Raw genomic sequence first — 86979 nt, 5'->3', positions numbered from 1 at the left:
TACTGGTCCCCCGTAAACCGCGTCGACAACGCATATGGCGACAGAAACCTAATCTGCACATGCCCCCCAATGGACGCTTACGAAGAAGCCGCTGAGTAAATTTAGAACCCCCGTTTCAAAGCGGGGGTTTATCCTAGGGTGTGAAGCCAACGGGCACGCCAAATGGCGGCGTGTCCACGCTTGTACCGGTGAGGGCATGCAGAAATTCGACGAGGCTGTTGATCTCATCTTCAGACAATTCCAGCGGGGTAATGTCGATTTTGCTGCGTACACGCTGCATTTCAAATCGGTCGTGCCGTACAATGAAATCTGCCTTTTGTAGCCATGGTACGTTGGGCAGTGCTGCCGTCACGGGTGTCCAGTTCGCGAAACTTGCTACAGGGTCCAAATGATGGCGGATCATGCTTTCGAGATCCGGGAAGGCTCCGTTGTGGCCGTAAGGTGCGGTCAGGGCCACGTTGCGCAGCATCGGAGTGCGAAAGCGATAGGCATCCTCTAGCCGGTCACTTTCGCCCATACGTCCAACGTCCCTGACATAAGGGTCCCACTGCCGGGTGCGGCCGGGACCAAAGGGCGGCAGGGCCAGAGCGTGAAACTCCTGATCGGACATCAGCGGGCCAGAATGGCAGGCCGAGCAACGGGCATTGCCGTAGAATAGATCCATCCCATTCATTTGTTCCGGCGACAGGGCATTGGTGTCCCCGGCTAAATATCGATCAAACGGGCTGTCAGTGCTGCGCCATTCAATGGCCATGAAGGCGGCCAATGCGTTGGCGATCTGCGTGATCGAGATGTCTTCGGTCGTTTCAACATCATCATACGCGGCCATGATGGCCGGGCCGTAACGAGGATCGGTACGGACGCGTTTGGCCAATATTGGCCAGCCTTTGTCGATCCGGTCATGTACGGCCCCAGTTACCTGGTTCTCGGCCACGTTACCCGCCATTTCGAATTGCGACGTCAGCGGGAAAAGCGCCTGCGCGGCCAACAAGGAATTCAACCCCTCGGGCAACCATTCCTGTGCAGGCGAGTTGAAGCCATTGCCATAAACATCCGAAATACTAAGGCGACCGTCATGGAACAGGGTGTGAATGTCCCTTGCCCCAAGATTCCAAAGACCCGGAGAATTTCGGGGGATACGTTTTCGGATCTTGTCGTCTCCGGTGCCCGGTGTGCGCTCAGGTCCTAAGCCCTGACCGCCTTCGCCAATGCCCAGCGACAATCCATCGGACGTTCCGAAATCGGGGTGATGGCAATGGGCGCAGGTGATGTTCTGATTGCCGGACAGGATCGGATCGTAAAACAGTTGATGACCGATGGCGGCCTGTTCCATATCAAAGGCGATGAAGTCATTATCCGTCAGCGGGCGCGGTAATTCCTGCGCTGCCGCCGCGCCGACGAAAAGGAAAACAGCCCCATGCGCCAGTTTGTATTTGCCCTTTGCTGTCTTGCGACCCCGGCGCTGGCCGAACTGGAGCAGGCCCGTGACATGATGGAGGCCGGCGCATTTGAGGCCGCGCGCGAGGAACTGATGCCCGCTGCCCGATCGGGCAATGCCGAGGCAGAGGAACTGATTGGCGTGATGTACGGCCTTGGGCTGGGCGTCGAGCAAGACTATGAAAGGGCGTTTGAATGGTATTTGCGCGCCTCGATGAAAGGGCATCCGGGGGCGCAGTCCGGCGTTGGCTGGTACTATGAGTTGGGCCTTGGCATGCCCGAGCCTGATTTGGTGCGGGCTTATATGTGGTACACGCTCAGCGCCATTGGCGGCGATCCCGATGCGGCAATCAGCCTTGAGGAAGTAGTCAAGAAAATGTCGCCGGAGCAGATCGAAAAAGCGCATGTTCTGGTCAACGACTACAAAGGGTGGATGTACCCGTTTCGGTAAAAGGGCCGGGCCATAAGGCCCGACCCACAATCGATTAATTCAGGTCCGCATCGCGCGACGCATTGATCTCGCCTTCGGCGATGGACACGGCCTCGGTCAGCGCGGCAAAGATCTCATCCCCACGGGCCACGTTGGATTGGAACCACTCGTAAACCGGTGTTGCTGCGTCTTTGAACGCGGCTTTCTGATCGGGAGTTGGAACGTACAGATCACCACCACCTGCGACGAAATCTTCATAGGCCTGGATCGACTTGCGCTTGGGCGATGCAAAGGTCGCTTGCTGCAGGGCATAGAACCCATCCACCACAACACGGCGCAGTTCTTCGGGCATCTCCTGGAACTTGGCATTATTCATCCACCACAGTGCACCCATGTAGGCGTGGCCGTCCAGCGTGACGTATTGCAGGCCCGCATCCGGGAACTTCATGCCCATGATGTCGGTGATGCCGTTCTTGGATCCCTCAACAACGCCAGTCTGGAAACTGGTGAACAGTTCCGGCCACGGGATCGGGGTGGGCGACGCGCCCAGAGCCTTGACCAGTTCCTGAGGCAGGTCGGCGACCACGGTGCGGATTTTCAGGCCTTCCATGTCGGCAGGTTCTGCGATCCGGCGTTGCGTGTTCGCGAAGTTCCGCCAGCCACCGGTATTGCCGATGGTCATCAGGCGGATCGCACCGCCGGAATCCTCCAGCGCCATCTCGCGCATTGTGCGGGTGAAATCACCAGATAGTACACGCTCGGCCACGCGGTCATCCGCCATCAGGTAGGGCAGGTCGAGAACCTGCACATATGGGAAGATGCCCGACGCGCCACCAGAGGTGGAGATGTAGATGTCGATTGTGCCATCAGCCACACCCTGCAGGCATTCGGCGCCATTCGAACAGAGTTGCGTACCGATGAACAGCTCCACCTCAATCGCGCCGTTTGAGGCCGCTTCGACATAGTTCTTGAAGACGATCAGGCCGTCATAGTCCTCGTCGTTTTCGTTTGAGTTTGCGGTCGCGCGCAGCGTGTAGTCAGCCGCAGTGGCCGCAATGGCGGTTGCGGCAACCAGCGACGTCGCTAAGGCTGCTGTTTTGATAAATCTTCCGAGCATGCGTTTCCTCCCTGTGATACTCAGTCAGTTTGCAAATCCCGTTATGCGCGGGATCGTCATGGATAGTGCGGGGATATAGGTGATCAAAAAGATCACTATGATTTCGACAGCCAGAAACGGCAGGATCGCCTTGGCGATCGTCTCGACCTTTTCGCGCGACACGGCGGCGGCCACGAACAGGACCAGACCCATGGGCGGCGTGGCTAGACCAACGGTCAGGTTGACGCTCATGATGATGGCAAAGTGGATTGGATCGACGCCCAGGCTGGTGAAGATCGGCGCAAGGATCGGGCCAAGGATTATGATCGCGGGACCTGCGTCCAGGAACATGCCGACAACGAACAGCAGCAGGTTGATCAGGAACAGCAGGATCAGCGGATTTTCCGACAGGCTGAGGATCAATTGCGCCAGTTGTTCGGGCGCATGGCTCAGGCTGACCACCGTTTTGAACGCCATCGCTGCACCCACCAGCAACAAAACGACGGCCGAGGTCAGACCCGCATTGCTGAGAATTTCAGGCACCTCTTTCAGCGTCAGCGTGCGCAGGACAAAAAAGCCGATGAGGAACGCATAGCCGACAGCGACCGCCGCGGCCTCGGTTGGGGTGAAGATACCACCCAGAATACCGCCCAGAATGATGACAGGTGTCAGCAGGGGGAAGAACGCTTTGAGGCTGGCCTGACGGCGCTCGCCCCAGGTGTATTTTCGGCTGGCGACGGGGAAGTCGTACTTGTCGGCCATCACCTTGATCATCAGCATCAAGCCGACGCCGACCATCACGCCGGGTACGATGCCGGCAAGAAAAAGAGCGGCCACGCTTTCGCCCATGACATAGGCGTAGATGATCATGATGCCTGATGGTGGAATGATCGGTCCGATCACGGAACTGGCCGCCGTGATCGCGGCGGCGAACTTGCGGGTATAGCCCTGTTTTTCCATCGCTGGGATCAGCATTGAACCCAGCGCCGACGTATCGGCCACGGCTGAGCCTGACAGCCCGGCAAACAGGATCGAACTCAGCACATTTACATGCGCCAGACCGCCCCGAAAATGGCCCATCAGGGCTTGGCTGAACTCAACCAGACGGATTGTGATGCCGCCGCGGTTCATCAACTCTCCGGCCAGCATGAAGAAGGGGATGGCCATCAGCGGAAAGCTGTCCATGCCGTTATAGACATTGCGATACAGCAGCGTGATGTCGGCCGTCTGACCGTTCAACCACAGAAGAATGCCTGGTGCAGCCAGCAATGCGAAAAAGACCGGCAGGCCGATCAGCAGAAACACCAGAAATGTGGGCAGGAACCATATCAGCATCTATTCGGCCCCCACAGGTGCATCGGCAATGTCCGGCAGCAGATGACCGCCGCCCAACAGGGTCACGACGGCGCGCAAGATCAGCTCGATATTGACTGAAATCAGCAGGATGACCCCAACCAACAGTGAGGCCATCATCCAGCTGCGCGGAATGCGGTACCACTCGTCAAACCCAAAGGACGTTGGCAGATACAGCGCAGCGGTGGCGAACTTGCCGCCAAACCCGGTGACCTCGGACCAGCCGATTTTGACGGCCACCAGCAAAACGGCCAGCGAAACCAGCAGCAGCAGGATGTTCAGGGTTTGCCCAACCCCTCGCGGCAGCATCAGGGGCACCATGTCGATAGCGACAAACCCGCCGCGCCGAAATGCCGTGGGGGCCATCAGGCCGGTCATCCATAGCATGCAGAACCGAGCGGCCTCATCCGGCCAAGGCAGCGCGTTGCCCAGAACGTATCTGAAAAACACCTGAATCAGGATCGCGATTACCATAAGCGCAATCGCAACGACACCAACCGCGCGGCCCAATCGCAGCACGGTTTCATTAACAAACGCGATCGGTGCAAGCACCGACGTCAATCCGCCCATGCGGATCCTCCCTTTTCAGCCGCGGGTTTCCACCGCGACAGTTATTCCGCGCTTACTGGTGCGCGAATTGGCCGAGCTTTCCGGCGTAGAAGGTCAATGCGTCTCCGTCCGCCATACTGGCACGCAGGACCTTTCCAATAACGATAACGTGGTCGCCAGCGTCGTGATAAGCGTGTTGCTCACATTCGAAACGGGCCAGACAATCGGGCAGCAGCGGGGTTCCATTTTCACAGCGCTCGTGGTCGATATCCTGAAGCGCAAACGCGTCTTTCGAGCATCCAAAGCAAAGCTCGGCCTGTTCCGCTGAAAGGACGTGAACACTGAAATGCCGTGCTTCTTGGAAATAACGGAACCGGCGCGAGTTGCGATCGCCTGCCCACATGACAAGTGGTGGGTCCAGCGAAAGGGACGAGAAACTGTTTGCGGTGATGCAAACCGGCCCGTCTGTGCTGTCACAGGTGACAACGGTGACACCGGTGGCAAAACGACCAAAAGCGTCGCGCAAGGTTCGGGTATCGTCCCTGTGGGGAACGAATGTGCGGGTCATGTCCTTTGAGATTGCATTCATCATGGTACCTCATGCCCCAGTGCCGCCTCATACAGGCGGTACCAGCTTTCGCGATCCAAATTGACTTTCAGCGCGTCAGAGATGCGCTTGATCCGGTCCAGATTGTTGGTGCCCAAGACTGGAAGAATGCCTGCAGGGTGGGCCAGAAGAAACGCCACCGCCACGGCGGCGCGATCCACGCCGAATTCCTCAGCGATTTCGTCCGCTACAACCCCGACCGGAGGGTTTCCAGCCATCAGCAACCCGCCACCCAAGGGTGACCACGCCATCACAGGCTGGCCATGCTGCTGATGAAACGCCAGATCACCGTTGGTGAAGGGGCCGATTTCGCCCAGAGAAATCTCGATCTGGTTGGTCACCAATTGGGTTTTCATCGCCGATTGCAGCAGGCTCCAGTCCCATGGGCGGAAATTGGACACGCCAACCGCGCCGACCTTGCCGCCGGCGACAACTTCGTCCAGCGCGGCACCTGTTTCGTGATGATCCATGAATGGATCGGGGCGGTGAATCAGCAGCAGGTCGATATGATCGATGGCCATTTCGGACAGCGATGTTTCAACCGATTTCAGTATATGCGCGCGCGAGGTGTCATAGTATTTGCACTTGGCGTCCGCATACCGACCCATCGGCGCGACGATGTCACATTTGGTGACGATTTCCATCTGCTGACGCAGGCCTGGATTTGCGCGCAAGGCATTGCCCAGAACGGCCTCGGCCGCGTATCCGCCATAGATATCGGCCTGATCGAATGTGGTGATGCCCTGATCCAGACAGGCCTGAATCTTGGCCTCGACATGGTCTGCCGATGTATCCGTATCATCGCCCAGCCGCCACATGCCATAGACAAGGCGGCTCATGTCCAGCGAGTCAGATAGTTTTACACGTTGCATCAGCGGCGAACTCCATTGCCCAGCGGGGTGGCCGGGGTATTTGCGGGAACCCTTCCGTAAGCTTCGGGAAGGGAACAGGTTTTCAGATTAGGCATAACACGGCTGCCAAAATGGCGGGCCTCGTCCATGTGAGGATAGCCCGAGAAGATGAAGGCGCGGATGCCCATCTTCTGATACTCTTCGATCTTGGACATGACCTGATCGGTCGATCCGACCAGTGCTGCGCCGCACCCCGACCGTGCGCGGCCAACGCCGGTCCAAAGGCCGGGTTCGACATAGCCATATTCATCCGCCAGATCGCGGTTTTTGGCCTGATGAGCGACGCCCAGTGATGTCGAATCCAAAGCACGCTCACGGATGGCCCGACCGTATTCGTCATCCAGTTTTGAGACGATGTAGTCGGCGTATTCCTGCGCTTCGGCCTCGGTATCGCGGACAATCATGTGCACGCGCAGGCCGTAATCCAGTGTGCGGTTGTAGTTCTCGGCAACCGCGTGGACGGCTTTCATCCGTTCGGCCAGTTGATCTTTGGTTTCGGGCCACATCAGGTAGACGTCGCAATGTTCACCGCACAGTTCCAGAGCGGATGGGGAGTAGCCCCCGAAATACAGTAGCGGCCCGCCGGTTTGATATGGCTTCGCCGGGTCGGTCGTCAGGCCCGAGAAGCTATAGACCTCGCCCGCATGATTGATCTCATCCTGCGTCCACGCCTGTTTCAGGATCTCGACCACTTCGCGAGAACGCTGATAACGATAGGCGCTGTCGGCTTTCTCTCCAGGGAAATCGGATGAGATGATGTTGACCGTCAAACGCCCCTGCAGCATGTGATCCAGCGTTGCGATGGTGCGGGCCAGCATAATGGGCTGCATTTCGCCACAGCGCACCGCGGCCAGCATGTTGATTTTGTCGGTGATCGGCGCGCAGCCTGCCACAAAGCTAAGCGTGTCTTGCCCCACCTGATAGGACGACGGGCAGAGGATGTTTCTAAACCCTTGCGCCTCGGCCTCTTTCACGATGCCTGAACAGTGATCCCAGCTGGATCGCAGGCCACCATCGGGCATTCCAAGAAACTGGTAATCGTCCGAACACAGCGCCGCAAACCACGAAACCTCGGCCGCATTCAGATCGGGTGAGGTGATGGGGACGATGGTCATCTGATTCGTTCTCCGCAGGACAGTGACTTTCCTCTTGCGTAGCAATCACAATGATGTAGATCAATGGTGTATCAATTTTTCCTGCGACTGAGTGAAGCGCCCAAAGATGTCTTCTGCCAACCGAAACCCGAATGCCCTGCCGGTTTATGTTCAGATTGCCGAGCTTTTGATCCGCGACATCGCCGCCGGTCGCCTGATTGATGGTGAGCGTTTGCCGCCCGAACGGGACCTTGCTGCGGAACTGAAGGTATCGGTAGGGACCCTGCGAAAATCGCTGGCTGAGTTAGAGAAAAAAGGGATGCTCGAGCGTATTCAGGGATCAGGGAATTACGTACGCGAGACCGGAACACAGAACAGCGTCTATGCGATGTTCCGTCTTGAACTGCCCGAGGGGGGTGGGTTGCCGCGGGCAGATATCCTCTCGGTCGACCACCTGAAAAAGCCTGTGGATCTGCCGCGCTTTGGTTCATCGGACATGGGATCGCGGGTGCGTCGGATGCGGTATCTGAATGACACAATTATCGCGGTTGAAGAAATCTGGCTGGATGAGTCTGCTGGTTTGATTGATCGACAGCTGCTGTCCGACTCGCTTTATCGGTACTACCAGCACCAGTTGGGGTTCTGGATCACGCGTGCGGAAGACAGGGTTTCCCTCGGGATGTTGCCGGATTGGACGCCCCCTGATTTCACCAGGCCAGCCGGAGAAACGGTTGGCTACATCGAACGGTTCAGCTGGTCGGAAAAACCCGAACCGGTTGAGTTTTCAAAAACATGGTTCGACCCGGATCGGGCCACCTATGTCCAACGACTGAAGTAAAAGGAACTGCGCATGACCCGGACCATTCACTACGGGCTGATCGGATGCGGTATGATGGGGCAGGAACACCTGCACAATATTGCCCTGCTGGACGACACGCGCGTTTCAGCGATCTTTGAGCCTGACGCTGAGATGGCGAAGGCTGCTCAGGCGATTGCGCCTGACGCGGTGATGGTGTCTTCGGTCGAAGAATTGCTTGCGGTCGACGATCTGGACTGCGTCGTCATCGTTAGCCCCAACCACCTGCATGTGGATCAAATCGAAGAGATTGCCCGGACGCGCCCGTTGCCGTTGTTGGTAGAGAAACCTCTTTTCACAGATCCGGTGGATGCGGTGCGGCTTGAGGCGCTGCAGCGTGATTATCCGCACCCGATCTGGGTTGCGATGGAATACCGCTATATGCCGCCCATTGCTGCGCTGATTGCAGAGGCTGAGGCCACGGGCGGCGTTAAGATGCTGTCGATCCGCGAGCATCGGTTTCCGTTTCTGAAAAAAGTCGGGAACTGGAACCGGTTCAACCGGAATACCGGCGGAACATTTGTCGAGAAGTGCTGCCATTTCTTCGACCTGATGCGTTTGATCCTGCAATCCGATCCGGTTCGCGTTACAGCCAGCGGCGGGCAGGCGGTTAACCATCTGGATGAGGACTATGAGGGCGAAACGCCCGATATCCTTGACCATGGCTATGTCATCGTGGACTTCGCCTCGGGCGCGCGCGCGATGCTGGAACTTTGCATGTTTGCCGAAGGATCACGGTATCAAGAGGAAATCTCAGCCGTTGGGCAAGACGCCAAGATCGAAGCGTTGGTGCCAGGGCCGGGGCGGTTCTGGCCAGAACATCTGGGCGCGCCGCCGGTCCCGCAGATCATTGTCAGCCCACGTGCCCCAAAAGGTCCGGTCACCAAAGAAATACCCGTCGATCCGCGCCTGTTGGCCGCCGGGGACCACAATGGTTCAACTTTCTACCAACATCAGGGGTTCTTAGCTGTTCTACGAGGCGAAAAGGCACAGCCTGACGTCACCCTGAACGATGGCCTTTGGGCCGTGCGCATCGGTTTGGCGGCGCAACAGGCATTGGAAACCGGAGAGACTGTGCGCCTCTCGTCTTGATGCCGATAGGAAACCTGCGTTCCAGATACGCACATAATCGGGTGTCGTTTTTGGCACCCGATACGTCTTTTCCGCTTGCTGGGCGTTGTTCGAGGCAATAGCTCTGTCTGTGGGACACCCCTCCCCAACGAGGGGCGTGTATCTGTAAGGGTAATACACATGAGCATTGAACAACCGGCGACGCGGCCGGCAAATCCGCGTTTCTCCTCAGGCCCCTGCGCCAAACCCCCCACATTTGATCTGACCAAACTGGCCGATGCCGCGCTGGGCCGGTCGCACCGTGCAGCTGTCGGCAAGGACAAGCTGAAGGCCGCGATCGAAGGCACGCGTGAGGTTCTGGGCATTCCGGCAGATTACAAGATCGGCATCGTTCCCGCCTCGGATACCGGTGCGGTTGAAATGGCCCTGTGGTCGCTGTTGGGCGAACGCAAGGTCGAGATGTTGGCCTGGGAGAGCTTTGGGTCCGGTTGGGTGACCGACGTCGTTAAACAGCTGAAGATCGACGCAGAGGTTAAGACGGCAGACTACGGCCAACTCGTTGATCTGGCCTCGATTGATTTCGCCAATGACGTTGTCTTTACGTGGAACGGCACCACCTCGGGCGTCCGGGTTCCCAATGGCGACTGGATCGCGGATGACCGTCAGGGTCTGACGATCTGTGACGCAACCTCGGCTGCGTTTGCGATGGACCTGACCTGGGACAAACTGGATGTGACCACCTTTAGCTGGCAGAAAGTGCTGGGCGGTGAAGCGGCGCACGGGATGTTGATCCTGAGCCCCCGTGCAGTGGAGCGGCTGGAAAGCTACACCCCCGCATGGCCCCTGCCCAAGATTTTCCGCCTGACCAAGGGCGGCAAGCTGATCGACGGTATATTTACCGGTGCAACGATCAACACGCCCTCGATGCTGGCGGTCGAAGATTACTTGTTCGCATTGGACTGGGCGCGCTCGGTTGGTGGTTTGCAGGGCCTGATCGCCCGTGCGAATGCCAATGCCGGTGCGGTTCACGCGTTCTGCGGCCAAAACGACTGGATCGCCAATCTGGCAGAGGATGCGGCGACACAGTCGAACACTTCGGTCTGCCTGAAGTTCACCGACACACGCATTCAGGACGGTGCGACATTCGCCAAAGCTGTGGCCAAGCGGCTTGAGGCTGAGAATATCGCATTGGATATCGGCGCCTACCGATACGCACCCGCAGGCCTGCGCATCTGGTGCGGTGGCACGGTTGAAACCTCGGATATCGAGGCGATGTTGCCCTGGCTGGCATGGGCCTTTGAGGCCGAGATCGCGGCGCAGACAGAAGCTGCCTGACCCTTTTTACCGGGCCGTCTCAGGCCCGGATTTTTCATGACATTCAAGGACCACAAACATGGCCCCCAAAGTACTCGTATCCGACAAACTCAGCGAAACCGCCGTGCAGATATTCCGCGACCGCGGCATCGACGTGGATTTCATGCCCGATCTGGGCAAGGACAAGGACAAGCTGGCCGAGCTGATTGGCCAGTATGATGGTCTCGCCATCCGTTCGGCCACCAAGGTTACGCCGACCTTGCTGGAAAAAGCCGACAATCTAAAAGTGATCGGTCGCGCTGGTATTGGCACCGACAATGTCGACAAGGATGCCGCGTCAAAAAAAGGTGTGATCGTCATGAACACGCCGTTTGGCAACATGATCACCACCGCCGAACACGCAATTGCGATGATGTTCGCCGTTGCGCGTCAAATCCCCGAGGCCAGCACGTCGACCCATGCAGGCAAATGGGAAAAATCCAAATTCATGGGCATCGAGCTGACCAATAAGACCCTCGGCGTCATTGGCGCGGGCAACATTGGCGGTATTGTTTGTGAACGTGCGCTGGGCCTGAAAATGAAGGTCGTCGCCTACGATCCCTTTCTCGGCGAAGAGAAAGCCGCCAAGATGGGCGTCGAAAAGGTCGAGTTGGACGAGTTGCTGGCCCGCGCCGATTTCATCACACTGCACGTGCCGCTGACCGACCAGACGCGCAATATCCTGAGCCGTGAAAACCTGGCCAAGACCAAGCCCGGCGTACGCATCGTCAACTGCGCCCGTGGTGGTCTGGTCGACGAAGAGGCGCTGGCCGAGATGCTGCAATCCGGCCATGTCGCAGGGGCCGCGTTTGATGTGTTCAAAGAAGAACCGGCAAAGGACAACCCGCTGTTCAACTTGCCGAACGTCGTCTGCACGCCACACCTTGGTGCTGCAACGACCGAAGCGCAGGAAAATGTTGCCCTGCAGGTGGCTGAACAAATCTCGAACTATCTGCTGACTGGCGCGGTGGAAAACGCGCTGAACATGCCCAGCGTCACTGCCGAAGAAGCCAAGGTCATGGGTCCATGGATCAAGTTGGCCGGTCACCTGGGTAGTTTCATTGGTCAGATGACCGATGAACCGGTTAAGGCAATCAACATCCTGTATGACGGTGTCGCGGCTGAGATGAACCTGGCTGCTCTGAACTGCGCCGTGGTTGCCGGGATCATGAAAAAATTCAACCCGGAAGTGAACATGGTGTCAGCCCCGGTTGTAGCGAAAGAGCGCGGGATTCAGCTATCGACCACCAATCAGGACAAGACCGGTGTCTTTGACGGCTACATCAAGGTGACTGTAGTAACCGATAAGCGCGAACGCTCGATCGGGGGTACGGTTTTCAGCGATGGCAAACCACGCTTTATCCAGATCAAAGGCATCAATATCGACGCCGAAGTCGGTGCCCATATGCTCTATACCACCAACGAAGACGTTCCGGGCATCATCGGCGCGCTGGGTCAGACCATGGGCGAGAACGACGTGAACATCGCTAACTTTACGCTGGGCCGTGCCGAAGCGGGCGGAGAAGCGATTGCTTTGCTGTACGTGGACGAACCTGTTCCGGCCGAAGCGCGGGCGAAACTGGCGGAAACGGGGCTATTCACTCAGATCAAACCGCTGGAATTTGACGTAGCATAAGATTCTGTCCGAAAATTGTGACCTTGGCGATGCCCGTGCAAAAAATGTGCGGGCATTGTCTTTTTTCTGCAACCGAGTTGTTGCACAAAGTGACTGACATATTCCAAGAGGTAGCGTTTTGAGCATCCCAATTTACGCGGTCGGCGATATCCATGGGCAAATGGGCATGCTGAAAAACGCGCTATCCCGGATCGAGGCGGATGGCGGGCCGGATGCGCGTGTTGTCTTTCTTGGGGACTATGTGGATCGTGGCCCGAACAGCCGGGAGGTTCTGGATCTGCTGATCGAAGGGCGCAAGGCGGGGCGTAACTGGGTCATGGTCAAAGGCAACCATGACCGGATGATGGTCCGTTTCGTGCAGGATTGCGAGATCGCAGACAAGCAGTTGCCGATCACTTTGAACTGGCTGAATCCCCGGCTTGGGGGCCAAGAGACGCTGGCATCCTACGGTGTCGAGGTCACGGACAATGACCGGATCTTTCAGGTTCACGAACGGGCCTGCGCCGCTGTGCCGCCGGAACATTTGGACTTTATCAATGCTTTGCCAACCTATCATCAAGAGGGTGAGCTATTGTTCGTTCACGCTGGCATCCGACCTGGTATCCCCTTGGCGCAGCAATCCGAGGATGATCTGGTTTGGATACGACAAGAGTTCTTAATCGAATCCAGCCCGTACCCTTGGCTGATCGTGCATGGGCACACACCCGTGGATACGGCGGAGCATTGCGGCAATCGTGTCAATCTGGACGCAGGGGCAGGTTATGGTCGACCACTGGCCACAGCCGTGTTCGAAGGGCGTCAGTGCTGGTTGCTGACGGACGCCGGCCGGGTCCCGTTAGAGCCTAATCCGCGGTAAACATATCTTTGTAAAGCTCGCGCAAGGCGTTCTTTTGCACTTTCCCCATAGTGTTTCGGGGCAGCTCATTCAGCACGATCAGTTGGCTGGGGTGTTTGAACCGCGCCAGTTGGTTCTGAACGCTGGCCATAATGGCATCAAGGTCAGGCGCTCGGCCCGGTTCTGCAACCAGAATACCCAGAACGGTTTCGCCGAAATCAGCGTGTGGCACGCCAATTACGGCGCTTTCCAGCACACCGGGCTGGTCGTCCAGCACCAGTTCGACCTCTTTGGGGTAGATGTTGAACCCGCCCGAAATGATCAGGTCCTTGCCGCGTCCCACGATGTGTACGTAACCATCCACGTCCACGCGTCCGAGATCACCGGTGATAAAGAACCCGTCTTCGCGCAATTCCGCAGCGGTTTTTTCGGGCATTTGCCAATAACCTTCGAAGACGTTTGGTCCGCGCACTTCGATCATTCCTATCTCGCCTTGCGGTAATGCCTCGCCGGTTTCAGGGTTGGTTACCTTTAGTTCGACACCCGGCAGCGGGAACCCGACAGTTCCTGCGCGACGTTCACCGTCATAGGGGTTCGAGGTGTTCATATTGGTTTCCGTCATACCATAGCGTTCAAGGATGCGGTGTCCGGTTCGGTCCTCGAACCGTTCATGCGTCTCGGCCAGCAGGGGGGCCGAACCCGAGATGAACAACCGCATGTGCTGCGCCAGATCACCGGTGAACCGATCATCCGCCAGCAATCGGGTATAGAAGGTCGGCACGCCCATCATCGAGGTCGCATTGGGCATCAGGCGAAGGACATCATCCAGATCAAACTTCGGCAGAAAGATCATCGAACCGCCCGAAGCCAGAATAACGTTCGTCGCTACAAACAACCCGTGGGTATGAAAGATCGGCAAGGCGTGCAGCAGCACATCATCCTGGGTAAACCGCCATTCGTCCACCAGCGTCTCGGCATTGGACAGCAGGTTGGCTTGCGTCAGCATCGCACCTTTGGAGCGCCCGGTCGTGCCAGAGGTGTAGAGGAATGCGGCAAGATCACCTTCGGTCCGCTTGACTGGTTCGAAGGCAGGAAGCATACCCAATGCCCGCCGCATCAAGCTGCCCGACCCATCTGCGTTGAGCGTCTCTAACCTTGCGTTTTGCGCCTCGGCGATGGGCGTCAGTTCCGCTTGTTTGGCGGCATCGCAAACCACCAGCGCAGCCCCACTGTTTTCGATGAAATAGCAAAGCTCGCCGGATGTGTAGGCCGTGTTCAACGGCAAAAAGATCAGCCCGGTTTGGGCGCAAGCCGCGTAGAGCGCCAGCGCTTCTGGTGATTTTTCCACCTGAACAGCAACTCGGTCTCCGGGCTCAAGCTCGTACCCGTTCAAAGCGTTAGCGATTCGGGCTGCCGTGTCCAGAAAAGCCGCGTGGGTAATGGTCTGGCCGTCGGGCAGAAGAAGGAAAGGCGTATCCTTGCCTGCATGGATGCCAAACAACCGATCATAGAGTGGGTTACCCATCCCATATTTCCTTCGCGCAGGATCAGAATACGCTGAATCTGGCGTGGATTAGGGGCACGGTAAAGCAGAAATCGCGGTCAGCTCAGAACTGAGTGGTCATCCGGTACCCGGCGGCGAAGTACATCTTTGCAAAGGTGACTGGCTGGCCCTCAAGCCATGTGATCCGTTCGCCCGTGAACACCGGCTCGCCGATGGGCAGGTCCAGGAATGCGGCCACCGAGTCATCGGCGCGGCTGGCCAGGAAACTCAGCTCGACATTGGTGAAGGGAACGGTCTGAATAAGCCATTCATTCGGGCCTATTGAGGCGAAGTCCGCATTCACCACCTCCGGAACCGAGTCTATGACGATCCACCGGTCTTCGTATTGAAACGGAGTATTGCCGTTAAAATGCATGCAGCGAACATGCATCACGTGTTGGTCCGGTTTCAGCGCCAGTCTTGCGCACAGCCAATCGGGCGCTCGCTCGGCAACAGACGAGACCAGCGCATAGCGATAGATTCCGCCCAACGCCTCAACCTCGTCCCGCACCTTGGGTATCGTGAAACGGGCCTGCCTTTGCGGCGCGCTTAGAACCCGTGTACCGGCTTTGCGGCGACGCTCCAGAAACCCTTCGTCCGCCAGCTCTCGCATTGCGCGGTTCACGGTCGTTCTGGTGCACGAGAATTCGACGGCCAGGTCCTGCTCGTTGGGCAGCAGCGTATCCGGCTGCCACTCACCCGACCGAATGCGCGCCAGCACGGTTTCCTTGATGTCCCTGTAGCTGGTGGTTTCGTTAGATTGGGTCATGGTGCCTCTGGTTACCTGAATAGGTGCGTTTAGACGTCTGCCAAAAGATCGGCAATCGCCGACCGATACGCGGGAATTATCCGATCCCGTTCGATGTGGCGGCCTTGCTGCACCATGTGGCGCCCTGCTGACCAAAGATCGGTTACCAATCCATCGGGTGCTGCAAAGCACAGACCGTCCAGCACCTGTTCGTCAGTTAGTGCGCAGATCGTGGGATGAGATCGGTCGATCGCCACAAGGTCGGCCAGCTTGCCGACAGCGATTTCCCCGGTATTTCGTCCCAATGCCTGCGCGCCCCCTTGTGCGGCCCCTGTATACAACGCCTGGCCGACTGAGCCTTCATTTTTGACCAAAACCGTCCGCGCATGGTCCCGCAGGCGTTGAGAATATTCCAAAGTCCGCAGTTCCTCAGGCAAAGAAATCCTCACGTTAGAGTCTGATCCCACGCCAAAGCGACCACCTTCTTCGACATAAACTGCACCGTTGAAAATACCGTCGCCCAAATTCGCCTCGGTAATCGGGCACAACCCGGCAACGGCGCCCGAACGCGCAACGGCGCGTGTTTCGGCATCGGTCATATGAGTTGCGTGGATAAGGCACCACCGGTCATCGACGTCGACATGGTCCAGCAGCCACTCGACCGGCCGCTGTCCAAGCGCGGCCTCTACATCGGCCACTTCTTTCAGCTGTTCGGCGATGTGGATGTGGACGGGATCATCAGGAGTGGCATTCAGGACCTTGCGCAAATCCGAAGGCGATGTTGCCCGCAGAGAATGCGGGGCGATACCGATCACAGAATCCGCATGCGGTGGAGCTAAACGGCATTCCTCGACCAGGTTCAGAAACTGATCCACAGAATTGCCAAAGCGTAGCTGACCGCCCGCCAAGGGTTGTTGTTCGACACCGCCGTAGGTGTAGAGAACCGGAAGGTGCGTCAAACCGATTCCAGTTTGGGTGGCCGCAGCAAATATGCGCTGACTCAGTTCCGACACGTGGTCGTAGCGCCCGCCGCCCGGCTGATGATGGATATAGTGAAACTCACCGACCGAGGCATATCCGGCCTCTTGCATCTCCAGATAGACCAAAGCGGCAATGGGCTCTACGTGATCCGGCGTCAATCTGTCCAGGAACCGGTACATCAGAGTGCGCCAGGTCCAAAAGCTCTCGCGCCCGGCGGCGCGCACTTCTGTCATACCGGCCATCGCGCGCTGAAAGGCGTGGCTGTGCAGGTTTCCCAAGGCTGGCAGCAAGACATCAACCTGTGTGTCTCCGGATCGCGCGGTCGCTTGTGATTCCAAGCTTTGGATCTGACCGTGCGCGATTTCTACCCGCAAGTTACTGATCCAATCAGAGCCTAATAAAGCCGTTTTCGCATGGATGGTCATCGCATTTCCATTTTGTGTAGACTTTAAACTTTTATACGTATACGAAAAATCTAACGACAAAGGGAGCCCAAAAGAATCGATATGGTCAAAAAATCTGTCCTTTTGAGCACGCGGGTGGCGACCATGGACGATGGCGCCGAACCTTATGGGATAGTTCAGGACGCAGCACTTGTTGTTGATGGTGAGAAAATTGCCTGGATCGGGCCTCGGAATGCACTGCCTGCTGACTATTCTGACTGGCCGACCGCGGACTATGGCGACCGGCTGATAACGCCGGCGCCAATCGACGCCCACACCCATGTCGTCTTTGGTGGCAACAGGGCGGTCGAGTTCGAAATGCGTCTGAATGGTGCCTCGTATGAAGAGATCGCGCGCGCAGGTGGTGGAATTCTGTCGACTGTCACAGCGACCCGTTCGGCCAGCGAAGAGGCCCTGTTAGAGGATGCCTTGACGCGAGTGGACGCCCTGATGGCCGACGGCGTGTCGTGCATCGAGGTCAAATCGGGCTATGGTCTGGACACCGACTCAGAGCTCAAGATGCTGCGCGTCGCGCGCCGGATCGGCCAAGTGCGCCCGGTGCGAGTGAAAACAAGTTTTCTAGGAGCACATGCGGTGCCGCCTGAGTTCCAGGCGCGCGCTGATACCTACATTCGCGATGTTTGCATCCCGACTCTGCGTTTGGCGCATGAAGAGGGGCTGGTGGATGCCGTTGATGGCTTTTGTGAGGGGATCGCCTTTGATCCGTCTCAGATCGCTAAGGTCTTCGATGTGGCGAAAGAACTGAACCTTCCGGTCAAGTTGCATGCAGAGCAGCTTTCGAACCTCGGAGGGGCAGCCCTGGCGGCTTCTTACGGGGCGTTGTCGGCAGATCATATCGAATATCTGGACCAGGTTGGCGTGGCCGCCATGGCACAGGCCGGAACCGTGGGTGTGCTGCTGCCGGGGGCGTTCTATACGCTGCACGAAACACAGGTGCCGCCGGTTGAACTGCTGCGCCAGTATGGGGTGCCGATTGCGCTGGCGACGGATTGCAACCCCGGCTCGTCCCCTCTGACGTCGCTTCTGCTGACCATGAATATGGCTTGCACCTTGTTCCGCCTGACGCCGGAAGAGGCATTGGCTGGCGTGACCCGCAATGCGGCGCAAGCCTTGGGCCTGACCGACACTGGCACAATAACTGAAGGCAAACGCGCGGACCTGACGGTATGGGACATCACGCACCCAGCCGAGCTGTCCTATCGGATCGGCTTCAACCCGCTGCACGCCCGCATTTTCGGAGGTTTGTAATGAAGACCCTGTCGCTTGTGCCCGGTCAGGTCACGCTGTCGGATCTGTCCGAAGTGTATTGGTCGCAGCCCGCAGTATCGCTGGATGACGGGTGCAAACCCAAGGTGGAGGCTGCAGCCAAACGCATTCTCGAAGCTGCGGCCGGGGAAGACCCGGTTTATGGCGTTAACACCGGGTTCGGAAAACTGGCCAGCCACAAGATCGCGGCAAAGGATACTTCGACCCTTCAGCGCAACCTGATCCTCAGCCATTGCTGCGGCGTTGGTTCGGCCGTGCCACGCCGTGTGACCCGGCTGATGATGACGCTAAAACTGTTGTCCTTCGGACGCGGAGCATCGGGTGTGCGTTGGGAGCTGATCGACCTGTTGCAGCAGATGCTGGCCATGGGCGTGACCCCGGTTATTCCCGCGCAGGGGTCGGTCGGGGCCTCGGGCGATCTTGCGCCCCTGGCGCATATGACAGCCGTAGTCATCGGCGAAGGTGAAGCCGAGGTTGACGGAACCATCCTGCCGGGGGGGAAAGCGCTAAAATCGGTTGGATTAGAGCCTATTCAACTCGGTCCTAAGGAAGGGCTTGCCTTTATCAACGGCACGCAATTCTCGACTGCCTTTGCGCTGGCCGGTCTGTTCGAAGCCTGGCGTGCAGCGCAAAGCGCGCTGGTCATCTCGGCCCTGTCGACGGATGCGATCATGGGATCGACTGCGCCCTTGCAACCCGAAATCCATACCCTGCGTGGGCACCGCGGCCAGACCGAAGCCGCCAGCGCCATGCGTGCCACACTGGCCGGGTCCGAGATCCGCGAAAGCCACCGGGACGGCGACACGCGCGTTCAGGACCCATATTGCATCCGATGCCAGCCGCAGGTCACCGGCGCGGCCATGGATGTCATGCGCCAAGCGGCCACCACGCTTGAGATCGAGGCGAACGCGGCCACCGACAACCCGCTGGTTCTGACTGAGGCGGGTGCCATCGTTTCAGGCGGGAACTTCCATGCCGAACCCGTTGGCTTTGCCGCAGACATGATTGCACTGGCGGTGTCCGAGGTCGGCGCGATTGCGCAGCGGCGCATTGCCTTGATGGTCGACCCGACGCTCAGCTTTGATCTGCCGCCGTTCCTGACGCCTGATCCCGGCCTGAACTCAGGTCTGATGATTGCCGAAGTCACGACCGCCGCCTTGATGAGCGAGAATAAGCACCTTGCCAATCCTTGCGTGACTGACAGTACACCGACCTCGGCCAACCAGGAGGATCACGTGTCGATGGCTGCACATGGTGCGCGGCGTCTGACGCGGATGGTCGAAAACCTGAACTACATTCTTGGTGTTGAGTTGCTTTGCGCCGCTCAGGGGGTGGAGTTCCGCGCACCGCTGGCAACCAGCGAACCGTTGCAACGGGTCATGGATAGGGTACGGGCAGAGATCCCAACACTGAACGAAGACCGCTATTTGGCACCCGATCTGGAAACATCCAAGTGCATGGTGGCTGAGGGTGACATCCTTGGGGCAGTGGGTGCCCAGATGCCGGGGCTGTTCTGATGCAGGTGTTCAGCGTTCAGCGCGGGGAAGGTCCCATTGTGCTGGGCCAGCCTCATGGCGGAACTTATGTGCCAGACGAAACAGCGGTCCGTCTGAATGACAACGGGCGCGGTATGGCGGATACGGACTGGCACATAAATAGGCTCTATAAGGGGATATTGGATGATGTCACGGTCGTGCAGTCGCATGTTCATCGCTACGTCATCGACGCCAATCGTGATCCGTTCGGGGCCTCGCTATATCCGGGCCAGAATACCACCACCCTTGTGCCTCTGACCGATTTCGACGGGCAGCAGATCTGGAATGACGGGCAATCACCATCCGAGGATGAAGTCGAAGATCGACGGCGCAAATACCACACACCTTATCACGCTGCCCTTCTGGATGAACTGAGCCGCGTTCGGGACCGGCACGGCATGGCGATCCTGTTTGATTGCCACTCGATCCGGTCGCTGATCCCGTTTCTGTTCGAAGGCGAATTGCCGGTGTTCAACACTGGAACCAATGATGGGCTGACGTGCGACACGGCCATTGAGCAAGCCGTGCACGACGTGGCGAGCAAGGCCGAAGGTTTCACTTCGGTCCTGAATGGCCGGTTTCGCGGGGGATGGACCACCCGCCACTATGGTCGCCCTTCTGATGGCATACACGCCATCCAGATGGAGATCGCGCAGCGGGCTTACATGGACGAGACACCCCCGTGGACATGGCGCGAGGACCGCGCTGCGAAACTGCGCCCCCATTTGACAACTATGCTGACCCGCATCAACGATCTTGCCCTCTCGGGCGAATTGACCAGACAAGGAGCCCAGAAATGAGCGATCCGCGCAAAAACACCCGCGATATCTATCCACCGACCGGCCCCGAGTTGAACGCCAAAAGCTGGGTGACCGAGGCCCCGCTGCGGATGCTGATGAACAACCTGCACCCGGATGTGGCCGAGAACCCGCATGAGTTGGTGGTCTATGGTGGTATCGGTCGCGCGGCCCGCACGTGGGAGGATTTCGACACTATTGTTGCCGGTCTGAAGGATTTGGAGGAAGACGAAACGCTGATCGTCCAGTCCGGCAAGCCGGTCGCGATCATCCGCACGCACAAGGATTCGCCGCGGGTGCTGATCGCCAATTCCAACCTCGTTCCACATTGGGCGACCTGGGATCACTTCAACGAGCTCGATAAGAAGGGCCTGATGATGTACGGCCAGATGACCGCTGGCTCGTGGATTTACATCGGCACGCAGGGTATCGTTCAGGGCACCTATGAGACCTTTGCCGAAGCGGGGCGTCAGCATTGCAACGGTGACCTGACAGGCAAGTGGATTCTGACCGGAGGTCTGGGTGGAATGGGCGGCGCGCAACCGCTGGCGGCCGTGTTCGCAGGCGCCTCATGTCTGGCTGTTGAGTGTAACCCGGACAGCATCGATTTCCGCCTACGGACCAAATACCTCGACGAAAAGGCCGAAACGCTGGACGAAGCGCTGGAGATGATTGACCGCTGGACCAGGGCTGGCGAAGCGAAGTCGGTTGGTCTGCTGGGCAATGCGGCAGAGGTTTTCCCCGAGATCTATGCTCGGATGCAGGCGGGCGGGATGCGTCCTGATATCGTCACCGACCAAACCAGCGCGCATGATCCGATTAACGGTTATCTGCCATTGGGCTGGACTATGGGAGAGTGGCGCGAAAAGCGTGAAACAGACCCTAAATCGGTGGAAAAAGCCGCTCGCGCTTCGATGAAGCAGCATGTCGCGGCGATGGTGGATTTCTGGAACGCGGACGTTCCGACGCTGGATTACGGCAATAACATCCGGCAGGTCGCTCAGGATGAGGGGCTTGAGAACGCCTTTGCCTTCCCCGGCTTTGTACCCGCTTATATCCGCCCGCTGTTTTGCAAAGGCATCGGCCCGTTCCGCTGGTGTGCTCTGTCGGGCGACCCCGAGGACATCTACAAAACCGATGCCAAGATGAAGGAACTGTTCCCCGAGAATGAGCACCTGCATCGCTGGATCGACATGGCGCAAGAGCGGATCGCGTTTCAGGGTCTACCTGCGCGTATCTGCTGGATTGGATTGGGTGACCGACACCGGGCTGGGCTGGCGTTCAATGAGATGGTCGCCAATGGCGAGCTAAAGGCGCCGGTGGTGATCGGACGCGACCATTTGGACTCGGGGTCTGTGGCCAGCCCCAACCGCGAGACTGAGGCGATGCTGGATGGCTCGGATGCGGTCAGCGACTGGCCGTTGCTGAATGCGCTGATCAATACGGCGAGCGGGGCGACATGGGTGTCTCTGCATCACGGTGGTGGCGTCGGGATGGGCTTTAGCCAACATGCGGGTGTTGTGATCTGTGCCGATGGCACCGAAGATGCCGCGCGGCGGTTGGAAAGGGTTCTCTGGAACGACCCGGCCTCGGGCGTCTGGCGCCATGCGGATGCAGGGTACGACATTGCCAAGGATTGCGCGCGGGCCCATGGGCTGCGCCTGCCGGGTATTTTGGGCTAGTTCGAAACAGACTCTGGCGAAAATGCTGCACCTGCGATATGCGCAGGTGAGCTTGCCGGAGATCGAATATGTACGTTGCCACCCTGTTGACCGACCCCGATGTGTCTAATCTGGAATTGTCGCTGGTCGAGTCCTTGCGGAACGCATGGGGCGGTGGTGAGATCGTTTGGCTCAGCCCGGATGAAGCAGCAGAGTTCCATCTTAGCGAAATGCCGGGCAACCGGTGGGATGCCTGGGCGGACCTGCAGCAAATGGGCGTGGATCTGGTTGTCCAACCGACCGAAGGCCGCCGTAAGAAGATGCTGTTGGCCGATATGGACAGCACCATGATCCAACAGGAATGCATCGACGAACTGGCGGATGAGGCCGGCGTCGGCGACCGCGTTAAGGATATCACCGCACGCGCCATGAATGGCGAGTTGGACTTTGAGGGCGCGCTGACCGAACGGGTTGGTCTGTTGAAAGGTCTGGATGAGGCGGTGATCGGTAAAGTACTGGATGAACGCATCACTCTGATGCCGGGCGGCAAGGAACTGGTCGCGACGATGCGCCAGAACGGAAGCTATGCCGCCTTGGTCTCGGGCGGTTTCACGGCGTTTACCGCAAAAGTGGCCGAGGTGCTGGGCTTTGACGAGAACCGTGCCAACACCCTGCTGGCCCAAAACGGAAAACTGACCGGGGATGTACTGCGGCCCATTTTGGGGCGTCAAGCCAAGGTGGATGCCTTGGAACAGATCACCGCGCGACTGGGTTTGCGTGAAGAAGACGTTATTGCCGTAGGCGACGGGGCCAACGATCTGGGGATGCTGCACCGCGCGGGAACAGGGGTGGCCCTGCATGCCAAGCCCACGGTTGCCGAGCAATGCGAGGTTCGGATCAACCATGGCGATCTGACAGCATTGCTGTACGTTCAGGGCTATAGCCGCTCGGAATTTGTGTCCGATTAAAGGTCTTCCCTTTATTTAACTTACGTGTTAAATAAAGGCTATGAACACTCTGATAAATGCTTTTTCTGCTTTGTCCGATTCCACTCGGTTCTCGATCGTTGAGCAACTGATGCAGGACGGAGAGCTGCCTGCCGGTGACCTGATCCAAGGGCGCGGTATGTCGGGCGCAGCGATTTCGCGCCATCTGAAAGTGCTGCGCGAGGCCGGATTGGTGCAACAGCGCGTCCACGGCACCCAGCGGATGTATTCTATCCAGCCCGACGGGCTGCGGGCGATTGCGGAATGGACCATCTCAAAACGTCAGTTCTGGGAAAACAGCCTCGATCGTCTGGGCGACCTCATTGAAAGGGAAAACTCATGGCCGACCTGAAACTGGAACGTGAGTTCCCGACCACCCCCGAAAACCTGTTTGCCTGGATAAGTGACGGGGCGAAGCTGTTGCAGTGGTGGGGGCCCGAAGGGGTGCATGTGCCCGAGCATGACCTGAATTTCTCACGCACGGGGCCCTGGTATTCAATAATGAAGAACGCAGAGGGCCAGACATTTAAAGTCTCGGGCCACGTAACCCATGTTGATCCGCCCAATTCGGTTGGGTTCACTTGGGCCTGGCATGACGATCAGGATCAGCGCGGGCCGGAAAGTCACGTGACGTTTTCGGTCGTTGCGACCGAAAACGGGGCGCGGCTAGTTCTGGATCACCGCGAACTGGCAGATGCCGAGGCCGCAGCAAACCACAACATGGGCTGGACATCATCGCTGGCCAAGCTTGAGGCGCAGTTTGGATAAGTTTTCATTAGGGAGGAAATAAAATGCCACAATATTTGTTTGTCTATCACGGCGGAACTACACCAACCGACCCTGCCGAAGTCGAAGCAACTATGGCCGCCTGGGGCGCATGGTTTCAAGGCATGGGTGAGGCGCTGGACATTCCCGGCAACCCGGTTGGTCAATCCTATACGGTCAGCAACGGAAGCGTCGTCGACAATGGCGGCGCAAACCCGGCATCCGGCTATACGGTTGTAAAGGCCGATAGCATTGATGCCGCGACCGAAATGGCCAAGGGCTGTCCCATGGTAGTCAACGGCTCAGGCTCGGTCGAAGTGGCCGAGGTGCATGAAATCGAAATGTAACCTTAGCCGGGGAACCCCGGCGCAGGTCTGATTACGCCGCATTCCAGCCCGCGACGGCTGTATTGCGTGGCATTCATGAATTTGCGGGTGGCCGGGTGATCGGCCTCCAGCACACCTAGGCTGACAAGAATGGCTGCAATTGCGCATTCGCTGGCGCGGGTGGTGCCATCAGTGATTTTCAGCGCAACACCCATTCGTTTTTTCGGGATGATGGCAATGAACACCGCCTCAGCCCCTGTTTTGATTGCAGCGCGGCCATCCATAGCGCGCATCAGTTCTGTACAGGCGCGGCTTTCGCCCGCCACCAGTTCGGGGTGCTTGATCATGGCCGCCGTAAGCTGTTGCGCTGCGTCGCTGGCACGGTCCGACCGGTCAGCGGCCGAGGCAAACCACGCCATCGAACGTGCCAGTCCCACCAGTGATGTCGCAAAGTTCGGGGCCGAACATCCATCGATTCCATAGGCAGGGCTGGTTTCCCCAGTGGTTTCTTCCAGCGCGGACAGGCAGGCTTGCTGTACGGGGTGGTCGATCTCAAGGTATTCCGGTCCCGCGCCCATGTGCTGTGCAACCGTCAGAAACCCGCAATGTTTGCCCGAGCAATTGTTGTGGATCTGGCAGGGCGTGTCATCGGCAAGGATCAGCCCGTCGCGCGCGGCCATGTCCTGCGGTTCTTGCGGACCGCAGCGCAGATCGTGTTCGGTCAGGCCCAAGTGATCCAGCCAGGCAGTAACCCTGTCGGTATGGATATGTGCGCCGCTATGCGAGGCACAGGCGAGGGCCAGATGCTCGGAGTTCAGGCCATATTTGGCGGCTGCACCCGATGTGATCAGCGGCAGCCCCTGGATCATTTTTGCAGACGACCGAGGGTAAATCACCGCGTCCGGATCGCCCCAGCTGCGTACGATTTGGCCGCTGTCGTCACAGATCACTGCGTGGCCCAGATGCAGGCTTTCCAACAAGGGGCCTCGCCATAGTTCTGTCATTGGTACCGGCTGCGTCATCTGGCCCCTCCATTATATGCGCAAAAATCTGCCAATCGCCCTTTCGCCTGTGGCGAAACCTGCGTTAGTGTGTGTATGTCGACAATCATCGGAATACGCAACTTACAGACGAACCGACAGAGTTCGTATGCGGTCTCGATGGGTATGAGGTATTAGGTCGAGCTAGGAGGCTGGACAGATGGGATTAAAACTCGTCCGCACAATTGCGGGTCTGTGCGTGGCAGGAATGGCCACAACCGCAATCGCTCAGCAGGCGACCAGCACCAATCGGGTTGCTGCGAAGACCGACTGGAGCGTTTTTGTGGAGAAAGATCCCACAGAGTGCTGGAGCGTATCCGCGCCCAAAGAGACTGTGAACACCAAAGGTGGACGCGTGGTTTCGGTGCGCCGCAGCGACATCCTGCTGTTCGTGTTCTACCGCCCGAATGCCGAAGTCAAAGGTCAGGTGACCTTTACCGGCGGCTATCCTTTCGCGGCAGGATCGACGGTCACCCTTGAGATTGACGGCACCGAGTTCGCTTTGATCACCGAAGGTGAATGGGCCTGGCCGGCAACCGAGGGCGAAGACCTGAAGGTCGTCGCAGCGATGAAGCGCGGCACCGAGGCCGTTCTGACCGCCCGGTCCGAGCGCGGAACCCAGACCAAAGACACGTTCTCGCTGTTGGGTTTCAGCGCTGCGATCGAAGACGCCGAAAAGCGCTGCACTCAATAAGCAAGGACAAAAGGTCTACGCAGCCCCGTCATTTGGCGGGGCTTTTTCGTGGGCGATCATACGTGTCATCCGATCTTTACGCTACGTCCACCACCCCAAATTGATCCGCATCAAGGCAAGCGATCCATCTTTCTGAACCAATCAGTTCAAATATATGGAAGGAGCTTATCCATGCTTAACAAACCTCTTGCTGCTGTGTTGGTGGTCGCCGCCGTATTTCTGAGCGCATGTGAAAAAAACAACGAAACTTATCCGGTTTCTGGCGAGCAATGCGGCCCGAAAGACCCCGTGCAAACTTTGGACGCGGATGATTGCGACATCCTGCCAGCAGGAATCTGACATGTTCACCTGACCTGATTCCTCGCAATCGTAATGCAGATAGTTCGGTCGCATCGGTTTGGCCTTTGCGGCCGACTTGCAATTGGGACTATGGCGCAACGCGTGCTACGGTGGCCACATACAAGGGTTCATATGTGGAAACGGATAATGCGTTACGTCTTGATTGCAGTGCTTTTCGCTTCGGCCGCGTGGGCAGATCCCAGCCTGGAATGTTTCGACGCAGGTTCGCAGGTCGAAATCGGAGCCTGCGTTGGGGAGATGGAGAAACGCGTGAATATGGCTGTTGAGACAAGCTATGGCTTCGCCATGCAGTCCGCAGTTGAGTTGGACGAGGTCACAGACCGTGTGGTCGCACAACCGGCACTTGAGGCTGCACAAGAGGCATGGAGAGGATATCGCGATGCGCAATGTGAAGCAGTGGGTGCTTCATACGGCGGCGGCTCTGGCACCGGTATCGCCATCGCGTCTTGTCGCGTCGATCTGGGCCGGGCGCGCGCGGACGAATTGCTGCGCATGGCAAATTAAATGATACGAATTCTTTTGATCTTTGCGCGCGATCCTATATAGAGGCGCATCCCAAGCCCGAATTCGTTGAGATAGCAACATGTCGCCCAAAGCGCCGATCACTCAAGATGTCATGACCATCCCCCGCAAACTGCCCGAGGGGAAGATCAACCTAGTCGGGTTGACCCGTGATCAGTTGCGTGACGCTCTGATCGAACATGGCACGCCGGAAAAGCAGGCCAAGATGCGGACCGGGCAGATCTGGCAGTGGATCTATCAATGGGGCGTGCGCGATTTTGCCGAGATGACCAACCTCGCCAAAGCGTATCGTGCGCAACTGGCTGAGAATTTCGTTGTGGAAATCCCCGAAGTCGTGACTCGGCAGGTGTCCGAAGACGGCACGCGCAAGTACTTGTGCCGCATCGCGGGTGGCCATGAGATCGAGGTTGTCTACATCCCCGAAGAGGATCGCGGGACGCTGTGTATCTCGTCTCAGGTTGGCTGCACGCTTACCTGTTCCTTCTGCCATACGGGCACGCAGAAACTGGTGCGCAACCTGACGGCTGCAGAAATCGTCGGTCAGGTGATGATGGCCCGCGACGATCTGGACGAATGGCCGACCCCTGGTGCGCCAAAGGACGAAACACGCCTGTTGTCGAACATCGTTCTGATGGGCATGGGTGAGCCGCTTTATAACTTCGAAAACGTGCGCGACGCGATGAAGATCGCCATGGACCCCGAAGGCATTTCTCTGTCACGCCGTCGGATCACCCTGTCGACGTCCGGCGTGGTGCCGGAAATTGCGCGCACAGCTGACGAGATCGGCTGCTTGCTGGCGATCTCGTTCCACGCGACAACGGATGAAACCCGCGATTTTCTGGTGCCCATCAACAAGCGCTGGAACATCCAAGAACTGCTGCAGGCATTGGCAAATTATCCCAAGGTGTCCAACTCCGAGCGGATTACTTTTGAATACGTGATGCTGGATGGTGTGAATGATAGCGACGAAGATGCGCATCGTTTGATCGACCACATCAAAAGCCACAACATTCCCGCCAAGATCAACCTGATTCCGTTCAACGAATGGCCCGGCGCGCCTTATAAGCGCAGCTCGAACAACCGCATCCGGGCGTTTGCGAACATCATTTATCAGGCGGGATATGCCTCTCCCATTCGCAAGACGCGTGGCGAGGACATCATGGCAGCTTGCGGTCAGTTGAAATCGGCCACAGAGCGCGCCCGCAAGTCCCGCAAGCAGATCGAAGCCGAAGCGGGATTGCAGAGCTGACAAGCCCAAATTTCGTGCAAACTACGCCAAGAAATTAATTTTCTGGCCGCTGTTATTTGTATGCACAATTTGATATGTTTTGGGGGCTGAAACCGGCTGCCTAGGCCTCACGCTTGCGCACAAAGCAGTGAGAGTCGCATTCCGGTCGTGGCGCGTTTGTTCATGGCCGCTATCATTTTACACGTAACTTGCGGCGTTCAGGCGAACCTTTTGAAACAGGTGGGCCAAATACATGTTTGTACGATTTATAAGACTGTTTCCGACATTTCTTGCGGCTTTGTTTGTGGTGGGGCTTGCTGCGCATCAGGCTGGCGCTCAATCCAGTGGTGAGGATGCTCACCTTGCCATTGAAAATCCTGCCGAGCTGTCCAAAGAAGAAGCTTTGGGCATCTACAAGTCCCTGCAGCGAAGGATGGAGCGTGGCTATGCCGCCGCGCAGTTGGATTTGCTGATGAACTATCAGGCATGGCCGCTGTTCAACGACGCGCCTTACATCTCGGCAACCCATGGGCAGCGCTATGTGAACAGCTATGCCAACCGCATGGCGCACAACTATGGTACTTTGGCCGAGGGTGAAAAGCTGCCGATGGGGTCAGTGCTGGCCAAGGACAGCGTCACGGTCACGGACGAGGGCAACGTCCATCCCGGGGCTTTGTTCGTGATGGAAAAACTCGCCGAAGGCACCAGCCCGGAAACTGCGGACTGGCGCTATATCATGGTCATGCCCGACGGGTCTTTGTTTGGTGACACGATGGGCGCGCGTTCGGACGCTGTCGTCTATTGCCACGATTGTCACGAAGCGGTGGCTGATCGGGATTACACTTTCTTTGTTCCCGAAGAGTATGTTGTCGGCAACTAAGCGCGGGTTACTTGCGACCGAACCGCGCCGTTCCAATTACCTCGATCAATGTCTGACGCACCGGCTCCGGTTGTGTTTCTACCGCATTCAGAACCTCTCGTAACTCGGCCCGAAGGCCGTGCATCTGGTCGATCAGTGAGATCATCATCGACAGCGCATCAGGCTCCATCTCGTATTGGTCGTGCAACTCGCACGCCAGCTCCAACCGCGCCACGTCGAGGGTGTGATACACCAACCCCTGCTCGGTTTGCTCGGGAATGACGATCTCGGCAGCCAGGTATTCGGTCAGCCGGGTCGAGGTCAGGCGGGTGACGGTTGCGATCAGCTGCTCTTCGGTCAGGGTGCGGGTCATGACGGCATTCCTTTCCGTGGATCATAGCTGTGGGTTTCGCGCCATGTCTCCATGAATTGCTTCAACTCGTCATCAATCTGATCGGGCATGGACACGGTCAGTTCGATCAACTGATCGCCGCGATCGGACGAGCCGCGTTTCTTAACTCCCTTGCCACGCAGACGCAGGGTTTTACCGCTGCTGGTGCCGGCTGGAACACTGACATTGACGCCGCCGTCTATGGTGGGGGCAGGAACCTTGCCACCCAGAATGGCCTCATCAATCGTGATGGGCAGAGTAATATGAATGTCATCGCCCTGGCGATCAAAGACTGGGTGTTTAGCCACTGACACAGTGACCAAAGCATCGCCGGGCGGGCCTTCGCCAAAACCCGGGTCGCCTTTGCCGCGCAGGCGGATAGTTTGTCCATTGGTGATGCCCGCAGGAATCTTCACCTCGATCCGGTCACCATCTGGCAGCGTCAGCTTTTGGCTGGCGCCAAACACCGCGTCCAGAAAACTGATCTGCAGATTGTAAGCGCGATTGTGGCCCGGCGCGTGAAATTCGTGCGTGCGCTGCTGGTATCCTCCGCGGCCCCGCATGAATTCGGCAAAGATGTCGGACATGTCATCCGGGTCTGCTGCGCGCCCACGATAAGGGTTCCCGGCGGCCTCGGCATATTCGCGATAATACTGCTGCTGGGGACGTTCCTGACCCGAGGCATCAATTTCGCCACTATCGTAACGCGCGCGTGTATCCGCATCTTTCAGCAGGTCATAAGCCGAAGCGGCGGCCTTGAACTTGGCTTCAGCCTCGTCATCCCCGGGTTTCAGGTCCGGGTGGCACTCTTTGGCGATGCGCCGATAAGCCTTCTTGATCTCGGCGGCGCTGGCGTCTTTGGCGACACCAAGAACGGTATAGGGATCGTCGCTCATCACATCTCTCGTCGATGGGGGTGGGTCTGATCTTTATGAATGTGTTTTATCATGCGATTTCAATGACCCAAAAGGAAGTGGCTTTTGAAACCGCTCGCAAATTCCTTCGAGTCTGTTAACATCTGCATGTTTCTAATTGATCATTCACGGAGAACCCCATGACGCGCAGAATAAAATCCGCACTGGCCCTGTTGGCCGGGAATGCCATCGGGTTGTTGCTTGCGACGCTGTTGTTGTCGGGGTTTGCGATCAAACCGATATCATTCATCGTCGTGGTGATCGTGTTCACTCTGGTGCAGGTCGTGGCCGAGCCGCTGATCCTGAAACTGGGTGAGAAAAAAGCCCCCTCGATCAAAGGTGGGATTGCTTTGATCGTAACGTTTGTCGGTCTGTTGGTGACGGATCTGATTACGGCAGGGCTGACCGTTGGCGGCGTTGCCAATCTGTTAGCAGCGACCCTGCTCGTTTGGCTGGGCGCGTTGATCGCCAGCGTTCTGCTGCCGATCTATGTGTTCACCGAATTGCGCGAGCCCAAGAAATAATCAAAGCCCGTTCAGGCTGGTTTCAATCGCCTGCCACAGTTCATCCGCCGGTTCACAGCCGACAGACAAGCGGATAAAGGCCGGATCGACGTCATCGCCCCAGCGTGCGCGTCGTTCAGCAGAACTATGAACGCCGCCAAACGATGTGGCCGGTCGCAGCATCGGGCAGGTGTTGATAAAAGTTTCGGCCTTTTCCTCGGCCTCTAACGTGATCGACAACAAGAACCCAAACCGGGACGTCTGCGCCTTGGCCAGAGCATAGGACGGGTCTTCCGACAGGCCGGGATAGCGGATCTGTTTCACGGCCTCATGTTCTGCCAACCGTTCCGCGAGCACTTGCGCTGATGCACACATCCGGTCGAAACGAACGTCCAGCGTTTCCAACCCGCGATGCAGCAGCCATGCCTCATGCGGGCCGGGGATCGCGCCGGAAACGCGCCGCCATTCCTCGACCCGTTCCATGATTTGCGCGTTGCGGCTGGCGACATGACCCATTAGCAGGTCCGAATGCCCGCCCATAGCCTTGGTGTCGGAGGCCACCACCACGTCGATGCCCATATCCAACGGGCGTTGACCCAGTGGGGTCATCGTTGTGTTGTCTGCAATCGTTAGACCGCCCGCCGTGCGAACGGCAGTGGCGATCGCAGGCAGGTCCATCATATCCAGACCGGGGTTCGAGGGGCTTTCCAAAAAGACCACGTCGAAGCCGTCAAACCCGCCCTCTGCGAACGCTGTCGTCGGACGCTCGGTAACCGAGACGCCCAGATTGGACAGGAACCGATCGGCCAGCAGTCGTGTGACATAATACCCGTCCGACGGAATCAGGATATGGGATCCGGCTTTGACCGTCGCGAACAAAGCGGCAGAAATCGCCCCCATGCCCGAAGGAAAGGTCAGACAGGGCGCGTCTTCCAAATGGGACAGCACGTGTTCCAGATGCACCCAGGTCGGGTTGTCGACCCGACCATAGGTCGGATGCCCGTCCGGTACGCCGGGCAGATGGTACATACTGCTTTGCGTCAGCGGCAGGGCCACCGGATCGCCCTTGTTCAGTGCGTTCCCGCGCAAGTGCAACATCTCACCGGTCTTAGGCGGCTTCATGTTTCAGCGCCCCGGAATTTCGTCGCGGGGTGGGGCCGGTTCCCAGTTATCGATAATGTCGACCGCCTCTTGTGCGGTATCGACAAAGCGGAACAGATCGAGATCCTCGTCCGAGATGGTCCCCGCATCGGCCAGCGCCTCCCAATTGATGACTTTTTCCCAGAATTCGCGACCGAACAGCAGGAAGGGCACACGCTCCATCCGGCCAGTCTGGATCAACGTCAGCGACTCGAACAGCTCGTCCATCGTGCCGAAGCCGCCGGGGAAGATGGTGATTGCGCGGGCGCGCATCAGGAAATGCATCTTGCGAATGGCGAAATAGTGGAAATTAAAGCTGAGATCGGGCGTTACATACAGGTTCGGCGCCTGCTCGTGCGGCAGCACAATGTTCAGGCCAATCGAACAACCGCCAGCATCCTGGGCACCGCGATTTCCGGCCTCCATCACGCCGGGGCCACCGCCGGTGACGATCACGTTCTCGCGGCAGCCGGTTTCATTGGATTTTTCGGTCATCAGACGGGCGAATTCCCGCGCTTCGTCGTAATATTGCGACAGGTTGGCCAGCGTCTGGGTTCGCGCAGTGTGTTTCTGCGACGGCTCAGGAATGCGTGCGCCACCGAACATGACGATGGTCGAGGTGATCTCACGTTCGGTCATGATCATCTCGGGCTTCAGCAACTCCAGCTGCAAACGCACGGGGCGTAGCTCATCCCGACACAGGAAATCATCGTCTGCAAAGGCAAGGCGATAGGCGGGTGAGCGCGTCTGCGGCGTGTCCGGCACCTCGCTCGCGGTCGAGCGGTCAGTCTGGGCGTCGCGGAAAGGGCTGAGGCGGTCTTCTCTCATGGGTGATGGTTCCCTGCTTGCGTGTTCATAAAACAGCTATAGGGTTCGCAGGCAGAGTGCCAGTCACGGAAGAACAAGAATGAATTGGAAGAGTGAAATTTCCGCCGCCGCCGAACGGATCAATGGGTATGCGCAGGTGACCCCGGTGATTGAAAGCCGCGTGCCCGGATTGGATTATCCGGTCGAAATGAAGCTGGAGCATATGCAGCACACGGGCAGTTTCAAAGCGCGCGGGGCGTTTAATACGCTGCTCAGTTTGGACGTGCCCGAGGCTGGCGTTGTGGCGGCTTCGGGCGGCAATCACGGTGCGGCGGCGGCGTATGCGGCACAAACGCTGGGATATCCGGCCAAGATTTTCGTGCCAGACCTTGCCGGACCATCCAAGATCGCCCTGATTGAACAGACGGGCGCAGATCTGACAGTTGTACAGGGTGAATACGCTAACGCTCTGAGCGAGGCCAAAGCGCATGAGGCTGCGACCGGGGCGATGCAAATCCACGCCTATGATGCACCGGCAACCGTAGCAGGGCAGGGCACGTGTTTTGCCGAATGGGAGGCACAGGGGCTGCAGGCTGACACCGTTCTGGTGGCCGTGGGCGGCGGTGGCCTGATTGGCGGGGCTTTGGGTTGGTTTGATGGGGCACGCAAGATCGTAGCAGTCGAACCGGAAACCTCCTGCGCGCTGAACGCGGCGCTGCAGGCGGGTGAGCCGGTGGATGTTTCTGTATCCGGGGTTGCCGCCAATGCGCTGGGCGCGCGGCGGATCGGAGGGATTTGTTTCGATCTTGCGAAAGGAATGACATCTGTTCTTGTCTCAGACGAGGCGATTACAGCCGGGCAAAAGGCGCTGTGGCAGACCCATCGCATATTGGTCGAACCGGCCGGTGCGACCGCGTTGGCGGCTTTAACCTCAGGTGTTTATAAGCCAGAACCAGACGAACGCGTGGCGGTTCTGGTGTGCGGGGGAAATATTGCGCCGGACCCGTTGATGGAGTGAATTATCGGCTTGTGGAAGGTGGTTAAGGATTTTATCGATAATCTATGACCACTACGATCGCCGACACAATTTACCAAAACCTTAGACAGAAGATTATCACGGGCGAATTGGTTGCCGGTGAAAAGCTACGTCAGGATCACATCGCGCGGGCCTTTGAGACCAGCCATGTACCGGTGCGCGAGGCATTGCTGCGTCTGGAAGCGCACGGGTTGGCCCAAAGTGAGCCGCGCCGCGGTATGCGTGTTTCGGCGCTGGACCCGGCAGAAGTGCGCGAAGTGGTTGAAATGCGCGTTGCGCTGGAATCCCTGGCCTTGCAGCATTCGGTACAGAATATGACGCCTGGCGCGCTTAAAGAGGCGGATGATGCTCGGATCGCCTGTGATGCTGCGCAAACGATGCCCGAGTGGGAAGCGTGCAACCGTACCTTTCATCGCTCGATCCTGACGCCGTGCGGGTTGCCACGCCTACTGCATGCGATTGATGACCTGCATATCGCCGGCGCGCGCCACCTGTTTGCCCATTGGCGCCCCAAGTGGGTACACCGTGCGGATGGTGACCACGCAGCCATCGTTCAAGCGCTCAAGCGCAAGGACGCGGCCACGGCGACGGCCATTCTGACGCGCCATATCCGCCGCGCAAGCTGATCACAGGTCAACCTAGCCGCAAATCGTACCTCCTGCGTCGCATTGCACCGCGAGGTGCAGTTGCGTATAGGCCAAACAAACGTGAACAGATTCTGCAGGGAGCCATCCGATGTCCAACGCGCAACTGGAAACCGCTATCGAAGCCGCCTGGGAGGCGCGCGACACCATTACGCCCGCCACCACCGGCGAACAACGCGAAGCGATCGAGGATACGCTGGCCGCGCTGGACAGCGGTTCGCTGCGGGTTGCTGAAAAGCTGGAAAGCGGTGATTGGCATGTGAACCAGTGGGCCAAGAAGGCAGTTCTGCTGGGCTTTCGCATCAAGGATATGGAAATCCAGACCGGCGGTCCACAGGATGGCGGCTGGTGGGACAAAGTGGACAGCAAGTTCGCCGGCTGGGGTGAAAACCAGTGGCGCGCAGCCGGTTTCCGCGCGGTGCCGAACTGTGTTGTTCGCAAATCGGCCTATGTCGCACCCGGTGTGGTTCTGATGCCGTCCTTCGTGAATTTGGGCGCTTATGTCGACGAAGGCACCATGGTCGACACTTGGGCCACCGTTGGTTCCTGCGCGCAGATTGGTAAGAACGTACACCTGTCAGGCGGTGTTGGCATCGGCGGCGTTCTGGAGCCGATGCAGGCCGGCCCGACCATCATCGAAGACAATTGCTTTATCGGCGCGCGCTCCGAAGTGGTCGAAGGTTGCATCGTGCGCGAAGGCTCGGTTTTGGGAATGGGCGTCTTTATCGGCAAATCCACCAAGATCGTGGATCGCGAAACCGGCGAAGTCACTTATGGCGAAGTTCCACCGTACTCAGTGGTTGTCGCGGGCTCGATGCCGTCCAAGAACAACGTCAACCTGTATTGCGCCGTGATCGTAAAGCGTGTGGACGAGAAGACCCGTTCGAAAACCGGGATTAACGAACTGCTGCGCGACTAAATCAAGTGCGGATTTGAAACGGGGCTGTAGCGTATCTCGCTGCAGCCCTTTTTTTGTTTATCCTTTGACTGGATAGCGGTCGGGTTCCTCAAACACGTCGATCACGCGGCTTCCGGCTTTGATTTTCCCGCCGTGTTCAACACCAGACGGGATCGAATAACTGTCGCCGGGGCGATAGGTCTTAGTTTCTCCGCCGATTGTCAGTTCAACCTCGCCCTCGACCACCGTGCCCCATTGCGCCTTGTGTGAATGCGGTGGCAGTTCGAAATCCTTGAGGAAGGTGAAGAACGCGACCAAACCCGCATCTGACCGGATGACGGCGGTTTGCACCACGTCCTCGGGGAATGGGACGTCGAGGCTGGGGAAGTCTGTAATAAAATTTGGGTAGGCCATGAAAAATCCTTTGCAGTTTGAAATGGGTTTTCGCGGGTACTATGGACGTGCTGGGGGCTTCCCGCAATTCCCGGCTGCTTGACCACGGACAGGCGCGCCGCTATGGCCCCCTGCATGGAAAAGCAAAAGAAACCGTCCCGTCAGCAAGTTTATACATTGCTCGTTCAGATTGGCCGAAAAGAAGGCGACGGTCTGCCCGAAGGTGCGACCGGAGCAGCGCTGATGTGTTTTGCTAGCGGCGTGGATGAGGCTGAAGCGGTGCGTGAAACCGTGGCGATCCTGAAACAGGCCGACACTGCGCCACTGGACGTCACCGGTTATGGAACTCTGGCCGAGCGTGAGGCGCAGGGGCACGACATCGACCCGGACGAACGCGACTTGATGCAGCGGGCCTTGGACGAAAACGCCGTTATCGTGGCGCAAATGACGCCGTTTTTCGGGGATGAAGAACCGGCTTAGTTCCGCACCCCGAACCATTTGCGGTAAATCTCGTCATAGGTGCCGTCTTCGCGCAGCGCAAGCAGAGCCTGGTTCACGTCCTCGACCAATGGCGAGCCGGTTGGGAACGCGATCCCGTAATTCTCTCGCAGAAAAACACCGCCAGTCATCGATGCGATCCGGCGTCCTTCATGCGCCGCGTAATAGGACAGGATCGGCGCGTCAAAGACAACGGCGTCCAACTCCTTATCCTGGAATGCGGTCAGCACATCATCCAGGTTTTCATAACCGGAAAATTCGATCTCGCGCCGGTTCAGGAAGTTTGCGGCAGTTGAGTTCGAGATTGTGCCCACCTGCTTGCCGTAAAGATCGTTGACCGAGTTCACGTTGCCGCTGATGGCATCCACGGTCATGACCGACGTGATGCGCGCTGTGAAGACCGATACGATGAACAGTGAGGACACCACCAGTACCACGCCCAGCAACCGTCCGAACGGAGTGCGCGGCATGCGTTCCTCGAATCCGCCATTGACCACAAGATTCAGCGCCCACCAGAATGACGGGAACCATGCCTCATTCAGCTTACGGTCGAAATAGGGCTGGGCTCGACGCTCAAACCCCCACATCAGCATCCCGCCGCCAAGCAGGATCGCAAAGGCCAGTCCGATGGCGATGAACAATTCAACGGACAGCAAAGCGTGCAGCAGCGATGGTCTGCGCGCTGCATCCGATGGCACCATGATCTGCAGACCGGCCTCGAATATGGGCTGGCTGAAATCCATCTGCGTTTCACGCGCAGCCGTGATCGAGATATTGGCCACAGCCAGGTCCGCGGTTCCTTCCTGCACAGCACCCAGCATATCGCTGAAGGCCTCGACCCTGGTGACCGAGTAGTCCCAATTCAGTGCCTCGGACAAGGCTTGTAGCAGGTCCATTGAAAAACCGGTTTGGGCCCCGTCCTCGACATAGGAAAACGGGGGGCGGGTCACGGTCGTGACCGAAAGCGTCTGCGCCTGGCTTTGCTGTGCAAGAACGGCGAAAGTCAGGCAGATCCAAACGAGAAGCGCACGTATCATCGTCAATTCACCTGTTTCGCGGCCCTCTAACGCAGATTTGAAAGGCACGGCAAGGTGGCCGCAAGGTAAACCGCCATGTTTTATTGGGGTGTCATTTCAAGACTCGCGAAAAAAAGCGCCCGGAATCCGGTGGCGAGGGGTTGGCAATTGGTCCAATTCGTTGAATCTGTGCACGATCCCGCGATTGAACCAACCAAAAGGGCCCAGAAATGACAGATCCGGTGAAGTTGACGGCGGACCTGATCCGTTGCCCATCAGTCACACCTGAGGAAGGTGGCGCGCTTGTGTTGTTGGAGAAGCTTCTGTCTGACGCAGGGTTCGACTGCACCCGCGCGGACCGGGGCGATGTCAGCAATTTGTACGCGCGCTGGGGGCCGAAAGACCATCCGCGCAGCTTTGGGTTCAATGGGCACACTGACGTTGTCCCGGTGGGGGACGAAGCGGCCTGGACGATGCCCCCGTTCGGTGCAGAAATCCGCGAAGGTGTGATGTATGGGCGCGGGGCCACAGACATGAAATCCGGCGTGGCGGCCTTTGCGGCGGCCGCTGTGGATTTCGTGCGCGACACACCCCCGGACGGGGCGATTATTCTTGCGATCACGGGCGATGAGGAGGCGGACGCAGTGGATGGCACCACCGCACTGCTTGACTACATGTCCAAGGCCGGAGAACGCATGTCTGCCTGTTTGGTAGGCGAGCCGACCTGCCCCAACACAATGGGCGAGATGATGAAGATCGGGCGGCGTGGTTCGATGACCGCCTGGTTCACGGTGACCGGTGAGCAGGGGCATTCGGCCTATCCGCACCGGGCCAAAAACCCTCTGCCCGCCATGGCGCGTTTGATGCATCAGCTGGCCAGCCACGAACTGGATCAGGGATCGGACCATTTCGATGCCTCAACCCTGGCCGTTGTGAGTATTGACACGGGCAACGCAGCAACCAACGTGATTCCGGCGCAATGTACCGGAGCCGTGAACATTCGCTTTAACGATCTGCACTCGGGCGCCAGCCTCAGTGAGTGGTTGCAGGCCGAAGCCAAAGCCGTGGCTGAAACCTACGATGTCGCGATCGATGTCCGGATCAAGATCTCAGGCGAGAGCTTTCTGACCCCACCCGGCCCCCTGTCTGATCTGGTCGCGAAAGCGGTCGAGACCGAAACCGGTGTACGCCCCGAGATGTCGACAACAGGTGGCACCTCGGATGCGCGGTTTGTCAAAGACCATTGCCCAGTGGTTGAGTTCGGCCTTGTCGGCAGAACGATGCATCAGGTCGATGAATGCGTCGAGGTGGCGCAGATCGAACAGCTCAAGGCGATCTACACGCGCATCCTTCGGGACTATTTCGCCTGAACCATGCAGCGCACATTGGTCATCATGGTGAAAGAACCTCGCCCGGGTCGGGTCAAGACGCGGCTGGGGCGCGACATCGGCATGGTTGGTGCTGCATGGTGGTTTCGCCATCAGACACGCGCGCTGATCCGGCGTTTGCGGGACCCACGCTGGCAGATTGTGCTTGCCGTCGCCCCGGATCGCGAAGGTCTGACCAGCCGCATCTGGCCCGTTGATCTGCCCCGCGCGGCGCAAGGGCGAGGCGATCTGGGCGACCGCATGGGGCGCATGTTGCGCGGCATGCCGCAGGGACCGGTTTGTCTGATCGGCGCGGACATTCCCGGGATCACATCCCAGCATATCGCACGAGCCTTCAAGGAATTGGGACAGTCGGAATTTGTATTTGGCCCTGCGCCGGACGGTGGCTATTGGTTGGTAGGGGCTCAGCGGTACAAGGCGTTGCCGAAAAGCCTGTTCCGTAATGTACGCTGGTCTACTGAAACTGCGCTGGCTGACACTCTGGCCTCAGTTCCGGGGTGCCGCGTAGGATTGCTGGACCATCTGCGCGACGTTGATACGGTGGCTGACTTGACGCCCTGAACTTTTTGGTCATGACGCGGTCGCATACCCGTGATAGGCCGGAGGTATGACTCGCATACCTACCAAGCAGGAGGTCCTCGATTGGATCTCGGCGAACCCCACCCTGACCTCGAAACGCGATATCGCCAAAGCCTTTGGTATCAAGGGCGCGGATCGGATTGACCTGAAGCGTATCCTCAAAGAGCTAGAGGCCGAAGGGCATCTGGAAAAGCGCAAGCGCAGCTATCGCGACCCGGACCGCCTGCCACCGGTCAGCGTGCTGCAGGTGAAGGCTCCGAATGCGGATGGCGACCTGTTCGCACGGCCCTTGGAATGGCATGGCGAAGGGGTCGAGCCGATCATTCTGCTCATCACCCGTGCCAGCGATCCTGCGCTGGGCGAGGGCGACCGCATTCTGGCCCGCCTCACGGTTGTGCATGAAGAAGACCACAATTACGAAGCACGCCTGATCCGACGTGTCGGGACGAACCCGCGCAAGATCGTGGGCATCTTTCGCAAAGGTGCGGAAGGCGGACGGATCGTGCCCATCGACAAAGCCGGTCAGACCGAATGGCTGGTTGCTGATGGGGCCGTATTGGGTGCCAAGGATGGAGAATTGGTCGAGGCTGAACAGGCTGGGCCAAAGAACCGAATGGGCCTGCCGCGCGCGCGCATTGTGGAACGGCTGGGTGATCCATCGGCGCCCAAGGCTGTGTCACTGATTGCAATTCATCAGCACGGCATTCCGGATGATTTCCCTGACAAGGTGATTGCCGAAGCCGATAAGGCCAAACCTGTCGGGTTGAAAGGCCGCGAAGACCTGCGGGATATGCCTTTGCTGACCATCGACCCATCTGACGCACGGGATCATGACGATGCCTGTTATGCGCATGCCGATGATGACCCCAAGAATCCTGGCGGGCATGTGATCTGGGTCGCCATCGCCGACGTTGCGGCCTATGTGCAGCCCGGTACCGCGCTGGATCGTGAGGCGCGCAAGCGCGGCAACTCCAGCTACTTCCCGGATCGGGTGGTGCCAATGCTACCGGATCGCCTCTCTGGAGACCTGTGTTCGCTGCACGAAGGCGTTCCGCGCGCCTGTATCGCTGTTCGGATGCAGATCGATGCGGATGGAAACAAGATTGCTCATCGCTTTGTACGTGGTCTCATGCGCTCGGCCGCCTCGCTGCACTATGTCGAAGTTCAAGACGCTATCGACGGCAATCCAAACGACCGCACAGGACCTTTGTTAGAGCCTGTGTTGAAGCCGCTCTATGATGCCTATGCCGCGCTTAAGAAAGCACGGGCAGAACGGCAACCGCTGGAACTGGACTTGCCCGAACGCAAGATCGTTCTCAGCAACGCGGGTGAGGTCCAAAGCGTGGCCTTCCGCGACCGCTTGGACGCGCACAAGCTGATCGAGGAGTTCATGATCCTCGCCAATGTCGCCGCCGCCGAGACATTGATCGCCAAGCGACGCCCGTTGCTGTTCCGTGTGCACGAGGAACCGGCGCAAGAAAAGCTGGAAAGCCTGCGGGAAACCGCGCAGGCTGCGGGCCTAAATTTGGCTAAGGGTCAGGTGCTGCAAACCCGGCACCTGAATGCATTGCTGAACGCGGCTGCCGGGACAGAGGATGCAGAGCTGATCAACCTTTCAACTTTGCGCTCAATGGCACAGGCTTATTACAATCCCGAGAATTTCGGCCATTTCGGGTTAGCGTTGCGCAACTATGCGCATTTCACTTCTCCCATTCGTCGTTACGCGGACCTGATCGTGCACCGGGCGTTGATCACGGCGCATGGCTGGGGTGACGACGGGTTGACCGAGGATGAAATCGCGCGGCTCGATGAAACGGCAACGCATATCTCGGACACCGAGCGCCGCTCGATGATGGCCGAGCGGGATACGACGGATCGCTATCTTGCCGCTTATCTGAGCGAGCGTGTGGGCAATGAGTTCAGCGGTCGTATCAGCGGAATTGCCCGGTTCGGTGCATTTGTGAAGATGGACGAAACCGGCGCGGACGGCCTGGTGCCCGTCCGGTCACTGGGGCGCGAGTTTTTCCATTTCGACCGCGAAGCCGGCACGCTGATGGGATCAGACACCGGTTTGATCATCGCCATCGGTCAGCGTGTCACCGTGCGCCTGACCGAGGCCACGCCCGTTACCGGCGGGCTCGAGTTGGAGCTGCTGTCCATCGATGACCAGGCCCTGCCGCGCGGAGGCGGGCCCGCTAAGCGCGGGGGCGCACGGCGCAAGGCGGTCAGCACCAAGCGCAAGAAGGACAAGATCAAGCGCAAGGTTGAACGCAAACGGCGTCAAAGGTGATAGGTCAGCGCCCGTGCGATCAGCCAGCCATGCCGGATTTCATCAATCTGATCCGGGTCATCAAACAGAATGGCCCGGTTGCCATCGATCCGATCTTCGCCCGGAAAAGCGGTGGTGAAATCACCCATCAACCGGCTTTGACAATGCACAAACAGCGCAAAGGATGCCGCTTTGTACCCGCCCAGCCGGATGGTTGACCCTTTGGGCGCCAGATAGGCGGGTTGACCCCACCGCAGTGCTTCATTCAATGGCTGGGCTTTAGGCAAAGTCCCGGCGGTTGAAAACACCAGCTCGCGCAAGACGAGGACACCCGAACGGGTGTCCTTGGGGAACGCTTCAAAGGCGGTTAGCACTGCAGGGTCGTCAAAAGGTGTCATGGCAGCGGTATTGCCTGCTCCATTCGGTCCACGTAGTCGTTGAGCAGCCTATCCTGTTTGATCCGCTGGGTCAGCGGGGTTTCCACCGGTGTTGCGCGCATTGCAGCCAACATGGGCCCAACGCTCATATCTGCTGAGGTTGGCCGGTCGCCCAGAAGGTACGGCGATTGCCACAAATAAGCGGATATCGCTTCAAGGTCCCGCTCCAATCGATCCTGACGCTCAGTGGGAGAGAAGCGGCCGACACCCTGAAACACCAATCCCTGGACGACCTTTTTCCGGATTGAGTTCGACACCGGCGTTCGGATCAACGCAGGAATAACCGAAAAGAAGGTCTTGCGCAGAAATGGCCAAACTTCGTCATTGGCCCATCTGTCCTGGACGACCTGAAAATAGATGTGTTCCTCTGCCAAGCGGATCAGTGTTCGTGCCTGTGCCTTTTGTATGTCGCTTAACCCAGTGTCGAAGTTTGCGCCCTGCGCCTCAAGCCAATCGCGAATTAGATCGCTGTCCGGGACAAGACGCTCTGCCGTGCGCAGAACCGGCAGTTTCTGGTGGGGCATCTTGCGAGGGTCCAACATATCAGACCGCTGCCAACGCTGGCCCGCGTGTTCCAGCATGTAAGCGGCCTTGACGCAAAAAGGGCTGGCGCTGAACAGGCCAAAGGCCGAAGGGTAAATCATAAGGGTCAACATCGGAGGCTCCAAATTCGGGATGCCCGAGGAATAGCTTTGCCTGATGACAGTTTCTGTCATCAGGTTTAGATTAATCTGCACTATGTCCCGAACCGCCCGCCTGTTCCAATTGATGCAAGCCTTGCGCTCTGGTCCTTCGCCGAAGACGTCCCAGCAACTGGCGCAGGATCTGGGCGTCTCGCCGCGCACCGTCCATCGCGACATTGAGTCGTTACGCGGGCTTGGAGCGGTGATCGACGGTGAGGCCGGTTTTGGCTTTACCCTGATCGAAGACGCAACCCTGCCGCCGCTTGGGTTCACAGATGATGAACTTGAAGCGCTGGTTTTGGGGCTGCGAGAGGTTCAGGCCATTGGTGATCCTGGGTTGGCAGACGCTGCCAGCAATACGTTGCGCAAATTGCAGGGGCGATTGCCACAGCGCCAATCTCACCGCCTGTCCCATGCAGTACTGACGGCAACGCGCTTTGATCGCCCAGCCAAGCCCACCATCGCGGTGGCTGACTTGCGGCAGGCCACATGGGACGAACGCACGATCGAGTTCGCCTACACTGATGCCAAGGGCGATGGCACGCGCCGCAAGGTGAACCCACTGAGTATCGTCTATATGGACCGCGCCAGCGTTTTAATTTCGTGGTGCCATCTGAGGCAGGATTTTCGCGTCTTTCGGCTGGACCGGATACGCGAAATGTCCGTGACAGGCGAAAGCTTTAGACCAAACCGCATCCCTTTGCTGCGTGAGGCACTTGCCGGAATTCGTGCGGAACACAAAGCAAAAGATCGCGAGGGGTCAAGCTGAACGCTTTGGAAATCGCGAATTTTGAGGTATTCTGAGGTCGAGCAGTAACCAGGAAAATTCGGAATGCGTAAATGCATAGGTGGCGTTATGACCGCCGCATTATGGGCATCCATTGTGCAGGCGGAATCTATCAATACTCTGGGCGGATCACAGGCCATACAGCTGGCGTCAGCTGGCGTGGCGATATCGATCCGGCCAGCTTTACGACCCTCAGCTAAGGAGTACCGGGTGTCGACGGAAGGAAACGCGCGGTTTCAGGCGTGGCTTGGAGCATTTCGTGAACGGGCGGTAGAGCAGGGGATATCAACCTCAACTCTGGATCGGTCGCTGGCGGGATTGACCTACGATAAGGAAGTGATCAGGCGCGACCGCAACCAGGCAGAGTTTTCGAAACCCATTTGGGAGTATTTGGATTCTGCAGTCTCAGACACGCGCATCAGAAACGGCCGGGCGGGGTTGGAGCGCCATCCCGAAGCACTGACCCGCATCGAAGCCAAGTACGGTGTCGAAAAAGAGGTCGTGACAGCGATCTGGGGGCTTGAGACGTCGTTTGGAACGTTTCGGGGCAACGACCACACCATCCGATCTCTGGCAACTTTGGCGTATGACGCACGGCGCGCGCAATTCTTCGAAACCCAGTTGATCGCCGCATTGCAGATCATTCAGGAGGGCGACGTCAGCCCGCGCAACATGATGGGCAGCTGGGCTGGGGCAATGGGTCATACGCAGTTCATGCCAACCTCGTTTTTGGATCATGCGGTTGATTTCGACGGGGATGGGCGGCGCGATATCTGGTCGGACGATCCAACCGATGCGCTGGCCTCAGCCGCCGCCTATCTGGCGCGGCATGGGTGGACCAAGGGGCAGCCGTGGGGCGTCGAGGTGACGCTGCCCAAAGGGTTCGACTATTCCACTGCAAGGCGGGATCACACATTGATGCCCTCACAATGGGCCGCACGTGGCGTGGTGGCGGCGAACGGCGCGCCTGTATCGGATCACGGGCAGGCGGCGATCCTGTTGCCTGCCGGAGGGCAGGGCGTCGCGCTGATGATCTTCGATAATTTCAAAGTCATCGAGAGATACAACGGTGCCGACGCCTATGTGATCGGCATCGGCCATCTATCCGACCGTCTGGCTGGACGGGGGTCGTTCCAAACCGAATGGCCGCGTGGTGACCGGGTGTTGAGTTTCACCGAGAAAAAGGAACTGCAATCCCGACTGACAGAGGCTGGATTTGATACCCAAGGCGTCGACGGGCGCACAGGGCCAAACACAGTCAAAGCTGTTCGGGCTTATCAATTGGCGCAGGGGTTGCTGCCAGACGGATATGCCAGTCTGAACCTCTTGGAAGCGTTGCGGTGACAATGGAGGGGCGTTGATCTATTGCCTGGGTATGCGCCGCGGATACTTTCTCAGGTATTGGCTGTGCAACCTCCCGACTACCGGCACTCACTACGATAGACGGGAGGTGGACCCAGCAGAAGAGCGGGTCGCGACGCCGGTAGAGGTAATACAAATAACCGACTCGCATTCGCATACTTGAATCTGAGTCACATCAAATCAAGATATTTATCGCGCGATAAATTTTTATTTGCCGCGCGATACAAGAATACTTCTTTTTGTCGATCGATTTGATTGAATCTAGCTGTGTTCAGCAATTGAGCTGGATCGATTGACGTGCAATTGCGATTTAGAAAGTGAGAAGGGGCGCATTTTAGTGCGCCCCTTAAACCCGGAAAGTAGCAATCTGGACTATGACGCTGCTTTCATCAGCCCCTGCGCGATGATCTCGGCCTGCGCCTCGTCCAGTGACTTGTGAATCCGCACGAACATCTCATCGATTTCCGCAGGAGTCAGGACCAGCGGGGGTGAGATGATCATCCGGTCGCCCACATGGCGCATGATCAGGTTGTTGGCAAAGCAGCGGTCGCGGCAGATGTAGCCGACCGTACCGGGCTCGGACGCGAATTTGGCGCGGCTGGCCTTATCCGGCGTCAGAGCGATTGAGGCCATCATGCCGACGATCTTGGCCTCACCGACCAATGGATGATCGGCCAGGGCCTCCCATTTCTCTTTCAGATAGGGGGCGGCCACGTCGCGGACGTGGTCGACGATGCCTTCTTCTTCGAGGATGCGCAGGTTCTCCAATGCGACTGCCGCAGCGACCGGGTGGCCGGAATAGGTATAGCCGTGATTGAACTCGGTGCCGCCGATCACCTCGGCAATCTCGTCATTCACGATGGATCCGCCAATGGGCGCGTAACCCGAGCTGAGGCCCTTAGCGATCGTCATGATATGCGGTTTGATACCAACGGTTTCGGACCCGAACCAGTTGCCTGTGCGCCCAAAGCCGCAGATCACCTCATCGGCGATCAACAGGATATCGTATTTGTCGCAAATGCGCTGGATCTCGGGCCAGTAGGTATCGGGGGCAACGATCACCCCGCCCGCACCCTGCACGGGTTCGGCAATAAAGGCCGCGACGCGGTCTTCGCCCAGTTCCAGAATGGCTTCTTCCAGCTCACGCGCGCGGGCCAGGCCAAACTCTTCCGGCGCCATGTCGCCGCCTTCTGCCCACCAGTTCGGTTGGTTGATGTGGTGGATGTTCGGGATCGGGATGCCGCCCTGCGCATGCATGCCAGCCATACCGCCCAGTGAGGCCGAACCAACGGAGGACCCGTGATAGGCATTGTGGCGGCTGATGATGATGTTTTTGTTCGGCTGACCCTTCTCAGCCCAATAGGTGCGCACCAGGCGAATGTTGGTGTCATTTGCCTCGGACCCGCCCGCCGCGAAGAACACGTGATTCAGATCCCCCGGCGCCAGTTCTGCGATCTTGGCTGCCAAAGCGATGGCTGGAATATGGGTCGTTTTGAAGAACGTGTTGTAATAGGGCAGTTCACGCATCTGACGGGCAGCAACCTCGGCCAGTTCATCGCGACCGTAACCGATATTGACGCACCAAAGACCGGCCATGGCGTCCAGAATCTCTTCGCCTTCGCTATCGGTCAGGTACACGCCTTTGGCACGAGTGATGACGCGCGCACCTTCCTCGCCCAATGATCCGTTGGCCGAAAACGGGTGCATATGATGCGCCGCATCCAGCGCCTGCAATTCGGCGGTCGGCATGTGATTGGTGATGGTCGACATCAGAGAATCTCCTGCAAAAGGCGGTTACCCGTCACAATATGATCAAATTTTTTCGTGTCAATCGAATCGACCTGAATCAGGCAGAGATCAAAGCGTCCGACATCAATTCCATACCCTGCTCAATGTCCTGAGCGGTTGCTTTCGCGACCTTTTCCGCATCTTTCGCCCGCAAGCTTGCGATGATGTCCTTGTGCCGATCCGGCAGGCTATGTGTTCCGAACCGTCCGCAGACAACGCGTAGTGAGGGGCCGAACCGCAGCCAAAGCCGCTCGGCCAGATCGTTGAGAATCGGGGCATCCGCATGCGCATAGAGCGTTTCATGAAACTGGTGGTTCAAGCGCAAATAACCACTGACGTCGCCGTCTGTGATTGTCTGATCCAATCGCTGATCAAGCCTCTCGAGCTGATCGATATCAGCAGGTTTTAGATTCGCGGTTGCCCGTCTGGAAAGCTCTGATTCTATTGATATTCGGGCAAAAATCATCTGCTCGACATCGGTGCCCGACAACAAAGGCACGCTGACGCGCCGATTGCCCTGAAACACCAGTGCGCCATCCGAAATCAGCCGCCGGATCGCCTCGCGGACGGGGGTCATTCCAACCCCGAGCGATTCGGTCAAACCCTGTATCGTGACGGGTTGTCCCGGGACCAGATCACCGTACATGATCTGCGATTTCAGGGTTTGGTACACCTGTTCATGCGCCGGTCTTTTTCCCTCATCCACCTTCGAGCTGGATGCTTTATTTTTGATCAAATCCAAGTGGTTTACCCTGTTTCGCGTGGTGTCGACTTGCCAGACGCCTGACCTCGTGAAACCATACGATGGATCGGGGGAAAACGCAAAACTTGATCAAATCAAAAAAAACGGGAGAATACCCGTACACTTGCAGGGAGAGAAATATGTCAATCAAAACGCTGACGATGACAGCGATTGTCGCGCTGGGGACTTCGGCGGCTTTTGCCGAAGAGGTGCGCGTCTACAACTGGTCCGACTATATCGACGAGGATCTACTGAAAAAATTCGAAGAAGAGACAGGGCTGACCCTGATCTACGACGTGTTTGACAGCAACGAGGTTCTGGAAACCAAGATGCTGGCCGGAGGATCAGGCTATGACGTGGTTGTGCCGTCGGGCACGTTTCTACAGCGTCAGATTCAAGCTGGCGCCTTTCAGGAACTGGACGAAGCAAAGCTTTCGAATTCAGGAAACCTTTGGGACGTGATTCAGGAACGTACCGCAGGCTATGACCCGAACAACGCCTATTCGATCAACTACATGTGGGGGACGACCGGCCTCGGCGTTAACGTTGGTAAGGTTAAGGAAGTGCTGGGCGATGACGTTGCTCTGAACAGCATGGACTTGGTTCTGAAGCCGGAGAATATGGAAAAGCTGGCCTCGTGCGGCGTCCATTTCCTGGACGCTCCGGCCGAGATTATTCCTATGGTGCTGCAGTATATCGGTGAAGATCCGGACAGCCATGACACCGATGTGATCGGTAAAGCCGAAGAAGTCCTGGCTGGCGTTCGCCCGCATATCCAGAAATTCCACAGCTCGGAATACATCAACGCGCTGGCAAATGGCGATATCTGCGTAGCTGTCGGTTGGTCAGGTGACATCCTGCAAGCGCGGGATCGCGCGGCCGAGGCCGAAAATGGCGTGGAAATTGAATACCACCCATTCGCTGAAGGTTCGCTGATGTGGTTCGACCAGATGGCCATCCCGGCGGATGCTCCGAACCCGGAAGGCGCACACCAGTTCTTGAACTTCATTCTGGACGCCAACAACATGGCTGCCGCATCGAACTATGTGTACTATGCCAATGGCAACAAGGCTTCTCAGGAGTTCCTTGAGGAAGACGTGATTGGTGATCAGGCAATCTATCCGAGTGATGCCACGATGCAGAATCTCTACATCACGACGCCTTATCCCGTCAAAACGCAGCGGAGCGTGACCCGCCTGTGGACCAAAATCAAATCGGGCACCTGAACCGAAGTATCTGAGCAAGGCGGTCCGACCGCCTTGCCCTTTCAATCAGACCGTCGAACGGGGGCCGCCTTGAACACAAACGTCTTTGCGCCGTGGGAAGATCCACAGGCGAAACCATTGATCCAATTCCAGAATGTGACCAAACGTTTTGGCGGATTCACGGCGATCGACAACCTGTCACTGGACATATTTGAACAGGAATTCTTTGCTTTGCTCGGTCCATCCGGCTGCGGCAAGACGACCATGATGAGGATGCTGGCAGGGTTTGAAAAGCCTACCGAAGGGCACATCATGCTGGGCGGGCAGGACATCGACCCGATCCCGCCAAACAAGCGGGCTGTGAACATGATGTTCCAGTCCTATGCTCTGTTTCCTCACCTCAGTATCTGGGAGAACATCGCCTTCGGTCTGCGCCGGGACAATATGCCCAAGCGGGATCTTGAAGACCGCGTGGAAGAGATGTTGCGCCTGACCCGGCTTGAGCAATTCGCCCGCCGTAAACCGCACCAGATTTCTGGTGGCCAACGGCAACGCGTCGCGCTGGCACGGTCACTGGCAAAAGCGCCAAAACTGCTGTTGCTGGACGAACCCTTGGGTGCGCTGGACAAAAAACTCCGGCAGGACACTCAGTTCGAGCTGATGGACATTCAGGAAAAGACCGGCACCACCTTTGTGATCGTGACCCACGATCAGGAAGAGGCGATGACTGTCGCCAGCCGCGTAGCCGTGATGGACCAGGGCAAGTTGATGCAGGTATCGACGCCGGATAGGATCTATGAAAACCCCAACTCAGTCTATGTCGCTGACTTTATCGGGGATGTGAATATCATCGAAGGCCGGGCGACCGCGAACGGCGATGAAGCCTACCAAATCGACTGGGCTGAGGGGCAATCGCCGCTGACCGCAACCTCGTCGACAGAATTCTCGAACGGGCAAAGCTGCCATCTGGCGATCCGCCCCGAAAAGGTGACGATCTCGGCCGACCGCCCGGCGGATGCCATCAATGCGGTACAGGGTAAGGTGCTTGACATTGCCTATTTGGGCAACTTGTCCACGTACTACGTGGAACTGCCGAATGGCACGATCATCAAGGCGCAATCGGCCAACACGCGCCGAATCTCGCGCCGATCCTTTACATGGGAAGACCCGGTCTGGCTGTCGTGGACGGCAACGGCTGCGGTTTTGTTGGCAAACTGATGCGCCGCGCCCTTCTGATCGCTGTTCCTTACGTCTGGCTGCTGGCCCTGTTTCTGATACCGTTTTTCATCGTTCTGAAGATTTCGCTGTCGGATGTCGAACTGGCGATCCCGCCATATACGCCGACACTGGATCTGTCGCAGGGTTGGTCTGGGATAACCGACTTTTTCAGCCAGTTGGATTTCGAAAACTTCGTCTGGCTGACCGAAGATGACCTTTACTGGAAAGCCTACCTGTCCAGCGTCAAGATCGCTCTGATCTCGACGGTTCTGACGTTGCTGGTGGGTTATCCGATTGCCTATGGGATGGCCCGCGCGCCAGCCGAATGGCGCCCGACGCTGATGATGCTGGTGATCCTGCCGTTCTGGACTTCGTTCCTGATCCGCGTTTACGCGTGGATGGGAATTCTCAGCAATGAAGGCTATCTGAACCAGATTCTATTGTGGCTGGGTATCATTTCGACCCCGCTGACCATTTTGAACACCAACACTGCCGTCTACATCGGTATCGTCTACACTTATTTGCCCTTCATGATTCTGCCGATTTATTCGTCGTTGGAGCGCATGGATGAATCCCTGATCGAAGCAGCCGAAGATCTGGGCTGTTCCCGTCTGAAGGCGTTCTGGCTGGTGACCATACCGCTGTCGCGCCCCGGCATCATTGCCGGCTGTTTTCTGGTGATGATCCCGGTGATCGGTGAATTTGTGATCCCGTCGCTGTTGGGCGGGTCCAGTACGCTGATGATCGGCAAGGTGCTGTGGGAAGAGTTCTTCTCAAACCGCGATTGGCCGGTGGCCAGCGCCGTTGCCGTTGTGTTGTTGCTGATCCTCGTGATCCCGATTGTGCTGTTCCAGCGCAACCAGCAGAAGCAGACGGAGGCCGAGCAATGAACAGGCTGAGTTGGTTCAACGCGGTGTCTCTGACACTGGGATTTGCGTTTCTCTACATCCCGATGGTGATCCTGATCATCTTCAGCTTTAACGAAAGCAAGCTGGTCACAGTATGGGCAGGGTTCTCGACCAAATGGTACGGTGAGCTTGCCCAGAATGAGGCATTTCTGAACGCGGCCTGGGTGACAATACGGGTTGCGGTGTTCTCATCCACATTGGCCACGGTTCTTGGCACCGCTGCCGCATATGTTCTGGTCCGAGGCGGGCGGTTTTTTGGCAGGACACTGTTTTCCGGAATGATTTACGCGCCTCTGGTAATGCCCGAAGTGATCACCGGCCTGTCGTTGCTGCTGCTGTTTATCGGCATTGGGCTGGACAGGGGCATTCTGACCATCGTTCTGGCCCACACAACCTTTTCGATGTGCTTTGTGTCGGTCGTCGTGTCCTCGCGTCTTGTGACCTTTGACAAATCGCTGGAAGAGGCCGCTTTGGATCTGGGATGTTCGCCAGCGCAGGCGTTCCGTCTTGTGACACTGCCGATCATTGCGCCCGCGGTGATTTCAGGCTGGCTGCTGGCTTTTACCCTATCGCTGGACGATCTGGTTATCGCGTCCTTTACCTCGGGCCCGTCGGCGACAACGCTGCCGATCAAGATATTCTCGGCGGTGCGTCTGGGCGTCAGCCCCGAGATCAACGCGCTGTCTACCATCATGATTGCAGTCGTCACGGTTGGCGTTATCACCGCCTCGCTGGTGACGAAACGCGCAATGGTTCGGCAAAAGCAGGATGAACTTGCCGCTGCGCGCACCGAATGAAGCGTCTTTTTCCGGACTACACCTATGGGCCTGGACCCCGTCAGAACTGCTGGTGGGATCAGACAATTTCGGCACCTGATTGGCCGACCCATAAAGGTGATCTGAACGTTGACGTCGCAATCGTCGGCGGCGGTTTCACGGGGCTTTCGGCAGCCCTGCATCTGGCCGAGGCAGGTGTGAAAGTTGCGGTTCTTGAGGCCGCAACCCCGGGGTGGGGTGCCTCGGGCCGGAATGGCGGATTTTGCTGCCTCGGAGGGTCCAAGCTAAGCCATGGGTCTTTGGTCCGTGGGTTTGGCGCTGAGGCTGCGCAGTCCTACGAACAAGCGGAAGAAGATGCTGTTCAGCTTGTCGCGGATTTGCTGGAACAGCATCAGATCGACGCCGATACCCATTCGAAAGGGGAAACCCAACTGGCCCATTCGGCACGGGCGATGGAAAAGCTACGTCGTAACGCAGAAGCATCAGGTGTCTTGCACGGTTCTGGTGACCTGCAGCGCCTGGGTCTGGGCGGTTCCTTTCATGGTGCCTATACAAATCCGGTTGGTTTCGCCCTTAACCCTCGAAAGTATCTGTTTGGCTTGGCAGGGGCCGCCCAGGCGCGGGGCGTACAGATTTTCCAGAAATCGCCGGTTGAAACCATCAGGAAAACTCAGGTCGGGTTCGATATTGAATCCGGATCAGGTCACATCCGCGCCGCGAATGTTCTGATTTGTACGAACGGATACTCCAGCGAGGATATGCCGCCCTGGTTGTCGGGACGCTACATGCCCACGCAATCCACGGTTCTGGCGACCCGGCCCCTGACAGACGCTGAGTTGCAAGCGCAGGGGTGGACCTCGGAGCAGATGTGTTATGACACCCGAAACCTGCTGCACTATTTCCGCCTGATGCCTGATCGGAGGTTCCTGTTCGGCATGCGCGGAGGGTTACAGTCGTCCCCTCGGGCCGAGGCCGCCATTCGCCGGACAATGCGTCGGGACTTTCAGGTCATGTTTCCAGAATGGAAAGATGTGGATGTGACCCATATGTGGTCCGGAATGGTGTGCCTGTCGCGCAAGCTGACGCCTTATGTCGGGCCGGTTCCCGATCAACCCGGAATGTTTGCCGCCTTTGCCTATCACGGGAACGGCGTTGCCATGGGGACGTATTGCGGAGGCGCTCTTGCCCGCGTGGTTTTGGATAAACAGACCGAGTTGCCCGCGCCGATTGCACAGCCACCGGGACGGTTTCCCCTTGGGTTCTGGCGGCGCGCCTTGATGCCGCCCGCCTATGCCGCGATGGCAATCGCGGATCGGCTATCGCTCTAAAGCGCGGCGATTTCCAGTTCGAGCGTTTGGGCATAATCCGCAGCCCCGTTTTCGATGCGCCACAAACAGTAGGCGGCCATGCGCCACGCATACCACGGGCGCAAATTCTGGTATCGCGCGACAGTTTCATCGTGACCGTATGCAGCCAGAAACCGCTCTTCCTCGGTCACGCTCAGGGGTGCGCCGCGGTAAAGCCGTTGCATGGCTGGGGACAGGAACATTGCAATGTCCTCGCACGGATCGCCCCAAGCCGGGCACTGCCAGTCGATCAGGGTTATGCCAGTCGGCGCGACAAGGATGTTTCCGGCCACGGTATCGCCATGGATCAGGCATGTGTGTGCGGTCGCGGGCACATGGCCTTTGGGGCGCAGCTGCGCGAGCCGTGCGCGTGTATCAGAGGTGCAGACGCTGAGAATACGTTCGGCATGTTCAGCCAGATCCCTGCTGCCATTGCAGCCATCCGGCGCTTGGACCGAAACATCAAGCCCATGCAATTCACGCAGCAAACCGGCGACACTCTCAGGCCCTTCTTGCCACGGTGATCCGGGGGCGTGATCGTAGAACACCCAATGGCCTGTATCATGTGTTCCGGTCGCACGCAGGCGGGGAACAAATCCGGTGGGCTCCAGGGCGCGCAGGCATTGCGCTTCGAGTTCGGGATCGTTGCGAAACAGTGGATTGCGCGGTGTAGCGCGATACAGCTTCAGAACCTTGTCACCGCTGCCACCCAGTACTTTCCAGACCTGATTTGTTCGCCCGCCATACAACGTTTGAAACTCTGCGCCGGGCTGAACAAGGCCACGGGCGCGCAGATCGTCGATCAGATCAGAAGGGGGGTGGGTTAGGGCAGGCAGGAGTTTCACCAATGCAGTTAGCGAGTCGAATCTGCCAAGGTGTGAACTGTCCTGCCCGGCAGATCAAGTTCCGGCTCTGACCCCGGTTACCGTCGTGGCAGCGACAACCTGCCCGTCTTCGAGGGTCAGCATAACCTGATTGTCCGTAACCTGAGCTTCGACAACTTCGCCATAGGTCTCTGCCAGCTGTGTCGATAACAGTTCGTCACCATCATAACTTTCCAGTGTGGCCGAGTAACTTCCCGCCACCAGAGGCTGCCCATCGCTTCCCTGACCAGTCCAAACTGTTTTGTTGTCGGTCGTGGAAACAGCCACACGATCGACAACGGCACCGTCGCTGTCGCGGATGACCATGACCGCCTTGTCAGCCTCGGGTGCAGGTGTGGCAAACAGCGTCACAGGCTCGCCCTCATATTGGAAAGCCGCGGGCGCTCGCACGTTCATCCCGATCCATTTGCCGAGTTTGTCCAGATTTGCGCCACCCAGCGCCTGTCCAAGTGTCGCCAACAAATCATTTGTCTGAACCTGTTGTTCGACCATCGAGAATTGCGCCAGTTGCGATGCATATTCTGAGGCATCCAATGGTTTCAAAGGATCCTGATTCTGGGCCTGTACGGTCAGCATTGTAAGGAATGTCTCAAAGTCTGATGCCAGACCTGTTTGCTTTGGCGCGTCTTTGTATTGCGCTGTGGCTGACGGTTGGGCGTTGGGTTGGGTCGGGGTAATCAATTTCACAACCTCATGTCGATGCGGCCAACGGGGCCGGTTTTGGGAATGGGTGACGCGTTTGAAGAGGAATCGGTGAGTTGCGCGGTCTCAGTAGGCGATCCATCCTGGTGGCCGGCCTGGTTATGCTCGGCGTCTTCGGATGTCCCAAGGTCAATTGACAGATCGCCCAAGCCAAAATTCTTGAACTCTTCCTCCAGCACCGCCAAATGACGCCGCATCATCTCGAGGGTTTCCGGGCGCTCGGCGGAAATTGTCAGATGCAATCCGTCATCGCGACCGTTCAACATGATGGACACTCGCCCCAGTTCTTCGGGGTTCAGCGCGATCTCCACTGAACCGGATTTCGATTGAGTATTGATGACGGCCGCCATTTGCCCGGCGACGGCGCGCGCTGTCTCGGACCGGGCAGTCTGTGCCATGACTTGCGCAGAAGATACCGAATCCCGACCCGCCGAAACGGGCGAATCTGCCGTGAGGGCGTGAACGTCTTCCACCTCGTGAAATGCTGGCGCGTCAGTCTGAGCGCGGGTTTTTTCCGGCGCGAACATCTGCAATTGAGCGATGCTTGGTGCGCGATCCGGGTTGGTCGTTTGTTGAGGTGCAAGATTGCTTTGCGGCGGACGTTGCGTTTCACGCTGGTGCCGCTCTGGTTGAACGGTCAGGTCTGCGGTCTCTTTTAGGGATATACCCACAGGTTGCAACACAGAAGTCGCGAGGTCCGCCTGCCCCCGGCTTGCCATTGGTTGTGACGCGGGTCTCAAAGCCGAGCTGTGCCGAAAATCCGGGGTGACTTTGCGCGAATCATTGATGCCTGCATCCGGTTTATCGACCGTGTTGGCCTGGCCGGTTTGCTCGGTTTCAGGCTCTTTCGGACTGCGCGAGTCGGGTAACGCAGCTGACACGGGTGTTTCGGCAGGATCGCGTTTTGTGCTCACTTCAAGACGCGTGTCCAAAAGGGGTGTCCGCTCACTCTGGTTGCGATCAGCGGACACTTCTGCATCTTCAAGCAAGACAGCCTCGTCCGTTTCAACGTCGACGTCCTGTTCAGGTTCAGCGCCTTTAAGAGCGGCTGCTTCTTGCTTGTTCTCACCTTTGTGTTGATTGAGCACGGCCTCAAACGTCGCGCCGTTTTCATCCCCCTGCTCGGGATTGATCCCGTGGGGTTTTGCGGTTGCGGTCGGCGAGGATGACGTCACTGAAAGAGGGTTGGGCATTTTGCTCCGACTCCGGTTGTGTGACCGGAAACCTGCCTGCAGGAAGTTACGTTTATTTTAACTGCTTTCGCTTTTGATCGAAAAAGTTCGATGCAATTTTTGGAGAAAGCAATGAAGGTTTCCCCGCCTCTCTCCCCTTCTCAACCCCCCGCCTATTCCCAGAAATTGCGGGAGGCGGCCATAGAACTAGAGGCTGCGTTTCTGAGTGAGATGCTGAAATCGGCCGGGCTGGGCAAAGCGCGCCAATCCTTTGGCGGCGGTGCAGGCGAAGATCAGTTTGCCTCATTTCTTGTTCAGCATCAGGCCCGTGCGCTGGCCAGATCCGGTGGCATTGGCCTGTCCGAAATCCTGTTCCAATCTATGATGGAGAAAACCGATGCCAAAGACGTCTGAAGCCGACCTTGTAAAATCACTCGAAGACGTTCTTGAGCTTGAGCGAAACGCGCTGGTGCAGGGCGATCTGGATCGTCTGCATAACACGGCTCCGGAAAAGGAAAAACTGATCGGTGCGATTAATGATCTTGACGTCTTTGATAGTGATGAACTGATCCGCCTGCAAAGAAAGGTCGAGCGGAACCAGGCGTTACTAAACAGCGCCGCCGAAGGGATTCGCGCGGTGGCCAACCGCATGGCCGAGTTACGGCGCGTGCGGCAAGAATTCACCACCTATGGTGCGGACGGGCAGCGCAGCGAATTTGCCGTCCGCCATCAAGCCAAGCTGGAAAAACGGGCATAGATAAGGGTTTGATTCAAATCCGAGGTTTCTGACCTTCGCGCTTTAGCACTCCGTTAGGGGATCGACGTCAAAGGTGTTCGGGCACCTGGACAAATCAGGTGGCGCGAACAGCCCGACGGCGGATCGCACCGATCAGAAAGACGTCAAAGCCCGCACCAGTGGCGGGATGAGCATGGGCGCAAAGGGCCCGAACGGAAAAGGAAGAAAGCTAATGTCCAGCATTCTGACAAACAATGGCGCCATGGTTGCGCTGCAAACTCTCAAGTCGGTCAACAAGGATCTTGGGGCAACGCGGAACGCGATCTCGACGGGTAAGGACGTTGCGACTGCGAAAGACAACTCGGCCGTCTGGGCGATTTCCAAGGTCATGGAATCGGATGTCAAGGGCTTCAATGCGATCAAGGACAGCCTGGCCCTGGGTGAATCCACCGTGGCGGTTGCGCGTAACGCGTCCGAAACGGTCACCGATCTGCTGTCTCAGATGAAAAGCAAGATCGTTGCAGCACAGGAAGACAACGTAGATCGCGACAAAATCAACGACGATGTTACCGCGTTGAAGGACCAGATCAACTCGGTGGTGAACGCCGCGCAATTCAACGGTCTCAACCTGGTTAACGGCTCAGCCGGATCCGCTTCGATCCTCGCGTCCCTTGACCGGGACAATGCAGGCAACGTAACCGCGTCTTCCATCACTGTTGCGGGTCAGGACCTTTCGACCGGTGGGTACACGGCGGCTCAGGTCTTTGACGGATCGACCGGATCTTCCACCGGCAACGACCGTGTGGGTGCAACGATTGACAACGGCGCAACTTCGGCAACTGCGCTGGTTACGGATGAATCCAGTGGTGCGTTTGCGGCCGGTGACAAAGTTGTCGTGGCGATCGACGATCAGGTCGTGTCCTACACGGTTTCTGCAACGGATGCGGCTGCCGCGACCACGGGTGATATTGTTGCCATTGGCCTGAAGGCGAAGATTGAAGAGCTGGGTATCTCGGGTCTGACGGTCGACTATGACTCGGGTACGGCAGGCACCTTATCCGTTGCCAATGCGACCGGCACAGACATCTCGTTCTCGGCTCAGTACGTGAACGCGGGTTCGGGCGGTCTTGGCGCGTTGACCGGCATTGACGTTTCGACCGGCGCAGGGGCAACGGCCGCGTTGGCCACAATCGAAACGCTGATCAACACATCGATCGACGCATCGGCCGCTTTTGGTTCTTCGCAAGGTCGGATCGAGACGCAGAAAGAGTTCATTTCGAACTTGGCGGACTCGTTCAAATCCGGGATCGGCGCGTTGGTCGATGCGGATATGGAGGAGACCTCGGCACGCCTGCAGGCTCTTCAGGTTCAGCAGCAGCTGGCCACCCAGTCGTTGTCGATTGCCAATCAGGCACCGCAGTCGATTTTGTCTCTGTTCCGCTAAGTTCAGGACCATGGTCGGGGCGCGGCGACGCGCCCCGATACTAACCGCCAAATGGCGGATTACTGGAAGGATTTCACGTGACACCGCAAGCCCTTGCACAACGCGCATATGCACAGACCGCCGCGCCAACGCGTACCCCGCGCGACACTGAATACGAAGCGATTTCGAAAATCACACGCAGGCTCAAGGCCGCTGCGGCCGGTCAGCAGTCCGATTTTGGCGCATTTGTGCAGGCTCTGCATGAAAACCGGCGCCTGTGGACTGTATTGGCCAGTGGTGTCACCGACTCTGACAATGCTTTACCCAATGATCTGCGTGCGCGGATATTCTATCTGGCCGAGTTTACCGAACAGCACAGCAGTCAGGTACTAGGGAACAAAGCATCGGTTGAACCTTTGTTAGAGATCAACATGGCAGTCCTGCGCGGCCTTCGCCAAATGGGGGCGACCTGATGGCAGGATTGGTTTTGAAATTGGCACCGAAAGAGCGGGTTTTGATCAATGGCGTAGTCGTTGAAAATGGCGACCGGCGCAGCCGGTTTTCGATCATGACGCCTGAGGCAAACGTATTGCGCCTGCGGGATGCAATTCACCCGGATCAGGTAAATACGCCGGTTCGACGCGTCTGCTACGCCGCTCAGCTGGTGCTGTCTGGCGATATGGAACCTGATCAGGCCCGCCAACAATTGTTGCGCCGCGTCGAAGAGCTGAGCCAGGTCTTTACCGACGCCGACAGTCGCCGGGTTTTGTCCGAGGCAACCCAGGCGCTGTTGGACCAGCAATTTTACAAATGCCTCAAGGCTCTGCGCGCGCTGCTGCCGCGCGAAGAGCGGCTGATGGCCTACCAGTAATGACGTTCCAACCGGTCATACCTTTGGGCGGCATTGTCGGTTGGCGGTTTCTGCAGCGTACATATGACGCCCAGATCGACAGCTTTTCCTCATCCTCCGTCAACAAGAGGGACAGCGAGTACTTTCTGCAAAACATCAAAAAGGTCCAAACAGCAGAGGATCTGGTGTCCGACCGCCGGCTGTTGCAAGTCGCGCTGGGCGCCTTTGGGTTGGAGTCTGACCTGGACAATCGCTATTTCATCCAGAAAATCCTGTCCGACGGAACAAAAGCCCAGGATGCGCTATCCAACCGTCTGTCCGACAAAAGGTATCGGCAATTTTCCGAGGCGTTTGGGCTGGGGCCGGGCGAGGTTCGCAAAACCGGGCTGATCATCAACATGGAGGACATTGCGCACGACAATGTCGTGTCGCGTTTTGAAATCGCGGTGGGCGAGTCAGATGAAACGATGCGTATCGCTTTGTATGCCCAGCATGCGCTGGGTGATCTGGCGCAAAAGGCGGGCAGCAAAGATACCAAATGGTTCGATTTGATGAGCCTGCCACCGCTGCGACGCATGATGGAGACGGCACTTGGGTTACCGTCCAGCTTTGGCCAGTTGAACATCGACAGACAGTTGGAAGTATTCAAAGACAGGTTGTCAGGGCTGACCGGGTCCGACGACCTGACCCAGTTTAAGGATGAGGCCGCGGTCGGGCGGCTGACAGATCAGTTCCTTGCCCGCAGTCAGATCGCCCAGCTTGAAAGCATCATTTCCCCGGCGCAGACCGCGCTGATCCTACTGGGCGGGTAAGGCATGGAAACCATTGGTCACGCACCCGAACCTTGATCAGAATCCCAACACTCAGCGCTTTGAAACATGCAAGCCGATTGCGGAATTCAAGCGTTCAGAACGGCATCCGCGGAAGTTCTGAGAGCATATGACTCGACCGGTTGCGACACGTTATGCAGCTTGACGTCGCCAAGCGGCAAGGCATTCGCGCAAGCAGGCAGAATATCGGCAGACACGACGATCCTGTGGTTCTTGGTTTTTCCGTATTCACCCAGACGCGCAGCGATATTCGCGGCTTGTCCGATCACGGTAAAGTCCAGCCGTTCGCGCGAGCCGACATTGCCGTAGGTCACGCGCCCATAGGCAACGCCGATAGAGCAATCGCAATGCGCATCGGACCCTGATTGGCGCAGCTCTCCCAGTCTTTCGACGATATCGATGGCGCTGCGCTGGGCATTATCGCGGGCGGCTTTTGCATCCTCGCCTGCCGGAAACACGGCAAGGACAGCGTCGCCTATGAACTTTAGGACCTCGCCGCCATTTTCATGCACGATGCCAGAAACGGTTTCGAAAAAGTCGTTCAACAGATTGATATACGCCTCACGCCCAAGCTGTTCCTCAAGACTGGTCGAATTGCGGAGGTCGCAGAACATGATGGCAGCATCAATTTCATCGCCGTCACCGCGCCGGATTTCACCCCCAAGTACGCGCGCACCCGATCGTTTTCCGACATAGGTTTCCAGCAGGACCTGCGCGTTTTCGCGCTGCATGAAAACCTCATAGAACCGGGCGATGACCAGCGAACATTCGAACACCAGCCCAAGGTTTTCGGTTGTGAAACCGTCCGGGTGATCACAGGTCAGGGTCAGAACGTTGGTCCGCCCATCCGAGAACGGCAACGGCATGGCGACATAGTCGGTTGCCCCCTTTTCCCGCAGGTCTTCCATGATCGGAAAGCTGTTGTGGGGGTTTTCGGCGTTCAACCGCTGACGCACTCCGCCCAGCCCGTTCGACACATGGCGCAAAGGGCTGTTGATGTATGCCGGGTGGTCGTGGATTTCATAGGTCGGAACATTGGTCGAGATCTCAGCCTCGCCCTTTTCCCAAATATAGTGTTTGCCGGCGATCAAAGGGTGCAGGGACCATGTCAGAATGCTGAGGCGTTGAATGGCAATCCCGTGTTCCAGCATTTTCTCGGCCAGCGCTTTGGTGAACGCCTCAGGCGTGTTGTTTGCGGATGCCCCACGCATCAGCCAATCGATCAAAGGGCCACTGATATTGCCGTCTTGGGGTTCCCGCAGTTGGTTGTCGCCCAAATCGATCCGGGAATAAGCATTGGGTAAAAACCCGATATGCCCCTGAATGGCAGCGCTTTCGGGAAGAGCTTCTTCGTAGGCCCAAACGGAATTGGCGAGTCGTTCGCCGCCAAGAATGACGTCGTGATAGGTTGCGGTGCCCTTGAAGGGGCAAAAAGTCTGCAGCTCGGTTTCGTCGCTGAGATCCACCAGCACGTCTTCGCGCGGAATGTAGATCGTCGGCGGCAGCCGTGTTTCGTACATGACTTTGGCGTTGCTGCTTTCAGCTAAAAGGGTCTGGTCCCGGTAAATCGCAATCTTACCATCTAACCGTTCGACCGAGATTCCATAGCCTTTTGGTCTTGCTGTGGCGTGGACGTTCATCTTCATCCTCCCTGGCGCGGGGTCCCTATAGGATGGGCCTTGTGAAGAGGTTTTCCAAGGGGCAGCCTCAGCATTTTTCTGCACGATAGCTGTGCGGTCCTATTGGATCAGACCATCTGGATCACGTCCTTTTCGATGGACAACATATAGCCTTTCTTGGCGATGTTCTTGACCAGCAATTCGCTGACCATCTGATTACCCAAGGCGTCACGCAGCCGTTTTATCCGCGTAGCGCCAGCGGCTTCGTCACAATCGGCGGCGCTTTTGCCCGAAATCACTGCTTCGATCTGAACGCCGGACAGGACCTCGTCATCCAATCGGGATTCGGCAAGGACCGACAGGGTCTCCATCGCAGCTGGGGTCAGTTTGAAGTCCATATTATTCAGATATACGGTGTTTTCCTCGCGACTGATCAGCAGCGACGTGACCTGAATACCCGTGCGCTCGATCTGCGCCATCCGGCGGTTCAGCATCACCAGCATCACCAGAAAGACCAGCGCCGTCACAAGCATGGCGCTGGCAAAGACCAGCAATACGAAAATCACCATCCGATAGCTGGACAGGGTATCGGCAAAGGCGGTGCCGGACTGGGCCAGAATCTCAAGCAGCCGGATTTCCGTCTGCGACGTCAGGTCGCTTTCGACAAACAACCGCTCCACTCGCGCGTTGAAGGCGTTGGCGTCTGGCAGGGTCCAGAACAGGAAGACGGCGGCGGTTATCAGGATCAGGACGATTGCTGCTATACCTGCGCCGACCAATCGTGTGCCTGACCGCCTGGCCTCAGTAACGGAGATAGAATTGTCCGGCATTGGCCTTCCTTTTTTCCAATCCTTCCGGCCCAAAGACAGACATGACGTTCAACAAGGTCCAGCCCGACGCGCTAAGGCGTTGCGTGACTTCTTGTTGGGCCTGGCCTTTGTCACAGGCCGAAACCTGCATCACGCCATAATGCAGCCGCAGGGGGTTGTCCTGCTTGGCCTTGTAGTCCGCATAACACTCTGCCGACGCGGCGGTACCAAGCGATATCAGGGCCGCAACGGCCAGAGAAGAGAGGATCGGTTTCATAGGCTGCATCCTGCGCATGGGTTTGCACGATATTCAATAACCTAAGGGGTTTGAGGAGCGTGATATCGGATAACAACCGCCCGTTATTGCTTGTCTGAAGGGTGCGGACCCAGTGTTGGTGCATCACGTTTGCGGTCTGTGCCGGATCGCCCCGAAACACCAGGAAGGACACGCATCATGCACCGGAAGTTCATCGCTTTTATCGTTGCCACCGCTATCACCATCACCGGCGTCTCAGCCTCGCAGGCGCGGGCGGCGGATGCCAAGGACATCCTTGGCGGGCTTGCTGCCATCGCGATCATCGGTGCCGGGGTCCACTACTATAACAAGGAAAAACGCAAGGACCGGACGACGCGTCATCAGACCTATACGCCTCAGCCTTATGTGGCCCAGCCCAGTTACCCAGTGCGCCCCTTGCCGCAACACGTCGCGCGGTATGATCTGCCGCAGAAATGCCTGCGCAAGTATAGCGCCTATTCGAACAATCACCCGCTTCTGGCTCCGAAATGCCTCAAGAAGCACTACAAACATGCCAATAGCCTGCCGCAAGAGTGCAAGGTCGGTTTCTGGAACGGCAATAAGGTGAATCGGGCATATGAACCCGCATGCCTGCGCCAGAAGGGATACCGCGTCGTTTACAAGTAATCACTTTCGAGCAGGAGCGGTGCCACAGAAGCGCCGCGCGGGAGAGGGTGGCACAAGCCGCCCTCTCTTTTTGTCTTGCGGTGGGGCGCGAAACGCGGTTTTCGGTTGGTATGACAACGCCAGATTATTCGATTGAACGGGCGGCAGTGGCGCAAGGATATCTGCGCATTGCCGGTGTGGATGAGGTGGGCCGTGGGCCATTGGCCGGGCCTGTGGTTGCTGCCGCCGTGATCCTGAACCCCGAAGATATTCCCGAGGGGCTGAACGATTCCAAGAAACTGACGGCGAAACGACGGGCTGTTTTGGATATCGCGGTACGTGACCGGGCTGAATTTGCGATAGCTGAAGCCTCGGTTGCCGAGATTGACGAACACAACATCTTGCGTGCCTCGCATCTGGCGATGGAACGTGCGGTTGCGGCCTTGGATCCGCCGCCTGACTATCTGCTGATCGACGGAAACATGATCCCTCGCGGTTTGACGATCCCGGCGCAAGCGGTAGTCAAAGGCGACGCGCATTCCGTGTCGATTGCAGCGGCTTCGATCATTGCCAAAAACTGGCGCGATCAACTGATGGTGGATTTGGCGCAACAGCATCCAGGCTATGGGTGGGAGAAGAACGCAGGCTATCCGTCAAAACAACACAGGGAAGCGCTGAAAAAACTTGGTGTGACCCCACATCATAGGCGTTCGTTCAAGCCGGTACACAATATCTTGTATCAAGAGTAAATCGTAAGCCGCTGATTCAAAAAAGAAATTGACGGCGAATCGACTTTGACTCATCCTTGTCTCAACCAAATGAGCGCAAAAGCGCCGTGGATACTTGAGGCAGTAGAATGACAACAACCACTAAAAAGGGCGCAAAAGCGCTCCCTTTAAACACGATTCTATCTGGCGACTGCATCGATGTGATGAACAGTCTACCTGCGGAATCGGTTGACCTGATTTTCGCGGATCCGCCGTATAATCTTCAACTCAAAGGCCAGTTGCACCGCCCCGATAACAGTCAGGTTGATGCGGTCGACGATCACTGGGATCAGTTTTCAAGCTTTGGCGTTTATGACCAGTTCACCCGCGAATGGCTGAAAGCGGCGCATCGTCTGCTCAAGCCCAATGGCGCGATTTGGGTGATTGGGTCCTACCACAATATCTTCCGCGTTGGCACAGCCCTGCAGGACGCCGGATACTGGATTTTGAACGACGTTGTCTGGCGCAAATCGAACCCGATGCCGAATTTCCGCGGCAAGCGGTTTACCAACGCGCATGAGACGATGATTTGGGCCTCAAAGCGCGAAGGTGCTAAGTATACTTTCAACTACGAAGCCCTGAAAGCGCTGAACGAAGGTGTGCAGATGCGCAGCGATTGGGTTCTGCCAATCTGCACCGGGCATGAGCGCCTCAAGGATGAAAACGGCGACAAGGCGCATCCGACGCAGAAACCGGAATCCCTGTTGCACCGCGTCCTGATCGGTTCGACCAACCCCGGTGATGTTATTTTGGATCCGTTCTTTGGCACGGGTACCACTGGTGCTGTCGCCAAGATGCTGGGCCGTGAATTCATCGGGATCGAACGCGAGGAAAGCTATCGCAAGGTCGCCGAGAAACGGATTTCCAAAGTCCGCAAGTTCGACCGTGAGGCGCTGGAAGTCAGCGCAAGCAAGCGCGCTGAGCCGCGCGTGCCCTTCGGTCAGCTGGTCGAACGTGGCATGCTGCGCCCGGGTGAAGAGCTTTATTCCATGAACCAACGCCACAAAGCCAAGGTTCGGGCTGACGGAACGCTGGTGGGCGACAACGTCAAAGGTTCGATCCACCAGGTCGGGGCACATCTGGAAAACGCTCCCTCTTGCAATGGCTGGACCTACTGGTGTTTCAAGCGCGATGGCAAAACGGTGCCGATCGACGTTTTGCGTCAGCAGATCAGGGCCGAGTTGCACAACTGATTTCAAGAATACCGCCGGTGCCTGTGGCCTGACACAAGGCACTACGCCTTGCCCCGCCGATCTCGGCGGGGTCTTTTGTTTTATTCTTCATTCAGTTCCGATATGAGATTCCTTGTCCTGCTGCTTACGGAAGGAACCTTGGCAATGTCGGATACCACAGCCAGCGAATCCCGATTTGGGCGGTTTTTTGTGACACAGCCAGACAAGTATGATCTGGACAACAAGTACACCGAGGCAGCGCTGGAACGGCACAAGCGCGAAGGGTTGGAACTTGCCGTCCGCGCCCGCTGGGTGGCGATGGGCCTTACCGGCATTTTGTTGATCTACCTGAACCCCCATTGGGACGTTCTGTGGTATCACTTCATCCTGTTATTGATTTGCGCCAATGGTTGGTTGATCCGGCGGGCTGGCAGCGTGGGCCAGTCACGAGTCGAGCTTTTGCTGATCTTCGTCGACTTGCTGATTATGACTTTGGGGATGATCGTGCCGAACCCGTTCAGCGATGATGTTCGACCGCTGGCAATGCAATACCGGTTCGACAACTTCCAGTATTTCTTCATCATTCTGGCCGCGGGAACTCTGGCCTATTCGTGGCGCACAGTCGTGGCTATCGGCACGTGGACGGCGGCGATGTGGACGGTAGGCTGGATCATCGCCTGGTGGGTGGCTACGCCAATCCCGGGCATCAGTGAGCGCGTGTACGAGGCATTGGCCGGGTATCCGGATGTTGCGGAGTTGCTGGACCCCAACAGTTTCATGGTCCCTCAGCGTATTCAGCAGGTGATCGTATTCCTAATGGTCGCGGTTACGCTTGGTATCTCGATGCGGCGGCTCAATCGATTGTTGATGACAAATGCCGGGCTTGAGAGGGAGCGTGCAAACCTGTCGCGATATTTCTCTCCGAATGTCGTGGACGAACTCAGCCAGAATGATGAGCCGCTCAAGCAGGTTCGCAAAGAAGACATCGCCGTTTTGTTCATCGACATCGTGGGGTTTACCAAATTCGCGGCCGGGCGCGACCCGTATGAAGTCATCGAAGTTTTGCGTGGGTTTCACGCGCGAATGGAAACCGAAGTGTTTCGCCATCATGGCACGTTGGACAAATATCTTGGGGATGGTTTGATGGCCACATTCGGTACGCCGGTGACGACCCCATTGGATGCCAGTAACGCGGTGGCTTGCGCGCGCGATATGGTGGATGTGATTGATCGCTGGAACCTGGAGCGGCGACGGGCAGGTGAGCCGCAAATTCGTGTAGGAATTGGGGTTCACTATGGCTCGGTGGTATTGGGAGATATCGGAGCGAACCGACTGGAATTTGCGGTTATCGGGGATGCGGTGAATGTCTCCGCCAAGCTCGAAGCGATGACGCGTGACCTTGGTGTTCGCGTGGTGCTGAGTGACGCGGTCCGGGCACAGGTGATGCAGGAGGGCAATAACGCCGCTGACCTGACAGCAGGTTTTGTGAAGCATGAAAACCAGCCAGTCCGCGGGGTGCAGGGCACTATGGATATCTGGGCGCAGTAGAACGGGCAGCTCCCGCCGATCTGACACGCATCAGAGATGCGCGTCATTCTGTTGGGCCGGGCAGCGCGCGGGCGCGCGCTGCGGTCAGGACCGCGGCAACGGGTTGCGAGATCTGTTGTACGGCTTCCAATCGGTGACTTCGGGATAATATTGACGTCGCCAGGCCCGAACGCGGGGGTTCATGACGCGCCGCCAAAGCGGTGGGACCATCGCAGCGACGGTCATAACCGGATAGCCATAGGGAAGTTGCGGGGCCGCATCTTCCGAATGATGCTGCAGCAGCGGAAAGCGTCGGTTGGGTTTGTAGTGATGGTCCGAGTGACGCTGCAGGTTGATCAGCAGCCAGTTCGACGCTTTTTGCGAAGCGTTCCACGAGTGGCGCGGCTGGACATGCTCGTACTTGCCATCGCCAAGGTGTTTGCGGGTCAGGCCGTAATGTTCGACGTAGTTCACCAGTTCCAGCTGCCATATGGCGACGCCCGCCTGCACCAGGAACAGGGCAACGCCCGGCCATCCCCCGACCACGAAAGCCAACGCCAGCATACCCGCCTGAAGCGCCCAATAGCGCCAGAACGGGTTCGCGGGGTCGGTCCACGGACGTTGCTTGCGCCCCAGCTTGTCCCTTTCTGCGTGGAAGGCGGACGCAAGGCATTGCCACAGAACGCGCGGATAGAAGCGGTGAAACCCTTCATTGTACCGTGCAGTGACCGGATCGCGTGGTGTTCCGACATAGCGATGGTGAACCAGCAGGTGCTCTGACCGGAAGTGAGAATACAACACCATGGCCAGTAGAATATCACCCAGCCAACGTTCCGACCGCCCTTTCTGGTGCATCAGTTCATGGCTGTAGTTGATCCCGATGGTGCCCGAGATCACACCCATCCCGAAGAACAATCCAATCTTGCTAAAAACAGACAGGTGATCGGTATGTGTGGCGTACCATAGCAACCCAAACAGCGTAAGAAACTGAACCGGGGCCCATGCCTTGGTCAGCAGAATGTACCATTTGAGACCGCCGTCCGGCGTGGCCGGATCGGCATTTTCAAGGTTCAGCCCCGTTAACCGATCCAGAACTGCAAACGCCCACCAAGTCGAAAGAGGCACAAGCAAGACCCACCAACCTCCGGCAACGGCGGTAAGCCAGATGACGGGGATCAGCAGGAAGGACACCCAGAAGGGCAATGCCGCTTGCCAGCGTGACAGACTGTCTGATGCGATCATCGCTTTGCTCCGAGAAACTATGGGCAGACTAGCCCCACCCGGCAATGCCACACAATGGGTTACTTAGAGCGCCAGAGGTCATACGCTTTGCGCATAACAGTTGGTAGGTCACTGGGGCGGAAAGCGTGTTTTTCCATGACAATCAGATCGTCATGCGACCAGCCGACCGGCAGCGTGGTCGTCCAGATCCGCAGGATCAGGTGGAAGTGGGTAAATGTATGGCGTACCTCACCCGGCAGCACCTGCCATTCGCACGGAAAAGGCGGTGCCTCGGCCGGGCCGTCTGACCATTCTGACCCCGGCCAGCCCAGCATACCACCCAGCAGCCCCTTGTCGGGACGACGTTCCATCAGAAAGGCTCCGTTATCGCCTTGGGCTATATAGACATGGCCGTATCGCGTGGGTTTGGGCTTTTTTGGAGTCTTGCGTGGCAAATCGGATTGCGTTCCAGCGGCGCGAGCGGCGCAGGGGGCTTGCACCGGGCAGATACCGCAGGCCGGAGATTTTGGTGTACAGATTGTTGCCCCCAGGTCCATGACCGCCTGCGCATAGTCACCCGGTCGCGTGGCAGGCGTAAGTGCAGCCGCATGCTTTTTCAGTTGCAGTTTTGAACCGGGCAAAGGGTCGTGAATGTCGAAAAGTCGGGCCATAACCCGTTCCACGTTGCCGTCCAACACGGTTTCGGGTCGGTCGAAGGCGATGGCGGAAATTGCAGCGGCGGTGTAGGGACCGATTCCCGGCAGTTTCAGAAGCGCGTCATAGGTATCGGGGAACGTTCCACCATGTTGTTCGGTCACGACCCGGGCGCATTTCAGAAGGTTCCGCGCACGCGCGTAATAGCCAAGTCCTGCCCATTCCCCCATGACCTGATCATCCGGGGCGGCGGCCAGTGCCTGAACTGTCGGCCAACGGGTTGTGAACCGCACGAAATAGTCGCTTACGGCCGCAACAGTGGTCTGCTGCAGCATGACCTCGGACAACCATATGCGGTAGGGGTCGGGCATCACACCCGCAGCCCGATCGGCGGGAGCTACGCGCCAGGGCATCTCGCGCGCATGGCGGTCGTACCAATCCAGCAGCGCACTGCTCACGTCAAATTCACCGGAGTCACGCAAGTTTTATCTATCTCCCTGTCGGGTTTCGCTGGCGCCTGTTGTCCTGCCCTTTACAATAGCGGCGCAGGAGTTGGAAACCAGATGCAGCGCAGACGTTCTTCGACCCGCGGGTTCAAACGCACCGCGACATTGCTGAACGACCAGATCAGGCGTGCCGGTGAAAGCCGGGGCTTTGCCGTATCACGCCTGCTGACCCATTGGTCCGAGATCGTTGGACAGGATATGGCCGCTATCGCACGACCGGTAAAAGTGGGTTACGGGAAGGGTGGTATTGGTGCCACGCTGACGGTTCTGACCACCGGCCCGCAGGCCCCGATGCTGGAGATGCAGAAGGAACAATTGCGCGGCAAGGTGAACGCGGTTTATGGCTATAACGCCATCAGCCGGGTGCGCATCACCCAGACCGCTCCGACAGGATTTGCCGAGGGGCAGGCCAGTTTCAACCACAAGCCGAAACAAGCGAAACCCAAGATCGAACCAAAAATAGAAGCCGAGGCAGACCGCGCTGCGCAGGAAGTTCACGATGGTGATCTGCGCGCAGCTCTTGAACGTCTGGGCCGTAACGTTTTATCCAAGCAAAAACGCTGAGAAAGGGCTGAGAAATGAGCCGTATTGCAACCGGAATTTGTGCGGCCGTCGCCGTGGCCGCTGGCGGTTATTGGCTGTCGCTGTCAAATTCCAACCCCGCCTATCCGCTGATTAGCAGCGCCGAGGCGCAAGAGGCCGATCTGGACACCTCGACCATCGTCGAGATGACTCTGGGCGCCGAAGACGCACCAGTCGAGATCATAGAGTATGCGTCCTATACCTGCCCGCATTGTGCGAATTTCCACTCGGGAGCGTACAAGCAGCTCAAGAAGGATTTCATCGACACAGGTAAGGTGAAGTTCATCTATCGCGAGGTCTACTTTGACCGCTATGGCCTGTGGGCGTCGATGGTTGCACGCTGCGGCGGGCCCGAAAAGTTCTTTGGCATTTCCGACCTGATCTACGAAGGTCAGTCCGAGTGGACCAAAGCCGGTGGTCCCGCTGAAATCGTGGACGAGCTGCGCAAAATCGGGCGTCTGGCAGGTATCGACAATGATCAGCTTGAGGCTTGCCTGCAGGACGGAACCCGCGCGCAGACGCTGGTCGCGTGGTATCAGGAAAACGCCGAGCGCGACGGTATTCAGGCGACCCCGTCCTTCATCGTGAATGGCAAGCCGGTCGAGAATCAGTCCTATGACGGCTTCAAAAAGCTGATCGAAGACGAACTGGGCAGCTAATTGCTTTTACGACCGGCTCAATCCGGGCCGGTCGTCCTTCAGGGCGACGGGGCGATCTGCAAAAGCATCTGCTTGATCTTGTCCGCCTCATCGACCTTCAGACGAACCGGAAGCGTGATGACCTTGCTGCGAAACGCAGCGGGTAGGCGAACGGCGTCTTTTTCCGTGGTGACCATTTGCGCGCGCAACAAGCAGGCTTCGTTTTCAAGACGGGTCATCAGGGCGGGTGTCAGCGGCTGGTGGTCATCCAGCGCTTCGGCCCGCAGCAAGGTCGCGCCTTGCTGGCGCAAAGTGGCAAAGAACTTCTCGGGGTGTCCGATGCCCGCAAAGGCAAGAACAGGCGTATCGCTCCAATCCATGCCGGTTTGCAGCGGCTCAACCGCGCCGGTCGTATGTGGGACGGACAGTTTTTTCCCCCAGCGTTCGGCAAACTCGATTTGGGCATTAGCTTCGCCAAGAGACAGCACAAGATCAGCGCGCTGCAACCCGTCTTCCACCGGTTCCCTCAGGGGGCCAGCCGGCAGGCATAGTCCATTTCCAAATCCGCGCGAAGCGTCCACCACAATGACCGAGAAGTCCTTGGCCACCGAGGGGTTTTGAAACCCGTCGTCCAGCACGATGACTGTGGCACCCGCCGCGGCGGCTGCCTTTGCTCCAGCGGCGCGGTCTTTGGCGACCCAGACATCGGCAAATGCCGCTAGCAACAGGGGCTCATCCCCGACCTGCGCCGCGGTATGCTTGCCGGGGTCCACGCGCACCGGCCCTTCGAGCGAGCCGCCATGGCCGCGCGTGACCACATGTGTCTCATGCCAGGCATCGCGCAATTGCTCGATCATCCAGATCACAGTCGGGGTCTTGCCGGTGCCACCCGCGTTCAGGTTGCCAATGCAAATGACAGGAACACCCGGGTTAATGCCGGGTTCCGAGGCGACCCGACGCGCCGTAGCGCCAGCATAGAGCCGCCCAAGCGGTGCCAGTAGCCGTGCGCGCAGGTCGAGCCGATCTGGCGCGGTATTCCAGAAATCAGGTGCTCGCATCGTCTGCACTCCGCTGGTCCAGGTAGTCCTGAATCATGTCGATCAGGTGATCCGCTTGCGGCGCACCCTCGGTAACGATCTGCCACCCGGCCAGCGCCATATTGGCGGCCTGATCCGGTGCCAACAGTTCCACCACTGCATCGCCCAGTTCGGTGGCGGACCTGACCGTGCGCGCGGCCCCGGCCCGGTCAAGCTGATCGTAAAGCTGTTGTTGGCTGTGCACAAACGGGCCGTGGATCACAGCTGATCCCAGCGCCGTGGCGATCAGCGGATCCGCGCCCCCGGCGCCGCGTTCCAGAGAGCTGCCCATGAAGGTAACGGGCGATACCCGCTGCCAAAGACCCAGATCCTCGGGCACGGCGGAGAGGATCACCTGTGTCATATCCTCGATCGTCCCGCTTTCATCCCAGTTGGTACAGCGCAGATCCATCGCTTCAAGCCGCCGATGCAGTGGTCCGGCTTCGGTAACATCGGCCACTTGCAATACCAACGCCAAACGCGGCAGCATGCGCATTGCCTGTCTATGGGCGCTGAGGACCGAGATGAATTCTTTGTCCTGGACCCACGCCGCTAACCAGACCGGTCGGCCAGACAGTGCATGGTTCACTTCGATCAGCTCGTCCTCGGGCCATGGGCGCGGGTTTGGGCTGACATGAAGGGGCGGTGCCTCTTGCACCTTGTTCGAAGCGATGCCTAGCCGCCGAATTTGACGGGCGATTTCCGGTGTCGTGCAAAGGATCGTTTGAAAACAGTCAATCGTGTATCTTGTGATATCGGGCAACCAACGACCGCCCCGTGCGATTTTCACGTCCGCCTGTGCTTCGATCAACATCAGGGGAATCCCGCGTTCCTCGGCGCGTGTGATCAAATTGGGCATCAGGCCGCCCCCGACCCATATTCCGATATCCGGCTGCCAATGGTCCAGAAACGCGCGCGCAGCCCCGGTTTGTTCGGTGGGCAGGTTGACCAGAGGGTATCCACTGCTGGCCCATCTTGTCAGATCTGCATCGGGTGGCGCGGTCAGCACTACCGATAGGGTGGGGCGCGCCTGCTGCAGTCTTTGGCAGAAGTCGACAATGGCGCGGTGCCGTTCCCAAGCGTTGATGTGAATCCACAGAACCTCGCCCTCGGGGCGCGCGATATCGCCGTTGCCGGCGGTATTCTGCATACCCCAGGACAGCACGCGATAGGCGGCAAGGCTTAACGAGCGGGGCTTGCTCATGGTGCGATTCCAGGGCTTTCCGGTTCGAGTTGTTCCGACAGTAGCCCATAAACACCTGAACCCGCAGCGATCACACCGTTCAGTCGCGGAATTTCATTGTTAAACCGCAGAGGCAGCCCTGCGCGGTCCGAACACCGGCCGAGGGCTTCGCGTATAATCAGATCACCTGCGGCGATGTCCCATTCCCAACTGGGCCTGAGGGTCATCATCCCGTCAAATCGTCCCTGTGCAACAAGGGCCATGCGATAGGCCAGAGATGGCCTGTAGTTCCGTTTGAACTCGGGTACCTGCCCCTGACGCCAGTGTTGCGGCTGCATGTTGGGTTTCGCGGCCAACACCTCGGCGCTTTCCAACACACCGAGTTCGCTGACCCGAATCTTTTCGGCGTTGAGCGTAGCACCCTGACCTTTTGCTGCGGCATAAAGCAGGTTTCGCAAAGGCAGGTAGATCACAGCGGCCGTCACTTCGCCCTGTTCGGCGATGGCCAAGGAATGGGCCCAGGTCCGCGAGCCTTCGGCAAAGCTGCGGGTGCCGTCGATGGGATCAATGATGAAAACACGGTCTTTCGACAGCCTGTCAGCTGAATCCTCGGTCTCTTCGCTAAGCCAGCCATACCCCGGACGTGCTGCGGGCAGCGTTTGCTCAAGCATCGCGTTGACAGCCAGATCAGCTTCGGTCACCGGGCCGGCCCCGTCGGGTTTATCCCAGCGTTGCGCCGTGGTCCCCGAAAACCGAGTGGCGATCCTTCCAGCCTCTAATGCGGCGTCAATCAGCAGTTGCAGGTCAGGTGCCGGCAAGTGTCATTCCTTCGATCAGGATCGATGGCACCACGCGGGACAAGTACGTACGTGCGTCATTTGCCGGAATAATCCGTTTCAGCATGTCACGCAGGTTGCCAGCGATCGTGCATTCGTTGACGGGGTGGGTGATTTCCCCGTTTTTGACCCAAAAGCCTGATGCCCCACGTGAGTAGTCGCCGGTATTGGGGTTGATCGTCGATCCGATCATCGAGGTCACCAGCAGGCCCGTTCCCATGTCACGCAGCAGATCGTCCCGGCTGTGCGTGCCTTGGGTCAGGCTCAGGTTCCAGTTGCTGGGCGACGGGGGGCCAGACACGCCACGCGCCGCATTCCCGGTCGAGGTCATGCCCAGTTTTCGTGCGCTGGCCAAATCCAGGGTCCACCCGGTCAGTACTCCGTTTTCAACAACGGCCCTTCGCTGTGTTGGCAAACCTTCGGCGTCAAAGGGGCGAGAGCCCGAGATACGCGGGCGATGCGGGTCTTCGATCAGTGACAGGTGTTCAGGCAGGACCTGCTCTCCCAGGTTGTCCTTCAGCCATGACGCACCACGGGCAATGGCGGCGCCGTTGCTGGCGGCCAAAAGATGACCGATCAGCGAAGACGAAATCCGCTCGTCGAACAGGACAGGGAATGTGCCTGTCGCGGGTTTTTGTGCCCCAATCAGCGCAACGGCGCGTTCACCTGCCGAGCGGCCAATCTCATCAGGGCTGCGCAGGTCACTCTGGAATGTGCGGCTGTCGCCGTCGTAGTCGCGTTCCATCCCTGTGCCTTGGCCCGAGATAGCAACGCAAGAGGTCGAGCGGCTGCTGCGGGAATACCCGCCGGAAAAGCCATTTGTGGCAGCCAGATGCACGCGGTGGGTGCCATAAGCGGCCGCGGCGTCTGATACTTGGGACACGCCTTCTATGGCCAAAGCGGCAGCTTCGGCAGCCAGTGCATCCTGCAAAAGCGTATCCGCCGATGGTTCCGGCGTCGGGTCGAATTGTTCCAGCGCCGCGATATCCCAGTCTTTTGCAAGCTGGTCGGGCGTGGCCAACCCTGTAAAAGGATCTTCCGGAGCTTCGTTTGCCATGGCCACTGCACGTTGCGCCATCGCCGTCAGCGTTTCGGGGCGACTGTCCGAACTTGAGACGATCGCCTGCCGCTTGCCTAGAAACACACGCAGTCCCAGGTCGGTGCCTTCGGACCGTTCGGCGTGCTCCAGCGCGCCACCGCGGACTTCAACCGATACCGATGAGCCATCCAGAACGATGGCATCCGCCGCTTCGGCCCCGGCTTTGCGGGCCGCGTCCAGCAGATTATGGCTGATTTCTTCGGGTGTGCGGGTCATGAGGCCTCCGGTCTGTGTGCATTCGACCTAGCCTTGGACCGCCGGTCTCGCAAGGCCTGCGGCTATTTTAGGTTGAGCAAACTATTGAAATGGAATTCGCCACGATGCGCCCGGTGCCGGAGTTCGCACCACGGGCGAAGGATTGGGAAGGCAGCAGTGCCGCCTTCCCGAAGTGTTACTTGATACGTTGGCCATTCGCCAGAATCTGACCATCCGCAGTGAATTCGATTTCCGAATTCAGCGTGTCAGGCTCGTCACCCGGTACGGCCATCAGACCCATCATCATCCGCGCGCCCATTGCATCGCTGTCTGACACCAGCCCCATCTCGATCAACTTGTCGATCAGGGCGTTGGCACCATTCAGTTTCAGCTTGGCAACGCCGGTCGGCGTGGGCATTCCGTCGAACTCTGAGACGTTGGAGTTGTCGAAGGTGAAATCGCCTTCACCTGTCAGCTTGGCTCCGACCAGAGACACCAGCAGTTCGTTGATCTTCAGCGAGTGCAACTCGCCCGGTGCGGCGTCAGATGTATCAAGGTTTTCGACTGCGGTAGGATCAAAGATGTTCAACAGAACCTTGGCGGTCCCGGTCGTGTCCAGCGCAATGGTCGCCGGGTCGCGCGGCAGGGCGCCTGCTGGGTCGAACATGCTCCACAGAATATCCGACATGGTGAAGTCGGTCAGGTTCATGGCGAACCCAAACGGTTGGATTTCCTCGGATTTCTGCACCGGAATTTCAAACTTGAACCCGGCATTCTCCATCGCGATTTCGATCGGGAAAGGCAGGTCGGCCGTCGTCACTGCGACTTTCGCGCTGTTCTGCTCGATGTCATAGGCAAGACGCTCTGCGTCGATGCTGGCGCCAAATTTGCCACCCTGAGACTCGCTTCCGACCGAGAATGCCTCGCCTTCGCTGGTGCCTGCAATCGCGTTCTGGCCGGATCCGTAGGTGAACAGCCCCGAGAACGAGAAGCCCGCCTTATAGAAGGCCTGCGGGTCCGAGATGTCGAATTCGGATGGGATAACGTTTGTGCCCTCAAACGCCAGCTGGCTCATCGAGCCGTCAACCCTAGCCGTGTCGCCGCTGTCCGGGTCCTGGAACGCCATATCATAGGTCATCCCACCCGCGGTGAACTTCTGATCAATGTCACGGTTTTCGCCGATTTTCATGACCGAGCTGCCAGCCAGATCTGTCATGTTTAAGCTGAGCGCGAGCGCATCAGCGGGCATCTTTTCGCCGTCCACATTCAGACCATCCAGCTTGATACCTATCGTGTCGGCCGAATAGTCGTAGGTCATTTCGTCGGGCGAGCCTGAAACGACCAGGTTCATTCCGGTCTCAGAATAGTTGATATCGACCGAGAATTCCTCGCCATCTCCCTGGCCGGACACGGTCATCACATAGGTGTCAGGGAAATCGATGCTGACCGTGCCGTCGCCGTTTTCCGTCAGGCTCATTTCCGGAACGACCATCTGGAAGGTTGCATCCTCTTCCGGCAGGTCCATCGAAACAGCCATGTCGGCAATCGTAGTTACATTGCCTGAAACGGTTTCGTCGCCCGAAACGGTGTACCCCATCTGACCCAGATAGGTTTTCCAATCATTCCAGACATCCTGCGAGGTCAGGTCGGCAAGTGCGCCTTGTGTGATAACGGCATATGCCAATACAGCACCGCAACTGCGGCGAAGGAAAACGGACATTACAGTACCCTTCTAGATAATTTTGCCGGCATCGTCGTGCTTGTGACGTCGGGCGTCAAGGGGCAAGGGCTGGACCCTTTCCCCCTTCGCGCGGTAAGCATTCACACAAATTCAAACCGTTGGAGGTATAGGAACCAAATGCAGGGGAAAACCGTACTGATAACCGGGGCAAGCCGCGGCATCGGAGCAGAGGCAGGGCGCCTTTTTGCCGCAGCAGGTGCGAACGTGGCGCTAGTCGCGCGTAGCCGCGATCAGATCGCCGCATTGGCATCTGCGCTGGGCGAAAACGCAATCGCACTGGAATGTGACGTCAGTGATTTTGCGCTGGTCGAACAGGCCGTTGCAGATTGCGTCGACCGCTTTGGCGGTTTGGACGTTCTGATCGGGAATGCCGGTGTCATTGACCCGATCTTCCATCTCTCGAACGCGGATGTCGCGGCCTGGGACAAGGCGATAGACATAAACCTCAAGGGTGTGTTCTACGGAATGCGCGCCGCCCTGCCCATCATGCGCGCAGCAGGCGGGGGCACCGTGCTGACCGTATCATCAGGCGCGGCCTCGAACCCGGTTGAGGCATGGAGCCATTATTGCGCGTCCAAGGCCGGTGCAAAAATGCTGACGGAATGCCTCCATCTTGAGGAATCGTTGCACGGTATCCGCGCCATGGGCCTGTCCCCGGGGACCGTGGCGACGGATATGCAGCGGGTTATCAAGACCAGCGGTATCAACGCTGTCAGCCAGTTGGACTGGAGCGATCATATCCCTGCCGACTGGCCAGCGAAGGCGCTGCTTTGGATGTGCACGTCCGATGCGGATGAGTTTTTGGGGACCGAAATCTCGTTGCGGCGTGAAGATATTCGACAAAGGGTTGGGCTGACGTGATCGAATTAAACAAAGAAGACGGTTTGTGGATTGTTACGTTGAACAATCCCGACAAAGCCAACGCGCTGACCGGGGCGATGCTGACTGAGCTGGCCGAGATTGCCGAAGCCGCCACCGAGGCACGCGCGTTGATCCTGACCGGGACGGGCAGTGTGTTCAGTGCCGGGGCGGATCTGGCTGAGGCACGCGCGGGGCTTGCAACTTCGGATGTATGGGAGCGGTTGTCGGGCGCAATCGCCGCCCTGCCATGCCTGACGGTCGCTGCGTTGAATGGAACCCTGGCTGGGGGTGCGAACGGTATGGTGCTGGCCTGCGATATTCGAATTGCGGTCCCGTCCGCCAAGTTTTTCTATCCCGTGATGAAACTGGGCTTTCTGCCGCAACCGTCCGATCCTGGGCGCATGTCGGCGCTGATAGGGCCGTCACGCACCAAGTTGGTCCTGATGGGCGGTCAAAAGATCACCGCGGATGAGGCTTATACCTTTGGTCTGGTGGACCGGGTGGTGGCACCGGATGCGCTGATGCAGACAGCGCGTGAACTGGTCGCTGATAGCACCGCCGCCGATCCAAGGATCGCAGCAGGAATCGCCGGGCTTTGCGCATGAGGCTCTCTGGCTTGCGACTGCGCGTCGCTGATTCTGAAAAGTTGAGTGATTTCTATTCGAACGCCCTTGGTATGTCAGTTCGGGACCAGGGTGTGTGCCTGCGCATGGGCTATCCGAGGCAAGACGCCGATTTGTTGCTGATGACTGGCGGCGGGGGCTACACTCATGACACAGGGCAACGTTATTGGAAAATCGGCATAACCGTACCGGATGTCGATCTGGCGGCCGCATTCCTGCGCGAAAAGGGAATTGAAGTTTCGGACCCGAAACAGTTTCTGGACATCGGGTATATGTGTCACCTCAAAGACCCCGAAGGCTTTGTGATTGAGCTGCTTCAGCATGATTTTGAAGGCAACCGGCCGCCAAACGCTGCAGACCCGGGCGATCCGTTTGCACAGGCTTGTATCGGCCAGATCACCCTGCGCACCGGAAATATAGAAGCCGAGGATGAATTCTGCCGAGGCAAGGGCATGCGCCTGCTTTCGATGCAGGACATTGGCCAATACGGCTTTGATCTGCATTTTTACGCGTTCACTGACGAGGCTCCGCCAAATCCAGACCCTTGGTCAGTAGAAAATCGCGAATGGCTGTGGAAACGCCCCTACACAACGTTGGAGTTCCAACACGTCAAAGGCGTCAGGTTTGCCTATGTACCCGATTATCGCGGGTTGGAGTTTCAGGGGCTTGCCGCGCCAACCCGGGACGCGTTTGGCGACCCGGTTAATCCCGGCTGATCAACGACCTCGACGCTTGCCCGGAACTTTCGAGCGAAAGCCGGGCGGGCGTTTGCGAACCCAATTCAGGAATTTCTCCAGCCTCGGATGGGCGCGCAGAGCCTCGACGCTGTTGAATTCACGGGCCAACTCCGCCTCGGTCAGGGTCGCATGCACCTCTTTATGGCAGATCTGGTGCAGCAGGACGGTGGGTCCGCCCTTGCCCCCTTTGAGTTTTGGGATCAGATGGTGCAGGCTTCCGTCCCCGTCCGGGATCGGGCGGTTGCAGAGCGGGCAGATCGGATCGCTGTTCGTCATGACGAGGGTAAGGTTGCGTCAGGTGGCGCGAAAGGCAAGAGGGCAGGGATGGCAAAGGCACTGGTGATCGGCGGCGGACCCGCAGGCCTGATGGCGGCCGAGGAAATGGCCAAAGCCGGGCATTCTGTTGTTGTGGCCGAGGCCAAGCCTTCGGTGGCGCGAAAATTCCTGATGGCCGGGAAGTCCGGGCTGAATTTGACCAAGGACGAGCCGCTTGAGACTTTGCTGGGATCCTATGGTGAGGCTGCGACCTGGTTGCGACCAATGATTGCCGAATTTGATGCCTCGGACGTGCAAACATGGGCGCAAGGGTTGGGGCAAGAGCTGTTCACAGGCTCGACCGGGCGGGTGTTTCCGACATCGATGAAGGCCTCTCCGCTGTTGCGGGCGTGGCTGGCACGGCTGGCAGAGGCTGGCGTTCAGGTCAGAACACGCTGGCGGTGGGTTGGTTGGGACGGTGCCCAAGCCGTATTCGACACGGATGATGGCAGGCAGAAGCTATTCCCCGATGTGACCGTTCTTGCGCTGGGCGGGGCAAGCTGGTCGCGGTTGGGATCAGACGGAGCATGGGCATCGGTGCTGACGGTTAAAGGCGTGCCCCTCACACCTTTCGCACCCGCAAACTCAGCCATTTCCGTGGAATGGAGCCCCCATATGCAGCCGCATTTTGGCGCGGCTTTGAAATCGGTGCGATGGAGGGCCGGAGAGTTGGAAAGTCGCGGCGAGGCTGCGGTTTCGGCGAAAGGGTTGGAAGGGGGTGGATTGTACTCACTGACCCCGGCCTTGCGTGACAGAGCACCGCTTTTTGTCGATTTGGTTCCGGATTTGGATGCCGATACGTTGCGTAGTCGTTTTGCGTCAAAGAAATCGAAAACGACCTTTTCGCAGTGGCTGAAGAAATCTCTGCACCTGTCTCCGCAAAAGGTCGCCCTGTTTCATGAAATGTCCAAGCGCGATGGCCAGTTTCCATCGCTAGACGTAAGCGTGATCAAGCATCTGCAGATCAAACACTCTGGCCTGCGCCCGATGGACGAGGCCATCTCCACGGCAGGCGGCGTACCACGTTCGGCGCTTAATATGGGGCTCATGCTGACTGCATGTCCCGGAGTGTTTTGCGCGGGCGAGATGCTGGATTGGGAGGCCCCGACCGGGGGGTACCTTCTGACAGCCTGCTTGGCGACCGGCCGTTGGGCTGGGCGTTCGGCGGCACATTGGTTGGATCAAAGCGGTTAGCGGGTCCGCGCCAGCATCGCCAGACGGATCATGGCACGTTCGACCAATGCCATGGCCGGTGCCGTTTGCCCGGCCGAGCGCAGCGACAGGTCCGTATCTGTCAGAACCGTCAACGCAGTTTGCAATTTTGGCGCACCCCACCCTTGGGCCTGACGCAGAATGCGGTCGCGCCGTTTCCCATAAACCGGGGGGCGCAGCTTTCCGATGCCCTGTGCTGCTCCGCCCGGATCGGATGCGCAGGCGTACAAAGTGCGGAAGTGCCTTGTCGCGCCGATGCACAGGCTGACCGCATTGGTTCCCTGTGATTGCAAACGTCGGATCAGCGGGCCGATTTCACCCGCGCGACCATCGGCAACCACGTTGAGCACATCATCCAGTGCGGCCTCGGTCGAGCGGGGCGCGCAGGCTTCGACGTCTTCAATGGTCAGTTCGGAGCTGTCATCGCGCTTGTAAAGCGACAGTTTCTCAATCGTTTGGGTAAAGTCACCGGGGCTTATACCGGTTGCCAGCTCAGCAATCGCGGCCATCGAATCGCGCGGGATGTTCTGCAAACCGGCCTCAGAAAGTATTCGTTCGACTTCGGCCCGGGATGGTGGGTCGTCATAGATACCTACCGCATAGGCCGAGCGGTGCGATTCGAACGCTTTGCGAATCTTGGAACTGGCCTTGAGCTGCCCGGCGGTGACGATGATCTGGGCATCGCCAGCTACCCAATCTTCCAGCGCGGCAAGGATTGCTGGGGCGGCCGTGTCGGTTGTGTCTTCGACGAATACAGCGCGTGGCCCGGGAAAGAACCCGACCGCCTTGACCGCGTCCAGCAACAAGGCCGGATCGCCACGCAGATCGCTTCCGGGCAGGCGGGTCAGCCGCATCTCTTCTTCGGCATTGGCGCCCAGCAGAGCGGCCAAAACCTGTTGCCGCTTTAGCGCCACGCGCATCGCATCCGCGCCGTAGATCAACAGCCCGGTCTTGTCCGCGTCGGGTCTCGAGAAATATCCCTCGGCCTCGCGCGGGCTCAGCTTCATGCGGACAGGTCCGGCGTGGCGTACAGCCGACTGATGATCTGATCGGACAGAATCACCATCAGGCGCTGCGTTGCATCCCGCTCATCAGCCAGGGTGGATACGGTGGAACCGGCAGCCGAATACCCCACGAAGTCCGTCACCGAGCCCGAGGCAAGAACTTGCCCCGTCGCTTTCGATCTAAGCGAATAGTTGGCGGTCCCGTTGATGATAAGACGGTTGGTTTCGTTCGTTGAGGTGATCGATGCCGCCACCGTCTGGGTCACGACGGAAACGTCCAGACTGTATTCACTGCCGGATGTTGCGCTACGGCCTAGCTTTTGTTCCAGATCTTCGACCAGAAGAAAGCTGGTGACCGTGTTTGGTGCCGACACTTCTACGCGACCAAAAAGCGCCGAGCCCGATCCGCCCGGAGCGTACACAGGTTCAAACCCGCAGGCGGCAAGCGCCAAGGGCATCAGCAACAATGTTCTGCGGTTAAACGACGACATTCACAATCCGGCCCGGTACAACGATTACTTTCTTGGGTGTGGCGCCATCCAGCGCCTTTTGCACAGCTTCGGTGCTCAGCGCGACTTTTTCAACCTCGTCCTTGGGCATATCTTTGGCCACGCTGATTTCCGCGCGGCGCTTGCCGTTGATCTGGATCGGCAGGGTGACGGTGTCGTCCACCAGCATAGCTGCATCCGCAACAGGCCATGGTGCCGTGGCAACCAGCCCTTCGCCACCCAGCAGCTGCCAAAGCTCCTCGGACAGGTGCGGGGTCATCGGCGACATCAGCTGTGCCAGCGTTTTGGCGGCCTCGCGTTTGGCTGCGGTGCCCGCCTTGGATTTGGCCAGGGTGTTGGTGAAAGCATAAAGCTTGGCGATTGAGGCGTTGAAGCCGAAAGATTCGACTCCGCCTGTGACGTCATGGATGGCTTTGTGCATCTCGCGCAGCAGGGTTTCATCCTCGGCATTGGCCGGAACATCCGATTCGGCGATTTCCGAGGCGATCCGATGCACACGGCTGAGGTGCTTGAACGCAGCCTCGGCCCCGGATGCGGTCCATTCCACATCCCGTTCAGGCGGCGAATCGGACAGGACGAACCAACGCGCAGTATCCGCGCCGAAGGCCGAGATGATGCTGACCGGGTCGACTACGTTTTTCTTTGATTTCGACATCTTGGCCGAGGGGATAATCTCAACCTCGGTGCCGTCGGCCAGTTTTCCGTCGGTCACATCTTCGGGCAGGTGATAAACCGGACGGCCATTGGCGTCGCGTGTCTGATAGATCTCATGCGTGACCATGCCCTGCGTGAACAACGCATTGAACGGCTCGATGGCTTTCTTAGGCAGGTGACCCGTGATGTTCATCGCCCGCGCGAAGAAGCGCGAATAGAGCAGGTGCAGAATCGCGTGCTCGATACCGCCGATATACTGGTCGACATTCATCCAGTATTCGGCCTCGGCCAGATCGGTGGGTGTGTCAGCGCGTGGCGCGGTGAAACGGGCGAAATACCACGACGAATCGACAAACGTATCCATCGTATCCGTTTCACGTTTGGCAGGCGCGCCGCAAGACGGGCAAGGGGTGTCACGCCAATTGGCATGACGGTCCAGCGGGTTGCCGGGGATCGAGAAGTCGATGGGTTTGCCGTCGCCATCGTCGTAAGGCAATTCGATCGGCAGATTCTCTTTCTTCTCGGGCACGGTGCCACATTTGTCGCAATGCACGACCGGAATGGGGCAGCCCCAATAGCGTTGACGGCTGAGCCCCCAATCGCGCAGGCGATATTTGGTGACGCCTTCACCCCAACCTGCTTTTTCCGCGAAATCGACGGTGGCGTTGATCGCCTCATCCCCCGTGGCCTCGGTCAGGCCTGCGAAGTGGTCCACCCAGCGGACTTTTTCAGTTTTCGGCGGCACAAAGGCGATCTTGTCGACCGGCGTATCGTCATCCAGTGCAAAGAAGGTGTCGATGACCGGCAGGCCATACTTGCGGCAGAAATCAAGATCACGCTGGTCATGCGCGGGGCAGGCAAAGATCGCGCCAGTTCCATAATCCATCAGGATGAAATTGGCGATCCAGACCGGCAGTTCCCAATTCGGGTCCAGCGGGTGACGCACGCGAATGCCGGTGTCGTAACCCAGCTTTTCGGCCGTCTCGATGGCCTCTTCCGTGGTGCCACCCTTGCGGCATTCGGCAACAAACTCAGCAACTTCTGGGTTTTCGGCCTCAAGCTGCTTGGCAATCGGGTGATCCGGCGAAATACCAACAAAGGACGCGCCCAACAGCGTATCGGGCCGAGTCGTATAGACGGTGATGGGCTCACCACCATCAGTACGTTCGAAGCCAAATTGCAGGCCGCGCGACTTGCCGATCCAGTTTTCCTGCATCAGCCGCACTTTTGCAGGCCAGTTCTCCAGCGTATCAAGCGCATCCAGCAATTCTTCGGAATAGTCCGAGATTTTGAAGAACCACTGGGTCAGCTCGCGCCGTTCCACCAGCGCGCCCGAGCGCCAGCCGCGTCCATTTTCCACCTGTTCATTGGCCAGAACGGTCATGTCGACCGGGTCCCAGTTCACCACGGCGTTCTTGCGGTAAACCAACCCAGTATCGAGCATATCGAGGAACAGAGCCTGCTGCTGGCCATAATATTCGGGGTCACAGGTGGCGAATTCGCGGGACCAGTCAATCGACAGGCCCAGTGGCTTCATCTGTCCGCGCATGTCGGCGATGTTGCTATAGGTCCAGTCTTTCGGGTGGCCGCCAATGGCCATGGCGGCGTTCTCTGCGGGCATCCCGAAGGCATCCCAGCCCATCGGGTGCAGCACGTTATGCCCCGTCGCGAGCTTGTGACGCGCAATGACGTCGCCCATCGTATAGTTGCGCACATGCCCCATATGGATTCGCCCTGACGGGTAGGGGAACATCTCAAGCACATAATATTTCGGCTTGTCCGCCTTATGGTCGGCGGTGAAGATCCCGGCCTTGTCCCAGGCCTCTTGCCATTTTGCTTCGATTTCGGTGGCCGAGTAGCGCGACATTGTGCGGTCCTTCGTGAATGAAAACGCCGGGCGTGAACCCGGCGTGGTAATATTGTGATTTTCAGCGGGTGGCTAGAGTTTGTTGTCCGCAATGCGCAACTGGCGTGCGCGATTCAGGATCGCATCCTCGACCGCCCGGGCCGTTGCAGCGCTGACCGGAGCGCCCCCGCTACTTTGCAGTGCTACCGAAAGCGACCGCGCCGCCAGGGCCGGGTCACTTATATGCACGGTCGCGCGATAAGAGCGTCCGCCACCAGGAGGCGTGCCGTAACCTGTTACGATCACGCCGGTAAATGGATCAACTTCCTGAATTGGGAGGAAATTCAGCACATCCAATGAGGCCGCCCACAAATACCGGTTCACATTGACGATCTGTTCAGCATTCCCGCGGTTGAACACGTCCCAGATTGTCGTGCGTTCTGGATCGTTCAGCTCTCGTTCTTCCGTGCGTGTGCTATCTGTATACAGCAACGCGGGATTCGGAGCCGCACTCTGATTCTGTCCGCAGGCCGACACGGCAGCAGTCATTATGATCAAACCGAAAATCGTCTGCAGGCGCATTGTCGACTGGTCCTGTTTCACTTGGTCTACTTTATTACGTGTTACTCCTAGACAAGGTCCAGTTCAGCAACAACCCTATTCTTGTTACACATGTCAGTGTGGACGGCAGATTAGCCCCCGATTATCGACTGTGGCATCCTTGCACCAATTTGGGGCCAATGCACCCTTCACATTTAAGGCAAGCTTGCGTGAAGGGGGTAATTCGAGCGAAACGGTTCCCGTGCTGAGACATGTGCTGAGGCATGTGTCGAGTAGAAAAACTTTTGAAACCGAGGGAAACAAGATGAAAAAAGTTCTCTTCGCATCGACCGCTCTGATCGCAACCGCAAGTGTTGCAGCGGCCGACGTTAAATTCAGCGGCTACGGTCGTTTTGGTATTGGCTACTACGAAGATCGTACCGGTACTGTTAACAACTTCACCACAGATGCAAACGGCGACATCGTTGCTGATGGCACCGCGACCGTCGACACCGACAACACCATCCTGGTCTCGCGCTTCCGTCTGAACATCGACGGCACCGCAGAAACCGATGGCGGCGTTGAGTTCTCGGCTCGTGTTCGTCTGCAGGCTGACGAAAATGCCGGCAACGGCGAAGCCAACTCGGCTGGCCTGAACGGCGCACGTTTCTCGGTCATCTACGGTGGTCTGCGTGTTGACGCTGGCAACGTTGCTGGTTCCTTCGACAACCTGGCAAACTACTACGGTAACGAGCCTGGCCTGGAATCCTTCATCGGTCAGTACTCGGGCGTTGACTATAGCTTCCTGGCTTACTCGTCGACCGGTTCGGGTTCGAACGCTGTGTTCTTCCAGTACGCAGTTGGCGATTTCGCATTCGGCGCGTCATATGACCAAGCAACTATTGCTTTTGACGGTGTTGCGCAGGACGCAGACCGCTGGGACATCAGCGCAACTTACAACTTCAACAACATCACCGCTGCACTGGCCTATGGTCAGACCAAGGCGAACGTGAACAGCGCGAGCGAAAAGCAGTCGCTGACCGTTCTGACCCTGGGTGCAGAATTCGGTGACTTCTCGGGTACTCTGTTTGTAGCTGACGATGACGTTGTAAACGACGATCGCAACGGCACCGCATACGGTCTGTCGCTGGCCTACAACCTGGGCGCGGCAACCACTCTGACCGCTGCTTACGGTGACGGTTCGGCGGATGACGACCTGCAGCAGTATGGTATCGGCGTTAAGTACGACCTGGGCGGCGGTGCATCGCTGCGCGGTGGTCTCGGCCAAGAGAAGCGCGGCGACGGCGACAGCCGTGTACGTGCCGACTTCGGTGCTCAGTTCAACTTCTAAGTTGAGCTAAACCACAAAGTTTAAGGGCGGGTCTTCGGACCTGCCCTTTTCTTTTGCGCGGACTTGGTGTTTTCCTGCCCCAAAGCAGAGAGAGGAAATCCATGTCGCTGCACGACATCACTGCCCGCATCGCCAAGGCCGAATCCGCCGCCGGACGACTTGCGGGATCGACAAAGCTGATCGCGGTTTCAAAGGTCCAGCCGAATGAACGTGTTGAGGCTGTGCTGAGCCAAGGCCACCGCTGTTTTGGGGAAAACCGCGTGCAGGAAGCGGCCGAAAAGTGGCCGGGCTTTAAGGAGCAATTCTCAGGGATAGACCTGCATCTGATCGGACCGCTGCAAACCAACAAGGCCCGGCAGGCAATTGAACTGTTCAACGCGATTCACTCGGTGGATCGGCCCAAGCTTGCCAAAACGCTGGCACGATTGGCGCAAGAGGTTGGCCACTGCCCGGATCTGTTCATTCAGGTCAATACCGGAGAAGAAGAGCAAAAAGCAGGGATCATGCCGGTTGATGCGGACGCCTTCATCGCCGAGTGCCGCGAACTGGATTTGCCGGTTCAGGGTCTGATGGCAATCCCGCCAGTTGAAGAGGAACCCTCGCTGCATTTTGCGTTGCTGGCCAAGATCGCCGAACGCAACGGTTTAGAAGGGCTCTCGATGGGGATGAGCGGTGACTTCGAGCAGGCGATCGCGTTGGGGGCCACCCATGTGCGCGTGGGGTCCGCCATCTTTGGCGAGAGGGTCAAACCTGCGGGATAATCAGACGCGTTCCGGGGGAAATTCTACGCGCGATCCAATGCAGATGGTCGCGGCGAAAAGCGACACAGCCTTCGGTCGGGTAGCCGGGGCGTCTCCACTGGTGAAGGAAAATGGCTGATCCCCGGCCTGACACAGAGTTCGGCCAGTTCCAGTCGGTGATCAGAACAAGATCATACAAAGGATCCGCGCGCCGCAGCTTTTCGTGGCTGGGGGCATAGGGCGCGCTGACCATCTGATTGTACTGGCTGTCCGCGCTGTCATCAGACCAAAGATCGCCGGGGCCTATTGGGATGGCCCATGAGGACGGAGCTGCAATTCTATCTGGTCGAAACAGCATACCGATTATGTGATGCACACCGATTGGCGTTGCCCCATCGCCTTCGTGCTTGTCATCCGTCAGGCCGCCTTTTCCGATCGAACAAGGAAAGAGGCGCCCGGCAAACCTTATGCCCCGTGGCGTAAGAACCAGATCGTCCGGGGTCACAGCAAATGGCCCGACTTTGCGGCCTTGGTTGCCAGGTATCCCCGATTATGGGCTGTTTCGCCCACTTTCAGCGGTACTCTTTCGGTCACCGCGATGCCTGTCTTTTCCATCATCGCGATTTTCGCCGGGTTGTTTGTCAGCAATCGAACCGACGAAAATCCAAGTTCTTTCAGAATGTCCGAACCCAGTCGAAAATCACGTTCATCGTCTTCGAATCCCAATCGGTGA

The 86979-nt window shown here is 58.0% G+C and carries 94 protein-coding genes (1 of these 94 cut by a window edge); 53 read left to right on the top strand and 41 right to left on the bottom strand.

What is annotated here, in order from left to right:
• Positions 1-133: 133 nt before the first annotated feature.
• A complete protein-coding gene (locus tag AC2FD9_RS19310) occupies positions 134-1333 on the bottom strand; it encodes a cytochrome-c peroxidase (protein WP_496838432.1) in 1200 nt (399 codons plus the stop codon).
• 84 nt (positions 1334-1417) lie between these two features.
• Here AC2FD9_RS19310 and AC2FD9_RS19305 point away from each other — a divergent pair, with 84 nt between their 5' ends.
• Positions 1418-1888, top strand: a complete 471-nt coding sequence (locus tag AC2FD9_RS19305; protein ID WP_496838431.1) for a tetratricopeptide repeat protein — start codon at positions 1418-1420, stop codon at positions 1886-1888.
• 34 nt (positions 1889-1922) lie between these two features.
• On the opposite strand, the gene AC2FD9_RS19300 is transcribed toward AC2FD9_RS19305, so the two are convergent.
• From AC2FD9_RS19300 to AC2FD9_RS19275, 6 genes are read right to left on the bottom strand one after another with little or no spacing between them, the layout of a single operon-like run.
• Entirely contained in the window at positions 1923-2984 is a 1062-nt protein-coding gene (locus AC2FD9_RS19300) for a TRAP transporter substrate-binding protein (protein ID WP_496838430.1), read from the bottom strand.
• A 24-nt stretch (positions 2985-3008) separates the two neighbouring features.
• On the bottom strand, positions 3009-4298 hold the full coding sequence (locus AC2FD9_RS19295; RefSeq protein WP_282152903.1) for a TRAP transporter large permease: 1290 nt from the start codon (positions 4296-4298) through the stop codon (positions 3009-3011).
• Positions 4299-4886: a TRAP transporter small permease gene (locus AC2FD9_RS19290; RefSeq protein ID WP_058272639.1), complete on the bottom strand. Its 588-nt coding sequence runs from the start codon at positions 4884-4886 to the stop codon at positions 4299-4301.
• A 52-nt stretch (positions 4887-4938) separates the two neighbouring features.
• Positions 4939-5454 (bottom strand): flavin reductase family protein, encoded by a 516-nt coding sequence (locus AC2FD9_RS19285; protein WP_058272664.1) that lies wholly within the window; start codon positions 5452-5454, stop codon positions 4939-4941.
• The gene (locus AC2FD9_RS19280; protein ID WP_496838427.1) at positions 5454-6344 is read right to left on the bottom strand and encodes an aldo/keto reductase; all 891 of its coding nucleotides are present in this window, start codon (positions 6342-6344) and stop codon (positions 5454-5456) included. Before AC2FD9_RS19280 ends, AC2FD9_RS19285 begins: the two co-directional genes overlap by 1 nt.
• Positions 6344-7498 (bottom strand): LLM class flavin-dependent oxidoreductase, encoded by a 1155-nt coding sequence (locus tag AC2FD9_RS19275; RefSeq protein ID WP_058272637.1) that lies wholly within the window; start codon positions 7496-7498, stop codon positions 6344-6346. The genes AC2FD9_RS19280 and AC2FD9_RS19275 overlap by 1 nt, the downstream gene beginning before the upstream one ends.
• Before the next feature lie 106 nt (positions 7499-7604).
• Here AC2FD9_RS19275 and AC2FD9_RS19270 point away from each other — a divergent pair, with 106 nt between their 5' ends.
• From AC2FD9_RS19270 to AC2FD9_RS19250, 5 genes are all read left to right on the top strand, one after another.
• Positions 7605-8315, top strand: a complete 711-nt coding sequence (locus tag AC2FD9_RS19270) for a GntR family transcriptional regulator (RefSeq protein ID WP_496838424.1) — start codon at positions 7605-7607, stop codon at positions 8313-8315.
• Between the two features lie 12 nt (positions 8316-8327).
• Entirely contained in the window at positions 8328-9425 is a 1098-nt protein-coding gene (locus AC2FD9_RS19265) for a Gfo/Idh/MocA family protein (protein WP_496838422.1), read from the top strand.
• A gap of 159 nt (positions 9426-9584) precedes the next feature.
• Positions 9585-10739 carry a phosphoserine transaminase gene (locus AC2FD9_RS19260; protein ID WP_496838420.1) on the top strand — a complete coding sequence of 385 codons (1155 nt, stop codon included), beginning with the start codon at positions 9585-9587 and terminating at the stop codon, positions 10737-10739.
• Positions 10740-10797: 58 nt separating this feature from the next.
• Positions 10798-12393, top strand: coding sequence for a phosphoglycerate dehydrogenase (gene serA, locus AC2FD9_RS19255; protein ID WP_058272633.1), 1596 nt, complete (start codon positions 10798-10800; stop codon positions 12391-12393).
• 118 nt (positions 12394-12511) lie between these two features.
• On the top strand, positions 12512-13249 hold the full coding sequence (locus AC2FD9_RS19250; RefSeq protein WP_496838418.1) for a metallophosphoesterase family protein: 738 nt from the start codon (positions 12512-12514) through the stop codon (positions 13247-13249).
• Here AC2FD9_RS19250 and AC2FD9_RS19245 read toward each other — a convergent pair.
• The 3 genes from AC2FD9_RS19245 to AC2FD9_RS19235 form a co-directional block, all read right to left on the bottom strand.
• On the bottom strand, positions 13236-14753 hold the full coding sequence (locus tag AC2FD9_RS19245) for a malonate--CoA ligase (protein WP_496838416.1): 1518 nt from the start codon (positions 14751-14753) through the stop codon (positions 13236-13238). The two genes, AC2FD9_RS19250 and AC2FD9_RS19245, sit on opposite strands and share 14 nt — an antisense overlap.
• A gap of 82 nt (positions 14754-14835) precedes the next feature.
• Positions 14836-15540 (bottom strand): histidine utilization transcriptional repressor HutC, encoded by a 705-nt coding sequence (gene hutC / locus AC2FD9_RS19240; protein ID WP_496838414.1) that lies wholly within the window; start codon positions 15538-15540, stop codon positions 14836-14838.
• 29 nt (positions 15541-15569) lie between these two features.
• Complete coding sequence (locus AC2FD9_RS19235; RefSeq protein WP_496838412.1) at positions 15570-16925, bottom strand: formimidoylglutamate deiminase; 1356 nt, start codon at positions 16923-16925, stop codon at positions 15570-15572.
• A gap of 81 nt (positions 16926-17006) precedes the next feature.
• Here AC2FD9_RS19235 and hutI point away from each other — a divergent pair, with 81 nt between their 5' ends.
• From hutI to AC2FD9_RS19195, 8 genes are all read left to right on the top strand, one after another.
• The gene (hutI, locus tag AC2FD9_RS19230) at positions 17007-18212 is read left to right on the top strand and encodes an imidazolonepropionase (RefSeq protein WP_496735519.1); all 1206 of its coding nucleotides are present in this window, start codon (positions 17007-17009) and stop codon (positions 18210-18212) included.
• Positions 18212-19747, top strand: a complete 1536-nt coding sequence (hutH, locus tag AC2FD9_RS19225) for a histidine ammonia-lyase (protein WP_496838411.1) — start codon at positions 18212-18214, stop codon at positions 19745-19747. The genes hutI and hutH overlap by 1 nt, the downstream gene beginning before the upstream one ends.
• On the top strand, positions 19747-20565 hold the full coding sequence (gene hutG / locus AC2FD9_RS19220) for an N-formylglutamate deformylase (RefSeq protein WP_496838410.1): 819 nt from the start codon (positions 19747-19749) through the stop codon (positions 20563-20565). The genes hutH and hutG overlap by 1 nt, the downstream gene beginning before the upstream one ends.
• Positions 20562-22244 carry a urocanate hydratase gene (hutU, locus tag AC2FD9_RS19215; RefSeq protein WP_496838408.1) on the top strand — a complete coding sequence of 561 codons (1683 nt, stop codon included), beginning with the start codon at positions 20562-20564 and terminating at the stop codon, positions 22242-22244. The genes hutG and hutU overlap by 4 nt, the downstream gene beginning before the upstream one ends.
• Before the next feature lie 68 nt (positions 22245-22312).
• Positions 22313-23191 (top strand): phosphoserine phosphatase SerB, encoded by an 879-nt coding sequence (gene serB, locus AC2FD9_RS19210; RefSeq protein ID WP_496726507.1) that lies wholly within the window; start codon positions 22313-22315, stop codon positions 23189-23191.
• A gap of 40 nt (positions 23192-23231) precedes the next feature.
• The gene (locus AC2FD9_RS19205; protein ID WP_282120371.1) at positions 23232-23561 is read left to right on the top strand and encodes an ArsR/SmtB family transcription factor; all 330 of its coding nucleotides are present in this window, start codon (positions 23232-23234) and stop codon (positions 23559-23561) included.
• Positions 23549-23977 (top strand): SRPBCC family protein, encoded by a 429-nt coding sequence (locus AC2FD9_RS19200; protein ID WP_282120370.1) that lies wholly within the window; start codon positions 23549-23551, stop codon positions 23975-23977. Before AC2FD9_RS19205 ends, AC2FD9_RS19200 begins: the two co-directional genes overlap by 13 nt.
• A 23-nt stretch (positions 23978-24000) precedes the next feature.
• On the top strand, positions 24001-24321 hold the full coding sequence (locus AC2FD9_RS19195) for a YciI family protein (RefSeq protein ID WP_496838405.1): 321 nt from the start codon (positions 24001-24003) through the stop codon (positions 24319-24321).
• Positions 24322-24323: 2 nt separating this feature from the next.
• Here the strand turns inward: AC2FD9_RS19195 and AC2FD9_RS19190 are convergent, their stop codons facing one another.
• On the bottom strand, positions 24324-25322 hold the full coding sequence (locus AC2FD9_RS19190; protein ID WP_496838403.1) for an asparaginase: 999 nt from the start codon (positions 25320-25322) through the stop codon (positions 24324-24326).
• A 178-nt stretch (positions 25323-25500) separates the two neighbouring features.
• On the opposite strand from AC2FD9_RS19190, the gene AC2FD9_RS19185 reads away from it, so the two are divergent.
• From AC2FD9_RS19185 to AC2FD9_RS19165, 5 genes are all read left to right on the top strand, one after another.
• Positions 25501-26034, top strand: a complete 534-nt coding sequence (locus tag AC2FD9_RS19185) for an invasion associated locus B family protein (RefSeq protein WP_058272619.1) — start codon at positions 25501-25503, stop codon at positions 26032-26034.
• Positions 26035-26205: 171 nt separating this feature from the next.
• On the top strand, positions 26206-26373 hold the full coding sequence (locus tag AC2FD9_RS19180) for a hypothetical protein (protein WP_186437396.1): 168 nt from the start codon (positions 26206-26208) through the stop codon (positions 26371-26373).
• Between the two features lie 147 nt (positions 26374-26520).
• The gene (locus AC2FD9_RS19175) at positions 26521-26898 is read left to right on the top strand and encodes a lysozyme inhibitor LprI family protein (protein ID WP_109310621.1); all 378 of its coding nucleotides are present in this window, start codon (positions 26521-26523) and stop codon (positions 26896-26898) included.
• A gap of 79 nt (positions 26899-26977) precedes the next feature.
• Positions 26978-28165, top strand: a complete 1188-nt coding sequence (gene rlmN, locus AC2FD9_RS19170; RefSeq protein ID WP_496838400.1) for a dual-specificity RNA methyltransferase RlmN — start codon at positions 26978-26980, stop codon at positions 28163-28165.
• 232 nt (positions 28166-28397) lie between these two features.
• Complete coding sequence (locus AC2FD9_RS19165) at positions 28398-29024, top strand: cytochrome P460 family protein (protein WP_496721928.1); 627 nt, start codon at positions 28398-28400, stop codon at positions 29022-29024.
• Positions 29025-29031: 7 nt separating this feature from the next.
• Here the strand turns inward: AC2FD9_RS19165 and AC2FD9_RS19160 are convergent, their stop codons facing one another.
• Entirely contained in the window at positions 29032-29376 is a 345-nt protein-coding gene (locus AC2FD9_RS19160; RefSeq protein WP_058272615.1) for a hypothetical protein, read from the bottom strand.
• A complete protein-coding gene (locus AC2FD9_RS19155; protein WP_496838398.1) occupies positions 29373-30290 on the bottom strand; it encodes a DnaJ C-terminal domain-containing protein in 918 nt (305 codons plus the stop codon). The genes AC2FD9_RS19160 and AC2FD9_RS19155 overlap by 4 nt, the downstream gene beginning before the upstream one ends.
• Positions 30291-30448: 158 nt before the next feature.
• Here AC2FD9_RS19155 and AC2FD9_RS19150 point away from each other — a divergent pair, with 158 nt between their 5' ends.
• Positions 30449-30832, top strand: a complete 384-nt coding sequence (locus AC2FD9_RS19150) for a hypothetical protein (RefSeq protein ID WP_058272613.1) — start codon at positions 30449-30451, stop codon at positions 30830-30832.
• Here the strand turns inward: AC2FD9_RS19150 and AC2FD9_RS19145 are convergent, their stop codons facing one another.
• Together AC2FD9_RS19145 and AC2FD9_RS19140 are read right to left on the bottom strand one after the other, a co-directional pair.
• Complete coding sequence (locus AC2FD9_RS19145) at positions 30833-31933, bottom strand: cystathionine gamma-lyase (RefSeq protein WP_496838396.1); 1101 nt, start codon at positions 31931-31933, stop codon at positions 30833-30835. It abuts the gene before it with no gap.
• A gap of 3 nt (positions 31934-31936) precedes the next feature.
• Positions 31937-32779, bottom strand: a complete 843-nt coding sequence (locus tag AC2FD9_RS19140) for an LOG family protein (RefSeq protein WP_058272611.1) — start codon at positions 32777-32779, stop codon at positions 31937-31939.
• A 79-nt stretch (positions 32780-32858) separates the two neighbouring features.
• Between AC2FD9_RS19140 and AC2FD9_RS19135 the strand changes: the two genes are divergently transcribed.
• The 3 genes from AC2FD9_RS19135 to dapD all read left to right on the top strand — a co-directional run bounded on the left by AC2FD9_RS19135 (position 32859) and on the right by dapD (position 35357).
• Complete coding sequence (locus AC2FD9_RS19135; RefSeq protein ID WP_058272610.1) at positions 32859-33776, top strand: threonine/serine dehydratase; 918 nt, start codon at positions 32859-32861, stop codon at positions 33774-33776.
• A 44-nt stretch (positions 33777-33820) separates the two neighbouring features.
• Complete coding sequence (locus AC2FD9_RS19130; RefSeq protein ID WP_108861081.1) at positions 33821-34420, top strand: GntR family transcriptional regulator; 600 nt, start codon at positions 33821-33823, stop codon at positions 34418-34420.
• Positions 34421-34529: 109 nt separating this feature from the next.
• Complete coding sequence (gene dapD, locus AC2FD9_RS19125) at positions 34530-35357, top strand: 2,3,4,5-tetrahydropyridine-2,6-dicarboxylate N-succinyltransferase (RefSeq protein WP_058279709.1); 828 nt, start codon at positions 34530-34532, stop codon at positions 35355-35357.
• Positions 35358-35414: 57 nt separating this feature from the next.
• Here dapD and AC2FD9_RS19120 read toward each other — a convergent pair whose 3' ends face one another.
• Complete coding sequence (locus tag AC2FD9_RS19120; protein ID WP_472724597.1) at positions 35415-35750, bottom strand: cupin domain-containing protein; 336 nt, start codon at positions 35748-35750, stop codon at positions 35415-35417.
• Between the two features lie 114 nt (positions 35751-35864).
• On the opposite strand from AC2FD9_RS19120, the gene AC2FD9_RS19115 reads away from it, so the two are divergent.
• Positions 35865-36209, top strand: a complete 345-nt coding sequence (locus AC2FD9_RS19115; RefSeq protein ID WP_058279829.1) for a DUF8846 family protein — start codon at positions 35865-35867, stop codon at positions 36207-36209.
• Here AC2FD9_RS19115 and AC2FD9_RS19110 read toward each other — a convergent pair.
• Positions 36206-37264 (bottom strand): transporter substrate-binding domain-containing protein, encoded by a 1059-nt coding sequence (locus AC2FD9_RS19110; protein WP_496735545.1) that lies wholly within the window; start codon positions 37262-37264, stop codon positions 36206-36208. The genes AC2FD9_RS19115 and AC2FD9_RS19110 overlap by 4 nt on opposite strands.
• A gap of 209 nt (positions 37265-37473) precedes the next feature.
• Here AC2FD9_RS19110 and dapE point away from each other — a divergent pair, with 209 nt between their 5' ends.
• From dapE to rnr, 3 genes are read left to right on the top strand one after another with little or no spacing between them, the layout of a single operon-like run.
• A complete protein-coding gene (dapE, locus tag AC2FD9_RS19105; RefSeq protein WP_496735546.1) occupies positions 37474-38613 on the top strand; it encodes a succinyl-diaminopimelate desuccinylase in 1140 nt (379 codons plus the stop codon).
• Between the two features lie 3 nt (positions 38614-38616).
• Positions 38617-39192: a TIGR04282 family arsenosugar biosynthesis glycosyltransferase gene (locus AC2FD9_RS19100; protein ID WP_282152933.1), complete on the top strand. Its 576-nt coding sequence runs from the start codon at positions 38617-38619 to the stop codon at positions 39190-39192.
• Positions 39193-39238: 46 nt separating this feature from the next.
• Positions 39239-41500, top strand: coding sequence for a ribonuclease R (gene rnr, locus AC2FD9_RS19095; RefSeq protein ID WP_496838393.1), 2262 nt, complete (start codon positions 39239-39241; stop codon positions 41498-41500).
• Here rnr and AC2FD9_RS19090 read toward each other — a convergent pair.
• Complete coding sequence (locus AC2FD9_RS19090; protein ID WP_496838391.1) at positions 41491-41877, bottom strand: DUF1801 domain-containing protein; 387 nt, start codon at positions 41875-41877, stop codon at positions 41491-41493. The two genes, rnr and AC2FD9_RS19090, sit on opposite strands and share 10 nt — an antisense overlap.
• Complete coding sequence (locus tag AC2FD9_RS19085; protein ID WP_496838389.1) at positions 41874-42632, bottom strand: glutathione S-transferase family protein; 759 nt, start codon at positions 42630-42632, stop codon at positions 41874-41876. The genes AC2FD9_RS19090 and AC2FD9_RS19085 overlap by 4 nt, the downstream gene beginning before the upstream one ends.
• A 22-nt stretch (positions 42633-42654) precedes the next feature.
• Here AC2FD9_RS19085 and AC2FD9_RS19080 point away from each other — a divergent pair, with 22 nt between their 5' ends.
• The 3 genes from AC2FD9_RS19080 (at position 42655) to AC2FD9_RS19070 (ending at position 44730) form a co-directional block, all read left to right on the top strand.
• The gene (locus AC2FD9_RS19080; protein ID WP_496838387.1) at positions 42655-43368 is read left to right on the top strand and encodes a helix-turn-helix transcriptional regulator; all 714 of its coding nucleotides are present in this window, start codon (positions 42655-42657) and stop codon (positions 43366-43368) included.
• 71 nt (positions 43369-43439) lie between these two features.
• Positions 43440-43586 carry a hypothetical protein gene (locus AC2FD9_RS19075; protein ID WP_233493530.1) on the top strand — a complete coding sequence of 49 codons (147 nt, stop codon included), beginning with the start codon at positions 43440-43442 and terminating at the stop codon, positions 43584-43586.
• Positions 43546-44730, top strand: coding sequence for a lytic murein transglycosylase (locus AC2FD9_RS19070; protein ID WP_496838440.1), 1185 nt, complete (start codon positions 43546-43548; stop codon positions 44728-44730). Before AC2FD9_RS19075 ends, AC2FD9_RS19070 begins: the two co-directional genes overlap by 41 nt.
• Before the next feature lie 390 nt (positions 44731-45120).
• Here AC2FD9_RS19070 and AC2FD9_RS19065 read toward each other — a convergent pair whose 3' ends face one another.
• On the bottom strand, positions 45121-46518 hold the full coding sequence (locus tag AC2FD9_RS19065; RefSeq protein ID WP_282170524.1) for an aspartate aminotransferase family protein: 1398 nt from the start codon (positions 46516-46518) through the stop codon (positions 45121-45123).
• 76 nt (positions 46519-46594) lie between these two features.
• The gene (locus tag AC2FD9_RS19060; RefSeq protein ID WP_496699456.1) at positions 46595-47278 is read right to left on the bottom strand and encodes a GntR family transcriptional regulator; all 684 of its coding nucleotides are present in this window, start codon (positions 47276-47278) and stop codon (positions 46595-46597) included.
• Positions 47279-47418: 140 nt separating this feature from the next.
• On the opposite strand from AC2FD9_RS19060, the gene AC2FD9_RS19055 reads away from it, so the two are divergent.
• The 5 genes from AC2FD9_RS19055 (at position 47419) to AC2FD9_RS19035 (ending at position 52713) form a co-directional block, all read left to right on the top strand.
• On the top strand, positions 47419-48504 hold the full coding sequence (locus tag AC2FD9_RS19055) for a polyamine ABC transporter substrate-binding protein (RefSeq protein ID WP_113791802.1): 1086 nt from the start codon (positions 47419-47421) through the stop codon (positions 48502-48504).
• A gap of 69 nt (positions 48505-48573) precedes the next feature.
• The gene (locus AC2FD9_RS19050) at positions 48574-49701 is read left to right on the top strand and encodes an ABC transporter ATP-binding protein (RefSeq protein ID WP_109310740.1); all 1128 of its coding nucleotides are present in this window, start codon (positions 48574-48576) and stop codon (positions 49699-49701) included.
• Complete coding sequence (locus AC2FD9_RS19045; protein ID WP_108861206.1) at positions 49701-50591, top strand: ABC transporter permease subunit; 891 nt, start codon at positions 49701-49703, stop codon at positions 50589-50591. The genes AC2FD9_RS19050 and AC2FD9_RS19045 overlap by 1 nt, the downstream gene beginning before the upstream one ends.
• A complete protein-coding gene (locus tag AC2FD9_RS19040) occupies positions 50588-51406 on the top strand; it encodes an ABC transporter permease (RefSeq protein ID WP_058272596.1) in 819 nt (272 codons plus the stop codon). Before AC2FD9_RS19045 ends, AC2FD9_RS19040 begins: the two co-directional genes overlap by 4 nt.
• Positions 51403-52713: an NAD(P)/FAD-dependent oxidoreductase gene (locus tag AC2FD9_RS19035; protein WP_496838384.1), complete on the top strand. Its 1311-nt coding sequence runs from the start codon at positions 51403-51405 to the stop codon at positions 52711-52713. The genes AC2FD9_RS19040 and AC2FD9_RS19035 overlap by 4 nt, the downstream gene beginning before the upstream one ends.
• Here the strand turns inward: AC2FD9_RS19035 and AC2FD9_RS19030 are convergent.
• Genes AC2FD9_RS19030 through AC2FD9_RS19020 form a run of 3 tightly spaced genes read right to left on the bottom strand, consistent with a single transcriptional unit; the run spans position 52710 to position 55510 of the window.
• Complete coding sequence (locus tag AC2FD9_RS19030; protein ID WP_496838382.1) at positions 52710-53576, bottom strand: phosphotransferase family protein; 867 nt, start codon at positions 53574-53576, stop codon at positions 52710-52712. The two genes, AC2FD9_RS19035 and AC2FD9_RS19030, sit on opposite strands and share 4 nt — an antisense overlap.
• Positions 53577-53630: 54 nt before the next feature.
• A complete protein-coding gene (locus tag AC2FD9_RS19025) occupies positions 53631-54302 on the bottom strand; it encodes a flagellar hook capping FlgD N-terminal domain-containing protein (RefSeq protein WP_496838381.1) in 672 nt (223 codons plus the stop codon).
• On the bottom strand, positions 54299-55510 hold the full coding sequence (locus AC2FD9_RS19020; protein WP_496838379.1) for a flagellar hook-length control protein FliK: 1212 nt from the start codon (positions 55508-55510) through the stop codon (positions 54299-54301). Before AC2FD9_RS19020 ends, AC2FD9_RS19025 begins: the two co-directional genes overlap by 4 nt.
• A 111-nt stretch (positions 55511-55621) precedes the next feature.
• Here AC2FD9_RS19020 and AC2FD9_RS19015 point away from each other — a divergent pair, with 111 nt between their 5' ends.
• The 6 genes from AC2FD9_RS19015 (at position 55622) to AC2FD9_RS18990 (ending at position 59310) form a co-directional block, all read left to right on the top strand.
• On the top strand, positions 55622-55903 hold the full coding sequence (locus AC2FD9_RS19015) for a rod-binding protein (protein ID WP_496838377.1): 282 nt from the start codon (positions 55622-55624) through the stop codon (positions 55901-55903).
• Positions 55887-56246 (top strand): flagellar biosynthesis protein FlgN, encoded by a 360-nt coding sequence (locus AC2FD9_RS19010; protein WP_282120342.1) that lies wholly within the window; start codon positions 55887-55889, stop codon positions 56244-56246. The genes AC2FD9_RS19015 and AC2FD9_RS19010 overlap by 17 nt, the downstream gene beginning before the upstream one ends.
• A 211-nt stretch (positions 56247-56457) precedes the next feature.
• Positions 56458-57669: a flagellin N-terminal helical domain-containing protein gene (locus tag AC2FD9_RS19005; RefSeq protein WP_496838438.1), complete on the top strand. Its 1212-nt coding sequence runs from the start codon at positions 56458-56460 to the stop codon at positions 57667-57669.
• A 77-nt stretch (positions 57670-57746) separates the two neighbouring features.
• Entirely contained in the window at positions 57747-58121 is a 375-nt protein-coding gene (gene flaF, locus AC2FD9_RS19000) for a flagellar biosynthesis regulator FlaF (RefSeq protein WP_282120341.1), read from the top strand.
• The gene (gene flbT / locus AC2FD9_RS18995) at positions 58121-58519 is read left to right on the top strand and encodes a flagellar biosynthesis repressor FlbT (protein ID WP_109310643.1); all 399 of its coding nucleotides are present in this window, start codon (positions 58121-58123) and stop codon (positions 58517-58519) included. Before flaF ends, flbT begins: the two co-directional genes overlap by 1 nt.
• Positions 58519-59310 carry a DUF1217 domain-containing protein gene (locus AC2FD9_RS18990; RefSeq protein ID WP_496838375.1) on the top strand — a complete coding sequence of 264 codons (792 nt, stop codon included), beginning with the start codon at positions 58519-58521 and terminating at the stop codon, positions 59308-59310. Before flbT ends, AC2FD9_RS18990 begins: the two co-directional genes overlap by 1 nt.
• 86 nt (positions 59311-59396) lie before the next feature.
• Here AC2FD9_RS18990 and AC2FD9_RS18985 read toward each other — a convergent pair whose 3' ends face one another.
• From AC2FD9_RS18985 to AC2FD9_RS18975, 3 genes are all read right to left on the bottom strand, one after another.
• Entirely contained in the window at positions 59397-60968 is a 1572-nt protein-coding gene (locus AC2FD9_RS18985) for a DUF427 domain-containing protein (RefSeq protein WP_496838373.1), read from the bottom strand.
• 107 nt (positions 60969-61075) lie between these two features.
• Entirely contained in the window at positions 61076-61777 is a 702-nt protein-coding gene (locus AC2FD9_RS18980; RefSeq protein ID WP_058279725.1) for a winged helix-turn-helix domain-containing protein, read from the bottom strand.
• Positions 61749-62033: a hypothetical protein gene (locus AC2FD9_RS18975; protein ID WP_496838371.1), complete on the bottom strand. Its 285-nt coding sequence runs from the start codon at positions 62031-62033 to the stop codon at positions 61749-61751. Before AC2FD9_RS18975 ends, AC2FD9_RS18980 begins: the two co-directional genes overlap by 29 nt.
• 177 nt (positions 62034-62210) lie before the next feature.
• On the opposite strand from AC2FD9_RS18975, the gene AC2FD9_RS18970 reads away from it, so the two are divergent.
• From AC2FD9_RS18970 to AC2FD9_RS18955, 4 genes are all read left to right on the top strand, one after another.
• Positions 62211-62678: a hypothetical protein gene (locus tag AC2FD9_RS18970; protein WP_058279727.1), complete on the top strand. Its 468-nt coding sequence runs from the start codon at positions 62211-62213 to the stop codon at positions 62676-62678.
• 110 nt (positions 62679-62788) lie between these two features.
• A complete protein-coding gene (gene rnhB, locus AC2FD9_RS18965) occupies positions 62789-63406 on the top strand; it encodes a ribonuclease HII (protein WP_496838370.1) in 618 nt (205 codons plus the stop codon).
• A 107-nt stretch (positions 63407-63513) separates the two neighbouring features.
• The gene (locus tag AC2FD9_RS18960; RefSeq protein ID WP_058272589.1) at positions 63514-64617 is read left to right on the top strand and encodes a site-specific DNA-methyltransferase; all 1104 of its coding nucleotides are present in this window, start codon (positions 63514-63516) and stop codon (positions 64615-64617) included.
• A 144-nt stretch (positions 64618-64761) separates the two neighbouring features.
• A complete protein-coding gene (locus AC2FD9_RS18955; protein ID WP_496699435.1) occupies positions 64762-66144 on the top strand; it encodes an adenylate/guanylate cyclase domain-containing protein in 1383 nt (460 codons plus the stop codon).
• A gap of 84 nt (positions 66145-66228) precedes the next feature.
• Here the strand turns inward: AC2FD9_RS18955 and AC2FD9_RS18950 are convergent, their stop codons facing one another.
• Complete coding sequence (locus tag AC2FD9_RS18950) at positions 66229-67365, bottom strand: alkane 1-monooxygenase (RefSeq protein ID WP_282170513.1); 1137 nt, start codon at positions 67363-67365, stop codon at positions 66229-66231.
• A 59-nt stretch (positions 67366-67424) separates the two neighbouring features.
• A complete protein-coding gene (gene mutY / locus AC2FD9_RS18945; protein WP_496838367.1) occupies positions 67425-68480 on the bottom strand; it encodes an A/G-specific adenine glycosylase in 1056 nt (351 codons plus the stop codon).
• A gap of 81 nt (positions 68481-68561) precedes the next feature.
• On the opposite strand from mutY, the gene AC2FD9_RS18940 reads away from it, so the two are divergent.
• Positions 68562-69068, top strand: coding sequence for a DUF721 domain-containing protein (locus AC2FD9_RS18940; protein ID WP_496838365.1), 507 nt, complete (start codon positions 68562-68564; stop codon positions 69066-69068).
• A 14-nt stretch (positions 69069-69082) separates the two neighbouring features.
• Positions 69083-69745: a DsbA family protein gene (locus AC2FD9_RS18935; protein WP_108861100.1), complete on the top strand. Its 663-nt coding sequence runs from the start codon at positions 69083-69085 to the stop codon at positions 69743-69745.
• Between the two features lie 38 nt (positions 69746-69783).
• Here AC2FD9_RS18935 and lpxK read toward each other — a convergent pair whose 3' ends face one another.
• The 5 genes from lpxK to AC2FD9_RS18910 form a co-directional block, all read right to left on the bottom strand.
• Positions 69784-70782 carry a tetraacyldisaccharide 4'-kinase gene (lpxK, locus tag AC2FD9_RS18930; protein WP_282170511.1) on the bottom strand — a complete coding sequence of 333 codons (999 nt, stop codon included), beginning with the start codon at positions 70780-70782 and terminating at the stop codon, positions 69784-69786.
• Complete coding sequence (locus tag AC2FD9_RS18925) at positions 70769-72004, bottom strand: 3-deoxy-D-manno-octulosonic acid transferase (RefSeq protein ID WP_496838363.1); 1236 nt, start codon at positions 72002-72004, stop codon at positions 70769-70771. Before AC2FD9_RS18925 ends, lpxK begins: the two co-directional genes overlap by 14 nt.
• Positions 72001-72801, bottom strand: a complete 801-nt coding sequence (locus AC2FD9_RS18920; RefSeq protein WP_496838362.1) for an inositol monophosphatase family protein — start codon at positions 72799-72801, stop codon at positions 72001-72003. The genes AC2FD9_RS18925 and AC2FD9_RS18920 overlap by 4 nt, the downstream gene beginning before the upstream one ends.
• The gene (locus AC2FD9_RS18915) at positions 72788-74134 is read right to left on the bottom strand and encodes a TldD/PmbA family protein (RefSeq protein ID WP_496838361.1); all 1347 of its coding nucleotides are present in this window, start codon (positions 74132-74134) and stop codon (positions 72788-72790) included. The genes AC2FD9_RS18920 and AC2FD9_RS18915 overlap by 14 nt, the downstream gene beginning before the upstream one ends.
• Before the next feature lie 175 nt (positions 74135-74309).
• Positions 74310-75833: a DUF2125 domain-containing protein gene (locus AC2FD9_RS18910; RefSeq protein ID WP_109310654.1), complete on the bottom strand. Its 1524-nt coding sequence runs from the start codon at positions 75831-75833 to the stop codon at positions 74310-74312.
• A 138-nt stretch (positions 75834-75971) separates the two neighbouring features.
• Between AC2FD9_RS18910 and AC2FD9_RS18905 the strand changes: the two genes are divergently transcribed.
• Genes AC2FD9_RS18905 through AC2FD9_RS18895 form a run of 3 tightly spaced genes read left to right on the top strand, consistent with a single transcriptional unit; the run spans position 75972 to position 78054 of the window.
• Positions 75972-76715: an SDR family oxidoreductase gene (locus AC2FD9_RS18905; protein ID WP_109310655.1), complete on the top strand. Its 744-nt coding sequence runs from the start codon at positions 75972-75974 to the stop codon at positions 76713-76715.
• A complete protein-coding gene (locus tag AC2FD9_RS18900) occupies positions 76712-77320 on the top strand; it encodes an enoyl-CoA hydratase/isomerase family protein (protein WP_496838359.1) in 609 nt (202 codons plus the stop codon). The genes AC2FD9_RS18905 and AC2FD9_RS18900 overlap by 4 nt, the downstream gene beginning before the upstream one ends.
• Positions 77317-78054 (top strand): VOC family protein, encoded by a 738-nt coding sequence (locus AC2FD9_RS18895; protein WP_496838357.1) that lies wholly within the window; start codon positions 77317-77319, stop codon positions 78052-78054. The genes AC2FD9_RS18900 and AC2FD9_RS18895 overlap by 4 nt, the downstream gene beginning before the upstream one ends.
• Here AC2FD9_RS18895 and AC2FD9_RS18890 read toward each other — a convergent pair whose 3' ends face one another.
• Positions 78055-78351 carry an HNH endonuclease gene (locus AC2FD9_RS18890; RefSeq protein WP_496838355.1) on the bottom strand — a complete coding sequence of 99 codons (297 nt, stop codon included), beginning with the start codon at positions 78349-78351 and terminating at the stop codon, positions 78055-78057.
• 48 nt (positions 78352-78399) lie between these two features.
• Between AC2FD9_RS18890 and AC2FD9_RS18885 the strand changes: the two genes are divergently transcribed.
• Positions 78400-79584 (top strand): TIGR03862 family flavoprotein, encoded by a 1185-nt coding sequence (locus tag AC2FD9_RS18885; protein WP_496838354.1) that lies wholly within the window; start codon positions 78400-78402, stop codon positions 79582-79584.
• On the opposite strand, the gene holA is transcribed toward AC2FD9_RS18885, so the two are convergent.
• The 4 genes from holA to AC2FD9_RS18865 form a co-directional block, all read right to left on the bottom strand.
• The gene (holA, locus tag AC2FD9_RS18880; protein ID WP_496706416.1) at positions 79581-80609 is read right to left on the bottom strand and encodes a DNA polymerase III subunit delta; all 1029 of its coding nucleotides are present in this window, start codon (positions 80607-80609) and stop codon (positions 79581-79583) included. The genes AC2FD9_RS18885 and holA overlap by 4 nt on opposite strands.
• Positions 80606-81097, bottom strand: coding sequence for an LPS assembly lipoprotein LptE (lptE, locus tag AC2FD9_RS18875; protein WP_496739383.1), 492 nt, complete (start codon positions 81095-81097; stop codon positions 80606-80608). The genes holA and lptE overlap by 4 nt, the downstream gene beginning before the upstream one ends.
• Entirely contained in the window at positions 81084-83636 is a 2553-nt protein-coding gene (leuS, locus tag AC2FD9_RS18870; protein WP_496838351.1) for a leucine--tRNA ligase, read from the bottom strand. Before leuS ends, lptE begins: the two co-directional genes overlap by 14 nt.
• Before the next feature lie 72 nt (positions 83637-83708).
• Positions 83709-84197 carry a DUF3576 domain-containing protein gene (locus AC2FD9_RS18865; protein ID WP_108861114.1) on the bottom strand — a complete coding sequence of 163 codons (489 nt, stop codon included), beginning with the start codon at positions 84195-84197 and terminating at the stop codon, positions 83709-83711.
• A gap of 283 nt (positions 84198-84480) precedes the next feature.
• Here AC2FD9_RS18865 and AC2FD9_RS18860 point away from each other — a divergent pair, with 283 nt between their 5' ends.
• Together AC2FD9_RS18860 and AC2FD9_RS18855 are read left to right on the top strand one after the other, a co-directional pair.
• On the top strand, positions 84481-85506 hold the full coding sequence (locus AC2FD9_RS18860) for a porin (RefSeq protein WP_496838349.1): 1026 nt from the start codon (positions 84481-84483) through the stop codon (positions 85504-85506).
• Between the two features lie 101 nt (positions 85507-85607).
• Positions 85608-86267 (top strand): YggS family pyridoxal phosphate-dependent enzyme, encoded by a 660-nt coding sequence (locus AC2FD9_RS18855; RefSeq protein WP_109310663.1) that lies wholly within the window; start codon positions 85608-85610, stop codon positions 86265-86267.
• On the opposite strand, the gene AC2FD9_RS18850 is transcribed toward AC2FD9_RS18855, so the two are convergent.
• Positions 86251-86751, bottom strand: a complete 501-nt coding sequence (locus AC2FD9_RS18850; RefSeq protein ID WP_496838348.1) for a L,D-transpeptidase family protein — start codon at positions 86749-86751, stop codon at positions 86251-86253. The genes AC2FD9_RS18855 and AC2FD9_RS18850 overlap by 17 nt on opposite strands.
• On the bottom strand, positions 86748-86979 hold the final stretch of the coding sequence (ribA, locus tag AC2FD9_RS18845) for a GTP cyclohydrolase II (protein WP_058272568.1). Its footprint extends 863 nt past the window's final position; 232 of the gene's 1095 nt are visible here — the last part of the coding sequence; the start codon falls outside the window, past its right edge — the gene reads right to left on this strand; the stop codon is at positions 86748-86750. Before ribA ends, AC2FD9_RS18850 begins: the two co-directional genes overlap by 4 nt.

The sequence above is a fragment of the Ruegeria sp. YTSC230 genome (assembly GCF_059609665.1).
This window is presented reverse-complemented; position numbering and strand designations above follow the sequence as displayed.

Bases quoted from the DNA above. Each gene is read 5' to 3' on its own strand.
- AC2FD9_RS19310 (WP_496838432.1), bottom strand. From the start codon at position 1,333: ATGGAACAGGCCGCCATCGGTCATCAACTGTTTTACGATCCGATCCTG.
- AC2FD9_RS19305 (WP_496838431.1), top strand. From the start codon at position 1,418: ATGCGCCAGTTTGTATTTGCCCTTTGCTGTCTTGCGACCCCGGCGCTG.
- AC2FD9_RS19300 (WP_496838430.1), bottom strand. From the start codon at position 2,984: ATGCTCGGAAGATTTATCAAAACAGCAGCCTTAGCGACGTCGCTGGTT.
- AC2FD9_RS19295 (WP_282152903.1), bottom strand. From the start codon at position 4,298: ATGCTGATATGGTTCCTGCCCACATTTCTGGTGTTTCTGCTGATCGGC.
- AC2FD9_RS19290 (WP_058272639.1), bottom strand. From the start codon at position 4,886: ATGGGCGGATTGACGTCGGTGCTTGCACCGATCGCGTTTGTTAATGAA.
- AC2FD9_RS19285 (WP_058272664.1), bottom strand. From the start codon at position 5,454: ATGAATGCAATCTCAAAGGACATGACCCGCACATTCGTTCCCCACAGG.
- AC2FD9_RS19280 (WP_496838427.1), bottom strand. From the start codon at position 6,344: ATGCAACGTGTAAAACTATCTGACTCGCTGGACATGAGCCGCCTTGTC.
- AC2FD9_RS19275 (WP_058272637.1), bottom strand. From the start codon at position 7,498: ATGACCATCGTCCCCATCACCTCACCCGATCTGAATGCGGCCGAGGTT.
- AC2FD9_RS19270 (WP_496838424.1), top strand. From the start codon at position 7,605: ATGTCTTCTGCCAACCGAAACCCGAATGCCCTGCCGGTTTATGTTCAG.
- AC2FD9_RS19265 (WP_496838422.1), top strand. From the start codon at position 8,328: ATGACCCGGACCATTCACTACGGGCTGATCGGATGCGGTATGATGGGG.
- AC2FD9_RS19260 (WP_496838420.1), top strand. From the start codon at position 9,585: ATGAGCATTGAACAACCGGCGACGCGGCCGGCAAATCCGCGTTTCTCC.
- serA (WP_058272633.1), top strand. From the start codon at position 10,798: ATGGCCCCCAAAGTACTCGTATCCGACAAACTCAGCGAAACCGCCGTG.
- AC2FD9_RS19245 (WP_496838416.1), bottom strand. From the start codon at position 14,753: ATGGGTAACCCACTCTATGATCGGTTGTTTGGCATCCATGCAGGCAAG.
- hutC (WP_496838414.1), bottom strand. From the start codon at position 15,540: ATGACCCAATCTAACGAAACCACCAGCTACAGGGACATCAAGGAAACC.
- AC2FD9_RS19235 (WP_496838412.1), bottom strand. From the start codon at position 16,925: ATGACCATCCATGCGAAAACGGCTTTATTAGGCTCTGATTGGATCAGT.
- hutI (WP_496735519.1), top strand. From the start codon at position 17,007: ATGGTCAAAAAATCTGTCCTTTTGAGCACGCGGGTGGCGACCATGGAC.
- hutH (WP_496838411.1), top strand. From the start codon at position 18,212: ATGAAGACCCTGTCGCTTGTGCCCGGTCAGGTCACGCTGTCGGATCTG.
- hutG (WP_496838410.1), top strand. From the start codon at position 19,747: ATGCAGGTGTTCAGCGTTCAGCGCGGGGAAGGTCCCATTGTGCTGGGC.
- hutU (WP_496838408.1), top strand. From the start codon at position 20,562: ATGAGCGATCCGCGCAAAAACACCCGCGATATCTATCCACCGACCGGC.
- serB (WP_496726507.1), top strand. From the start codon at position 22,313: ATGTACGTTGCCACCCTGTTGACCGACCCCGATGTGTCTAATCTGGAA.
- AC2FD9_RS19205 (WP_282120371.1), top strand. From the start codon at position 23,232: ATGAACACTCTGATAAATGCTTTTTCTGCTTTGTCCGATTCCACTCGG.
- AC2FD9_RS19200 (WP_282120370.1), top strand. From the start codon at position 23,549: ATGGCCGACCTGAAACTGGAACGTGAGTTCCCGACCACCCCCGAAAAC.
- AC2FD9_RS19195 (WP_496838405.1), top strand. From the start codon at position 24,001: ATGCCACAATATTTGTTTGTCTATCACGGCGGAACTACACCAACCGAC.
- AC2FD9_RS19190 (WP_496838403.1), bottom strand. From the start codon at position 25,322: ATGACGCAGCCGGTACCAATGACAGAACTATGGCGAGGCCCCTTGTTG.
- AC2FD9_RS19185 (WP_058272619.1), top strand. From the start codon at position 25,501: ATGGGATTAAAACTCGTCCGCACAATTGCGGGTCTGTGCGTGGCAGGA.
- AC2FD9_RS19180 (WP_186437396.1), top strand. From the start codon at position 26,206: ATGCTTAACAAACCTCTTGCTGCTGTGTTGGTGGTCGCCGCCGTATTT.
- AC2FD9_RS19175 (WP_109310621.1), top strand. From the start codon at position 26,521: ATGCGTTACGTCTTGATTGCAGTGCTTTTCGCTTCGGCCGCGTGGGCA.
- rlmN (WP_496838400.1), top strand. From the start codon at position 26,978: ATGTCGCCCAAAGCGCCGATCACTCAAGATGTCATGACCATCCCCCGC.
- AC2FD9_RS19165 (WP_496721928.1), top strand. From the start codon at position 28,398: ATGTTTGTACGATTTATAAGACTGTTTCCGACATTTCTTGCGGCTTTG.
- AC2FD9_RS19160 (WP_058272615.1), bottom strand. From the start codon at position 29,376: ATGACCCGCACCCTGACCGAAGAGCAGCTGATCGCAACCGTCACCCGC.
- AC2FD9_RS19155 (WP_496838398.1), bottom strand. From the start codon at position 30,290: ATGAGCGACGATCCCTATACCGTTCTTGGTGTCGCCAAAGACGCCAGC.
- AC2FD9_RS19150 (WP_058272613.1), top strand. From the start codon at position 30,449: ATGACGCGCAGAATAAAATCCGCACTGGCCCTGTTGGCCGGGAATGCC.
- AC2FD9_RS19145 (WP_496838396.1), bottom strand. From the start codon at position 31,933: ATGAAGCCGCCTAAGACCGGTGAGATGTTGCACTTGCGCGGGAACGCA.
- AC2FD9_RS19140 (WP_058272611.1), bottom strand. From the start codon at position 32,779: ATGAGAGAAGACCGCCTCAGCCCTTTCCGCGACGCCCAGACTGACCGC.
- AC2FD9_RS19135 (WP_058272610.1), top strand. From the start codon at position 32,859: ATGAATTGGAAGAGTGAAATTTCCGCCGCCGCCGAACGGATCAATGGG.
- AC2FD9_RS19130 (WP_108861081.1), top strand. From the start codon at position 33,821: ATGACCACTACGATCGCCGACACAATTTACCAAAACCTTAGACAGAAG.
- dapD (WP_058279709.1), top strand. From the start codon at position 34,530: ATGTCCAACGCGCAACTGGAAACCGCTATCGAAGCCGCCTGGGAGGCG.
- AC2FD9_RS19120 (WP_472724597.1), bottom strand. From the start codon at position 35,750: ATGGCCTACCCAAATTTTATTACAGACTTCCCCAGCCTCGACGTCCCA.
- AC2FD9_RS19115 (WP_058279829.1), top strand. From the start codon at position 35,865: ATGGAAAAGCAAAAGAAACCGTCCCGTCAGCAAGTTTATACATTGCTC.
- AC2FD9_RS19110 (WP_496735545.1), bottom strand. From the start codon at position 37,264: ATGATACGTGCGCTTCTCGTTTGGATCTGCCTGACTTTCGCCGTTCTT.
- dapE (WP_496735546.1), top strand. From the start codon at position 37,474: ATGACAGATCCGGTGAAGTTGACGGCGGACCTGATCCGTTGCCCATCA.
- AC2FD9_RS19100 (WP_282152933.1), top strand. From the start codon at position 38,617: ATGCAGCGCACATTGGTCATCATGGTGAAAGAACCTCGCCCGGGTCGG.
- rnr (WP_496838393.1), top strand. From the start codon at position 39,239: ATGACTCGCATACCTACCAAGCAGGAGGTCCTCGATTGGATCTCGGCG.
- AC2FD9_RS19090 (WP_496838391.1), bottom strand. From the start codon at position 41,877: ATGACACCTTTTGACGACCCTGCAGTGCTAACCGCCTTTGAAGCGTTC.
- AC2FD9_RS19085 (WP_496838389.1), bottom strand. From the start codon at position 42,632: ATGACAGAAACTGTCATCAGGCAAAGCTATTCCTCGGGCATCCCGAAT.
- AC2FD9_RS19080 (WP_496838387.1), top strand. From the start codon at position 42,655: ATGTCCCGAACCGCCCGCCTGTTCCAATTGATGCAAGCCTTGCGCTCT.
- AC2FD9_RS19075 (WP_233493530.1), top strand. From the start codon at position 43,440: ATGCATAGGTGGCGTTATGACCGCCGCATTATGGGCATCCATTGTGCA.
- AC2FD9_RS19065 (WP_282170524.1), bottom strand. From the start codon at position 46,518: ATGTCGACCATCACCAATCACATGCCGACCGCCGAATTGCAGGCGCTG.
- AC2FD9_RS19055 (WP_113791802.1), top strand. From the start codon at position 47,419: ATGTCAATCAAAACGCTGACGATGACAGCGATTGTCGCGCTGGGGACT.
- AC2FD9_RS19045 (WP_108861206.1), top strand. From the start codon at position 49,701: ATGCGCCGCGCCCTTCTGATCGCTGTTCCTTACGTCTGGCTGCTGGCC.
- AC2FD9_RS19040 (WP_058272596.1), top strand. From the start codon at position 50,588: ATGAACAGGCTGAGTTGGTTCAACGCGGTGTCTCTGACACTGGGATTT.
- AC2FD9_RS19035 (WP_496838384.1), top strand. From the start codon at position 51,403: ATGAAGCGTCTTTTTCCGGACTACACCTATGGGCCTGGACCCCGTCAG.
- AC2FD9_RS19020 (WP_496838379.1), bottom strand. From the start codon at position 55,510: ATGCCCAACCCTCTTTCAGTGACGTCATCCTCGCCGACCGCAACCGCA.
- AC2FD9_RS19015 (WP_496838377.1), top strand. From the start codon at position 55,622: ATGAAGGTTTCCCCGCCTCTCTCCCCTTCTCAACCCCCCGCCTATTCC.
- AC2FD9_RS19010 (WP_282120342.1), top strand. From the start codon at position 55,887: ATGCCAAAGACGTCTGAAGCCGACCTTGTAAAATCACTCGAAGACGTT.
- AC2FD9_RS19005 (WP_496838438.1), top strand. From the start codon at position 56,458: ATGTCCAGCATTCTGACAAACAATGGCGCCATGGTTGCGCTGCAAACT.
- flbT (WP_109310643.1), top strand. From the start codon at position 58,121: ATGGCAGGATTGGTTTTGAAATTGGCACCGAAAGAGCGGGTTTTGATC.
- AC2FD9_RS18990 (WP_496838375.1), top strand. From the start codon at position 58,519: ATGACGTTCCAACCGGTCATACCTTTGGGCGGCATTGTCGGTTGGCGG.
- AC2FD9_RS18985 (WP_496838373.1), bottom strand. From the start codon at position 60,968: ATGAACGTCCACGCCACAGCAAGACCAAAAGGCTATGGAATCTCGGTC.
- AC2FD9_RS18980 (WP_058279725.1), bottom strand. From the start codon at position 61,777: ATGCCGGACAATTCTATCTCCGTTACTGAGGCCAGGCGGTCAGGCACA.
- AC2FD9_RS18975 (WP_496838371.1), bottom strand. From the start codon at position 62,033: ATGAAACCGATCCTCTCTTCTCTGGCCGTTGCGGCCCTGATATCGCTT.
- AC2FD9_RS18970 (WP_058279727.1), top strand. From the start codon at position 62,211: ATGCACCGGAAGTTCATCGCTTTTATCGTTGCCACCGCTATCACCATC.
- rnhB (WP_496838370.1), top strand. From the start codon at position 62,789: ATGACAACGCCAGATTATTCGATTGAACGGGCGGCAGTGGCGCAAGGA.
- AC2FD9_RS18960 (WP_058272589.1), top strand. From the start codon at position 63,514: ATGACAACAACCACTAAAAAGGGCGCAAAAGCGCTCCCTTTAAACACG.
- AC2FD9_RS18955 (WP_496699435.1), top strand. From the start codon at position 64,762: ATGTCGGATACCACAGCCAGCGAATCCCGATTTGGGCGGTTTTTTGTG.
- AC2FD9_RS18950 (WP_282170513.1), bottom strand. From the start codon at position 67,365: ATGATCGCATCAGACAGTCTGTCACGCTGGCAAGCGGCATTGCCCTTC.
- AC2FD9_RS18940 (WP_496838365.1), top strand. From the start codon at position 68,562: ATGCAGCGCAGACGTTCTTCGACCCGCGGGTTCAAACGCACCGCGACA.
- AC2FD9_RS18935 (WP_108861100.1), top strand. From the start codon at position 69,083: ATGAGCCGTATTGCAACCGGAATTTGTGCGGCCGTCGCCGTGGCCGCT.
- lpxK (WP_282170511.1), bottom strand. From the start codon at position 70,782: ATGCGAGCACCTGATTTCTGGAATACCGCGCCAGATCGGCTCGACCTG.
- AC2FD9_RS18925 (WP_496838363.1), bottom strand. From the start codon at position 72,004: ATGAGCAAGCCCCGCTCGTTAAGCCTTGCCGCCTATCGCGTGCTGTCC.
- AC2FD9_RS18915 (WP_496838361.1), bottom strand. From the start codon at position 74,134: ATGACCCGCACACCCGAAGAAATCAGCCATAATCTGCTGGACGCGGCC.
- AC2FD9_RS18910 (WP_109310654.1), bottom strand. From the start codon at position 75,833: ATGTCCGTTTTCCTTCGCCGCAGTTGCGGTGCTGTATTGGCATATGCC.
- AC2FD9_RS18905 (WP_109310655.1), top strand. From the start codon at position 75,972: ATGCAGGGGAAAACCGTACTGATAACCGGGGCAAGCCGCGGCATCGGA.
- AC2FD9_RS18895 (WP_496838357.1), top strand. From the start codon at position 77,317: ATGAGGCTCTCTGGCTTGCGACTGCGCGTCGCTGATTCTGAAAAGTTG.
- AC2FD9_RS18890 (WP_496838355.1), bottom strand. From the start codon at position 78,351: ATGACGAACAGCGATCCGATCTGCCCGCTCTGCAACCGCCCGATCCCG.
- AC2FD9_RS18885 (WP_496838354.1), top strand. From the start codon at position 78,400: ATGGCAAAGGCACTGGTGATCGGCGGCGGACCCGCAGGCCTGATGGCG.
- holA (WP_496706416.1), bottom strand. From the start codon at position 80,609: ATGAAGCTGAGCCCGCGCGAGGCCGAGGGATATTTCTCGAGACCCGAC.
- lptE (WP_496739383.1), bottom strand. From the start codon at position 81,097: ATGTCGTCGTTTAACCGCAGAACATTGTTGCTGATGCCCTTGGCGCTT.
- leuS (WP_496838351.1), bottom strand. From the start codon at position 83,636: ATGTCGCGCTACTCGGCCACCGAAATCGAAGCAAAATGGCAAGAGGCC.
- AC2FD9_RS18865 (WP_108861114.1), bottom strand. From the start codon at position 84,197: ATGCGCCTGCAGACGATTTTCGGTTTGATCATAATGACTGCTGCCGTG.
- AC2FD9_RS18860 (WP_496838349.1), top strand. From the start codon at position 84,481: ATGAAAAAAGTTCTCTTCGCATCGACCGCTCTGATCGCAACCGCAAGT.
- AC2FD9_RS18855 (WP_109310663.1), top strand. From the start codon at position 85,608: ATGTCGCTGCACGACATCACTGCCCGCATCGCCAAGGCCGAATCCGCC.